94 protein-coding genes, 3 tRNA genes and 2 pseudogenes (2 of these 99 cut by a window edge) are annotated in these 115,343 nt (G+C 65.1%); 65 read left to right on the top strand and 34 right to left on the bottom strand.

All coding sequences use genetic code 11. The features are described from left to right. A protein-coding gene (locus ACUN9Y_RS05155; RefSeq protein WP_445459613.1) for a 3-deoxy-7-phosphoheptulonate synthase crosses the window boundary here: on the top strand, positions 1–197 show its 3' portion. The gene continues 928 nt to the left of window position 1, outside the view; only the last 197 of its 1,125 coding nucleotides appear in the window; the start codon falls outside the window, past its left edge; the stop codon is at positions 195–197. A 53-nt stretch (positions 198–250) separates the two neighbouring features. Here ACUN9Y_RS05155 and ACUN9Y_RS05150 read toward each other — a convergent pair whose 3' ends face one another. Beyond that, a complete protein-coding gene (locus ACUN9Y_RS05150) occupies positions 251–850 on the bottom strand; it encodes a transglycosylase SLT domain-containing protein (protein ID WP_445459612.1) in 600 nt (199 codons plus the stop codon). 364 nt (positions 851–1,214) lie between these two features. Between ACUN9Y_RS05150 and ACUN9Y_RS05145 the strand changes: the two genes are divergently transcribed. After that, positions 1,215–3,338, top strand: a complete 2,124-nt coding sequence (locus ACUN9Y_RS05145) for a PhoX family protein (RefSeq protein ID WP_445459611.1) — start codon at positions 1,215–1,217, stop codon at positions 3,336–3,338. Between the two features lie 211 nt (positions 3,339–3,549). Here ACUN9Y_RS05145 and ACUN9Y_RS05140 read toward each other — a convergent pair whose 3' ends face one another. Together ACUN9Y_RS05140 and ACUN9Y_RS05135 are read right to left on the bottom strand one after the other, a co-directional pair. After that, positions 3,550–3,774, bottom strand: coding sequence for a DUF2798 domain-containing protein (locus ACUN9Y_RS05140; RefSeq protein ID WP_445459610.1), 225 nt, complete (start codon positions 3,772–3,774; stop codon positions 3,550–3,552). 39 nt (positions 3,775–3,813) lie between these two features. Further along, positions 3,814–4,299: a DUF2938 domain-containing protein gene (locus ACUN9Y_RS05135; RefSeq protein WP_445459609.1), complete on the bottom strand. Its 486-nt coding sequence runs from the start codon at positions 4,297–4,299 to the stop codon at positions 3,814–3,816. A 180-nt stretch (positions 4,300–4,479) separates the two neighbouring features. Between ACUN9Y_RS05135 and ACUN9Y_RS05130 the strand changes: the two genes are divergently transcribed. From ACUN9Y_RS05130 to ACUN9Y_RS05110, 5 genes and pseudogenes are all read left to right on the top strand, one after another. After that, positions 4,480–4,932 (top strand): helix-turn-helix domain-containing protein, encoded by a 453-nt coding sequence (locus ACUN9Y_RS05130; protein WP_445459608.1) that lies wholly within the window; start codon positions 4,480–4,482, stop codon positions 4,930–4,932. A 342-nt stretch (positions 4,933–5,274) separates the two neighbouring features. After that, positions 5,275–5,829 (top strand): GNAT family N-acetyltransferase, encoded by a 555-nt coding sequence (locus ACUN9Y_RS05125; RefSeq protein WP_445459607.1) that lies wholly within the window; start codon positions 5,275–5,277, stop codon positions 5,827–5,829. 43 nt (positions 5,830–5,872) lie between these two features. Further along, complete coding sequence (locus ACUN9Y_RS05120) at positions 5,873–6,520, top strand: hypothetical protein (protein ID WP_445459606.1); 648 nt, start codon at positions 5,873–5,875, stop codon at positions 6,518–6,520. Between the two features lie 190 nt (positions 6,521–6,710). Beyond that, positions 6,711–6,874: pseudogene (locus tag ACUN9Y_RS05115) on the top strand (type II toxin-antitoxin system Phd/YefM family antitoxin); the annotation flags it as partial. 142 nt (positions 6,875–7,016) lie between these two features. After that, a complete protein-coding gene (locus ACUN9Y_RS05110; protein WP_445459605.1) occupies positions 7,017–8,309 on the top strand; it encodes an MFS transporter in 1,293 nt (430 codons plus the stop codon). Between the two features lie 175 nt (positions 8,310–8,484). Here ACUN9Y_RS05110 and ppk1 read toward each other — a convergent pair whose 3' ends face one another. Both ppk1 and hemB read right to left on the bottom strand, forming a co-directional pair. After that, complete coding sequence (gene ppk1 / locus ACUN9Y_RS05105) at positions 8,485–10,767, bottom strand: polyphosphate kinase 1 (protein ID WP_445459604.1); 2,283 nt, start codon at positions 10,765–10,767, stop codon at positions 8,485–8,487. Between the two features lie 64 nt (positions 10,768–10,831). Further along, entirely contained in the window at positions 10,832–11,839 is a 1,008-nt protein-coding gene (gene hemB, locus ACUN9Y_RS05100; RefSeq protein WP_445459603.1) for a porphobilinogen synthase, read from the bottom strand. A 219-nt stretch (positions 11,840–12,058) separates the two neighbouring features. Here hemB and elbB point away from each other — a divergent pair, with 219 nt between their 5' ends. Continuing rightward, positions 12,059–12,724, top strand: a complete 666-nt coding sequence (gene elbB / locus ACUN9Y_RS05095; RefSeq protein ID WP_445459602.1) for an isoprenoid biosynthesis glyoxalase ElbB — start codon at positions 12,059–12,061, stop codon at positions 12,722–12,724. A gap of 288 nt (positions 12,725–13,012) precedes the next feature. Here the strand turns inward: elbB and tatC are convergent, their stop codons facing one another. The 13 genes from tatC to ACUN9Y_RS05030 form a co-directional block, all read right to left on the bottom strand. Continuing rightward, positions 13,013–13,795: a twin-arginine translocase subunit TatC gene (tatC, locus tag ACUN9Y_RS05090; protein ID WP_445459601.1), complete on the bottom strand. Its 783-nt coding sequence runs from the start codon at positions 13,793–13,795 to the stop codon at positions 13,013–13,015. After that, the gene (gene tatB, locus ACUN9Y_RS05085) at positions 13,792–14,298 is read right to left on the bottom strand and encodes a Sec-independent protein translocase protein TatB (protein WP_445459600.1); all 507 of its coding nucleotides are present in this window, start codon (positions 14,296–14,298) and stop codon (positions 13,792–13,794) included. Before tatB ends, tatC begins: the two co-directional genes overlap by 4 nt. Before the next feature lie 6 nt (positions 14,299–14,304). After that, entirely contained in the window at positions 14,305–14,580 is a 276-nt protein-coding gene (gene tatA / locus ACUN9Y_RS05080) for a Sec-independent protein translocase subunit TatA (RefSeq protein WP_445459599.1), read from the bottom strand. 61 nt (positions 14,581–14,641) lie between these two features. Next, positions 14,642–14,977, bottom strand: coding sequence for a phosphoribosyl-ATP diphosphatase (locus ACUN9Y_RS05075; RefSeq protein ID WP_445459598.1), 336 nt, complete (start codon positions 14,975–14,977; stop codon positions 14,642–14,644). A 24-nt stretch (positions 14,978–15,001) separates the two neighbouring features. Beyond that, positions 15,002–16,624: a ubiquinone biosynthesis regulatory protein kinase UbiB gene (ubiB, locus tag ACUN9Y_RS05070; protein ID WP_445459597.1), complete on the bottom strand. Its 1,623-nt coding sequence runs from the start codon at positions 16,622–16,624 to the stop codon at positions 15,002–15,004. Continuing rightward, the gene (locus tag ACUN9Y_RS05065) at positions 16,621–17,262 is read right to left on the bottom strand and encodes a ubiquinone biosynthesis accessory factor UbiJ (RefSeq protein WP_445459786.1); all 642 of its coding nucleotides are present in this window, start codon (positions 17,260–17,262) and stop codon (positions 16,621–16,623) included. The genes ubiB and ACUN9Y_RS05065 overlap by 4 nt, the downstream gene beginning before the upstream one ends. Positions 17,263–17,269: 7 nt before the next feature. Then, a complete protein-coding gene (gene ubiE, locus ACUN9Y_RS05060; protein WP_445459596.1) occupies positions 17,270–18,016 on the bottom strand; it encodes a bifunctional demethylmenaquinone methyltransferase/2-methoxy-6-polyprenyl-1,4-benzoquinol methylase UbiE in 747 nt (248 codons plus the stop codon). Between the two features lie 104 nt (positions 18,017–18,120). After that, a complete protein-coding gene (locus ACUN9Y_RS05055; protein WP_445459595.1) occupies positions 18,121–18,504 on the bottom strand; it encodes a gamma-butyrobetaine hydroxylase-like domain-containing protein in 384 nt (127 codons plus the stop codon). A gap of 203 nt (positions 18,505–18,707) precedes the next feature. Next, a complete protein-coding gene (hslU, locus tag ACUN9Y_RS05050; RefSeq protein WP_445459594.1) occupies positions 18,708–20,030 on the bottom strand; it encodes an ATP-dependent protease ATPase subunit HslU in 1,323 nt (440 codons plus the stop codon). Positions 20,031–20,032: 2 nt separating this feature from the next. Continuing rightward, positions 20,033–20,551 carry an ATP-dependent protease subunit HslV gene (gene hslV, locus ACUN9Y_RS05045; protein WP_445459593.1) on the bottom strand — a complete coding sequence of 173 codons (519 nt, stop codon included), beginning with the start codon at positions 20,549–20,551 and terminating at the stop codon, positions 20,033–20,035. Between the two features lie 328 nt (positions 20,552–20,879). After that, a complete protein-coding gene (locus ACUN9Y_RS05040; protein WP_445459592.1) occupies positions 20,880–21,626 on the bottom strand; it encodes an SPOR domain-containing protein in 747 nt (248 codons plus the stop codon). Positions 21,627–21,629: 3 nt separating this feature from the next. Beyond that, entirely contained in the window at positions 21,630–23,315 is a 1,686-nt protein-coding gene (gene argS, locus ACUN9Y_RS05035; protein ID WP_445459591.1) for an arginine--tRNA ligase, read from the bottom strand. 280 nt (positions 23,316–23,595) lie between these two features. After that, the gene (locus tag ACUN9Y_RS05030; protein ID WP_445459590.1) at positions 23,596–25,848 is read right to left on the bottom strand and encodes a primosomal protein N'; all 2,253 of its coding nucleotides are present in this window, start codon (positions 25,846–25,848) and stop codon (positions 23,596–23,598) included. Positions 25,849–26,170: 322 nt separating this feature from the next. Here ACUN9Y_RS05030 and rpmE point away from each other — a divergent pair, with 322 nt between their 5' ends. Together rpmE and ACUN9Y_RS05020 are read left to right on the top strand one after the other, a co-directional pair. Continuing rightward, a complete protein-coding gene (gene rpmE / locus ACUN9Y_RS05025; protein WP_445459589.1) occupies positions 26,171–26,383 on the top strand; it encodes a 50S ribosomal protein L31 in 213 nt (70 codons plus the stop codon). A gap of 618 nt (positions 26,384–27,001) precedes the next feature. Then, complete coding sequence (locus tag ACUN9Y_RS05020; RefSeq protein WP_445459588.1) at positions 27,002–28,273, top strand: malic enzyme-like NAD(P)-binding protein; 1,272 nt, start codon at positions 27,002–27,004, stop codon at positions 28,271–28,273. A 132-nt stretch (positions 28,274–28,405) separates the two neighbouring features. On the opposite strand, the gene ACUN9Y_RS05015 is transcribed toward ACUN9Y_RS05020, so the two are convergent. Further along, entirely contained in the window at positions 28,406–29,167 is a 762-nt protein-coding gene (locus ACUN9Y_RS05015; protein ID WP_445459587.1) for a DUF481 domain-containing protein, read from the bottom strand. 115 nt (positions 29,168–29,282) lie between these two features. Next, positions 29,283–31,808 carry a penicillin-binding protein 1A gene (locus tag ACUN9Y_RS05010; protein ID WP_445459586.1) on the bottom strand — a complete coding sequence of 842 codons (2,526 nt, stop codon included), beginning with the start codon at positions 31,806–31,808 and terminating at the stop codon, positions 29,283–29,285. A gap of 296 nt (positions 31,809–32,104) precedes the next feature. Here ACUN9Y_RS05010 and pilM point away from each other — a divergent pair, with 296 nt between their 5' ends. The 12 genes and pseudogenes from pilM (at position 32,105) to eno (ending at position 48,883) form a co-directional block, all read left to right on the top strand. Next, on the top strand, positions 32,105–33,163 hold the full coding sequence (pilM, locus tag ACUN9Y_RS05005; protein WP_445459585.1) for a type IV pilus assembly protein PilM: 1,059 nt from the start codon (positions 32,105–32,107) through the stop codon (positions 33,161–33,163). Further along, complete coding sequence (locus ACUN9Y_RS05000) at positions 33,160–33,705, top strand: PilN domain-containing protein (RefSeq protein WP_445459584.1); 546 nt, start codon at positions 33,160–33,162, stop codon at positions 33,703–33,705. The genes pilM and ACUN9Y_RS05000 overlap by 4 nt, the downstream gene beginning before the upstream one ends. Continuing rightward, positions 33,702–34,352, top strand: a complete 651-nt coding sequence (locus ACUN9Y_RS04995; protein WP_445459583.1) for a type 4a pilus biogenesis protein PilO — start codon at positions 33,702–33,704, stop codon at positions 34,350–34,352. The genes ACUN9Y_RS05000 and ACUN9Y_RS04995 overlap by 4 nt, the downstream gene beginning before the upstream one ends. Before the next feature lie 68 nt (positions 34,353–34,420). Continuing rightward, a complete protein-coding gene (locus tag ACUN9Y_RS04990) occupies positions 34,421–34,984 on the top strand; it encodes a pilus assembly protein PilP (protein ID WP_445459582.1) in 564 nt (187 codons plus the stop codon). 137 nt (positions 34,985–35,121) lie between these two features. Beyond that, positions 35,122–36,429 (top strand): annotated as a pseudogene (locus tag ACUN9Y_RS04985) (type IV pilus secretin PilQ); the annotation flags it as partial. Continuing rightward, positions 36,429–36,977 (top strand): shikimate kinase AroK, encoded by a 549-nt coding sequence (gene aroK, locus ACUN9Y_RS04980; protein ID WP_445459581.1) that lies wholly within the window; start codon positions 36,429–36,431, stop codon positions 36,975–36,977. The pseudogene ACUN9Y_RS04985 and the gene aroK, both read left to right, overlap by 1 nt. After that, positions 36,974–38,092: a 3-dehydroquinate synthase gene (gene aroB / locus ACUN9Y_RS04975; protein WP_445459580.1), complete on the top strand. Its 1,119-nt coding sequence runs from the start codon at positions 36,974–36,976 to the stop codon at positions 38,090–38,092. Before aroK ends, aroB begins: the two co-directional genes overlap by 4 nt. A gap of 796 nt (positions 38,093–38,888) precedes the next feature. Next, positions 38,889–43,334, top strand: a complete 4,446-nt coding sequence (gene gltB, locus ACUN9Y_RS04970; protein ID WP_445459579.1) for a glutamate synthase large subunit — start codon at positions 38,889–38,891, stop codon at positions 43,332–43,334. A 36-nt stretch (positions 43,335–43,370) separates the two neighbouring features. Continuing rightward, positions 43,371–44,789, top strand: coding sequence for an FAD-dependent oxidoreductase (locus ACUN9Y_RS04965; RefSeq protein ID WP_445459578.1), 1,419 nt, complete (start codon positions 43,371–43,373; stop codon positions 44,787–44,789). A 177-nt stretch (positions 44,790–44,966) separates the two neighbouring features. Beyond that, the gene (locus ACUN9Y_RS04960) at positions 44,967–46,622 is read left to right on the top strand and encodes a CTP synthase (RefSeq protein WP_445459577.1); all 1,656 of its coding nucleotides are present in this window, start codon (positions 44,967–44,969) and stop codon (positions 46,620–46,622) included. A 5-nt stretch (positions 46,623–46,627) separates the two neighbouring features. Further along, positions 46,628–47,479: a 3-deoxy-8-phosphooctulonate synthase gene (gene kdsA / locus ACUN9Y_RS04955; protein ID WP_445459576.1), complete on the top strand. Its 852-nt coding sequence runs from the start codon at positions 46,628–46,630 to the stop codon at positions 47,477–47,479. 111 nt (positions 47,480–47,590) lie between these two features. Then, the gene (eno, locus tag ACUN9Y_RS04950; protein WP_445459575.1) at positions 47,591–48,883 is read left to right on the top strand and encodes a phosphopyruvate hydratase; all 1,293 of its coding nucleotides are present in this window, start codon (positions 47,591–47,593) and stop codon (positions 48,881–48,883) included. Positions 48,884–49,878: 995 nt separating this feature from the next. Here eno and fdxA read toward each other — a convergent pair. Next, entirely contained in the window at positions 49,879–50,202 is a 324-nt protein-coding gene (gene fdxA, locus ACUN9Y_RS04945; protein WP_445459574.1) for a ferredoxin FdxA, read from the bottom strand. Positions 50,203–50,469: 267 nt separating this feature from the next. Continuing rightward, positions 50,470–53,052, bottom strand: coding sequence for a DNA mismatch repair protein MutS (gene mutS, locus ACUN9Y_RS04940; protein ID WP_445459573.1), 2,583 nt, complete (start codon positions 53,050–53,052; stop codon positions 50,470–50,472). Between the two features lie 461 nt (positions 53,053–53,513). Between mutS and ACUN9Y_RS04935 the strand changes: the two genes are divergently transcribed. The 11 genes from ACUN9Y_RS04935 (at position 53,514) to ACUN9Y_RS04885 (ending at position 62,946) form a co-directional block, all read left to right on the top strand. Continuing rightward, complete coding sequence (locus ACUN9Y_RS04935; protein ID WP_021819908.1) at positions 53,514–53,672, top strand: YqaE/Pmp3 family membrane protein; 159 nt, start codon at positions 53,514–53,516, stop codon at positions 53,670–53,672. A gap of 298 nt (positions 53,673–53,970) precedes the next feature. Continuing rightward, a complete protein-coding gene (locus ACUN9Y_RS04930; RefSeq protein ID WP_445459572.1) occupies positions 53,971–54,498 on the top strand; it encodes a CinA family protein in 528 nt (175 codons plus the stop codon). A gap of 389 nt (positions 54,499–54,887) precedes the next feature. Continuing rightward, a complete protein-coding gene (recA, locus tag ACUN9Y_RS04925) occupies positions 54,888–55,970 on the top strand; it encodes a recombinase RecA (RefSeq protein WP_445459571.1) in 1,083 nt (360 codons plus the stop codon). Positions 55,971–56,070: 100 nt separating this feature from the next. Further along, a complete protein-coding gene (locus ACUN9Y_RS04920) occupies positions 56,071–56,550 on the top strand; it encodes a regulatory protein RecX (protein ID WP_445459570.1) in 480 nt (159 codons plus the stop codon). Positions 56,551–56,869: 319 nt separating this feature from the next. Next, the gene (alaS, locus tag ACUN9Y_RS04915) at positions 56,870–59,476 is read left to right on the top strand and encodes an alanine--tRNA ligase (RefSeq protein ID WP_445459569.1); all 2,607 of its coding nucleotides are present in this window, start codon (positions 56,870–56,872) and stop codon (positions 59,474–59,476) included. A gap of 119 nt (positions 59,477–59,595) precedes the next feature. Further along, positions 59,596–60,846 carry an aspartate kinase gene (locus ACUN9Y_RS04910; protein ID WP_445459568.1) on the top strand — a complete coding sequence of 417 codons (1,251 nt, stop codon included), beginning with the start codon at positions 59,596–59,598 and terminating at the stop codon, positions 60,844–60,846. Between the two features lie 199 nt (positions 60,847–61,045). Next, positions 61,046–61,249, top strand: coding sequence for a carbon storage regulator CsrA (csrA, locus tag ACUN9Y_RS04905; RefSeq protein ID WP_445459567.1), 204 nt, complete (start codon positions 61,046–61,048; stop codon positions 61,247–61,249). A gap of 89 nt (positions 61,250–61,338) precedes the next feature. Further along, positions 61,339–61,431 (top strand) — tRNA-Ser (locus ACUN9Y_RS04900). Between the two features lie 77 nt (positions 61,432–61,508). Next, positions 61,509–61,585, top strand: a tRNA-Arg gene (locus ACUN9Y_RS04895). Positions 61,586–61,692: 107 nt separating this feature from the next. Beyond that, positions 61,693–61,769: transfer RNA gene (locus ACUN9Y_RS04890), tRNA-Arg, on the top strand. Between the two features lie 304 nt (positions 61,770–62,073). Continuing rightward, the gene (locus tag ACUN9Y_RS04885; protein WP_445459566.1) at positions 62,074–62,946 is read left to right on the top strand and encodes an urea carboxylase-associated family protein; all 873 of its coding nucleotides are present in this window, start codon (positions 62,074–62,076) and stop codon (positions 62,944–62,946) included. A 267-nt stretch (positions 62,947–63,213) separates the two neighbouring features. Here the strand turns inward: ACUN9Y_RS04885 and ACUN9Y_RS04880 are convergent, their stop codons facing one another. Further along, positions 63,214–64,164, bottom strand: a complete 951-nt coding sequence (locus tag ACUN9Y_RS04880) for a tRNA dihydrouridine synthase (protein WP_445459565.1) — start codon at positions 64,162–64,164, stop codon at positions 63,214–63,216. 187 nt (positions 64,165–64,351) lie between these two features. On the opposite strand from ACUN9Y_RS04880, the gene ACUN9Y_RS04875 reads away from it, so the two are divergent. From ACUN9Y_RS04875 to ACUN9Y_RS04860, 4 genes are all read left to right on the top strand, one after another. Next, positions 64,352–64,606 (top strand): OadG family protein, encoded by a 255-nt coding sequence (locus tag ACUN9Y_RS04875; protein ID WP_445459564.1) that lies wholly within the window; start codon positions 64,352–64,354, stop codon positions 64,604–64,606. A 45-nt stretch (positions 64,607–64,651) separates the two neighbouring features. Beyond that, positions 64,652–66,457, top strand: a complete 1,806-nt coding sequence (gene oadA, locus ACUN9Y_RS04870) for a sodium-extruding oxaloacetate decarboxylase subunit alpha (RefSeq protein ID WP_445459563.1) — start codon at positions 64,652–64,654, stop codon at positions 66,455–66,457. Between the two features lie 9 nt (positions 66,458–66,466). After that, positions 66,467–67,789, top strand: coding sequence for a sodium ion-translocating decarboxylase subunit beta (locus tag ACUN9Y_RS04865; RefSeq protein WP_445459562.1), 1,323 nt, complete (start codon positions 66,467–66,469; stop codon positions 67,787–67,789). Between the two features lie 225 nt (positions 67,790–68,014). Further along, complete coding sequence (locus ACUN9Y_RS04860) at positions 68,015–69,853, top strand: lysophospholipid acyltransferase family protein (RefSeq protein ID WP_445459561.1); 1,839 nt, start codon at positions 68,015–68,017, stop codon at positions 69,851–69,853. Between the two features lie 176 nt (positions 69,854–70,029). Here the strand turns inward: ACUN9Y_RS04860 and ACUN9Y_RS04855 are convergent, their stop codons facing one another. After that, complete coding sequence (locus ACUN9Y_RS04855) at positions 70,030–70,650, bottom strand: IMPACT family protein (protein ID WP_445459560.1); 621 nt, start codon at positions 70,648–70,650, stop codon at positions 70,030–70,032. Next, on the bottom strand, positions 70,650–71,222 hold the full coding sequence (gene lexA / locus ACUN9Y_RS04850; RefSeq protein ID WP_445459559.1) for a transcriptional repressor LexA: 573 nt from the start codon (positions 71,220–71,222) through the stop codon (positions 70,650–70,652). The genes ACUN9Y_RS04855 and lexA overlap by 1 nt, the downstream gene beginning before the upstream one ends. Positions 71,223–71,444: 222 nt before the next feature. On the opposite strand from lexA, the gene ccmA reads away from it, so the two are divergent. The 13 genes from ccmA (at position 71,445) to ACUN9Y_RS04785 (ending at position 86,699) form a co-directional block, all read left to right on the top strand. Beyond that, positions 71,445–72,095 carry a cytochrome c biogenesis heme-transporting ATPase CcmA gene (gene ccmA, locus ACUN9Y_RS04845; protein ID WP_445459558.1) on the top strand — a complete coding sequence of 217 codons (651 nt, stop codon included), beginning with the start codon at positions 71,445–71,447 and terminating at the stop codon, positions 72,093–72,095. A gap of 155 nt (positions 72,096–72,250) precedes the next feature. Then, positions 72,251–72,901 (top strand): heme exporter protein CcmB, encoded by a 651-nt coding sequence (ccmB, locus tag ACUN9Y_RS04840; RefSeq protein ID WP_445459785.1) that lies wholly within the window; start codon positions 72,251–72,253, stop codon positions 72,899–72,901. A 14-nt stretch (positions 72,902–72,915) separates the two neighbouring features. Continuing rightward, positions 72,916–73,656 (top strand): heme ABC transporter permease, encoded by a 741-nt coding sequence (locus ACUN9Y_RS04835; protein ID WP_445459557.1) that lies wholly within the window; start codon positions 72,916–72,918, stop codon positions 73,654–73,656. Further along, a complete protein-coding gene (ccmD, locus tag ACUN9Y_RS04830) occupies positions 73,656–73,865 on the top strand; it encodes a heme exporter protein CcmD (RefSeq protein WP_445459556.1) in 210 nt (69 codons plus the stop codon). Before ACUN9Y_RS04835 ends, ccmD begins: the two co-directional genes overlap by 1 nt. Next, positions 73,855–74,325 carry a cytochrome c maturation protein CcmE gene (gene ccmE / locus ACUN9Y_RS04825; protein WP_445459555.1) on the top strand — a complete coding sequence of 157 codons (471 nt, stop codon included), beginning with the start codon at positions 73,855–73,857 and terminating at the stop codon, positions 74,323–74,325. Before ccmD ends, ccmE begins: the two co-directional genes overlap by 11 nt. Positions 74,326–74,350: 25 nt before the next feature. Next, entirely contained in the window at positions 74,351–76,363 is a 2,013-nt protein-coding gene (locus ACUN9Y_RS04820; protein ID WP_445459554.1) for a heme lyase CcmF/NrfE family subunit, read from the top strand. Further along, positions 76,360–76,887, top strand: a complete 528-nt coding sequence (locus tag ACUN9Y_RS04815; protein ID WP_445459553.1) for a DsbE family thiol:disulfide interchange protein — start codon at positions 76,360–76,362, stop codon at positions 76,885–76,887. The genes ACUN9Y_RS04820 and ACUN9Y_RS04815 overlap by 4 nt, the downstream gene beginning before the upstream one ends. Further along, positions 76,878–77,360, top strand: a complete 483-nt coding sequence (locus ACUN9Y_RS04810; protein WP_445459552.1) for a cytochrome c-type biogenesis protein — start codon at positions 76,878–76,880, stop codon at positions 77,358–77,360. The genes ACUN9Y_RS04815 and ACUN9Y_RS04810 overlap by 10 nt, the downstream gene beginning before the upstream one ends. Further along, a complete protein-coding gene (gene ccmI / locus ACUN9Y_RS04805) occupies positions 77,357–78,595 on the top strand; it encodes a c-type cytochrome biogenesis protein CcmI (RefSeq protein WP_445459551.1) in 1,239 nt (412 codons plus the stop codon). The genes ACUN9Y_RS04810 and ccmI overlap by 4 nt, the downstream gene beginning before the upstream one ends. A gap of 3 nt (positions 78,596–78,598) precedes the next feature. Next, a complete protein-coding gene (gene smc / locus ACUN9Y_RS04800) occupies positions 78,599–82,093 on the top strand; it encodes a chromosome segregation protein SMC (protein WP_445459550.1) in 3,495 nt (1,164 codons plus the stop codon). 225 nt (positions 82,094–82,318) lie between these two features. Next, complete coding sequence (zipA, locus tag ACUN9Y_RS04795) at positions 82,319–84,157, top strand: cell division protein ZipA (RefSeq protein ID WP_445459549.1); 1,839 nt, start codon at positions 82,319–82,321, stop codon at positions 84,155–84,157. Positions 84,158–84,345: 188 nt separating this feature from the next. Next, positions 84,346–86,436 (top strand): NAD-dependent DNA ligase LigA, encoded by a 2,091-nt coding sequence (ligA, locus tag ACUN9Y_RS04790; protein ID WP_445459548.1) that lies wholly within the window; start codon positions 84,346–84,348, stop codon positions 86,434–86,436. Further along, a complete protein-coding gene (locus ACUN9Y_RS04785; protein WP_445459547.1) occupies positions 86,433–86,699 on the top strand; it encodes a YheU family protein in 267 nt (88 codons plus the stop codon). The genes ligA and ACUN9Y_RS04785 overlap by 4 nt, the downstream gene beginning before the upstream one ends. A gap of 117 nt (positions 86,700–86,816) precedes the next feature. On the opposite strand, the gene mnmC is transcribed toward ACUN9Y_RS04785, so the two are convergent. Together mnmC and ACUN9Y_RS04775 are read right to left on the bottom strand one after the other, a co-directional pair. Further along, a complete protein-coding gene (gene mnmC, locus ACUN9Y_RS04780; RefSeq protein ID WP_445459546.1) occupies positions 86,817–88,838 on the bottom strand; it encodes a bifunctional tRNA (5-methylaminomethyl-2-thiouridine)(34)-methyltransferase MnmD/FAD-dependent 5-carboxymethylaminomethyl-2-thiouridine(34) oxidoreductase MnmC in 2,022 nt (673 codons plus the stop codon). A gap of 303 nt (positions 88,839–89,141) precedes the next feature. Further along, positions 89,142–89,441, bottom strand: coding sequence for a YciI family protein (locus tag ACUN9Y_RS04775; RefSeq protein WP_445459545.1), 300 nt, complete (start codon positions 89,439–89,441; stop codon positions 89,142–89,144). A gap of 162 nt (positions 89,442–89,603) precedes the next feature. On the opposite strand from ACUN9Y_RS04775, the gene ACUN9Y_RS04770 reads away from it, so the two are divergent. Together ACUN9Y_RS04770 and ACUN9Y_RS04765 are read left to right on the top strand one after the other, a co-directional pair. After that, positions 89,604–90,557, top strand: a complete 954-nt coding sequence (locus ACUN9Y_RS04770) for a PHP domain-containing protein (protein ID WP_445459544.1) — start codon at positions 89,604–89,606, stop codon at positions 90,555–90,557. A gap of 49 nt (positions 90,558–90,606) precedes the next feature. Next, positions 90,607–91,230 (top strand): L-threonylcarbamoyladenylate synthase, encoded by a 624-nt coding sequence (locus ACUN9Y_RS04765; protein WP_445459543.1) that lies wholly within the window; start codon positions 90,607–90,609, stop codon positions 91,228–91,230. Positions 91,231–91,530: 300 nt separating this feature from the next. Here ACUN9Y_RS04765 and ACUN9Y_RS04760 read toward each other — a convergent pair whose 3' ends face one another. Continuing rightward, positions 91,531–92,583 (bottom strand): ion transporter, encoded by a 1,053-nt coding sequence (locus ACUN9Y_RS04760; RefSeq protein ID WP_445459542.1) that lies wholly within the window; start codon positions 92,581–92,583, stop codon positions 91,531–91,533. Positions 92,584–92,622: 39 nt separating this feature from the next. After that, positions 92,623–93,507, bottom strand: coding sequence for a CYTH domain-containing protein (locus tag ACUN9Y_RS04755; protein WP_445459541.1), 885 nt, complete (start codon positions 93,505–93,507; stop codon positions 92,623–92,625). A gap of 124 nt (positions 93,508–93,631) precedes the next feature. On the opposite strand from ACUN9Y_RS04755, the gene ACUN9Y_RS04750 reads away from it, so the two are divergent. The 6 genes from ACUN9Y_RS04750 (at position 93,632) to glrR (ending at position 101,628) form a co-directional block, all read left to right on the top strand. Next, the gene (locus ACUN9Y_RS04750; protein WP_445459540.1) at positions 93,632–94,312 is read left to right on the top strand and encodes a TIGR00153 family protein; all 681 of its coding nucleotides are present in this window, start codon (positions 93,632–93,634) and stop codon (positions 94,310–94,312) included. Between the two features lie 78 nt (positions 94,313–94,390). Beyond that, a complete protein-coding gene (locus ACUN9Y_RS04745; RefSeq protein ID WP_445459539.1) occupies positions 94,391–95,656 on the top strand; it encodes an inorganic phosphate transporter in 1,266 nt (421 codons plus the stop codon). Between the two features lie 211 nt (positions 95,657–95,867). Further along, positions 95,868–97,205: an amino-acid N-acetyltransferase gene (gene argA, locus ACUN9Y_RS04740; protein ID WP_445459538.1), complete on the top strand. Its 1,338-nt coding sequence runs from the start codon at positions 95,868–95,870 to the stop codon at positions 97,203–97,205. A gap of 914 nt (positions 97,206–98,119) precedes the next feature. Further along, positions 98,120–99,610 (top strand): sensor histidine kinase, encoded by a 1,491-nt coding sequence (locus tag ACUN9Y_RS04735; RefSeq protein WP_445459537.1) that lies wholly within the window; start codon positions 98,120–98,122, stop codon positions 99,608–99,610. Then, positions 99,607–100,224 carry a hypothetical protein gene (locus ACUN9Y_RS04730; protein ID WP_445459536.1) on the top strand — a complete coding sequence of 206 codons (618 nt, stop codon included), beginning with the start codon at positions 99,607–99,609 and terminating at the stop codon, positions 100,222–100,224. Before ACUN9Y_RS04735 ends, ACUN9Y_RS04730 begins: the two co-directional genes overlap by 4 nt. A gap of 18 nt (positions 100,225–100,242) precedes the next feature. Beyond that, a complete protein-coding gene (gene glrR / locus ACUN9Y_RS04725; protein WP_445459535.1) occupies positions 100,243–101,628 on the top strand; it encodes a two-component system response regulator GlrR in 1,386 nt (461 codons plus the stop codon). Between the two features lie 53 nt (positions 101,629–101,681). On the opposite strand, the gene xseA is transcribed toward glrR, so the two are convergent. Further along, positions 101,682–103,025 (bottom strand): exodeoxyribonuclease VII large subunit, encoded by a 1,344-nt coding sequence (gene xseA / locus ACUN9Y_RS04720; RefSeq protein ID WP_445459534.1) that lies wholly within the window; start codon positions 103,023–103,025, stop codon positions 101,682–101,684. 257 nt (positions 103,026–103,282) lie between these two features. Here xseA and ACUN9Y_RS04715 point away from each other — a divergent pair, with 257 nt between their 5' ends. The 4 genes from ACUN9Y_RS04715 (at position 103,283) to ACUN9Y_RS04700 (ending at position 108,610) form a co-directional block, all read left to right on the top strand. Continuing rightward, on the top strand, positions 103,283–105,094 hold the full coding sequence (locus ACUN9Y_RS04715) for an alkaline phosphatase D family protein (RefSeq protein ID WP_445459533.1): 1,812 nt from the start codon (positions 103,283–103,285) through the stop codon (positions 105,092–105,094). A gap of 177 nt (positions 105,095–105,271) precedes the next feature. Continuing rightward, positions 105,272–105,934, top strand: coding sequence for a hypothetical protein (locus ACUN9Y_RS04710; protein ID WP_445459532.1), 663 nt, complete (start codon positions 105,272–105,274; stop codon positions 105,932–105,934). Next, on the top strand, positions 105,931–107,511 hold the full coding sequence (locus tag ACUN9Y_RS04705) for a GMC oxidoreductase (protein WP_445459531.1): 1,581 nt from the start codon (positions 105,931–105,933) through the stop codon (positions 107,509–107,511). The genes ACUN9Y_RS04710 and ACUN9Y_RS04705 overlap by 4 nt, the downstream gene beginning before the upstream one ends. A 4-nt stretch (positions 107,512–107,515) precedes the next feature. Further along, positions 107,516–108,610, top strand: a complete 1,095-nt coding sequence (locus tag ACUN9Y_RS04700) for an alpha/beta hydrolase (protein ID WP_445459530.1) — start codon at positions 107,516–107,518, stop codon at positions 108,608–108,610. 223 nt (positions 108,611–108,833) lie between these two features. On the opposite strand, the gene ACUN9Y_RS04695 is transcribed toward ACUN9Y_RS04700, so the two are convergent. From ACUN9Y_RS04695 to ACUN9Y_RS04680, 4 genes are all read right to left on the bottom strand, one after another. Beyond that, positions 108,834–109,910: an AbrB family transcriptional regulator gene (locus tag ACUN9Y_RS04695; protein WP_445459529.1), complete on the bottom strand. Its 1,077-nt coding sequence runs from the start codon at positions 109,908–109,910 to the stop codon at positions 108,834–108,836. A gap of 117 nt (positions 109,911–110,027) precedes the next feature. Then, the gene (locus tag ACUN9Y_RS04690; protein ID WP_445459528.1) at positions 110,028–111,533 is read right to left on the bottom strand and encodes a tripartite tricarboxylate transporter permease; all 1,506 of its coding nucleotides are present in this window, start codon (positions 111,531–111,533) and stop codon (positions 110,028–110,030) included. A 48-nt stretch (positions 111,534–111,581) separates the two neighbouring features. Continuing rightward, positions 111,582–112,058 (bottom strand): tripartite tricarboxylate transporter TctB family protein, encoded by a 477-nt coding sequence (locus ACUN9Y_RS04685; RefSeq protein ID WP_445459527.1) that lies wholly within the window; start codon positions 112,056–112,058, stop codon positions 111,582–111,584. Further along, a complete protein-coding gene (locus tag ACUN9Y_RS04680; protein WP_445459526.1) occupies positions 112,055–113,035 on the bottom strand; it encodes a Bug family tripartite tricarboxylate transporter substrate binding protein in 981 nt (326 codons plus the stop codon). The genes ACUN9Y_RS04685 and ACUN9Y_RS04680 overlap by 4 nt, the downstream gene beginning before the upstream one ends. A 131-nt stretch (positions 113,036–113,166) precedes the next feature. Here ACUN9Y_RS04680 and ACUN9Y_RS04675 point away from each other — a divergent pair, with 131 nt between their 5' ends. The 3 genes in view from ACUN9Y_RS04675 to ACUN9Y_RS04665 are tightly spaced (each overlapping or abutting the next) and all read left to right on the top strand, a layout consistent with a single transcriptional unit that may run on beyond the window. After that, on the top strand, positions 113,167–113,835 hold the full coding sequence (locus tag ACUN9Y_RS04675) for a response regulator (RefSeq protein ID WP_445459525.1): 669 nt from the start codon (positions 113,167–113,169) through the stop codon (positions 113,833–113,835). Then, positions 113,832–115,316 (top strand): sensor histidine kinase, encoded by a 1,485-nt coding sequence (locus ACUN9Y_RS04670; RefSeq protein ID WP_445459524.1) that lies wholly within the window; start codon positions 113,832–113,834, stop codon positions 115,314–115,316. Before ACUN9Y_RS04675 ends, ACUN9Y_RS04670 begins: the two co-directional genes overlap by 4 nt. Next, positions 115,313–115,343: the start of an ABC transporter substrate-binding protein gene (locus ACUN9Y_RS04665; RefSeq protein WP_445459523.1), read on the top strand. It continues 1,103 nt past the right edge of the window; the window shows 31 of its 1,134 coding nt (coding positions 1–31); it begins with the start codon at positions 115,313–115,315; the stop codon falls past the right edge of the window. Before ACUN9Y_RS04670 ends, ACUN9Y_RS04665 begins: the two co-directional genes overlap by 4 nt.

Here is a 115,343-nt window from a genome sequence, read left to right as displayed (position 1 = left end):
ATGTCCTCAATCAGCGCCTGGCGGGTGATCGGGCCCTGGTCGGCGTGATGCTCGAGAGCCAGCTGCACGAAGGCAAGCAACCCCTGGTGCCGGGCAAGCTGCGTTACGGGGTGTCGGTGACCGACGCCTGCATCGGCTGGGAGACCACCGAACACCTGCTGATGTCTGCTGCCGAACGCCTTGCCGAAAGGCGTTAGAGGCGGCCGTCTCACCATCTGGGGTGTCGATGGCGAGTGCGTTGTGTGGCCCTTCAGGCGCGGCAGAAGGGCCAGATATCGAAGGCGCCATCGCAACGAAATTCGGCCTCGCAGGCGGCCAGCTGTGAACGGTAGCGTGACGCCGTGGAGGCGACTTCACGGGCGGCACGCTGCACCGCCGGCTTACCCCGGTAACTGCCGCGCTGATAGCCGCCCTGACCCTCGTGATAGGCCAGGTAGAGGTGCTCGGGGTTGGACAGCGATACCCCGGTGATGCGGCGGGTGCGCGCGTTGTACCAGCCGATGAAATCGGTGGCATCCTGCATGTCCGAGCGACTCGAAAACACACCGCCGGCCTGGTCTTCATACTCGCCCCAGACCGGGTCCTGGGCCTGGGCGTAGCCGTAGGCCGAGGAGGGCCGAGTCCAGGGAATGAACCCCAGCAGCTCGGTGCGTGGCGGGCGAACGTGACTCCTGAACGACGACTCGCGCTTGATGAAGGCCATCTGCGTCCAGATCGGCGTGCCCCAGCGCTCATAGGAGTCCCGGGAATCGTCATACCAGTCGGGCTCTGCGCGAAAGATCTCACACAGATTGTCCTGGCGCTGGGGCGGATCGGCGGCGAACATCGCGCAACCTCCTAGTGACAACATTAGCCCTAACGCGGCGGCCACGCGTCCTGACGATGAGCGTCTTTTCATCCGACGCTGTGGCGTAATGTCCCGCTGTCCCATCCGGTATTGCCTCCTGGTGTGCTGTGTTCCATCGCCGTTGTGGCCGGTCGGGGCCACAACGGCCTCTTCCTGGGCGGTCGCCGATGCCGGCTCGGCGACGAGATGCCGATGCCGATGACTGAGACGAAGGGCCCCAGTATGCCTGCTTCGGCCCAGTCGCGCGCCGGCGGGCCTTCCATTTTTGCCTCGGTCATCGCCTTGTCATATAGGCGGGGTAGCGTCTTGGACCGGACCGATGCGGCCGAGCGCCGTGACCCTAGACTGCCCAGCCGAGGACAGCGCAATGAGCAAGGAAATCGAAGATCACCGCCTCTTGAACCCCAGCAACAACGAGCCGTTCTCCCGCGTGCTCGATCGTCACCTGTCGCGCCGTGCGGTGATGAAGGGGGGGCTCGGCATGACGGCCATGGGGATGCTGAGCGGGTTCGGGCTCTCGGCGTTCGCCGCCGACGACGCAGGCGTCGCCAAGAAGCCGCTGGCGCTCGCATTTGACGCCATCGCGGGTTCGCGCACCGATGCCATCGTGGTGCCGCCGGGATATACCGCGCAGGTGCTGGTGCCCTGGGGTACGCCGCTAAACGACAGCGCCCCCGAGTGGTCCGATGATCTCGCCATGACGCCGGAGATCCAGGCCAATAGCGTCGGCATGCATCACGATGGCATGCATCCCTTCGCCCTGGCGCCGGAGACCGAGTCGAGCCGCTTCTTGCTCGTCATGAACAATGAATACATCGACGAGAATGCCCTGTGGGCGCCCCAAGGCGGTCCGACCAACATGGCACAGGGCAAACGACCGGCCGAGGAAGTGCGCACCGAGATCAATGCCCACGGCATCACCGTGGTGGAAGTCGAAAAGAACGCCGATGGCCACTGGCAGCATGTTCGCCACTCGTCTTTCAACAAGCGCTACACCAGCGCTACCGCGATGCTGCTCTCGGGGCCGGTGGCGGGCAGTGACTACGTCAAGACCAAGTACTCGCCGGATGGCAGTCAGACCCGCGGTACCAACAACAACTGCGCCAACGGCTATACCCCCTGGGGTACCTACCTGACCTGTGAAGAAAACTGGCCGGACTATTTCGTCAAGGATGAGGGGCGCCGCCAGGATGACGAGCGCCTGGGGATCGGCCGCGGTCGTGGCCGCTACGGCTGGGAGACCGCCGCCGGCGACGCCAGCGAGCAGAACGACGAGTTCAGGCGTTTCCTCGGTGCCCCGAGTGCCGAGAGCGCCGCAGGCGATTACCGCAACGAGCCACGTGCCTTCGGCTACATCGTCGAGATCGACCCCTATACCGGCGCGCAGGCCGTCAAGCGTACCGCGTTGGGTCGCTTCCGCCACGAAGGCTGCTGGCCCGGGAAGCTGACCGCGGGCGAGCCGGTCGTGTTCTACTCCGGCCATGACTCGCGCAACGAGTACATCTACAAGTACGTATCCGCGGCGCCCTGGGACCCGGCGGACGCCCACCAGCCCGGCGCCCCCGGCGACCGCCTGGCGATCGGCGCCAAGTACATGGACGAGGGCACGCTGTATGTGGCCCGCTTCAACGCCGACGGCAGCGGCGAGTGGCTGGCGCTGACGCCGGATGCGACCACCCAGGATGGCATGACCCTGGCCCAGGCGCTTGGCCTCGAGGCCGACGATCTGGCCGGCATCATCATCAACACCTGTGATGCCGCCGACCTGATGGGCGCCACGCCGATGGATCGCCCCGAGTGGGGCGCCGTGGACCCGACCTCGGGTGAGGTCTACATGACGCTGACCAACAACGCCAAGCGCACCGAGGCAGGCACCGAGGCCGTCCTCACCGGCGAAGGCGAGATCACGACGCCAGGGGTCGGCTATGCCACCGCACCGGTCAACGCCGCCAACCCCCGCGCCAATAACGAGGCCGGTCAGATCATCCGCTGGCGCGAGGCCAGCGACGGCGAGCGGTTCCAGTGGGAAGTGTTCGTCTTTGGCGCCGCCGCCACGGACGCCACGAACCTGTCGGGCCTGACCGAGATGAATCAGTTTGCCAGCCCCGATGGGCTGCATTTCGACGAGCGTGGCGATGGCCATGGCATCCTGTGGATCGAGACCGACAACGGCTACGCCGGCGTCGGTGACCACACCAATGACCAGGTCCTGGCGGTGGTGCCGGCGGCCCTGCACCAGGCCAATGGCGCCGCGTCGGTGGTTTCCGGCGCTAACCAGGACGCCTTGAAGCGTTTCTGCGTGGGTCCCAATGGCTGTGAAGTGACCGGCATCTTCCCGACCCCGGACAAGACCGCGTTGTTCATCAACATCCAGCACCCGGGCAACTGGCCGGCCGGCGACGATGCTACCCAGGCAACCCGCGGCACGGTGCGCCCACGCGCCTCGACGGTGGTGATTCAGAAGACCGATGGGGGGCAGATCGGCGTCTAAGCCTCACGAGCGAGGGCCTGGGCGGTGGGAAGCTGCTCCGGCCAACCGGAAGAATGCCCACGAGGCTTCGTCTCGTGGGCTTCTTTTCGTCTTGGCTTCTTTTCGTCTTGGCTTCTTTTCGTCTTGGCGATGGGGCTCGGCGGCCGGCTATCGGATAGTCGCGGCGGCATCGGTATCGGCACCGCCTGTCTGGACGTCCACGTCCTGGTGGTCAAACCGTCAGGCGCCCGACGATGCGTCGCACCCAGGGCGCGACAATAGCCACCGTGGGAAAAGCGATGGGCCAGGTCGTCATGCAGCTTGTTATCCACTGCTTGACGAATCCTGAGTGGATTCCCTCTGACATGGCCAGAACGAAGCCCGATACGAAGAAGACCATGATGGCCGAGAGTAGGGCGCTGAACAGAAGGGGAGAATAACGAGTGGGAATACGCATTCATGCCTCCACGATGGTCGAGTGTGCCAATTGTCACGATTAATGAAGCAGCTGTGCCGCCGATCCGGAGAGATATAAGCCCAAGCCGAAGACCGCGTGTGTCAGAAAGCTCTGAAATCGTGCAGCGGCGGGGTTCGGTGTCTTCGACGCGGCAATACCAGCCCCCATGCCCGGCTGCATGATCAGAAATGGCGCGGCGATGGTGGCTATGCCAACGGCAAGAGCGGGAAATAGCGTTGGATCTTGTATCCACGACTCGCCCTGAATACTGAGCAGTAAGACAGCGAATGCAATGCCCACCAGATAGTGAGCCGTCCATCCGATGAGCTGCTCTCCTCGCACAGGCGCCGCCGCCGCAATCGACTCATGACGGAACTTTCCTCGTGTCATATGGGCGATCCAACGGCCGACCATTGCATAGTTGGGGAGGGGCGCACCGAGCAACGGCTTGCGGATGACTCCCCATGCATCCATCAAGGCAGTGGCGCCGATGCCGATGACCAGGGCAAATGCCAGGTTGTTCATGACGATCTCCGTATGCTTGAGATGAGGCCGAACAGGTGAAAATCCCCGGGGCCTGTGGTCTTATCTGAAATCACTCGCTAATCTTTCTTAGCCCTTGGTCGGAAGCGCGCTGTTGGCTCGAAAGCTGGGTGACGGATGTGAGCGTACAACTTCAAGTCAACTTTAAGTCAAGGAGGGCGCGTGGATATTTCCGAAGTTGCCCGGCGCTCAGGCGTTTCGGCGTCGGCGCTACGCTTCTACGAGCAAAAGGGGCTAATCAGCTCGATCGGAAGACAAGGAATTCGACGGCAGTTTTCGGCCACTGTCGTAGAGCGCCTGGCCCTCATTGCCCTCGGGCGATCCGCCGGATTTTCGCTGGATGAAATAGCACTGATGCTGGGTCCCGATGGGCGCCCGCAGATCGATCGGCAACTACTGGTCGATAAGGCAGACGAACTGGATGGTTCGATACGTCGCTTGACGGCGATGCGTGATGGCCTTCGACACGCGGCCGTTTGCTCGGCACCGAGCCATATGGAATGCCCGACGTTCCGGCGTCTGTTGGGTCTGGCTGCCTCTGGCGCATTCGATGAAGAGAAGAAAAGGCCAGGCAAACACGGTCCCGAGAAGCCCTTTCCCCGGGCAGGGGGGTAAGCTTTTCTGCCGGGTGTCTGGCGCCGAGACACCTGCGAAGAAGGGCATGGGGCGAGTGGTGGTGACGGCTGTCTGAAAGCGTATGTTCGCTTTACGGCAAAGGCTCCCCAGCAGGCCTCCCCAGCAAGCCTCCACCCATGAGGTCCTTGCCGAAGAGGTCCTTGTCCAAGACATCCTTATCCACGATATTCCTGTTTCTGTGTTCGTGGGAGGTGCCGAGGTCAGTCGGGCTCACTTGCCCGGCGCTTGGCCGAGTCTTCCAAGGGGGAACTCACGTGAAGCGAGGCGATCGAGCCCTTATCCGGTGCATCAAAATTTTTGGAGCTACAGAAGGACCTTGTTTTGAATAATCCAGCAAATCCTATCATCGAGACGGATCGTTTGGTGCTTCGCCCGTTGGGTCGCGGCGATGCGGAATCGTTGCTGACGGTGTTTTCCGACCCGGAGGTGATGAAGTACTGGAATACGCCGCCATGGACGTCTATTCAAGATGCCACCGATTTTATCGAAAGTGCCCAGGCGGACCTGGACAGCGAAGCCGCGATAACCCTCGGTATCATCGCCAAGGACACGGAAGCGCTGATGGGAAAGTGCATGCTCTTTAGTCATGACAGGACGTCCAGGCGTGCCGAGATTGGCTTTGGCATAGGGCGGCGCTACTGGGGTAAGGGCTTCATCCAGGAAGCGGGGCTGGCGCTGATCGCCTATGGCTTTGAAACACTGAACCTTCGTCGCATCGAGGCGGAGATCGATCCACACAATACGGGGTCGGCGCGTGCCCTGACGCGGATGGGGTTCACCCAGGAGGGCCTGCTGCGTGAGCGCTGGGAAATCGGCGGCGTCGTGTCCGATTCGGCACTCTTTGGTTTGCTGGCCTCCGATCGTGGAGGGCGCTAGGAAAGCCCGAGCGGCCGGGACGAGCAGGCTCCCGATTCCGCTGATGATGCTGGCATCTCCGGGCAGCGCATTGTCGCCTGGCTACCTGATAGGTCGGCTTTCGCGCGGGACGGCGGCGCTGCTCTACCTGTGTTTTCTGTGTGTGGATATCGTTCTGGTTCACCACATTGCCAACCGCATGCCCGGTGGCAACCCGATGCTGTGGTCGTTCGATGGGGCGCTCTACGAATTCGGCTTTCTGCGCGATCTTCTCGGGGGGCTGGGCGCCGGGCCGTTCTGGCGATCCTTGTTTTTCTGGGTCAGCATTTTCTGGAAGTGCCTCGTCGACCTGATGCTGATCACCTTCCCGGCCATCTTCGCCATCAGGGTGTGTGAGGCGAGTCGGGAGCATCTAGAGCTCTGGGTATTGGGCTACCTGTACTTGCTGGCAGGGTGCGATGTTCTGCTGGTGCTCGCCATGCTGCCCTGGTTGGCATTTGAACAGGGGTGGCTTGCCATCGATGCGCAGCGCGCGGCAGTGGTGACGCACTTCCTGGAGATCTGGGTGGCGGGGCTGAACCTGCTGTTGTTCTTTCGGCTGTACCGCCAGGTATTCGGCCTGGACTTTCAGCAGGCCTATCTAGGCTGGTTCGTGCTGAATATCGCGCTGGGGGTAGGCCTTGGATCGGCTCTTCTTATCTGTGTATATTGATTTTTATGCAATTTTCTCGATGTCCTTTCGCGCTAGGGCACTGTCGTCAGTGGCGGGCGGCAGTGGCGGTTCGTGGACCCGAAGTGCATGGGACCAATGACCAGATGGAATAATGAGTGTCAGCCTGACGTGTCTTTTATGTTATACAAGTTATGCGTGTTTCTCATACGGTTCGGACAGAAGGCCAGTGATGAGAATTGTCAGCTTTCCGATGCGAAAAATAGGCTAAAAAATATTCTATATCAGGTGGTTAATGATGCTGACTATACGATTATCACGCGCCGGAACTCAGCGGATGCGGTTGTCATGTCGCTGGATTGTTTCAATGGCCTGATGGAAACCGTTCATCTGCTTCCCGCTCACAGGATGGCCTGTCGGGAAGGCTCGTTGCTCGCCGGTCGCCGCCCTCCAGGTGTCGGCGACACCTTCGTCGAGTTCATATTAACCTGCTAACGGTGCTAGCCTCGGGGTTCCTGTCTCGCTCTGGAACCCCGCCATGCCTGCGCCCGTCGATTCTTCTGATGCGCTTGCATCGTCCCTGCCTGCAGCGTCTTCGACGGATCCTGGCGACGCTGCCGTCGAGGCGGGTGGCCGCTCGTCCAGCGGCGTCGACGACCCCACGCCCGTCATCGTGCTGCTGGCGTTGGCGGCGTTCTGCGCCTCGGCCACCCAGCGTGTGCTCGATCCGATGCTGCCTCGCCTCGCCGAGGCCTACGCCACCTCGCTGACGGCGGCCTCGTGGACGATTACTGCCTTCGCCATCGTCTATGGCTGCCTGCAATTGGTGTTGGGTCCCAGCGGTGACCGTTTCGGCAAGCTTCGGGTCATTGCCCTGTTTTGCCTGGTAGCGGCGCTGGGGAGTGCACTGAGTGCGCTGTCGGGAAGCCTCGGTGGGCTGATCGCGGCGCGGATGCTGGCCGGCGTAGGCTGTGCGGCGGTCATTCCCCTGGCGATGGCCTGGATCGGCGATAATGTCCCCTACGAGAAGCGCCAGCCGGTGCTGGCGCGCTTCTTGATCGGTCAGGTATTCGGCCTGGCCTGTGGCCAGATGTTCGGCGGTATCGCCGCCGAGCAGCTCTACTGGCAGTGGCCGTTCCTGGTCTACACGGGGTTGTTCGCGGCGGCCAGCGCCTTGCTGTGGTATCGGGCCGGACGTCATGAGCACCGCCAGGTGTGCGCGCGGGAGTCGTTGGCCACGAGCTTGGGTCATGTGCTGTCGGCCCCCTGGGCTCGGGTGGTGCTGGTGACGGTCTTCTTCGAGGGCGCGACGGTGTTCTGCGGCTTCGCGTTCGTGGCCAGTCACCTTCACCTGGTTGGCGGGATCGCGCTGACCGAGGCGGGATTGATCATGATGGCGTTCGCCGGGGGCGGGCTGAGCTTTGCGCTGCTGGCGCGTGCCCTGGTGCCGCGGCTCGGGGAGGAGGGGCTGTGCCGGACGGGAGGCGTACTGATCGCACTCGCTATCGCGGCGATCTGTGTGTGGCCAACGGTCGGTGTGGCGATCATTGGCTGCTATCTCTTTGGCCTGGGGTTTTACATGCTGCACAACACCCTGCAGACCCACGCCACCCAGATGGCACCGGCACGCCGGGGAACGGCGGTGGCGCTATTTGCCACCGCCTTCTTCACCGGTCAATCCGTGGGAACCGCGGTCGGTGGCGTCGTGATCGGGTTGACCGGCACCTCGGCGGCCCTGAGCCTGGCGGCGATAGGGGTGTTGCCCGTGGCGCTGATCTTCGCCCGGCGCCTGGCATCGCGCGCTCGAGCCCTGCTGAACCCCGTGTCCTAGCGCAGGATATCCCTCTGCTCGGATCTCCCTCGGCTCACGGGCTTGGCGCTGGGTTATAGCGGACGAAAACGGTGCAAATTGCGGTGGAAACGAGGGGTGGAAAAGGCCGGGGGTGGCCTTTTCGGCATTGCAGCGCTATTTTTCCAACGTCCGGATTCCCGCGAAGGGCGGCGACCTACGCTTTCGCCGCATAGGCGTAAAGCAGCGTCTCCTGGGCGCTGATCGGTGCGCAGTCTTCGGGGACCTGTTTCACGTAAGTGCCGTCCCCTTGCAGCAGCCAGCTCTGGCAGTTGTCCACCAGATAGGTTTCCAGATCCTTGCGCACCCGTGCAGAGAGCTTCTTGTCGAGCAGCGGGAAGCTGGTTTCGACCCGATGGAACATGTTGCGTGACATGAAGTCGGCGCTCGAGCCGTAGGTCTCGGGCTTGCCATCGTTGTGGAAGTGGTAGACCCGGGTGTGTTCGAGAAAGCGTCCAATCACCGAGCGTACGCGGATATTCTCGGAAATGCCGGGAATGCCCGGGCGTAGGCAGCACATGCCACGAATGATCAGATCACACTCGACGCCGGCTTGGGAGGCGCGATACAGCGCCTGGATCAATTTCGGCTCGGTCAGCGAATTGCATTTGACGATGATATGGGCGCGTTTGCCCTTGCGTGCAAATTCGGCCTCCCTTTCGATCATTTCCACCACGCGTTCGTGGAGGGTGAAGGGCGCATGCAGGAGCTTCTCAATCTGGCGCGCGCGGCCCATGCCGGATAGCTGTTGAAACACCTTGTGCACATCGGCACACAGCGTTGGATCCGCCGTCAGCAAGCTGTAGTCGGTGTAGAGCTTGGCGGTCTTGGAGTGATAGTTGCCGGTGCCGAGGTGGGCATAGTGGCGCAAGGAGCCTTTCTCGCGACGCACAATGTGCATCATCTTGGCGTGGGTCTTGTAGGCCATGACCCCGTAGATGACGATGGCGCCGGCCTCCTGCAACCGCGAGGCGAGGGCCAGGTTGTCGGCCTCGTCGAAGCGCGCGCGTAGTTCGATGACGACGGTGACTTCCTTGCCGTTGCTGGCGGCATCGACCAGGGCGTTGACGATGGGGGAGTCGGCACCGGTGCGATACAGGGTCTGCTTGATGGCCAGGACGTCGCCATCGCGTGCCGCTTCGCGCAGGAGATCCTCGACGGGGGTGAAGGACTGGAAGGGGTGATGCAGCAAGATATCGCCTTCCTGCATGGCCTGCATCAGGCTCTCGTTCTTGCGCACCTGCTTGGGCATGCCGGGGGTGAACGGGCGGTACATCAGGTCGGGGCGATCGGCCTCGCCGAGTACCGACATCATACGCGTCAGGTTGACCGGACCGTTGACCCGGAAGAGATCGTTGGGCTCGAGCTGGAACTGCTTAAGCAGGAAATCCGAGAGCTCCTCAGGGCAGTTGTTGGCCACCTCCAGGCGCACGCCGCTGCCGTAGCGCCTGGCCAGCAGTTCGCCGCGCAAGGCCGACGCCAGGTCCGAGACTTCTTCGGGGTCCATCGTCATGTCGGCGTTGCGGGTCAGGCGGAACTGGTAGCAGCCCTTGACCTTCATGCCGGGAAAGACTTCCTCGGCGTGGGCATGGATCATCGAGGACAGAAACAGGTACTCGGCAAAGCCGTTCTCGCACAGCTCGGCCGGCAGGGCGATGACCCGGGGCAGCGAGCGGGGCGCCGGCAAGATGGCCAGGCCTCCTTCGCGGCCGAAGGCGTCCTTGCCTTCGAGCTCGACGATGAAATTGAGACTCTTGTTGACCAGCCGCGGAAAGGGGTGCGAGGGATCGAGCCCGATCGGGCTCACGACCGGAATGATCTCGGTGGAGAAGTACTCGTAGACCCACTTGCGCTGGGCCTTGGTCCAGTCGCCGCGGCGGCGGAAGCGAATGTTCTGCGCTTCTAGCGCCGGAATCAGCTGTTCGTTGAGTATGCGGTACTGGCGTTCGACGTGCTCATGGGCAATCTTGGCGATCTCATCGAGGATCGAGCGTGGGCCGCGGCCGTCGGCGCCGCTGGTCTCGTCACCGAGGGCGATCTGGTTTTTCAGGCCGGCGACGCGAATCTCGAAGAACTCGTCCATATTCGACGAGAAGATCAGCAGGAACATCAGCCGGTTGAGCAGCGGGTGCGCTTCATCAAGCGCCTGCTCCAGGACCCGGATATTGAACTGCAGATGCGACAACTCACGGTTGAAGTACAGGCTCGAGTCGCTCAGGTCCGCCTCGGGGTCGGGCATCGCCTTGGGCTTGATGCCGGTGCGGGTCTGGTTGAGCCGGGGCACCGGGGCATCGGCCTGGGTGTCGCCGCCGAAAGAAACGTCTGACTTGCCCGGGCCAGTCGCGGCCTGGGCACTGCTGACTTGGGCACTACTCCGGTGGGCACTACTGGCCTGGGAGGCGCCGTCTGGCTTGGGGGCGTCGGTGCGCGAGTCTTCCATAGCGTTTCCTTGATCGGGTCGCGAAGATGGTCGTTCAGCGCAAGGGCACCGGTCCCCCCGCTGGCTACCGCGCCAGAAGTCGTGCAGCGCGTTTGGCAAAGTAGGTCAGCACGCCATCGGCCCCGGCGCGCTTGAAGCACATCAGCGACTCGAGAATCACCGTGTCGGCGTCCAGCCAACCGTTGTCGAAGGCGGCCATGTGCATCGCATACTCCCCGCTGACCTGATAGGCGTAGGTGGGCACGCGCAGTTCGTCTTTTACCCGCCTGACCACGTCCAGATACGGCATGCCGGGCTTGACCATGACCATGTCCGCGCCCTCGGCGATATCCATGGCCACTTCGTGAAGGGCCTCGTCGCCGTTGGCCGGGTCCATCTGGTAGGTCGACTTGTCGGCCTTGCCGAGGTTGCCGGCCGAGCCCACGGCATCGCGGAAGGGACCGTAGTAGTGCGAGGCGTACTTGGCGCTGTAAGCCATGATTCGGGTATTGGTCAGGCCTTCCTGCTCGAGTAGTTCGCGAATCGCGCCGATGCGACCGTCCATCATGTCCGACGGCGCGACCACGTCGGCGCCGGCTTCGGCGTGGGACAGAGCCTGCTTGATCAGGGTCTCGACGGTGCGGTCGTTGGTGACGTAGCCGCTATCGTCGAGGATGCCGTCCTGGCCGTGGCTGGTGTAAGGGTCGAGCGCCACGTCGGTAATCACCCCAAGCTCCGGCAGAGCCTCCTTGAGCGCCCGCACGCAGCGCTGGACCAGGCCCGAGGCGCTGTAGGATTCCTCGGCCAGGTCCGACTTCTTGTCGGCCCCGACCACCGGGAACAGGGCCAGGGCCGGAATGCCCAGCTCGAAGGCCTCGCGGGCTTCCTCGATCAGCAGATCGATGGATAGCCGCTCGACGCCCGGCATGGAGGCCACGGCTTCGCGCTGCCCCTCGCCGTCGAGTACGAACACCGGCCAGATAAGGTCGGCGGCGGTGAGGGTGTTCTCGCGCATCAGGCGACGAGAAAAGGCATCGCGGCGCATGCGGCGCATACGGGTCGCTGGGAACTGGCGGGGGGTAATGGCGCTCAAGTTGGCACTCCGCAACGAGAAAAGGATGTCCGCCACCGTCAAGTGTGGTGGCGCTTCATGACAAAAGCATGACATTCTTCCAGTATATTCTGCGTTTCCCCATCGCCGAAAGTCGCGTCTTGTCGCACCCGGAGTGACCCTCTAGAGTGTCTCTTCTAGAGTTCAGTCGATATTCGGGCTCGCCGCGACGGCCGCGGGCTTGCCTTCAAGGAGAGAGTCATGAGTAAACAGGTTGCGATCGTCCTGTCTGGATGCGGCGTCGAGGATGGCTCCGAGATCTACGAGACGACCCTCACACTGTTGCGCCTGGACCAGTTGGGCATCGGCTATCGCTGCTTCGCCCCGGATATCGCACATCATGACGTCATCGATCATCATGCCGGTGAGCCCAGCGAAGAGACGCGTAACGTGCTGGTCGAATCCGCACGGCTGGCCCGTGGCGAGATCACTCCCCTGGACGAGTTGTCGGCGTCAGACTTCGATGCCGTGATCCTGCCCGGCGGGTTCGGTGTGGCGAAAAACTTGTCGAACTTTGCTGAAGCCGGCTCAGACATGGTCATTCATGACGTCCTGCAGGAGGTCTTGATCGAGTTTCACCATGCCCGCAAGCCGATCGGCATGATGTGCATCGCCCCGGTGCTGGTGCCGCGTCTGTTCGGCCCCGGCATCGCGGTGACCATCGGTAATGATCCGAGCGTGTGTGGTGCCATCAGCGCCATGGGCGGTCTGCACCGTAGCTGCCCGGTGGACGACATCGTGGTGGACTTCGAACACCGTATCGTCACGACGCCTGCGTATATGCTGGCGACTCGTATCGGTGACGCCGCCAGCGGTATCTTCAAGCTGGTTGAGCGCATCGACGAGATGATGGATGTGAAGATGTAGTGACGCTTCGCGGCGAAGGCGTCACCCGCGTGACGCGGGAACTGCCCCAGTGATCCGCTTGCCATGCGCCTCCGATGCCGTCGGGGGCGTTTCGCTTTCCGGGGGGCGATGCGTCACGCCAAGAGCACCACAAGCCCCTGATGTGTCAGGGGGTTGTGGTGCAGGGCGCGGAAGCAGAGCCGGCCTTGCCTGGCGGCATTTCGGGAGGCGCGGAGACGCCCGTTCGCGGTTCGCCGCTACCGGTTTTCCGCTATCGGTTTTCCGCTTTCCGCTTTCCGCTTTCCGCTATCAGCTCTCCGCTTCGCTGTCGGCGTCTTCTTTCTCGGCCCGGCGTTGCTTCACCAGGCGTCCGAACAACAGGCCGACTTCGTAGAGCAGGTACATCGGGATCGCCAGCAGGCTCTGGGAGACCACGTCCGGCGGCGTCATCAGCATGCCGACCACGAAGCAGCCGAGGATCACGTAGGGCCGCTTGGCCGACAGGCTCTGCACCGATGCCGCACCCGAGAGCACCAGCAGGAAGGTCGCGATGGGGATCTCGAAGGCGATGCCAAAAGCGAAGAACAGCTTGAGGACGAAGTTCAGGTACTGATTGATATCGGTCATCACCTGCACGTTCTCGGGCCCGGTCTGGGTGAAAAACGCGAACAGCAGCGGGAAGACGATGTAGTAGGCGAAGGCTGCGCCCAGGTAGAACAGCAGGACGCTCGAGGCCAGCAGCGGCAGCGCCAGTGATTTCTCGTTCTCGTACAGGCCCGGGGCGACGAAGGCCCAGGCCTGGTGCAGCACGAACGGCACGGCGATGAATACCGCCACCACCAGGGTCAGCTTGAACGGTGCCAAAAACGGCGAGGCGACCTCGGTGGCGATCATCTGCGAGCCTTCCGGCAGCAGCGCCATCAGCGGTTCGGCCACGAACTGGTAGATGTCGTTGGAGAATGCGTACAGGGCCAGGAAGATGGCCAGGATAGCGATCACCGAACGCATCAACCGAGAGCGCAGTTCCACCAGGTGCTCGATGAGCGGGGCATGGCCCTGCTCGGGGGGAGGAGTGTCGCCGGTCTGACTCATCGCGTGGCGGAGTCCTTGTGGTCGTGGGGCGCATCGGAGGCGGCGTCCGGCGTGGCGTCTGACGTGGACGCCGCGGTCTCTGGCGTGACTGCCTCGCGGGCGGTCTCGCGAGCCTTGGCCAGGGCATCGTCCAGGCGCTGTTCGGAGGCCGTGGTCGCGCCTGTTGGCGTGGGGGCCGGCGTGGTCGATTCGCTCGACGCGGCCGGCGTTGACGAGGCGCTCTTGGCGGGAGGCGTGCCGGGATCGTCGGCGATGGATTCGACGTCACGCTTGGCCTTGCCGAGGCTATCGTCGATCTTCTGCTGCTGCTCCTTGAGCTTCTGGCGCAGCTCCTCCGCCTCCAGCTGGGCGCTGATTTCGCGCTGCATGCCGGACACCGAACGCTTGATGCGACCTACCCACAGGCCAGCGGTACGCGCCGCCTTGGGCAGCCGCTCGGGGCCCAGCACCAGCAGGGCAACCACGCCGATGATCAGCAGTTCCAGAAAGCCGATGTCGAACATGCGGGCTTACTTGCGCTCGTCGGAGGATTCGGGCTTGCGCTCAGCCTCGACGTCGTAGGTATTGGACGTCGCGTTGGACTCTTCCGTATGGCTGACCTTCGCCTGGGACTCGGACTTGGAGTCCTGGTCGGCCTTTTCCTCGTCCTCGGTGACGGCCTTCTTGAAGCCTTTGACCGCGCCGCCGAGATCGCTGCCGACGTTTCTGAGCTTCTTGGTGCCGAAGATCAGGATGATGATGCCGAGTACGATCAGCAACTGCCAGATACTGATACCACCTAACATAAGAGCTTCCTCAGAATACGGCGCATGCGCCGGGGTCATGGGTCCTTGCCGCAGGGCGCGGTTACTGGCCGCGCGCGGCCTTCTCGTCGTGGCCGGAAACGCCGAAGCGTCGTGCCAGCTCGTCGAGCACCGGACGGTGGTCCAGGCCCAGGTGCGACAGCATCACCAGGCTATGAAACCACAGGTCCGCCGTTTCGGCGATCAACGCCTCGCGGCTGGCGGTATCCTCGGGATCCAGGTCCTTGGCCGCGAGCACGGTTTCGGTGGCTTCCTCACCGACTTTCTCGAGTATCTTGTTCAGCCCCTTATGATGCAAGGAGGCGACGTAGGATGTTTCGGGATCGGCGTCTCGGCGGCTCTTCAAGACGCCATCGAGTTGCTCAAGAATATCACTCATCGGTGTCATTTCCGTTGCAGTGGGTCAGTTCCAGATCATCAGCAGCGTGCCGATAGCGGCGGCCGCCAGCACTGGCCAAGGCTGGTCGCCAAGCCAGGTGCTCAGTGGCTGCCAGGCCAAGGCCACGGCGACGAGTGCCAGGCCCAGGCGAGTGCGCCGCACCCGCTTGGCTTGATGCGAGAGCCGGCCGAGGATATGGGTCAGCACCTCGGCCTGCTGACCGAGCTGGCGCGAACGCTTTTCGGTCTGGGACAGCGCCTGGTGCGCCAGTACCGGCAGCTCGGGCAATTGACGTGTGAGCTCCGGGGCCTGGCGCTTGAGCGACTCCCACAGGCCATGGGCCCCGGCGCGCTCCTTCATCCACTGCTCGAGATAGGGCTTGGCGGTGGCCCACAGGTCAAGATCCGGATACAGCTGACGGCCCAGGCCTTCGATATTGAGCAGGGTCTTCTGCAGCAGCACCAGTTGCGGCTGGACCTCCATGTTGAAGCGCCGCGCGGTCTGGAACAGCCCGAGCAGTACCTGGCCGAAGGAGATGTCCTTCAGCGGCTTCTCGAGGATCGGCTCGCACACGGTGCGCACGGCAGCGGCGAATTCGTTGGCTCGGGTATCCTCGCCGACCCAGCCGGACTCGATGTGCAAGGCCGCCACTTCATAATAGTCCTGGTGGAAGAACGCTAGCAGATTGCGCGCCAGGTAGTCCTGGTCTTCCCGGGTCAGGCTGCCGACGATGCCGCAGTCGATGGCGATGTACTGCGGATCGGCAGGGGTCTCCCGGGCGACGAAGATGTTGCCCGGGTGCATGTCGGCGTGGAAGAAGTTGTCGCGGAACACCTGGGTGAAGAAGATCTCGACGCCGCGTTCGGCGAGGCGCTTGAGATCGGTGTCCTGGGCCTTCAGGGCGTCGATGTCGGCCACCGGGACGCCGTGGATGCGCTCCTGGACCATGACCTTCTGGCGCGTCAATGCCCAGTGGATCGCCGGCACGTAGAGCAGCGGCGACTTGGCGAAGTTGCGTTTGAGCTGCGAGGTGTTGGCGGCTTCCTTGGTCAGGTCCAGCTCGTCGAACAGGGTCACCTCGTAGTCACGCACGACTTCGACCGGATGCAGACGCTTGGCCTCGGGTACGCGCTGTAGCACTTTGGCCAGCAGATACAGTAGGGCCATGTCCTGGCGCATCACCCGCTCGATGCCGGGGCGAATGACCTTGACCACCACGTCTTCGCCGGTGGGCAGTCGGGCGGTATGTACCTGGGCGATGGACGCCGACGCCAGCGGCTCACGGGAGAACTCCGCGAAGGCCTCGGTCAGCGGCATGCCAAGTGATGCCTCGATCAGCGCCTCGGCTTCTTCGCCGGGGAACGGCGGCACCTGGTCCTGCAGGCGCTTCAGTTCGTCGGCGATGTCATCGGGAAATAGATCGCGCCGGGTCGATAGCATCTGGCCAAACTTGACGAATATCGGGCCGAGTGCCTCCAGCGCCAGGCGTAGCCGCTCGCCCCGGGAACGTTCGCCCACTGAGATAATGCGCAGCGGTGACCACCGAAAAATCAGGCGTAGCCACAGCGGCAGGCGTTCCAGCGGCAGCAGGGTGTCGAGGCGGTAGCGGGTGATCACCCACAGGATACGCAGCGGACGGAAGATCATGGCGACGCTTGCTCCGCGGTCAGCAGGCGCGTGAGCCTGGCCAGGCGTGCCTCGAGGCGGTCGGTGGCGACGTCCAGCTCGGTGAGCGATTCGCGCAGGGCCTCGAGCTGGTGGCGCCCCGGTAGCCAGCGGGCTTCCTCGAACACGTACTCGGAGACATCCGCGCACAGTTCTTGATGGGTGCGCAGTCCCCAGCGCGAGAGCCCGCGCAGGCCTTCGGCCAGCTGGTGTGCCGGGAGATCGCCGAGCCAGCGGGCCAGCTCCGCCTCCCAGTTAAGATCGAGGTCCAGCAACAGGTCACGGGTCGCCTCCAGCAGGTGCACCTTGCCGCGCACCGCCAGGCGGCCCTCGAACATCAGTCGCTCCATCTCGGCGCCCGAGGCGAGGGCCCCGAGCGTCTCGGCGGACAGCTCGACGATGGCGTCGAAGGCGTCTTCCTCGACATCGTCGATCAGCAGCAGGTCGATGCCCTGGGGATGATAGTGCAGCGCCAGGGCCACCTCTGGTGTCTCCAGGCGCAGCAGCACCCGGGAACCGGCCAACGTTCGCAGCCGGCTCGGGGCGGCGGGGTCGCGCGACAACAGGGCATTCAGGGTCGTCTCGAAGCCGGCCAGCAGCAGGGTCGGGGTCAACGCCATCATGTCCTCACAGCTTGATGCCGCGGTGTAGTGCAACGATGCCGCCGGTCAGGTTGGTGTACTCGACGCGCTCGAGACCGGCGCTTTCCATCATTGCCTTCAGGGTGTCCTGATCGGGGTGCATGCGGATGGATTCGGCCAGGTAACGGTAGCTATCGGCGTCACCGGCGACCAGCTCGCCGACCCTCGGCAGCACGCGAAACGAATACTCGTCGTAGGCCTTGGTCAGCAGAGCGTTGTCGGGCTTGGAGAACTCCAGCACCAGCAGGCGTCCACCCGGCTTCAAGATGCGCGCCATGGAGGCCAGCGCCGAATCCTTGTCGGTGACGTTGCGCAGGCCGAAGGCGATGGTGATGCAGTCGAAGGTATTGTCGAGAAACGGCAGGCACTCGGCGTTGGCCTGCACGTACTCGACGTTGCCGCCGGCGCCGTGGTCGAGCAGCTTGTCGCGCCCCACCCCGAGCATGGAGGCGTTGATATCGGCCAGCACCACCTTGCCGGAGGGGCCCACCAGGCGCGAGAACTTCAACGCCAGATCGCCGGTGCCGCCGGCAATATCGAGCACGCTGTGACCTGGACGGACGCCGGCACGCTCGATGGTCAGACGTTTCCACAGGCGGTGGATACCGAACGACATCAAGTCGTTCATTACGTCGTAGCGGGTGGCGACCGAATGGAAGACGTCGGCAACGCGAGAGGCCTTCTCCTCGACCGGCACGTCCTGATAACCGAAGTGGGTGGTGCGCTTGTCCATGGGACTCCCGTGGGTGAGCTGTCACTGGCGGGCCGGCTGGCCGCGATGGGGCACATTGTAGCCTTGTCGCTGTGGCCTTGTCTTTGACGTGTCAGGGGATGTTGTCAGAGCTGACGGATCTCGATGCCAAGGGACTCCCGGGAGGCGCCGGCGGCATCGAGTCGCTCGAGATAGTCGGCCCAGTTGGCCTTGCGATCGCGGATCAGCGCATACAGGTACTCCCAGCTGTAGAGGCCGCTGTCGTGGCCATCGTCGAAGTGCAGCTTGAGCGCATAGCGCCCGGCGGGAGTGATATTGCTAAGGCCAACGTCCTTCTTGCCGACCTGGAGCGTGGCGCTGTCGCCGCCGTGGCCACGAACCTCGGCGGAGGGCGAGAAGACACGCAGGTATTCGACGGAAAGGCGATAGGTCGAACCGTCGGCGTAGCCGATTTCGAGCTCGCGAGCCGTCTTGTGGTAGTGGACCTTGGAGGGCGTCGGTGCGGACATGGGCGCGGGTCTCAAGCTGGATGCTTGACGCGGGCAGACCGTCCGCGTCAAGCATGATGAGGATCGAAGGCATGCGCCTTGCGCGAATGCCGGTCGCCATTGTTTCAGCTTCGCGCGGTGCAACGCCAGTGGCGCAAGAAAGGGCTCGGCGGCGGCACCCGAAGGCGATCGTTGCGCCGCCCCCTGTGGCGTGGCCTCCGGCGTTAGAGAATATACCGCGACAGGTCTTCGTCCATCGCCAGTTCGCCGAGTTGAGAGTCGACGTAGGCGCGGTCGATGCTCAGCGGGCTGCCGACGTCGGAGCCCTTGAACGAGGCTTCTTCCAGCAGTCGCTCCATCACCGTGTGCAGGCGGCGGGCGCCGATGTTTTCGGTGCCTTCGTTGACGCTGTAGGCGATCTCGGCGATGCGCTCGATGCCGTCATCGGTGAACTCGACTTCGAGGCCGTCGGTGGCGAGCAGCGCCTGGTACTGGCGTGTCAGGGCGGCGGACGGCTCGGTCAGGATGCGCTTGAAGTCGTTCGGGGTCAGGGCGGACAGCTCGACCCGGATCGGCAGGCGCCCCTGGAGCTCGGGGATCAGGTCCGACGGACGCGACAGGTGGAAGGCGCCGGAGGCGATGAACAGGATGTGGTCGGTCTTCACCATGCCGTACTTGGTCGACACCGTGGAGCCCTCGATCAGCGGCAGCAGGTCACGCTGAACGCCTTCGCGGGAGACCTCGCCACCGCTGGACTGGCCACTGCCCTTGGCGACCTTGTCGATCTCGTCGAGGAACACGATACCGTTCTGCTCCACGGCCTCGACGGCGCGTGACTTGATGTCATCCTCGTTGACCAGCTTGCCGGCTTCTTCGTCGCGCAGCAGGCCGAAGGCATCCTTGACGGTGACCCGGCGGTTCTCTGTCTTGCCCTTGCCCATGCCGGAGAACATGTTCTGCAGCTGGCTGGTCATTTCTTCCATGCCGGGCGGGGTCTGGATATCGAAGCTCGCGGCCTGGGGCGAGACCTGAATATCGATCTCCTTGTCGTCGAGCTGCCCCTCGCGCAGTTTCTTGCGAAACATCTGACGCGTGGAGGAGTCTTGACGCGGTTCGTTTTCCTGGCCGCGGGGCGGCGGCAGCAGGGCGTCGAGGATGCGGTCTTCGGCGGCATCCTCGGCGCGATGACCGACTTCCTTCTTGGCTTCTTCGCGCACCAGCTTGATGGCGGATTCGGTCAGGTCGCGAATGATCGATTCGACGTCGCGGCCGACATAGCCGACCTCGGTGAACTTGGTCGCCTCGACCTTGATGAACGGCGCCTTGGCGAGCTTGGCCAGGCGGCGAGCGATCTCGGTCTTGCCGACACCGGTGGGGCCGATCATCAGGATGTTCTTCGGCGTGACCTCATGGCGCAGCTCGCCGTCAAGCTGCATGCGGCGCCAGCGGTTGCGCAGGGCGATGGCCACGGCGCGCTTGGCGTCCTGCTGGCCGATGATGTACTGGTCCAGCGCGTGGACGATCTCGCGGGGCGTCATCTGGGTCATGATCAAAGCTCTTCCAGCGTCACGTTGTGGTTGGTGAACACGCAGATGTCACCGGCGATTTCCAGCGACTTCTCGGTGATCTCACGGGCCGAGAGGTCGGTGTTCTCGAGCAGGGCGCGGGCAGACGCCAGGGCGAAGTTGCCGCCGGAGCCGATGGCGATGATGCCGCGCTCGGGCTCCACCACGTCACCATTGCCGGTGATGATCAGCGAGGCCTTGTGGTCGGCCACGGCGAGTAGCGCCTCGAGTCGGCGCAGGGCACGGTCGGTACGCCAGTCCTTGGCCAGCTCCACGGCGGCCTTGACCAGGTTGCCCTGGTACTTCTCGAGCTGGGCCTCGAAGCGCTCGAACAGGGTGAAGGCGTCGGCGGTTCCCCCGGCAAAGCCGGCCAGCACCTTGCCGTGATACAGCCGGCGGACCTTGCTGGCATTGCCCTTCATCACGGTGTTGCCAAGCGATACCTGGCCGTCGCCGGCGAGGGCGACCTGGTCGCCGCGGCGCACGGATACGATCGTGGTCATGGAGATGTCTCCTTGGGGAGGCCCGGGCCTCCGGTGACTGTCGAGGGGATGAACGCCCTCGTGAGTAGGCGGTGACCCAAGAAGTGTGGGCGGCAGGAAGAGAATTCAAGCATCGAGGGCGATGGGGAGCGTGATCGTTGTCGTCCCGGGCTTGCGCTGCGCGCATCGGGTGGCGGTGGGGCGGACACGACGACGCCCCGGTCGATGGGGCGTCGTCGTGTCCTTGGCGCTGGGCAGCGGAGGCCGGGCAGGGTCGCCGGTCTCAGGCGTCGCGGTTGCGCATTTGTTGCACGGTTGTGACGGCTCGAGCCCCGCCGTCGGCGGGCGGTCAGTTCTGCAGCTGGATCATCAGCGGCTCGATGCCCTGGGTGCTCATCAGGTCCTGGGCCCGGGACAGCTCGCGGCGGTCGCTATAAGGGCCGACCTGAACCCGGTGCCAAGTGGCGCCGCCGGTGGCTTCGACTTCGCTGATCTTGGCCAGCAAGCCGAAATCCTTGAGCCTCCCGGCGAGCTGGCGTGCATCGTTGAGCTCACGAAACGAGGCGGCCTGGAGCATGTAGCGCTTGTCGTCGGAGGGGGCGGCGGTGGGCGCGGCCGCGCGCTCATCGTCGCGGGTGTTGGCGGCAATCACGGCGGCGATGGGGTCGTCGGCGCTCGCCGCGGGGGTCTCCGGACGTTGGGCCGCTTCCGGGCGTTTGGCGGTAGAGGCCGGCATGTCGCCATCTGGTGCGATGACCTCGGACTCCGGCAACAGGGTATAGAATTCGAACGTCGGCATCGGCGGCTCGCTCGGGGTGCCGCTGCTACTGCCAGCGCCCGTCTGTCCGGCGGCACCCGTCGAGGCGCTGTTGCCTTGGCCGGCGCCGCTGGGTTTCGGTAGCACGGCGGCCACCGGGGAGCGGGCATCCTGCCACGGCGCCGTGCCGTTCTGGTGGTGGGCCAGCAGGAAGCCGGCCGCGATGCCGGCGGCGCCCCATACCCAGCCGGGCAGGCCACGGCGGGAGCTCGCCGAGCGACTGCGCGTCTTGCTGGAAGTGGCACCGCGCTTGCGCGGAGCGGGCTTGCGAGTGGCCATGGGTTACATCTCCTCCGGTGCGCCGACGCCCATCAGGTCCAGGCCATTGCGCAGAACCTGGCGGGCGGCCAGGCCCAGCGCCAGTCGCGCGTTGCGCAGCGCCGGGTCGTCGACCATTACCTTGCAGGCGTTGTAGCAACTGTGGAAATCCGCTGCGAGATCCTGCACATACTGGGCGACCTGCTGGGGCTCGCGAGCCTCAGCCGCGTGGGCCACCACCTCGGGGTAGCGGGCCAGGCGGTTCATCAGCGTCTTTTCCTGGTCGGCGTCGAGCCGCCCCAGGCTATTCATGGCCAGGGCATGGTCGAAGCTCAACTGCTCGCTCTCGGCCTTGCGTAGCACGCTGCACACACGGGCATGGGCGTACTGTACGTAGTACACCGGGTTGTCGTTGGACTGCGAGCGAGCCAGGTCGATATCGAAGGTCAACTGGGAATCGGCGCGACGGGCGGCGAGGAAGAAGCGAGTGGCGTCGCGGCCGACTTCGTCGATCAGATCGCGCAGGGTGACGTAGCTGCCGGCCCGCTTGGACAGCTTGACCTCGACGCCCGAGCGGGTCACCAGCACCATCTGGTGCAGCACATAGTCCGGCCAGCCCTTGGGGATATCCACCTTGAGCGCCTGGAGCCCTGCGCGCACCCGGGTCACCGTGGAGTGGTGATCGGCGCCTTGTTCGTTGATTACGCTGGAAAAGCCGCGCTGCCACTTGTCGTAGTGGTAGGCGACGTCGGGCAGGAAGTAGGTGTAGCCGCCCTCGGACTTGCGCATCACGCGGTCCTTGTCGTCACCGAAGTCGGTGGTGCGCAGCCAGGTCGCGCCGTCCTGCTCGTAGGTGTGGCCGTTATCGGCGAGCATCTTGGCGGTGGCCTCGACCTTGCCTTGCTCGTAGAGTGAGGACTCGAGGAAGTAGACGTCGAAGCTCACGCCGAAGGCGCGCAGGTCGAGATCCTGCTCGCGGCGCAGGTAGGCTACGGCGAAGTCGCGAATCGCGTCGAGGTCGTCGACGTCGCCCTTGGCAGTGACGTGGCGATCGTCGGCATGCACGGTTTCGCCGGCGAGGTAGGCGGTGGCTATGTCTCTGATATAGCCGCCGAGATAGCCGTCTTTCGGCCAACTCGCGTCATCGGGGCCGAGGCCCTTGGCCCGGGCCTGGACCGACAGCGCCAGGTTGCTGATCTGGGCGCCGGCGTCGTTGTAGTAGAACTCGCGAGTGACATCGTAGCCGGTGGCTTCGAGCAGGCGGGCCAGGCAGTCACCGACCGCCGCGCCGCGTCCGTGGCCCACGTGCAGAGGGCCGGTGGGGTTGGCGGAGACGAACTCGACCTGCACCTTGCGGCCTTGGCCTTTCAGGCTGCGGCCGAAGCTGTCACCGGCCGCCAGCACCTGGCGTACGACCTGGGCGGCGGCATCGGTGGCGGCGAAGAAGTTGATGAACCCGGGGCCGGCGATCTCGACCTTGGATACGGCGTCGCTTTTCGGCAGCGCGGCGACGAGCTTCTCGGCGACCTGGCGTGGCGCCATGCGGGCCGGCTTTGCCAGCATCAGGGCCAGGTTGGCGGCGTAGTCGCCGTGGGCCTTGTCCTTGGTCGGGTCGACCTTGTAGGCGGGGCTGAGGTCGTTGGGGACGATCTCTTGCGCCTTGAGCTCGGCAAGGGCGGAGTCGAGCAGCGATACGATGGTGTCTTTCATGGCAATTCGGATGTCCTGTGACGCGAAGACGAGCGGGGCGAGGGCGCAGGCGCGATGCCCGTCGGCGGATAAGGCCTCAACTTTTCGCCAATATTATCCTCGTTTGCGCCTTGGCTTTAAAGGTCGCGGCCGACTTAAAGAAGCACCGCATACATTGCTGTGCTCGACATCTCGGCTGCCGGCGGTACCAGGGTCCTCATTTAGCCCCATGTAAACGCCGGCCTTCCCGCTCCGGCGGCAATCGAGCTGTCATCGCTCGCGATATCTATTCAGTGTTTCATCAGCTCAGGGTCATGGGGTCGATATCCAGCGACCAGCGCACGCGACGGGCCTCGCGGCTGTCCTCGAGATAGTGAATCAGCCAGGCGCCGGCCTCGTGCAGTTGGCTGCGCCGCGGGGCCATCAGCATCACCTGCAGGTGATAGCGGTTCTGACGTCGCTCCATGGGGGCCGGTACCGGCCCCAGGCAATCGACCTCGAGGCTGCGCTCGGCGAGATAGCCGCGTAGCGCCGAGGCGGCCTCGCGCCCGAGAGCGGTGACCTGGTCCTCGCGGGGGCTTTCCAGGCGCAGCAGGGCCATGAAGCGAAAGGGCGGCAACGCGGCGATGCGACGTTCATCGAGCAGCGAGTCGGCCAGGGCATCGTAGCCGCGACTCGACAGCAGCGACAGGCTGGGGTCGTCGGGATGCATGGTCTGCACCAGAACGCGACCGGGATGCGCCGCGCGTCCGGCACGCCCGGCGACCTGCTCGAGCAGCTGGGCCGAGTGCTCGAGGGCGCGAAAGTCGCTGGCGTAGAGCCCGGCATCGGCGTTGACCACCACCACCAGGGTGACATGGGGCAGGTGGTGGCCCTTGGCCAGCATCTGGGTGCCGACCAAGAGCGCCGGCTCGCCGCGGCGAATCTCGCCGAGCATGGACTCCAGGGCGTCCTTGGCCCGGGTGCTGTCACGGTCGATGCGATGCACCGGCACCCCCGGAAAATGCTCGGCCAGGGTCTCTTCGCTGCGCTCGGTGCCGCTACCCAGGGGGCGAAGATCGGCGCTGCCGCACTTGGGGCAAGCATCCGGCAGGACCCGGCGGCGGTCGCAGTGGTGGCAGGCCAGCAAGGGCGGCTGGCGATGCCAGGTCATGCGCGCATCGCAGTGGTCGCAGTCGGCCATCCAACCGCAGGCATGGCAGGCCAGAGTTGGCGCGAAGCCGCGCCGATTGATGAACACCAGTACCTGATGGCCGGCCTTGAGGGTCGCGCCGATGGTGTCCAGCACCGGCGGAATCAGGCCGCCGCGCCGCACACGGCCCTTGAGATCGACAAGCTCCAGGCGGGCCGGCGCGTAGCGCGTGGCTCGCTGGCGCAGATGCAGGTGTCGATAGTCGCCCTGGCGGGCGCGATGCAAGGTTTCAAGCGCAGGCGTGGCGCTGCCGAGCACCAGCGGCACGGCGTGGTGTTTGGCACGTACCACGGCCAGGTCCCTGGCGTGGTAGCGCAGGCCATCCTGCTGCTTGAAGGAGCCATCGTGCTCCTCGTCGACGATGATGACGCCGGGGCGCGCCAGGGGCGTGAAGATCGCCGATCGGGTGCCGATGATGATCGGGGCGCGACCGCTGGCGGCGGCCTCCCAGGCATCCAGGCGCTCATGGTCGCTAAGGCCCGAGTGCAGGGCCACCACGGGGACCCGAAAGCGTTGCCGAAAACGCGACAGTGTCTGGGGGGTCAGGCCGATCTCGGGCACCAGCACCAGCGCCTGGCGGCCCTTGGTCACCACCGCCTCGATCAACTGCAGGTAGACCTCGGTCTTACCGCTGCCGGTGACGCCATGGAGCAGGCAGGGGTGGAAGCGATCGAGCCCTTCGTGAAGGCCCGCGAGGGCGGTGGCCTGTTCGCTGTTCAGTGCCAGCGCCGGGCTCGCCAGCAGGCCCGCCGCCTGGCCAGGGTCGGCCTGGGTCAGGGCTTCTTCGCGGCGCTCCGCGAGGCCCTTGGCCGCCAGGGCGCGTAGCTGCTCACGGGAAAATGACTGCGCCAGGATGGCCTGGGTCACCAGGCCGTGGGGGTGCTGGCGTAGCATGTGCCACAGCTCGGCCTGCTTCGGCGCCCTGGCGACACGGGCGAGGGCGTCATCGCCGCCATCATCGCCGCCATCGAGGGCGAGCCAGCGCTCGCGCACGCGGGCCTCAAGCGCTCGGCCCTGGCGCAACAGTACCGGCATGGCGTGCATCAGGGTATCGCCCAGGGCGTGCTGGTAGTAGCGCGCGGTGAATCGACACAGCCATAGCCAGTCGTCGGGCAGCGGCGCCTTGTCGAGGCAGGCATCGATGGGCTTGAGGCGGTCCAGGGGCAGGTCGCTGGTGTCACGGCATTCGATGACCACACCGACCACCTGACGCCGGCCGAACGAGACCCTGACGCGCAGCCCAGGGGCCCAGCCCTCGTCGGGCTCGGGGCCGGCAGCCAGGTAATCGAACAGGCGCCGCAGCGGTGACGGTATGGCAATGCCCAGCACACGAGGGGCGTGCAGCGCGGGAGAATCGGGCAATTGGCCTCCGGATTTGACTTCTGCTAGAATGCTTCGCCGCTTCTACTCAGGTCTTTGCCTAAGTGGGTGGGCCCAGTTGGGTGGTACAGCCGCCCATGCCTGGGTCTTAACACCCGGCTCGGGTCATGGCAGCCTGGGGAGGGAGGCGGAATACCGGCCGACACGGCTCATGCAATGGGGCTTGCCATCAATGGGGTTTGCCATCGATTGGCTCGCGCTCACAACGGTCGAGACCGTTGGCTGTCAGAGTGTCGTGTCATATCCCCGTATGCGGTGCCTGGCAATGGATCAGGTGGCGGCATACCGCTCAGTGAGGTTCAAGATGAAACAAGGTATCCACCCAGATTACAAGGCGGTCAACGCGACCTGCTCCTGCGGCGCCACTTTCGAAGTCGGTTCTACTTCTGGCCACGACTTCAATCTGGACGTCTGCTCTCAGTGCCACCCGTTCTACACCGGCAAGCAGAAGCAGGCCACCACGGGTGGTCGTGTTGAGCGCTTCAACAAGCGTTTCGGTGCTGCCATCAAGCGTTGATCGCGACACTGGTCACGCTCTGACGAACCCGCCCCAGTGGCGGGTTCGTTGCGTCTGGGGCGGGGCGCGGGCGCCTGGTCCACATGGCCGTGCCTTCGTTGCGGCCGACGCAGGCATCTACCCGAGGGGGCGGCTGAGGCGTGCCTCGGTTTCTGGGCTAGTTTTTGGGCTAGTTTCTGGGGCTCGGTTTCCCGGCTCGGCTTTCTGGTTTGGCTTTCTGGTTTGGCTTTCTGGCGTAGTTCTCGGGCGCAGCCCTTCACGGCCCGGCTCTTTACGGCGCGGCTCTTCACGGTCTGGTGCGAGGGGGCGATCCAGTGGAAACTGCGTCGGGTTCTGGGCACGCCCGGCGGGCCACGGCTACGCTGATAGGGTCCGCCGTCGGTATCGTCCCGTTGTGGTCGGTGCATCGGGAGCTTTCCCACAACAGTCGGGAGCTTTCCCACGCCGGTTGGGAGAACGCAACACGATCAAATGCGGCAATGCAGCATAAGTTGTCGACAACGTCGCAGAAAATCTTCAAATGCGCGTGCAAAACGCCTGATGTAGGCCAGCATTGAGAAATGGAATGATTTTTTATATTGTGGTGCCACTTTCCTTCAGGATATCCGGACTTCGAGCATGACTGACGCCAAAAAGCAGGCCGCGCTGGACTACCACGCCCTCCCGATTCCCGGCAAGCTCTCTGTCGAGTTGACCAAGCCGACGGCCACCGCCAAGGACCTCGCCCTGGCGTACAGTCCTGGTGTCGCTGAGCCGGTTCGCGAGATCGCCCAGGACCCGGAAAACGCCTACCGCTATACCGGCAAGGGCAACCTGGTGGCGGTCATTTCCGACGGCACCGCCATCCTGGGCCTGGGCAATCTCGGGGCGCTTGCCAGCAAGCCGGTGATGGAAGGCAAGGGGGTGCTGTTCAAGTGCTTCGCCGGGATCAACTCGGTGGATCTCGAGGTCAATGCCGAGAGCCCCCAGGCCTTCATCGACACCGTGGCGCGGATCGCCGACAGCTGGGGCGGCATCAACCTGGAAGACATCAAGGCCCCGGAGTGCTTCGAGATCGAGCAGGCGTTGATCGAGCGCTGCAATATTCCGGTCTTCCATGACGACCAGCATGGCACCGCCATCGTGACGGCGGCGGGTATGCTCAACGCCCTGGACGTCGCCGGCAAGTCGCTGGAGAACGCGCGTATCGTCTGTCTCGGCGCGGGGGCTGCCGCCATTGCCTGCATGAAGCTGCTGGTGGCCTGTGGTGCACGTCCGGAGAACCTGGTCATGCTGGATCGCAAGGGGGTGATCCATACCGGCCGTGAAGATCTTAATCAGCACAAGGCGATGTTTGCCGTCGATACCGACAAGCGCACCCTGACCGATGCCATCGAAGGCGCCGATGTGTTCGTGGGGCTGTCGGGCCCGGGGCTGATGACCGCCGAGCATATTGGTGCCATGGCCAAGAACCCGATCGTGTTCGCCTGCACCAACCCGGATCCCGAGATTAGCCCGGATCTCGCTCGCGAGACCCGTCCCGACGTGATCATGGCCACCGGGCGTTCCGATTATCCCAATCAGGTCAACAACGTACTCGGTTTTCCTTTCATCTTCCGCGGCGCCCTCGACGTGCGCGCGACGCGTATCAATGAGGCCATGAAGGTAGCGGCGGTCCACGCGCTGAAGGACCTGGCCCGTGAGCCGGTGCCGCAGGCGGTGCTCGACGCCTACGAGCGTGACGAGATGAGCTTCGGACGCGACTACATCATCCCGACACCGGTGGACGTGCGCCTGCTGTCGCGGGTGACGTCGGCGGTGGCCCAGGCGGCGGTGGACTCGGGTGTGGCCCGCAAGCCCTATCCGTCCCATTACCCGCTGACCTCGATCGACGACGTCTACGGCGGCTGATCACCGCCTGCGTCGGTCTTGTCACCGACGAGTTCGTCACCGAGAACACGACAACGCCGGCCATCAGGCCGGCGTTGTCGTGTGTTAGCCCGTGAGGCGCACCGGGTGATGGCGCCGATGGGCGGGGACGGCCTAGAAACGATAGCGCAGCGAGGCGGCGGTAATGCGGTCCGTCTTGGCCTCGGCATCCGGGGGCGGGTCGGTGTTGTGCTTGATCTCGTGGGACAGGCGCAGCGACAGGTGGGCGTTGATGCGCGTATCGAGCGCCGTCAGCGAGCGCGACGTGGTGTTCTTGCGTGTTTCTTCCACCGAGAGCTCCTGTTCGAGGCTAGCGGTCTCGCTGAACTGCCAGCCGGCTTCCAGCGCGCCGTAGGCAACGGCCAGGCGCTCATCCTCTTCGCCGGGCAGGATATCGGCACGATAGCCGGGGCCGAGTTCCAGGGTCAGTTGGGCGCGATCGGTGTCGAGCATCTGGCGCCCGTAGCCGGTGATGCCGGTGAACTGGTGGTCGTAGCCACTGAACCGGTCTTTTTCCCAGCGTGCGAAGGCGAACAGATAGTGCGGGCCGTCGAGTTCGCGGCGTTCGCGGAACGATGCCAGGTACTGCTCGGCGCTGGTGTCGCTGTTTTCACTCACGTGGCGCACCTCGCCGCGGACACGGTGCATCCAATCGCCGGTGATCCAGGTCATCTGGCCCTTGCCGAGCAGGGTTTCACTGTTCGTGTTGCCGGACAGATGGGTGTAGCCCAGCTCCACATTGCCGGTAAAGTCGTCGGCACCTTCCGCTGGCGCGGCCAGGGAGTAGAAAGGGCTCGCCGATGCGTACTGAAACGTACCCAGAATGCCGATTGTGCACAGTGCCAGTGCGGGCGCGAGTCGTCGTGCAAGAACCATGGTGTGGTCTCTGGCGGGTCTTGATGGGTTCTGAAGGCGACGTAACGATGAGAGGACGGTCATCCGTGCCGTCCTGGTTCCGCCCCCGGCGGATGCCGGGGACGAAGGGTCGGTCCTAGAAGATGGCCTCGTAGGCGCCGGTGCCTTGGGAGTCGCTATGGCGCTCGACGGCGCTTTCGACCCGGCGTGGCTGCTGAGACGGCAGGTGGTCTTCGTCGAAGATTTCGCTGATGCCGCCGCCCTGGCTGTCGCGCAGCAGGCGACCGGTATTGGCATCGACGCGGGCGGTGACGATCCCCGGGGGCTGCTCGGGGATGGCTTCCGGCTTGCCGTCAAGGGCCTGGCTCATGAAGTCGACCCAGATCGGCAATGCCGCCTGGGAGCCGTACTCGGCGGTCGGCGTGTTGTCATCCTTGCCGACCCAGACCGTGGTGGCGAGATCGGTGTTGAAGCCGGCGAACCAGGCATCGCGCTGGTCGTTGGTGGTACCGGTCTTGCCAACGATATCGCTGCGATTCATCGCCAGTGCACGGCGCGCGGTGCCGTGCTCGACCACATCGCGCAGCATGTCGCGCAGAATATAGATGGCACGGGCATTGGCGATGCGCGGTGCGATTTCATAGGTCTTGCCATCGATCTCCGTGGTGGTGGCGTCTTCGCTACACTCGCGGCAGGCGACCCTGGGGCTCGCTTCCTCGACCACCGACTGCTCTTCGCCCTGGGTGACCTTCTCGATGAACCAGGGCGAGACACGGAAGCCGCCGTTGGCCAGCACGGCGTAGGCGTTGGTCATTTCCAGCGGCGTCAGGCTGGCGCTGCCGAGGGCCAGCGACAGGCCGTGGGGCAGGCGCTCGCGGGAGAAGCCGAAGTTGACCAGGAAGTCGAGGGTGTTCTCCAGGCCGAGCGATTGCAGCAGGCGAATGGTGACCAGGTTGCGCGACCGTGCCAGGCCGACACGCAGCCGGGTCGGGCCGAGGAAGTCACCGCTCGAGTTCGACGGGCGCCAGAGTTCGTTGCTGCCATCGTTGAGCACCACCGGGGCGTCATTGATGACGCTGGCCGCGGTCATTTCGCCGCTGTTCAAGCCGGCAAGGTAAATGAACGGCTTGAAGATCGAGCCGGCCTGGCGGCGGGCCTGGATGGCGCGATTGAACTTGCTGGCATCGAAGTCGAAGCCGGCTTGCAGGGCCAGGATCGCGCCAGTCTGGGGCTCCATGACCACCAGCGATCCTTCGGCATCGGGCCGCTGGGAGAGGCGCCAGGTGCCGTCCTCACGCTGCAGGATGCGCACCAGGTCACCGTGACTGGCGATCTCGGCGGCGCTGGAGGGCTTGGCGCCGCGATAGCGTGCGCTCTTGTAGGGCGCGGCCCAGTCGAGTCCTTCCCATTCGATGGTGTGAAGCTTGCCGCCCTGGGCCAGGACCTGCATCTGACGTCCGTCGGTCGACACCACAATGGCCGGTTCCAGCGGGCCATAGGTGGGCGTGCGTTCGAGAACCTGAATCCAGTTGCTGACATCGCCGTCGATGCCTTCCACCGTGGTCTGGCTACGCTCTGCGGCGCGACGGGCGGTCTCCATGACTTCCGGTGACTCGGACAGTTCTTCCTCGAGGCCGCTGCGCTCGGTTTGGTCCTGGGCCTCGGCGAGGCTCTGAGGAATGTCGGTGTCCTCGGCGCCGCGCCAGCCATGGCGGGTGTCATAGGCGATCAGGCCGTTGGCCAGCGCCTGGCGCGCCATGGGCTGCAGGTCGCTATCCAGCGTGGTGTATATCCGGTAGCTGCCGGTGTAGGCCTGGTCGCCGAAGCGGTCGGTGGCGAACTGGCGAGCCATCTCGGCGACATAGTCGGCCTGGACCTCGGCTCGGGCGACGTGACGGCGGGCGGTGATCGGTGCCTGCACGGCCTCATCGTAGGCGAGCTGGTCGATATAGCCGAGTTCACGCATGCGAAACAGGATCCAGTTGCGTCGGATCAGGGCGCGCTCGGCATTGGCCAGCGGGTTGAAGGCCGATGGCGCCTTGGGCAGGCCGGCGATCATGGCGCTCTGGGCGAGGGTCAGCTCGCTGAGCGGCTTGTCATAGTAGACCTCGGCCGCGGCGGCGATGCCGTAGGCGCGATGGCCGAGGAAGATCTTGTTGACGTAGAGCTCCATGATGTCCTGCTTGGACAGGATCTGTTCCATCTGCAGCGACAGCAGGATCTCACGGATCTTGCGCGTAAAGGTGCGGTCCAGGGTCAGCAGGTAGTTACGTGCCACCTGCATGGTGATGGTCGACCCGCCCGACTGAATGTCGCCACTGGACGCCAGCTCCACCGCCGCCCGGGCCAGACCCTTGGGGTCGACGCCGTGGTGCTCGAAGTAGGCGGAGTCCTCGGCGGCCAGCAAGGCCTCGAGCAGTGGCTTGGGAATGTCTTCGAAGTCGACCGGCATGCGGCGTTCGTCGCCGAACTCGCCGATCAACTGGCCGTCCCGGGTATAGATCCGAAGCGGCGTCTGCAGCTCAAAATCCTGCAGTTGGCGCACATCGGGCAGGCCGGGGGCGAAATAGATCGCCGCGCCGACCACGCCCAGCGCGACCGCCGCGCCGAGAGATATGACCAGCCACACGGCGGAAAAAATGAGGGTTCTTAGGTACTTCATGAAATCGCGGTGTCCATGCTGGGAACGAAAACTGCGGGACGATAAGGGTGATCGGGCATTCCGTTGCGACGGCCATTATAGGAACAGCGGTGTTCAGTCACCAGCGTCGAGCAAAAATCGGTGTGTCTCATGGGGACTAATCCGTCTCAGGTCACGAAAGCCGGTAGGCCAATCGAGTAGCCTTGGCGGTTGGTGTTGTGGACATCAGGCGCCCGGGATCATGGGCAAGGATGGCCTGCGACCCGGTCTCGATCGTGCCAAGCGCTCGCGCTGGCCATTGCATGGGACGATGCGCAATGCGTTTCACCGCTACCTCCAAGGGGCTGATTGGGGTCGATATCACCTCGGCGACGGTCAAGCTTATCGAGTTGAAAGCCGTCGGTGGCCGCTTTCACGTCCAGAGCTATGCCGTCAGGCCGCTGCGCGAAGGCGCCGTGGTCGAGCGGCGCATTCGCGACATGGAGGCGGTCGTCGGTGCACTCGGTCGGGTGGTAGAGCTGGCTCAGCCTTCGACCCGGCGCGCGGTGGTGGCGGTGCCAGCCAGCGCGGCAATAACGCGAGTGCTCAGCGTGCCGGTGGATCTCGATGACGACGAGATCGAGACGCGCATTGAGTTGGAATCGGACAAGCATATTCCGTTTCCGTTCAGTGATGTCGTCTTCGACTTTCATCACCTTGGGCGTGATCGCGTCTCAGCGGGGCACAAGGAGATCCTGCTGGTGGCGTGTCGTTACCAGGACGTGATGCAGCTCACCGAGGCCCTGGAGTCGGCGGGGCTCAAGGCGCAAGCCGTGGATGTGGAAGGCTTTGCCGTGCAGCGTGCCTTTGCCAGGCTGTGTCGAGAGGGGCGTGGCGCCGGTGAGGGCGAGAGTCTGGCGCTGGTGGATATCGGTGCTCACCTGTGCGCCTTCCATGTGATTCGTGATGGTCTCATCGTCTATAGCCGAGACGCCCTGATCGGTGGGCGCCAGTTGACCGAGGCGATTCGTGATCGCTATGGCGTGAGTCTTGAGGAAGCGGGGCTGGCCAAGAAGCGCGGTGGTCTGCCCCCGGACTATGCGGCAAGCGTGCTGACGCCCTTTCTCGAGATGCTGGTCGAACAGGTCGGGGGGGCCTTTCAGCTGTATGCCAGTGCCAATCGCCAGTACGCGGTGAATCATCTGGTGCTCGCCGGTGGGTCCTGTGTGTTGCCGGGACTCGCCGAGCGATTGGCGCAGCGCTGCGGCGTGCCGGTGAGCCTGGCCAATCCGCTCGAGGACATGATGGTCAGTCCGCGGGTCAACGCCGGCGCTCTTGGGCGCGACGCGCCGGCGATGCTGACGGCCTGTGGCCTGGCCATGCGGGGGCGACGATGAAGTCGGTAGAGATCAATCTACTGCCTTGGCGAGAAGCGCAGCGGTCTCGGCGTGGTCGCGCCTTTGGGCTGGGGTTGGGGGCCGCCTTGGTGCTGGGGGGGCTGGCGGGAATGGGGGTGGTGGCTCGCCTAGAGCGCGAGCTCGACAGCCTCGGTCAGCGCCGCGCCCATATCGAACAGCGGGTGGCCGTGCTCGATAATCAGGCGCGCGGCGTGGTGGCCCTGGAGCAGCAAGTGGCGATGCTGCGCCATCAACAAGACCTGTTTCGGCGTCTGCAGGCGAGCCGGCCCCAGGCCATTGCGATATTCAACGCCTTGGCGGCGACGCTCGGTGCGGGAGTCCGCTATCTGAGTGTTGAGCGCGTCGGTGACACCCTGCGCCTGGTAGGAGAGGCCGACAGCAATGCCGGCCTGGCCGACCAGCTTCGGGCACTCGCCAGCGCCGAGGTGTTCTCCGAACCGACCCTCGAGTCGGTGGCCGCCGAGCAAGGGCGGCAGCACTTCACGCTGTCGCTGGCGTTGAGCCACAGGGAGGCCTTGTGAACCTGTCCAGGGAATGGCGTCGGCTGCTGGCGACGGACTGGCGTGAGCTGGAGCTTGGCGAGGTGGGGCGTTGGCCGTTGCTGTTGCGCTGGTGTGTCTGGGTGGTGGTGTTTGGCGTGGCGCTTGGGGGGGGGGTGGCGCTGCGGGGTAGCGCGGTGTCCCGGGATATCGAGGCCGCCGAGCGTCAGGAGGTCGGCGTGCTCGATGCCTATCAGGCCTCGGTCACCGAGCTTGTTCGACTGCGGGTCCTCGAGGGGCAGGTGGATGAGCTCGACCAGCGCCTCAGTCGGCTGCTGTCGATGCTGCCAAGCGGGGCGGAGGTACCTGGGTTGCTCGATGCGGTGAGCACCAGCGCGCGCCGGCGTCGCCTGTCGGTGGAGGCATTGCGCCTTCTCGAGCCGAGGCGCCACGACTTCTATGTCGAGCGCCCCTTCGAACTGAGGGTGCGCGGCGGGTACCACGCCATCGGCGGTTTCATCGCCGATCTGGGCCGGCTGCCGCGGATCATCACGCTGCATGACCTGCGCTTGGCTCCCGTCCCCGGCGCCGGCGTGCTGGAGCTGACCGCCCAGGCGAGGACCTACAGCATGCGCGCGGCCGACGAGATGGCGGATGGAACGCAGGAAGAGGAGGTGGCGGCACCGTGAGCGTCGACAAGGCCCCGTTGGGGGGAGAGGCAGCCGCCGCGAGACGGCGTGCGCCAGGAGGCCGCTTCATGCAGGGGATGGTGATCCTGGTCTTGTTGCTCGCAGGGTGCGTGGATCCCGAGCTCGATGCGCTTGATCGCACGCTTGCGCGCCTGCGCGATCATCCGCAGGCGGTACCGGTACCGGTGCTCGCCGAACTGCCGGTCCTCAGTGTGCCGGACTATCGCTACGGCGGTAGCCGCAGCCCGTTTCGTCGCGCCGGCGTCGCCTCGGTGTCTGGTCAGGAGCGCGCCGGCAACGGCCTGGCGGCTTATCCGCTCGATGCCTTGACGCTGGTCGGAGTGCTGGGGCGAGACGGCCAACGCTGGGCGGTGGTTCGGGATCCCGAGGGGCGCGTTCACCGGGTTGGCGTGGGCACACCGCTCGGCCTCGCGGGGCGCCGCGTGGTGGCCATCGATAATCAGGGGATGCGCCTTGCCGCTGCGTCGGTGGGTGCGCTGGGTGGTGCTCTGAACGGCTCTGACGGCGATTCTAAAGGCGACGACGAGGGCGACGTCGAGAGCGACGTCGAGGGCCGCCTGGCGTTGGGCGATAGCGGCAAGCGGTACCTTCTCAAGGCGTTGGGGCAATGACGGCCCCGTGTTCGGTCGCCTCTGGCAGAGCGTCGACCCTGGCTACGGAGATGCACGGTATGGAGAGACATCCAGGGTGGATGCATCCGCTGTTGGTGATGGTTGGGGTGGCCCTGGTGGCAGCAATGTTGTGCTGGTCCGGGCGGGTGTTGGCGACGAGTTCGGTGATCGGCATGCCGGCCGCGGGCGGCGAGCGCCAGTTTCGCGGCGAGCCGCTCTCGCTCAACTTCCAGGACGTGGGCGTGCGCTCGGTGCTGGCGGTCATCGCCGAGTTTACCGGTCTCAACCTGGTGGCCAGCGATAGCGTCGATGGTCGTGTGACGATCAATCTCACGGCGGTACCCTGGGATCAGGCCCTCGACCTGGTGCTCAGGAGTCAGGGGTTGGCGAGTCGGCGCGAGGGCGATGTGCTCATCGTGGCGCCGCTGGCGGAGTTGCTCGAGCGGGATCGTCTCGAGCTCGCCTCTCGCGACCAGCGCGGGCAACTCGAGGCCCTGGTCACCGACTACATTCAGGTGCGTTACGCGGCGGCCTCCGATCTCGCCGCCCTGTTGCGCGGTGATGGCGGCCTGGGGCTGCTCTCGGAGCGGGGACGCGTGGCGACCGATGAGCGTACCAACACGCTGCTGATTCAGGATGCCCCGGCGCAGATCGCCGCGATTCGCGCCGCCCTCGGGCGCCTGGACGTGGCCGTACGTCAGGTCCAGATCGAGGCTCGTATCGTCGTGGTGCGGGATAGCGCGGCCCGCGAAATCGGCGTCGATTGGGGGGTGTCGAGCACCCGAGGCTTCATCGACAACGGCGATGGCAGCTCGGATTTCGCCGATCTGGTCCATGGCAGCGACCACGCCTTCGGTGGCCTGGCGGTGGATCTGGGCGATGCCGTGGACCCCGGAAGCTCGCTGAACATCGGTTATCTGGCCGGCGACATTCTGCTCGATCTGGAGCTTCGGGCGCTGGAAAGCGAAGGCAAGAGCCAGACCATCTCCCAGCCGAGAATCATCACCGCCAATCAGCACACCGCGGTGATCAAGCAGGGCAAGGAAATCCCCTATCAGGAGTCCACGTCAAGCGGCGCGACCAACACGGAATTCAAGGAGGCGGTGCTGTCGCTGGAGGTCACGCCACGGATCACGCCGGACGATCGTATCGTCATGGACCTGATGATCAACAACGACACCGTGGCCGATCAGACCTTCGATGGGGCGCCGGCCATCGACACCAACCAGATCGAGACCCAGGTGCTGGTGGACGACGGTGCCACGGTGGTGCTGGGCGGTATTCTCACCACCGAGCAGGTCCATTCGCTGTACAAGACGCCGTGGCTGGGGGATCTGCCACTATTGGGCAATCTGTTCCGGTATACCGAGGACGTCAACGATAAGGTAGAGTTGTTGGTATTCATTACTCCCCGGATACTCGACGACGGCCTGGCGATTCGCTGATGCAGGATGTACCCAACCTGATTCTTATCGGCCCCATGGGGGCCGGAAAAAGCACCATTGGCCGCCTGCTGGCGGCCGAACTGTCGCGCGATTTTCATGACAGCGATCATGAGATCCAGTCACGCTGTGGCGCAGATATTCCCTGGATATTCGATGTCGAGGGCGAAAGTGGCTTTCGAGATCGCGAGAGCGCCATGATCGCCGAGCTGACCCGGCGCGAAAAGGTGGTGATCGCCACCGGCGGCGGCGCGGTGCTGCGTGAGGAGAACCGCCAGCGCATCCGTGAAGGCGGCACGGTGGTGTATCTGTTTACCACGGTGGAGCAGCAGCTCAAGCGCACCGCCAAGGATCGTAATCGCCCGTTGTTGCAGCGCGGTGATCGCGAGCAACTGTTGCGCGACATGTTCGCGCTGCGCGACCCGCTCTATCGCGCCACGGCGGATCTCGTCGTGCGCACCGACAGGCGCGGCCCGCGCGCGGTGGTCAACGACATCGTGCGCCGCGTACAGCGCCTGGTCGACCCTCTCACTTGCAAGGCCGAATCATGAGCCAAGATGCTTCATCTGTTCCCGCAGCGATGCTGACCCTGGGGGTCGCCCTGGGCGATCGCAGCTACCCCATCCATATCGGCCCGGGACTGGTCGATGACGGCAGCAAGCTCGCGTCACACCTGGCCGGACGCCAGGTGATGGTGGTGACCAACGATACCGTGGCCGAGCATTACCTGGCGCGCCTGACGGCGTCGCTGCCGCAAGGGCTGATCGTCGAGACGCTGGTGTTGCCCGATGGCGAAGCCCACAAGAGCCTTGAGGGCGTGGCGAAGATCTGGGATGCGCTGCTCGCGGTGGGCTTCAATCGCAGCGCCACGCTGGTAGCGCTGGGCGGAGGCGTGATCGGTGACATGGTCGGTTTCGCTGCCGCCTGCTATCAGCGTGGTATCGCCTTCATTCAGGTGCCGACCACCTTGTTGTCCCAGGTCGATTCGTCGGTGGGTGGCAAGACCGGGGTCAATCACCCCCTCGGCAAGAACATGATCGGTGCGTTCTGGCAGCCACGAGTGGTGTTGATCGATACCGCGACGCTGGCGACCTTGCCGTCGCGAGAGCTGTCGGCGGGGCTCGCCGAGGTGATCAAGTATGGCCTGATCCATGACCTCGGCTTTCTCGACTGGCTCGAGGCCGAGATGGCCGGCCTGCGCGGGCTCGATGCCGAGCTCTTGGCGCGGGCGATCGAGCGCAGTTGCGCGATCAAGGCCGAGATCGTGGCGCAGGACGAGACCGAGCAGGGCGTGCGCGCGCTGTTGAACCTCGGTCATACCTTCGGCCATGCCATCGAGGCGTACATGGGCTACGGCGCCTGGCTGCACGGTGAAGCGGTGGCGGCGGGCATGCTGATGGCCGCCGACCTGTCTCACCGCCTGGGCTGGATCGAGGCCGATGCCCTCGAGCGTACCCGTCGGATTATCCAGGCCGCCGGGCTTCCGGTGGCGGCGCCCAAGGAGATGGGGGTCGAGGACTTCCTGGCGCGCATGCGTCTGGACAAGAAGAACCTCGACAGTCGCCTGCGCCTGGTGCTTCTCGCCGATATGGGCAATGCCTGCGTGCACGATGAAACGCCCCGGGACCTCCTTGAGGAGTGCATCGCTCAGTTTCCACGCTGCTGACGGGGATTGCTTGTTCCGTTGGCAGGCTGATGGGCTACCGCGCTGAGGCGTGGATGCTGCCTGCCAGACATTGCTACTTCTCTATCCGTTGACAGCCACAACGCCTGCGTTCATCGCGGGCGTTGTGCGTTGTGGCGGCGGCTGCGCCGGTGACACGACCGCTCGAAGGCGATCGCTGCATCGGCCATCGTTTCGGGCTCGATCTCCGTGTCGGCGTCGGTTCGGTTCGGCTTGTCATGTGCGGATGGCGACAGTCGGCGAGCGGTGGGGCTTGCGGGTAGTTCGCGGTGCGCCAAACCCCGCATTCTAAGGCGCGCCGGAACTCGCCCTTTGTGGTGCGCCGGAGCTCGTGCTTTGTGGCACGCCGGACCCCGTGCTTTGTGGTGCGCCGGAACTCGCCCTTCGTGGTGCGCCGGAACTCGCACTGGGCCGTGCTTGCATGTCGGCATAAGCATGGATCTGCATGCGATATGCCTGATCGGCATGGGGTGTCGACAGTTTTTGCGACCAAAGTCTAATGGATGGAAATGCGGTTCACGTCTTGTTGGAAAATTCTTCCAAGTGGTTGACGAAAGAAGATTTTTTTCTTGAACGTTTGTGCAAGCATCGGATTTACGGCGTTTTTTTACGCAGGCGTGATCGCCAGGTGATTGCGCGAAGGGTGGCGCAGTGGCTATGCTTGGGGGCCTTTTTTCGCGCAGCGAGCGAGGCCCTAAGTAGGGCTAAATGAAAAGAAAAACCGATAACAATATCGCGTAATTGCTGTGAACACAATACTTTCATCTGAGGCGCGCCCATGAACCAAGGTCTTCATCAGCCCGGCGAGTTCCGTGACAATTGCGGGTTCGGCCTTATCGCCCACATGGAGGGTCAGGCCAGCCACGAACTGTTGGCCACGGCCATCGAATCCCTGACCTGCATGACCCATCGAGGCGGCATCGCCGCCGACGGCAAGACCGGCGACGGCTGTGGTCTGCTGCTCAAGATGCCCGAGGGGTTCATGCGTCAGGTGGCGAGTGAGGCGCTGGGCGCAGAACTCGGCGAGCGCTTCGCGGTTGGCGTCATCTTTCTGCCCGACGACGACGAGCGCGAGGCCGCTGCCCGTGCCACCGTCGAGGGCGAGCTTCACAAGCGTGGACTCAGGTTTCTCGGCTGGCGCGACGTGCCGGTCGACCCGAGCGTCTGTGGCCCTATGGCACTGGACTGCCTGCCGCGCATTCGGCAGCTGTTCGTCGAGCCAGGGGCGGGGGAAGAACCCTTCGACGTGTCCCTGTTCATGGCCCGCCGGCTGGCCGAGCAGGCGCTCGCCGGCGAGCCCGATTTCTACGTCTGCTCACTGTCGAGTGACGTGGTTTCCTATAAAGGGCTGGTCATGCCGGTGGATCTGCCGGCGTTCTACAAGGACCTCGGTGACGAGCGCCTGGAAACCGCGATCTGCGTCTTCCATCAGCGCTTCTCGACCAACACGGCGCCGCGCTGGCCGCTGGCCCAGCCCTTCCGCCTGCTCGCCCACAATGGTGAGATCAACACCATCGAGGCCAACCGCGGCTGGGCCAACTCGCGCAAGGAAAACTTCGTCAGCGAGCGGGTGCCCGACATCGCCAGGCTCGACGAAATCGTCAACACCACCGGCTCCGATTCCTCGAGCATGGACAACATGCTTGAAGTGTTGCTGACCGGTGGCATGGAACTGCACCGGGCGGTACGCATGATGGTGCCGCCGGCGTGGCAGAACGTCGAGATCATGGACAGCGACCTGCGCGCCTTCTATGAGTACAACTCCATGCACGTGGAGCCGTGGGATGGCCCCGCCGGCGTGGTCATGACCGACGGTCGCCAGGCACTGTGCATGCTCGATCGTAACGGCCTGCGCCCCGCGCGTTGGGTGATCACCAAAAACGGGTTCATCACCCTGGCCTCGGAGATCGGTACTTACGACTACCAGCCCGAAGACGTTGTCGCCAAGGGGCGTGTCGGACCGGGGCAGCTGTTGGCCGTGGACACCGAGACCGGCGAGGTGTTGCACACCGCGGATATCGATGCGCGGCTGAAGTCGGCGTACCCCTACAAGCGTTGGCTCAAGGAGCAGGCCAACTTCCTGGAATCGGCGCTGACCGAGCTTGCGGCCTTCCAGTCCATGGATGCCGACGCGCTCAAGGTCCAGCAGAAAATGTTCCAGGTCAGCTTCGAGGAGCGTGACCAGATCTTGCGGCCCCTCGGTGAGAGTGGCCAGGAAGGCGTCGGGTCGATGGGTGACGATACGCCCATGGCCGTGCTGTCGGGCAAGCACCGCCTGCTGACCGACTACTTCCGTCAGAAGTTTGCCCAGGTCACCAACCCGGCCATCGATCCGCTGCGCGAAGCCATCGTGATGTCGCTGGAGACCTGCATCGGCGCCGAACGCAACGTGTTCAAGGCGACGCCCGAGCATGCCCACCGCATCATCCTGACGACCCCGGTGCTATCGCCGCGCAAGTTTACCGCCCTGGTCACCCAGGACGATCCGGCCTTCGCCAGCCTGACCCTGTCGCTGGGCTATGACCCCGAGGCGGTCGGCCTGAAGGCCGCGCTGCTCGATCTGTGCCAGCGCGCCGAGGCGGCCGTCCATGACGACAAGGTCCTGTTGGTGTTGACCGACGCCGACCTGCCCAAGGGACAGGTGCCGATTCACGCGGCGCTAGCCGTGGGCGCGGTTCACCACCACCTTGGACGCCTGGCGCTGCGCCCGCGGGTCAACCTGGTGGTCGAGACCGGCTACGCTCGCGACGCCCACCAGATGGCCGTGCTGTTCGGCGTCGGTGCCACCGCCGTCTATCCGTGGCTGGCGTACCAGGTCATGGCCGACATGCATCGCACCGGTGAGTTGTCCGGCAATCCGGCGGATACCCGTGAGAACTACCGCAAGGGCCTGCAGAAAGGCCTGTTCAAGATTCTGTCCAAGATGGGGATCTCGACGCTGGCATCCTACCGGGGCTCGCAGCTGTTCGAGGCCGTGGGCCTGTCGTCGGATGTCATGGACCTGTGCTTCACCGGCATGGCCTCACGCATCCAGGGCACCGGCTTCAACGAGATTCAGCTCCAGCAGCAGGCGCTGGCCAAGGATGCCTGGCTGCCACGCAAGGGCATGTCCCAGGGCGGCCTGATGAAGTACGTCCACGGCCACGAGTACCACGCCTACAACCCGGATGTGGTGAAGTCGCTGCAGGAGGCGGTGCAGGAAGGCGATTACGCCAAGTGGAAGCATTTTGCCGAGCTGGTCAATGGTCGTGACCCGGCGACCATTCGTGACCTGTTGAGGCTCAAGCCGGCCGCCGAGGCGCTACCGCTCGACGACGTCGAGGCGGTGGAAGATCTGCTGCCGCGCTTCGATAGCGCCGGCATGTCGCTCGGTGCGCTGTCGCCGGAAGCCCACGAGGCCCTGGCCCAGGCCATGAACGAAGCGGGCGGACGCTCCAATTCCGGCGAAGGCGGAGAGGATCCGTCCCGTTACGGCACCATCAGAAGCTCCAAGATCAAGCAGATCGCCTCGGGCCGCTTCGGCGTCACGCCGGCCTACCTGGTCAATGCCGAGGTGCTGCAGATCAAGGTCGCCCAGGGGGCCAAGCCCGGCGAGGGTGGCCAGTTGCCTGGCGGCAAGGTCAATGAGCTGATTGCGCGGTTGCGTTACGCGGTGCCGGGAGTGACGCTGATTTCCCCGCCGCCGCACCACGATATCTACTCCATCGAGGACCTGGCGCAGCTGATCTTCGACCTGAAGCAGGTCAATCCGGAGGCCCAGGTCTCGGTGAAGCTGGTCTCCGAGCCGGGCATCGGCACCATCGCCACCGGCGTGGCCAAGGCGTATGCCGATCTGATCACGGTGTCCGGCTATGACGGTGGCACCGCGGCCAGTCCCCTGACCTCGATCAAGCACGCCGGGTCGCCCTGGGAGCTGGGCCTGCCCGAGGTCCACCAGGCGCTGCGTATCAACGGCCTGCGCGACAAGATTCGCCTGCAGACCGATGGTGGCCTGAAGACCGGTCTGGACGTGGTCAAGGCGGCTATTCTCGGCGCCGAGAGCTTCGGCTTCGGCACGGCACCGATGGTGGCGCTGGGCTGCAAGTACCTGCGCATCTGTCACCTGAACAACTGCGCCACCGGCGTCGCCACTCAGATGCAGTACCTGCGCGACGAGCACTTCCGTGGCACCGTCGACATGGTCAAGCACTACTTCCGCTTCATCGCCGAGGAAGTGCGCGAACTGATGGCCATGGTCGGCGTGCGCAAGTTGACCGACCTGATCGGACGCACCGACCTGCTCGAGGCGTTCGAGGGGGTGACCGCCTCCCAGCGCAAGCTCGATCTGTCGCCGCTGCTCGGCAACGACCATGTGCCGGCCGATGCCCCGCAGTTCTGTACGGTCAGTCGCAATGTGCCCCATGATCCGGGGGCCAAGAACAAGGAAGTGCTGGACGCCCTGGCGGCGTCTATCGAGAGCAGGAGCGGGGCCGACGAGTCGTTCACTATCACCAATTGCGATCGTTCGGTGGGCGCTCTGGTCTCCGGTGCCATCGCCAAGCGCTACGGCGAGGCCGGGCTCGAGGATGCGCCGGTCACCGCGCGTTTTCGCGGCGTGGCGGGGCAGAGCTTCGGGGTGTGGAACGCCCGTGGCCTGCACCTGTACCTGGAAGGGGATGCCAACGACTATGTCGGCAAGGGCATGAACGGCGGCAAGCTGGTCATCGTGCCGCCGCGGGGCAGCCAGTTCGAGAGCCACACGACGGCGATCATCGGCAATACCTGCCTGTATGGGGCCACCGGTGGCAAGTTGTTCGCCGCGGGCACTGCCGGCGAGCGTTTCGGCGTGCGCAACTCCGGCACCCATGCCGTGATCGAAGGGGCCGGCGATCACTGCGCCGAGTACATGACCGGCGGCATGATCTGCGTGCTCGGCGAGACCGGGGTCAACTTCGGCGCTGGCATGACGGGCGGCTTCGCCTATGTGCTCGATGAGGACCGCACCTTCGTCGACAAGTACAACCATGAGCTGGTGGAGATCCATCGCGTCAATACCGAGGCCATGGAAGCCTATCGGCGACACCTGAGGGAGACCATCGAGGAGTACGTGGCGGAGACAGGCTCCGAACGTGGCCGCGCGATCCTCGAGGACTTCAGCGACTTCGTCCGCCATTTCTGGCTGGTGAAGCCCAAGGCGGCGAGCCTCAGTGGCCTGCTCGCTCAGTCCACGCGTCAGCCCGAGTAAGCCCGACGGCGTCCCGAACAAGGCAGGAGAAACCACATGGCAAAGCGTTTGAGCAATGACTTTCAGTTCATCGACGTCGGCCGTCAGGACCCGCAGAAAAAGCCCGCACACACCCGGGCGCGCGAGTTCGCCGAGATCTATGAACCCTACAAGGCCAACGATGCGGCAAGCCAGGCCCATCGTTGTCTGCACTGCGGCAACCCGTACTGCGAGTGGAAGTGCCCGGTGCACAACTATATTCCCAACTGGCTGCAGCTGGTCAGCGAGGGCAACATTCTCGAGGCGGCGGAGCTTTCGCACCGCACCAATTCACTGCCCGAAGTGTGCGGCCGCGTGTGTCCCCAGGATCGCCTGTGCGAGGGTGACTGCACGCTGAACGACGGTTTCGGTGCGGTGACCATCGGCTCGGTGGAGAAGTACATCACCGATACCGCCTTCGCCATGGGCTGGCGCCCCGACATGAGCCAGGTGACCTGGACCGACAAGAAGGTCGCGATCATCGGGGCGGGGCCGGCCGGGCTTGGCTGTGCCGACATTCTGGTGCGTAACGGCGTGCGTCCGGTGGTGTTCGACAAGTACCAGGAGATCGGTGGGCTGCTGACCTTCGGGATTCCCGAGTTCAAGCTCGAGAAGACGGTGATGGAGCGGCGGCGTGCGGTCTTCGAGGAAATGGGCGTGGAGTTTCGTCTCGGCATCGAGATCGGCAAGGACATCGCCTTCGCTGAGCTGATGGCAGACTACGACGCCGTGTTCCTCGGCATGGGCACCTACACGTATATGGAAGGGGGCTTTCCGGGCGAAGACCTTCCGGGCGTCTACAAGGCCCTCGATTACCTGATCGCCAACGTCAACCACCGTCTGGGCTTCGAGAAGAATCCCGACGACTTCGTGTCGCTCAAGGGCCAGCGGGTGGTGGTCCTGGGTGGCGGCGATACGGCCATGGACTGCAACCGCACCGCGATTCGTCAGCTCGCCCGGGAAGTCACCTGTGCCTATCGTCGTGACGAGGCCAATATGCCGGGCTCCAAGCGCGAGGTGGCCAATGCCCGCGAGGAAGGCGTCGAATTCCTGTTCAATCGTCAGCCGGTAGCGGTGATTGGCGAAGAGCGCGTCGAGGGCGTCAAGGTGGTGCGCACGCGCCTTGGCGAAGCCGACGAGAACGGCCGTCGGCGTCCCGAGGTGGTGCCGGGCTCCGAGGAGATCCTCCCGGCGGACGCCGTGGTCATCGCCTTCGGCTTCCAGCCGAGCCCCGCGCCCTGGTTCGAGACCGTCGGTATCGAGGTCGATGAGCGGGGCCGCGTCAAGGCGCCCGAGCATGGCGCCTACGCCTTCCAGACGACCAACGAGAAGATCTTCGCCGGGGGTGACATGGTGCGCGGCTCCGATCTGGTGGTGACCGCGGTCTTCGAGGGACGCCAGGCGGGCGAAGGAATTCTCGACTATCTCGAGGTCTAGGCGGTATTCGGTGCCTAGACCTTCGTCGGCGCTTGCCTCCAAGGGCAGGCGCCGCGTAGGGGGTTAGTGGCATGCGGTACGCTGAAATTGAGCCTTTAGTCGATATCTGCTAGTCTGTCGTCCCATCCTGGCGCGGCTTCCTGCCGTGCCTACCGATCACGTTTCGACAGGTTCTCCATGACACGATATATCTTCGTGACCGGCGGCGTTGTGTCCTCTCTTGGCAAGGGCATCGCGTCGGCCTCGCTGGCGGCGATTCTCGAGGCCCGCGGCCTCAAGGTCACCATGCTCAAGCTCGACCCGTACATCAACGTGGATCCGGGCACCATGAGCCCGTTCCAGCACGGCGAGGTGTTCGTCACCGAGGATGGGGCGGAGACCGATCTGGATCTGGGTCACTACGAGCGCTTTATCCGCACCAAGATGACCCAGTCCAACAACTTTACCACCGGGCGGGTGTACGAGAACGTGCTGCGCAAGGAGCGCCGCGGCGACTACCTGGGCGGCACCGTGCAGGTCATTCCGCACATCACCGACGAGATCAAGAGCCGCGTCTACGAAGGCGGTGAAGGCTTCGACGTCGCCCTGGTCGAGATCGGCGGCACCGTCGGCGATATCGAGTCACTGCCGTTTCTGGAGTCGATTCGTCAGATCCGCAGCGAACTCGGCGCCAGCCGCGCCATCTTCATGCACCTGACGCTGGTGCCCTATATCCAGACCGCCGGTGAAACCAAGACCAAGCCGACCCAGCACTCGGTGAAGGAATTGCGTTCCATCGGTATCCAGCCGGATATCCTGATCTGCCGCAGCGAGGTCGAGCTCGAGGAGACCGAGCGTCGCAAGATCGCCCTGTTCACCAACGTCGAAGAGCGTGCGGTGGTGCCGCTGCAGGATGCCGATACCATTTATCGTATTCCGCTGATGCTCCATGAGCATGGTCTCGACGAGATCGTCTGCGACAAGCTGCGTCTCGAGGCCGATGAAGCCGATCTCAGCGAGTGGGTCAAGGTGCTCGACGCCAAGCTCAACCCGTTGAAGTCGATCAACATCGCCATGGTCGGCAAGTACATGGAGCTGCTCGATGCCTACAAGTCGCTCAACGAAGCCCTGATCCACGCCGGGATTCAGACGCGGATCAAGGTCAATGTCGACTACATCGACTCCGAAGACATCGAGCGTCATGGTACCGAGCGACTGGCGGGCAAGGACGCGATCCTGGTGCCGGGCGGCTTCGGTGAGCGCGGCGTGGAAGGCAAGATTGCCACCGCTCGTTTCGCCCGCGAGAACGATATCCCGTACCTCGGCATCTGTCTGGGCATGCAAGTGGCCGTGATCGAGTTCGCCCGCCATATCGCCGGCTGGGCCGATGCCAATTCCACCGAGTTCACCCACGACACCCAGCACCCCGTGGTCGGGTTGATCACCGAGTGGCTTTCCCCGGAAGGCAAGATCGAGTTGCGTGATGCGGCCTCTGATCTCGGCGGTACCATGCGGCTGGGGGGGCAGGAGTGCCGTCTTGGCAAGGACACGCGGGCCCGCGAAGCCTACGGCGACGACCTGATCGTCGAGCGTCATCGCCATCGCTTCGAGGTCAACAACCAGTTCGTCGACGACCTCGAGAAGGCCGGTCTGGTGGTGTCCGGGCGCAGCGTCGATAACTCGCTGGTAGAGATGATCGAGCTGCCGGAGCATCCCTGGTACGTCGCCTGCCAATTTCACCCGGAGTTCACCTCCACGCCGCGTGATGGCCATCCGTTGTTCACCGGCTTCGTCAATGCGGCCCTGGCGCACAAGGCGAAACGGACTCGCGCCCAGGCCGCGCATCAGGAGTGATGACTATGACTCACCTCTCGCACGACATCGAATTTGCCGGCCTCAGGGCCGGCAATTCATTGCCGCTGGTGCTGTTCGCTGGCATGAACGTGCTCGAGTCGCGGCAGATGGCCCTGGAGGTCGCCGAGGCCTACGTCGAGGTGACCGAGAAGCTCGGTATCCCTTACGTGTTCAAGGCCAGCTTCGACAAGGCCAACCGTAGCTCGATCCATTCGTTTCGCGGGCCCGGCTTGGTCGATGGCCTCGAGATCCTCGCCGAGGTCAAGGAACGCTTCGGGGTGCCGATCATCACCGATGTGCATGAGCCCGCCCAGGCCGCACCCGCCGCCGAAGTGGCCGACGTCATTCAGCTGCCGGCGTTCCTGGCCCGTCAGACCGACCTGGTGGTGGCGATGGCCGAGACCGGCGCCGTGGTCAACGTCAAGAAGCCGCAGTTCCTGGCGCCCCATGAGATGCGCCACATCATCAGCAAGTTCCAGGAGGCCGGCAACGAGCGGATCCTGCTGTGCGAGCGCGGCTCGAGCTTCGGCTATAACAATCTGGTGGTGGACATGCTCGGCTTCGGCGAGATGAAGGCGACCGGCTTTCCGCTGCTGTTCGATGTCACCCATGCATTGCAGCGCCCCGGTGGCCGCGCCGACAGTGCCGATGGTCGCCGCGCCCAGGTGCTCGATCTGGCCCGCGCCGGTGTTGCGGTGGGCATCGCAGGGCTGTTCCTGGAGGCACACCCGGATCCTGATTCGGCAAAATGCGACGGACCCTGTGCCCTTCCGCTTGATAAACTCGAGCCCTTCCTGCGTCAGATAAAAGCGCTCGATGATCTGATCAAGGGGCTGCCATCCATCGAGATTAGCTGACTCGTCATCGTCTCTGATGCATCGAGGCGCCTACGGCGGATGCCGTATGGCGTTCGTCCGCTAGTCACGTCACGCTTTCATTCACGCTAGACACACAATAGGACGAAGAACATGACCAAGATCGTCGATATTCGTGCCCTCGAGGTGCTGGACTCTCGGGGTAACCCCACCGTGCAGGCCGAAGTCCGCCTCGAGAGCGGTGCCACGGCCAGCGCCTGTGCGCCGAGTGGTGCCTCCACGGGCTCGCGTGAGGCCCTGGAACTGCGTGACGGCGACAAGGGGCGCTACCTCGGCAAGGGCGTGTTGAAGGCCGTCGAGGCGGTGAATGGCAAGATCCGTGAGCGCCTGGTCGGCATGGACGCGCGCGACCAGCGTGGTCTCGATGACGCCATGCTCGAGCTCGATGGCACCGAGAACAAGGAAAACCTGGGCGCCAATGCCATCCTGGCGGTGTCCCTGGCTGCCGCCAAGGCGGCCGCCAACGCCAAGGGCGTGCCGCTCTACGCCCACATTGCCGAACTCTATGGCCAGCCGGGCCAGTACCTGATGCCGGTGCCGATGATGAACATCCTCAACGGTGGCGAGCATGCCGACAACAACGTCGACATTCAGGAGTTCATGATCCAGCCGGTGGGCGTCTCAAGCTTTCGCGAGGGGCTGCGCGTCGGCGCCGAGATCTTCCATGCGTTGAAGAAGGTGCTGTCCGCGCGTGGTCTCGCCACCGCCGTGGGTGATGAGGGTGGTTTCGCACCGAACCTCGAGTCCAACGCCGAGGCCCTTGCGGTGATCAAGCAGGCCGTCAGCGATGCCGGCTACGCGCTCGGCAAGGACGTCACCCTGGCACTCGACTGTGCCTCCAGCGAGTTCTACAAGGACGGTAAGTACGTGCTGGCCGGTGAAGACAAGAGCTTCACCAGCGAAGGCTTTGCCGACTACCTGGTCGAGCTGGCGGGCGAGTACCCCATCGTTTCCATCGAAGATGGCATGGACGAGTCCGACTGGGCGGGATGGAAGGACCTGACCGACAAGCTTGGCGACAAGGTTCAGCTGGTCGGTGACGATCTGTTCGTGACCAACACCAAGATACTCAAGCGTGGTATCGACGAGAAGATCGGCAATTCGATTCTGATCAAGTTCAACCAGATCGGTTCGCTATCCGAGACCCTGGATGCCATTCGCATGGCGCAGGATGCGGGCTTCACGGCGGTCATTTCTCACCGTAGCGGTGAGACCGAGGACACCACCATCGCCGACCTGGCCGTGGGCACCTCGGCGGGTCAGATCAAGACCGGATCGCTGTGCCGCAGTGACCGGGTGGCCAAGTACAACCGTCTGCTGGTCATCGAGCAGGATCTTGGCGACCGGGTCGCCTATCCGGGGCGCAGCGCTATCAAGGGGCAGTAACCCTTATAGATAGGGACTGTACCCCTGATAGATAAGCGAACGGTGTTGCCTATGTCGCTCTTTTTTGTAGGAGATTGACTACAAGTACACGAAGACATCGGCTATTTCGTGCGTAAAGAAACCCGCGATTTTTTCGCGGGTTTCTTTTAAGTGAATGATATTAAAGTGATTTTGTTATATTCGCTTGTTGCGTGTTATATCCGTCATTCGATAGGGCCCGCTTGAGATGCCCGCGGAAACTGCCAGAATGACAGCCATGAATCAGGGAGTGGTCAAGCTTCGCGGCAGCGTCCAGGAGGGATACGGCCGACTCCGCCTTCAGGGAGACGACGCTTCGGGTCACGGATGTCTCGTTCCGTCGTGAAGGTCGGGGGTGTGGTTACCTCGTCAGCGAGGTGCCGAATGGATGCGACGCCCTTGATTCAGGGATGCGATTTGGGATGCGAGTCATGAGTGCGCTTGGTGCGACAGGACGTCGCTTCTGGGCAAGGAGGTCACTCAGGGAGTCGAGCGGAAGGAACCGCTCAAGGACATGCTTGGAGCGGGCGGCCTACGGGCCGCCTTTTTTTGTGCCCGTGATTTATGAGTGCTGTGCGAGTGCTATGTGCGTGATAGCCGGAGCTGCCAGCGTGGCGGCACTGTCCATCCAGCGCTCCCGCCCGGTCTAGGGTGGCGCCATGCCATGTCGTCGTGCCATGCCTCGGCTCGCTCTTGTTTCGCCCCCCCGGGGCCGGCTGTCTGTCTCTGTCTGTCTCCGGGCCGGCTGTCTCTGAGCCGTCTGTCTCCGGGCCGGCTGTCTCTGAGCCGTTTGTTTCCGGGCTGGCTGTCTCTGAGCCGTCTGTCTTGGGCTGCTCTAGGGCGCATTGCCGGGCCGCGACTCTTTGCTCGTGTGGTTGGGTGCCCCGGCGGCGTGACTCAAGCGCGGCGGCCACACAAGCGAACGCCGCCGTGCCTCGAGGGGCACGGCGGCGTGGGGGCATGCTCGGGCGTGGCGATCAGCGCTCGAGTTGCTCCATCTTGCCCGGCTTGCCGTCCCAATCTTCGGCATCCGCCGGCGGGTCTTTCTTCTCGGTGATGTTGGGCCACACCTCGGAGAGTTCCGCATTGATCTCGATAAACTGCTCCTGACCTTCCGGTAGCTCGTCTTCCGAGTAGATCGCCTCGGCGGGACACTCCGGCTCGCACAGGGCGCAGTCGATGCATTCGTCGGGGTGGATCACCAGGAAGTTGGGACCCTCGTAGAAGCAGTCCACCGGGCAGACCTCGACACAGTCGGTGTACTTGCACTTGATGCAGTTTTCGGTGACGACGAATGTCATGCCAGTCTCCCTTCCTCGGGCCGGATCACTGCCGGCCTCTCACGTCGTTGATGGTAAGCGCTGTGGCAGGCGAAAGGCCTGTCGCTGCGGTCTCGTCAGGCCGTCAGGGGCCTCGATGAGGGCGCAACCGGGATGAGACGACTGCGCATAAAAGTTATAAGCAAATGGCTTTCTTATAATTCACGGTCCTTTGGGGCCACATTCTAGTCTTGCCGCCGGGCCGGGGGCAAGCGGTGGCTGCGGCCGGCCGCGGCGGAGGCTGCGCTATTACAGCGTCGCGCGCCATTCGTACAGCAGCGCCAGGGCTTCACGCGGGGTCAGGTCGTCGATGGCGAGCTCGCCGAGCCGCTCCACCAACGGGTGCGGTGCGCTGGCGAACAGGTCGGCCTGCTGAGGGGCGGGGGCGGCGTCCTCGACACGATGGCGAGGCTGGTCGACCTCCTGCTGCTCCAGCGCCGAAAGCTTGGTCCGAGCCCTGGCGATGACGGCCTGAGGCACGCCAGCGAGTTGCGCCACCTGGAGGCCGTAGCTCTGGCTGGCGGGGCCGTCCTCGACGCGGTGCATGAAGACGATGCCGTCGTTGTGCTCGGCGGCGGTCAAGTGGACGTTGGTGACGCCCTGGGCCTGGTCGGCCAGCGCTGTCATCTCGAAGTAGTGCGTGGCGAACAGGGTGAAGGCCCGGGTACGGGTCAGGTGCTCGGCGCTAGCCCAGGCCAGTGACAGGCCGTCGAAGGTGCTGGTGCCGCGGCCGATCTCATCCATCAGCACCAGGCTGTGGTCGGTGGCGTTGTGCAGGATATTGGCGGTCTCGGTCATCTCGACCATGAAGGTCGAGCGTCCGCCGGCCAGGTCATCGCTCGAGCCGATGCGGGTGAAGATCCGATCGATCGGGCCGACATTCGCGCTGTCGGCAGGTACGAAGCTGCCGGTGTGGGCGAGTAGGGTGATCAGCGCCGCTTGGCGCATGTAGGTCGATTTACCGCCCATGTTGGGCCCGGTGATCACCAGCATGCGCCGGTCGTCGTCCATGCGCAGATCGTTGGGCACGAAGGGCCCATCGCTGACGTGCTCGACGACCGGGTGGCGTCCGCCGACGATATCGAGCCCGGGGGTCTCGGTCAGGGTGGGGCGGACGAAGTCCAGTGCCCTGGCGCGCTCGGCCAGTGCACAGAGCACATCGAGGGCCGCCAGTGCACCGCCGGTGGCTTGCAGTGCGGCCAGCTCGGCGTTCAGGCCGTCCAGCAAGCTGTCGTACAGCAGCTTTTCGCGGGCCAGGGCCCGGGACTTTGCCGACAGGGCCTTGTCCTCGAACTCCTTGAGCTCGGGAATGATGAAGCGTTCGGCGTTCTTCAGTGTCTGGCGTCGGATGTAGTCGACCGGGGCCTCCTTGGCCTGGGCCCTCGGGATCTCGATAAAGTAGCCGTGGACACGGTTGTAGCCGACCTTGAGTCCGGCAAGCCCCGTGCGTTCGCGCTCTCGCGTTTCGAGCTTGATCAGGTAGTCGCCGGCGTGTTCGGCGAGCCCGCGGTACTCGTCGAGTTCGCTGTCGAAGCCGTCGCGGATCACGCCGCCATCGCGGATCACCACCGGCGGGTTGTCCTGGAGCGCGCGGTTCAGGGTGTCACTGGTCTCGGGGTACGGGCGAATGTGGTGTTTCAGGTCATCGAGAGCCGTTCCGGTGTCGAAGGTGGCGAGCTCTGTCTTCAGGGTCGGCAGCGCGACAAGGGCATCGCGCAGGCGAGCGAGATCGCGGGGGCGGGCGCTGCGCAATGCCACTCGGGCCAGGATGCGCTCGACGTCGCCGATGGCCTTGAGTTCCTCGCGCAGGGGCTCGAAACCCTCTCGGTCGAGCAGCAAGGCCACGGCCGCCTGGCGTCCCTGGACCAGGCTGCGGTCGCGCAGCGGGCGGTTCAGCCAACGCTTGAGCAGCCGGGACCCCATGGCCGTGGTGGTGGTGTCGAGGACGCTGGCCAGGGTGTTGTCAGCGGTGCCACCGAGGTTGATGTCGATTTCCAGGTTGCGTCGGCTGGCGGCATCGATGACCACGGCGTCGTCGCGGTTCTCGACGCCGAGGGACGTGACATGGGGAAGGGCGCTGCGCTGGGTGTCGCGGGCATAGTCCACCAGCACGCCGGCGGCGATGATCGCCGCCGCCAGGTGGGCACAGCCAAAGCCGCGCAGGTCCTGGACGCCGAACTGGTCGCACAGTACCCGGGTGGCGCTTTCGCTGTCGAACAGCCAGTCGCTCTGGCGACGCAGGCCGCGACGCTCGGCAAGGGACGGTGGCAGTGCCTGGCTTTCCGGCACCAGCAGCTCGGCCGGGTCGAGGCGGGTAAGCTCGGCCAGCATTTCGCTGTCGTTGTCCACCTCGAGCAGGCTGAAGCGACCGCTGGACAGCTCGAGCCAGGCCAGGCCAATACGCTCGCCACAGGGTGCCAGGGCTACCAGCAGGTTGTCGCGTCGGGCGTCGAGCAGGGCCTCGTCATACAGGGTTCCCGGGGTGATGATGCGCACCACTTTGCGCTCCACCGGGCCCTTGGACGTCGCCGGGTCGCCAATCTGCTCGCAGATCGCCACGGACTCGCCGGCGGTGACCAGGCGTGCCAGGTAGCCCTCGGCGCTATGGTAGGGAATTCCCGCCATGGGGATGGGCTTGCCGGCAGACTGGCCGCGTTGGGTCAGGGTGATGTCGAGGAGTTTCGAGGCGCGCTTGGCATCATCGAAGAACAGCTCGTAGAAGTCGCCCATGCGATAGAACAGCAGCACCTCGGGATGCTCGCGCTTGATCTTGAGGTACTGATGCATCATGGGCGTATGGCTGGGGGCGCTGGGCTTGGCCATGTCGTTCATGGGGGATGGGCGATTCCGTGCTGATGAGACAAAAAAGGGCAGGCGCTGGCCGCGTGGCGAAGGCACCGCTGACTCGCCGGGAGGCTGGCTGGCGGGCGTCGACCAATGTGCGCCAGCATACCATGGCCCGAGGGGCGCTCTGTACCCGGGCGCGATCGATGACGACAACGTCAGCGCTTTATGCATATGCTATGCACGGACTCTCGTTTGGCGCGGTTAGGCATTATTTGTAAGGGAGAAACCAACCGGTTCCGGACGTTGTCGTAGGCATGCCACGGTGCTGGATACCGGGCACGGCTAGAATGTGCAGAAACGGTGTTATCTGCCCGGTGCAATAGCCGTCGTAACGCCGCCGGTCCAGGATAGGGGCCTGACCTTACGCCCGTCGCAGGGCGCTTGTCCTTGCCGCGGTGGTCGCCAACGAGACGCACCTTAGAGACTTGCACACAAGGAGACGGTTCATGGATGTCATTCGCATTATTCTCGCCATCTTGCTTCCCCCGGTCGGGGTGTTTCTTCAGGTGGGCTTCGGGCTGCATTTCTGGCTGAACATCCTGCTCACCCTGCTGGGCTACATTCCAGGTATCGTCCACGCGGTCTGGATTATCGCTCGTCGCTGAGGCCGGTCCCGCGGTGAGAGCAGGTCCGCCCCGCGGTGAGAGCAGGCTGGCGATCACCCACCGTGGTGCACCGCCACCGCAGGGCGTCTTGCACAGGGTGTCTCGCACAGGGGTTCTCGCACAGGGTTGCTCTCACACGGCTCTCGCCCACGGCGGTGTCAGTCGCCGTGGGCGTTCTCTCGTCTGGTCGGTGCCGATGCAACGCGGCCTCCGGCCCGGGGCGCGGTGCCACCACTGTCAACATGTCTTGTCACGGGGGCGCGAGCCTAGGTCTTGCCCCCGGTAAGGAGCGGTCGCGATGCCTGTCGATCCGCGCGCCGGGGAAAGCCCCGTCGCCACTGCAGACCCTATCGAGGCGCTGTCCCGGCGGCTGGGTGCCCTGTGTCTTGACCACGGTGTCTACGTCACCGCAGCGGAGTCTTGCACCGGGGGAGGGGTGGCCGCCGCCATCACCGATGTCGCCGGCAGTTCGGCCTATTTCGAAACCGGCTACGTCACCTACGCTAACGGCGCCAAACGACGTCTGCTGGGCGTCTCTGCCGAACTGCTCGACGCGCATGGCGCGGTGAGCCGTGAGGTGGTCGAAGCCATGGTCAGCGGTGCCTGTGCCGACAGCGGCGCTCGCTTCGGTGTCGCCATCAGTGGCGTGGCGGGCCCGGGGGGCGGTACGCCCACCAAGCCGGTCGGGACCGTCTGGTTTGCCTGGGCCGACGGTGAGCGGACCTGGGCCGAATGCCATCATCTCGCGGGGGATCGGCAGCGGATTCGCCGCCAGGCGGTAGTCATTGCGCTCGAGGGGTTGATCTCTCGATTGTCGAGCCGCTAGCTCGGCGCCTGCCGCCAGCGCTTGCCGCCAGCGCTTGCCGCCAGCGCTTGCCGCCAGCGCTTGACCCCGCGTCGGGGCGTGCCTCTAGACTGTCTCCTGATCGCCTATTGGAGGAGCGCGGGGGCCGTGACGCATCGGCGGCAATGCAAGCGGGCGTGCCATATGGCCGAGATGGCCTGACGCGCGAGGGCCGGAGACTCTGCGAGTCGGCAAGGGCTAGTCGGCGGCGGTTTTTTTCGTCATACTACTGTTCAGTCATACAGTGGTTGTGTGCTGCTCGCTTTCTCAGGCGGCTCAGGCGGCTCAGGCGGCTCAGGCGGCTCAGACGATCGGTTCCCACGCCCACCAACCACGCACGTCATCGACACCACTCACAGGAGCTTCCTTTCATGGCGAAGGACGACAATCGCAGCAAGGCGCTGGACGCCGCCCTCTCCCAGATCGACCGCCAGTTCGGCAAGGGCACGGTGATGCGGCTCGGGGACGCCCCGCGAGTGGTCATGCCGTCGGTATCGACAGGCTCCCTGGGGCTGGATATCGCCCTTGGCATCGGCGGTCTGCCCTACGGGCGCGTGGTCGAGATCTTCGGTCCGGAGTCCTCGGGCAAGACCACCCTGACCCTGTCGGTGATCGCTCAGGCGCAGAAGGCCGGCAAGACCTGCGCCTTCATCGACGCCGAGCACGCCCTCGATCCGAGCTACGCCGAGAAGCTTGGCGTCAACCTCGACGACCTGCTGGTGTCGCAGCCCGACACCGGTGAGCAGGCGCTCGAAATCTGCGACATGCTGGTACGCTCCGGCGGCGTCGACGTCATCATCATCGACTCCGTGGCAGCGCTGACGCCGCGAGCCGAGATCGAAGGCGAGATGGGCGACTCCCACGTCGGCCTCCAGGCCCGTTTGATGTCCCAGGCCCTGCGCAAGATCACCGGCAACATCAAGAACGCCAACTGCATGGTGGTGTTCATCAACCAGATCCGGATGAAGATCGGTGTCATGTTCGGTAGCCCCGAAACCACCACCGGCGGCAACGCGCTCAAGTTCTATGCCAGCGTGCGTCTGGATATCCGTCGCACCGGCTCGGTCAAGCAGGGCGATGAGGTGACCGGTAACGAGACCCGGGTCAAGGTGGTCAAGAACAAGGTGGCGCCGCCATTCCGTCAGGCCGAGTTCCAGATCCTGTATGGCAAGGGCATCTATCATGCCGGTGAGGTCGTCGATCTGGGAGTGCAGTGCAAGCTGGTCGACAAGGCCGGTGCCTGGTACAGCTATCAGGGCAACAAGATCGGGCAGGGCAAGGCCAATGCGGCCCAGTTTCTCGAGGATAACCCCCAGGTGATGGAGGAGATCGAGACCCAGATTCGTGCCCAATTGCTGACCCAGCCGGAGCCGAAAAAGGATGACAAGGACGCCAAGGACGCCGCGGCGGCCGAAGTCCCGGCAGGCGATGATCTGGGCGACGACCTGCTGTAACCACTGGCAGCGATCCTTATCGCTACGCCGCGCCATGATCATCGGGCCCCGTCTACGGGGCCCGATGCGTTTGTCGGACATCTTTCCAAGGAGGCTGATCATGTCATCGCTGCCAAGCGACCCCGATCGACGCGACCCGCGGGAAGACGCGGTGCGCCTACTGGCGCGCCGCGAGTACTCCCGGCAGGAGCTTAGCCAGCGCCTGGCCACGAAGGGCCATGCCGCCGACGTCATCGTGGACACCCTGGCTCGCCTGGCCGACCTCGACCTGCAGAGCGACGAGCGCTTCGCCGAGAGCTTTGTGCGCTCGCGGCTGACGCGTGGCCAGGGGCCGGTCAAGATTCTCGCCGACCTTGGTGGCCGAGGCATCGAGCGGCGCCTGGCGTCTGACGCCCTGGCCGATGTGGCGCGGGAGGAAGGCGTCGACTGGTGCGAGCTCGCCCGGAAGGTCCTGGAACGGCGCTTCGGCGCGGGTGACGCGACGCCTCTGGCGCCTCGCGAGCGCGCCCGCCGGGAGCGGTTTCTGGCCGGGCGCGGTTTCGAATTCGATCAGGTGCGGGTGGCCATGGCGGCCGATTAGCCGCCATTACCGTTGAGAGCTAATACAGCGATCGTTCGAGGGGCGCGGTGCCCGGAGGCGCGACGGCGCTAACGGGCGTCCAGCCGCACTCCCGGGGACGTCAATGGCACGGCTGTGCGAGCGGGCAAGGCGAGCGAGCCGCGGTGGTCAATCGTGGCGCCGCCGGCATCTGGGACTTTAGTCGCTTGACAACTACGTTATAATGGCCTTCTTTGCGACCGTCTCGCGGCCTGAGTTTCAGCGCCGAGGGGCGGCCGGCGCGCCTCGTCAGCGGCGCCGTCGGCCAGACGCGTCCTTCGCTCATCGCCACGGATATTTCATGAAAAGCGCAGACATCAGACAGGCCTTTCTGAGTTACTTCGAAGAACACGGCCATACTCGCGTCCCGTCCAGCTCCCTGGTGCCGGGCAATGACCCGACACTGCTGTTTACCAACGCCGGGATGGTGCCGTTCAAGGACGTGTTTCTGGGCCGTGATCCGCGCGACTACGTGCGAGCGACGTCGTCTCAGCGCTGCGTGCGCGCCGGCGGCAAACACAACGATCTGGACAACGTCGGCTACACCGCCCGCCATCACACCTTCTTCGAGATGCTCGGCAATTTCAGCTTCGGCGATTACTTCAAGCGCGAGGCGATCGGCTTCGCCTGGACCTTCTTGACCGAGGTGCTGGGGCTGCCGAAGGAGAAGCTGTGGGTCACCGTGCATATCAGCGATGACGAGGCCGAGCGTATCTGGAAAGACGAGATGGGCATCGACCCGGCACGCTTCTCCAAGCTCGATGAAGACAACTTCTGGCAGATGGGCGATACCGGCCCCTGTGGCCCGAGCTCCGAGATCTTCTTCGATCATGGTCCCGAGGTCTGGGGCGGCCCTCCCGGTAGCCCCGAGGAGGACGGCGATCGTTACATCGAGATCTGGAACCTCGTGTTCATGCAGTTCGACCGTGACAGTGCCGGCACGCTGAACCCGCTGCCGAAGCCGTCGATCGATACCGGCATGGGGCTCGAGCGGATTGCCGCGGTGATGCAGGGCGTGCATTCAAACTATGAGATCGACCTGTTCCAGAACCTGCTCAAGGCCGCGTCTGACGCGACCGGGCACCGGGATCTGGGCGCGCCGTCGCTACGCGTCATCGCCGACCATATCCGTTCCTGCGCCTTCCTGGTGGCAGACGGTGTCTTGCCCTCCAATGAGGGGCGTGGCTATGTGTTGCGGCGGATTATCCGTCGCGCCATCCGTCATGGTCACAAGCTCGGTGCCGAAGGCACGTTCTTCCACCGTCTGGTGGCGGCGCTCGACGCCGAGATGGGCGCAGCCTACCCGGAGCTGCGTCAGGCCCGCGAGCAGATCGAGCGAGTACTGCTCAAGGAAGAAGAACAGTTTGCGCGGACCCTGGATCACGGCATGGGGCTGCTCGACGACGCCCTGGCCAAGCTGTCCGGCGATACGCTGCCCGGCGAGACCATCTTCAAGCTCTATGACACCTATGGCTTCCCCTACGACCTGACCGCCGATGTCTGCCGTGAGCGCGGCGTGGCACTGGATGAGGCCGGCTTCGAGCGCGAGCTGGAGGCTCAGCGCCAGCGTGCCCGTGCGGCCAGTCAGTTCGGCGCCGAGTACGGTACCGCCATCGAGCTGGATGGCCATACCGACTTCACCGGCTACGATCGTCTCGAGGACAGCGCCAGGGTCGTGGGGCTGTTCGACACCGAGGGTAATGCGCTGGCGTCACTCGCGGTCGAGCAGGCGGCGGTGGTGGTGCTCGATCGCACCCCGTTCTACGGCGAATCCGGTGGTCAGATCGGTGACAGCGGGTACCTGGAGCTGCCGGGTGGGCGTTTCCTGGTCAAGACGACCCAGAAGCAGTCGGGCCACCATCTGCATCAGGGCATGCTGCTTGAGGGGGGGCTCGAGGTTGGCGCCGAGGTGACTCCTCGCGTCGATGCGAGTCTGCGTGGTGCCACCGTGCGCAACCATTCGGCAACCCACTTGTTGCACAAGGCCTTGCGCATGGTGCTGGGCGATCACGTGCAGCAGAAGGGCTCGCTGGTGACGCCGGAGCGCCTGCGCTTTGACTTCAGCCACTTCGAGGCCATGACCGCCGCGCAGTTGACGGAAGTCGAGCGCCTGGTCAACGAGCAGGTCCTGGCCAATGCGCCGACGCTGACCCAGACCATGACCCTGGACGAGGCCAAGGAGAAAGGGGCCGCGGCCCTGTTCGAGGCCAAGTACGCCGATAGCGTACGCGTGTTGACCATCGGCGCCGACGACTTCTCGATCGAGCTGTGTGGCGGCACCCACGTGGCACGCAGCGGCGATATCGGCTGTTTTCATATCGTTGCCGAGAGCGGCATCGCCGCCGGCGTGCGGCGCATCGAGGCGATCACCGGGGAGGGCGCCCTGGCCTACTTCGCCGAGCAGGAGGCCCGTGTCGCTCGCGTTGCCGACAGGCTCAAGGCCAAGCCCGAACAGGTCGAGGAGCGGGTGGAGTCGCTGCTCGAGCGCAATCGCGGGCTCGAGAAGGAGCTCGAACGCCTCAAGGCCAAGCTCGCCAGTGCCGCCGGTAGCGACATGCTGGCCAATGCCACCGATGTTCAAGGCGTCAAGGTGCTCGCCACCCAGCTAGAAGGTGTGTCCGGCAAGGAGCTGCGTGGCGTTCTCGATCAGTTAAAGAACAAGCTTGGTTCCGGCATCGTGGTGCTCGGGGTGGCCGATGAGGCCGGTGCCAAGGTCAGCCTGATCGCCGGGGTGACCGACGACCTGACCGCTCGGGTCAAGGCCGGTGAGCTGGTCAATCACGTCGCCAGCCAGGTCGGCGGCAAGGGCGGTGGTCGCGCCGATATGGCCCAGGCCGGTGGTAGCGATACTGCCGCCTTGCCCGCGGCGCTGGCGAGTGTTCCGGCCTGGCTTGACGCCAAACTCTAAGCCCTGCGAGGGCCGGGGAGACAACGGCTCCCCGGCCCTTTTTTCTGCCCCTGACGCGGCAGTCAGGCCTTTGCGTTTTCATTCATTGCATAACGTCCAACGAGCGAGGAAGACGGCATATGGCACTATACGTACAGAAGTTCGGTGGGACATCGGTGGGCTCGGTAGAGCGCATCAAGGCCGTGGCCGAGAAGGTCAAGGGCTTTCGCGATCAGGGCCATCAGGTCGTGGTGGTGGTGTCTGCCATGAGCGGCGAGACCAATCGCCTGATCGGTCTCGCCAACGACATCAACGACGAACCGACCCCTCGGGAAATGGACATGCTGGTGTCGACCGGCGAGCAGGTCACCATTTCGTTGTTGACCATGGCGCTGCACAAGATCGGCGTGTCCGCGACGTCCTATACCGGCTCTCAGGTCGGCATTCGCACCGATAGTGCGCACACCAAGGCGCGTATTCAGCGTATCGAGACCGATGATGTCCGCGAGGATCTCGACGCCGGCCAGGTCGCCGTGGTGGCGGGCTTTCAGGGCGTCGATGAAGAGGGCAACATCACCACCCTTGGCCGCGGCGGCTCGGACACGACCGGTGTTGCCTTGGCGGCCGCCCTCAAGGCCGACGAATGCCAGATCTATACCGACGTCGATGGCGTCTACACCACCGACCCGCGTGTCTGCTCCAAGGCCCAGCGCCTGGCCAGCATCACCGTCGAGGAAATGCTGGAACTGGCAAGTCTCGGTTCCAAGGTGCTGCAGATTCGCGCGGTGGAATTCGCCGGCAAGTACAACGTTCCGCTGCGCGTGCTGTCGAGTTTCGAAGACGGCCCCGGCACCCTGATTGTTGCAGACTCTGACCAAGACGAGGATTCCATGGAAGAACCGCTGATCTCCGGTATCGCCTTCACCGCCAACGAAGCCAAGCTGACCCTGCTCAACACCCCGGATGTGCCGGGTGTGGCGTCACGTATCCTCGGCCCGATCGCCGATGCCAATATCGAAATCGATATGATCGTGCAGAACGTGGCCCCGGCCGGCGACTACACTGACTTTACCTTCACCGTGGCCAAGGGCGACTACAAGCAGACCCTGCGGATCCTCGAGGAGCAGGTGATCCCTGACCTGGGTGGTGGCGAAGTGCGCGGCGACGACAACATTGCCAAGGTGTCGCTGGTGGGGGTCGGCATGCGCTCGCATGCCGGCGTTGCCTCCAAGATGTTCCGCGTCCTGGCGGACGAGAACGTCAATATCCGTATGGTGTCGACCTCGGAAATCAAGATCTCCGTGGTCATCGATGAGAAGCACATGGAACTCGCCGTACGGGCTCTGCACACCGCCTTCGGTCTCGACAAGTCGGATATCGAGAGCGAATAAGCTCCTCGTCGCGGCGCACAGGTTCTACGCTTAAAGGGGAGCCTTGCATTCACAAATGTTCAGAAGGGCTTCCCTTAAACGGCACAATCAGGTGTCATGGGCCGTTGCCGCCCGCCAAGGATGTCTGCGCGCTAGGTTGCCGGCGTTGCCTGCAGGCGGTGAAGCGACTCACGTTACAGGTCTGAGAAGGAGATCAGTCATGCTCATCCTGACACGCCGCGTCGGCGAAACTCTGATGATCGGTGACGACATTACCGTCACCGTGCTTGGGGTAAAGGGAAATCAGGTGCGTATTGGTGTCAATGCGCCCAAGGACGTCGCGGTTCACCGCGAAGAGATCTATCAGCGGATTCAGCGCGAAAAGGCCGATAGCGGTAGCCATGACGGTGACGGTGACACCTGATGGCCAATGGCCAGCCTGAGATGAGTTTTTTTCCGATCGGGCTGGACAATGTCCTTGGATAACGGTAGGATACGCACCGTGCCGTCGAGGGAGAGGTGGCCGAGTGGCTGAAGGCGCTCCCCTGCTAAGGGAGTATGGGGTTTATAGCCTCATCGAGGGTTCGAATCCCTCCCTCTCCGCCAAGCACCATGCAAGCCGGGTCAAGGGTTGCATCGTGTGTCGGCATGGTAAGACCGCAAGATAGGTACTGCAGGAAAATGCGCCCGTAGCTCAGCTGGATAGAGTACCTGACTACGAATCAGGTGGTCGGAGGTTCGAATCCTCCCGGGCGCGCCATCCTGTCACGACTTCTTGAGGTCTGCAGAAGACAGAGGCGGCGATTCATGACGCTGTCGGTGTTTTCGCTCAGCAATTGGCATCTGAATGGATTGTCTCTTGCCTACGCGCCCGTAGCTCAGCTGGATAGAGTACCTGACTACGAATCAGGTGGTCGGAGGTTCGAATCCTCCCGGGCGCGCCAGATATCAAACCCGTCCTCTCAGGAGGACGGGTTTTCTGTTTGTTGCTGTTCTTTTATATGACTTACCGATTTCTGCTGACCGGCCAGGGGGTGTCTTGCCGTCCGGTCGCGATCGTTTGAGGCGTGCATCTCGCGATGTACGCCTCTTTTTTATGCCTGGCTGTTGGCGCTGGAGCGCTTGTGGCGCCGGCTCGGTGGTAGGGGTCTGGCGAATGCTCGGGTCTCGGCTAGTCTGGGACAGGAATGCCTCGAGGTGGGCCGTTCTCGGGGCAACCTCAGACCATGCTGTCAGCCGGAGAGCGATATGAGTAAAGTGCCAGCCGCTTATCAGGCGACCCGGGGGTCGCCGCTGGAGGTGGACACACGCTTCTACGATGCCTTGACCCAGCGTGGCGCCGCCGGGGCGCGCCATCTGGTGGCCAGTCATCGGGTCCCCGTTCGTCAGGGCCTGGCCTGGTCGGTGAAGGCCGGTCAGGTGTTTCGCGTGTCCATCGTGGAGGGCGCCCAGGTCGGCGACTTCAACATGTGGAGCCTGCATGATCCGCGTGAACGCATGTGGGCCTCGCGCACACGCCAGCTACAGCGTGCCCACGTCAGTACTTACGATCGCCTCTGGTCCACTCTGCCTTTTCTGCGTCCCATGGCGACGATTATCGATGACACCCTGGCCGGCTATGGCGTCGATGGCGAAGGTGGGCGTGTGCATGATCTGCTCGGCACCCGTTGCGATCCTTACGTCAACCGGCTGCTGACCGGTGAGGATTTCGATTTTCATTGTCACTCGAACCTGGTGCGTGCGGTGGCGCCGTGGGGGCTGACGGAGTTCGATGTTCATGACGTGCTCAATATCTTCCAGTGCACCGGCCTCAACGACGACGATCGGTACTTCATGAAGGCGTGCCCGGCGCGGCGCGGCGACTATCTTGAGTTCTTCGCCGAGATCGACCTGCTGTGCGCGTTGTCCTGCTGTCCCGGTGGTGATCTGTCGGTCGATCTGTGGGGGCCGGGGGCCAAGGACCCGTTGCAGACCTGCCATCCGCTCGGCGTCGAGGTGTTCGCCATCGAAAAGGCGTGTCTCGAGGGCTGGGTATCACCGGAGCGGGCGGCCTATGGGGGTGCTCATGGCCGTCGGGACCCGTCGATCGACTGGGCGGAGGTCAAGCGTCACGGCGCTTGATGCACGAAGGGTGGGCGCGCCCAGGTCCCTGCGTCGCCGGGAGTGGAGGGCCTGTGTCGCCGGGGGCGGAGGACCGGCGGCGCGTGGCGGGTGAGTCGTGGCGGGGGAGGGTGGTCGGCCCGGTGGCCGGGCGGCATCCTCGACTGAGGTATCGCTGCCCGGGGGGAGGTCTGCTATATATGCCCGCGCTTTGCATCAATCTCGGCTGCCTGGCTCGGCTGGTGCGTGCCTGGCTCGGCTGTCGAATGCCTGGCAGTTGGCGCCGTATCAGGCGTTGGTTGGCGAGCAGGTGGTGCTGTGCAGGCCGGCCAGAAACTCGTCGAGGTCGGTGAGTCGGCGTATCCGCTGGAACGTCTCGGCGGCCACCGGATCCCGGGCGCGCATGTGGTTCATCCACTGCTTTAGTAGTGAAACCACCACTTTGGCCGGTAATGTGCTACGCTGCAGCGCAGCATATTGGTCCAGGATCTCGACCCTTTCGGCCCAGGGGGTGGCGGGCAAGCGTTGCCCCGTTCGCTGCCAATGCCGAATGCGTGGCGCGAGCCCAGGGTCGGCGAGGGCGCCGCGGCCGAGCATCACGTCGCGGCAGCCGGATAGCGTGCGGGCCTTCCAGTAGTCTTCGAGGGTCCAGATGTCGCCGTTGGCCACTACCGGTATGGATAGTCGGGCGCGAATTCGGCCGATCCATTCCCAGTGCGCGGGCGGCCGGTAGCCCTCGTCTCGGGTGCGGGCGTGGACGACGAGCTGGGTGGCACCGCCGTCTTCGGCCGCGTGGGCGCAGGTCAGGGCCAGGCGCCGGTCGGAGAAGCCCAGGCGAATCTTGGCGGTGACCGGAATGGCGTCGCCCACGGCGCGGTGCACGGCGTCCACGGCACGGAAGAGGCGAGTCGGGTTGCGCAACAATGAGGCACCGCCGTCGTGCCGGTTGACCAGTTTGGCCGGGCAGCCAAAGTTCAGGTCCAGGCTGGTGGCGCCGAGCCTCAAGGCCTGGCGCGCATTGGCGGCCAGGGCGTCCAGGTCGGAGCCCAGCAGTTGCAGGTGTACGGTGACGCCACTGGGGGTGGCGACTTCGGGCAGCAGCAGTTCCGGGCAGTGCTTGGTAAAGACGCGTGGCGGAAGTCGGGCATCGACCACGCGGACGAACTCGGTAACGGTCCAGTCGAAGCCCGGGCGTCGGGTCAGCAGGTCGCGGGTATGAGCGTCGATGACGCCCTCCATGGGAGCGAGTCCTATGCGACCTTCGTCTGGCACATGGTGATGTAGTAATTTTACGACCAAAACTGATACCTTAACGTCATTGCAATCGGCTGAAGGTGTGGCAGGTTGTAGCATCAAAAATCGTCTGAATGCCGCTTGATCGGTCAAAATTGAGTCAAAGTCGGCGTAATAACAAGGAGAAACTCGTATGCAAGAGACTTCGCTGCTCAACGAAGGACTCGGCTTGATGGCCCTCGGCATGGGCTTTGTTTTTGTTTTTCTTACGGTGCTGGTGGTCACGACGACCCTGATGTCACGGATCATCGGCCGCTACTTTCCCGAGCCGGTGGCCCCCATTGCGGCTTCGCGCCGCGGCCCCGTTGTCGGCCCCGCCCAGGACGAGACGCTGATGGCCGTGCTTGGCGCAGCGGTGCATCGCTATCGCCAAAACCATCGTCGCTGACCGTTCGGCAGCCTCCCTGACTCTCACAATGACAAGGAATCGACAATGAGCGAAACCGCACGCCCGCTAGGCATCACCGATGTCGTTCTACGCGACGCCCATCAGTCGCTGTTCGCCACCCGCATGCGCATCGACGACATGCTGCCCATCGCCGAGAAGCTCGATCAGATCGGGTTCTGGTCGCTGGAATCCTGGGGCGGCGCTACCTTTGACGCCTGTATCCGCTATCTCGGCGAAGATCCGTGGGAGCGGATACGGGCGTTGAAAGAGGCCATGCCCAACACCCCGCAGCAGATGCTGCTGCGCGGCCAGAACCTGCTTGGCTATCGCCATTACGCCGATGACGTGGTCGATCGCTTCGTCGAGCGGGCCAAGACCAATGGCGTCGATGTGTTTCGCGTCTTCGATGCGATGAACGATCCACGCAACCTCGAGCGTGCGATCAAGGCGGTCAAGGCCAGCGACGGACATGCGCAGGGTACCATTTCCTACACCAAGAGCCCCGTCCATACGCTCGATAGCTGGGTCGACCTGGCCAAGAAGATCGCCGCCATGGGCGCCGACTCATTGGCGATCAAAGACATGGCCGGCCTGCTGACGCCCTATGATGCCTTCGAGCTCGTGACCAAGCTCAAGGCGGCGCTGGACGTGCCGATTCACCTGCACTGTCATGCCACCACCGGCATGTCCACCGCCACCGCGCTCAAGGCCGCCGAGGCAGGCGTCGACAACGTCGATACCGCGATCTCCTCGATGTCGATGACCTACGGCCACAGCCCCACGGAATCGCTGGTCGCGATGCTCAAGGGCACCGAACGTGATACCGGGCTCGATCTCGAGCGGCTGGAAGACATCGCCGCCTACTTCCGCGAGGTGCGCAAGAAGTACGCCGCCTTCGAGGGCTCGCTCAAGGGCATCGACTCGCGCATTCTCGTGGCCCAGGTCCCCGGCGGCATGCTGACCAACATGGAAGGCCAGCTCAAGGAGCAGGGCGCCGGTGACAAGCTGGACGATGTGCTGTCCGAGATTCCGCGGGTGCGTGAAGACCTCGGCTATATCCCCCTGGTGACACCGACCTCGCAGATCGTCGGCACCCAGGCGGTGATGAACGTGATGATGGGCGAGCGCTACAAGTCGATCTCCAAGGAGGTTCAGGCGCTGCTCAAGGGCGAGTATGGGGCGGCACCCGCGGCCTTCAACGAGGAGCTTCAGACCCGCGTGCTGGACGGTGGCGAGCCGATCACCGAGCGCCCCGCGGATCGCCTGTCGCCGGAAGTCGAGCGTCTGACCGAGGAGTTGGATGCCAAGGCCAAGGACGATGGCATTCGCCTGGCCGAAGGAAAGCGTCATATCGACGACGTCCTGACCTACGCCCTGTTTCCGCAGATCGGGCTCAAGTTCTTGAAGAATCGCGATAACCCGGACGCCTTCGAGCCGGCCCCGAGCGCTGAAACGGCCCCCACGGTCGCGGCATCTGCCGACACGGCGACAGCGGCCGGCCCCGAGACCTATACCATCACGGTCAATGGTGTCGCCTACGTGGTCGAGGTCGCCGAGGGCGGTGATATCACCGAGGTTCAGCAGCAGGGTACCGCGACGCAGGCGAGTTCCGCACCGGCACCGGCCCCCGCCGCGTCCAGCGGAGAACGCATCGATGCGCCGCTGGCCGGCAATATCTTCAAGGTCAACGTCAGGCCCGGCGACAGCGTTGCCGAAGGTGATGTGGTGGTCATTCTCGAGGCCATGAAGATGGAGACAGAGATCCGCGCCTCCCAGGGCGGCACCGTTTCCGAGGTCAAGGTAGCAGAAGGCGACAGTGTGTCCGTGGGCGACACACTGATCGTGCTCTAAGGACGTATCATGGAGAAGATTCTCACACTCTGGTACGGCTCCGGGCTGTATAACCTGAGCCTCGGTCAGGCCGTCATGCTAGTCGTCGGGCTGCTGCTGCTGTGGCTCGCCATCGCCAAGAAGTTCGAGCCGCTGTTGCTGGTGCCGATCGGCTTCGGCGGTATCCTGGCCAACATCCCCGAGGCCGGGTTGGCGCTGTCGGCCGCCGAACAGGCGGCCCACCTCGGCCGCCCGGAGCTGTTGCAGCAGATGGCCGACGCCCTGGGGCTGGCGCTGCCTTCCGGTGGCGATATCGATGCCTGGCGTCATGCGCTTTCCGAGATGCTGCACGGTGACGTTTCGCCGGCGCTGATTCGCTCAGCCAATGACGTGGCCATGGATTCGGGCTTCGCCCATGGCATGCTCTATCAGTTTTACAGCGTCGCGATCGCCTCCGGTATCGCGCCCCTGGTGATCTTCATGGGCGTGGGGGCGATGACCGATTTCGGCCCGCTGTTGGCCAACCCACGGACCCTGTTCCTGGGTGCGGCGGCGCAGTTCGGTATCTTCGCCACCCTGCTCGGGGCGGTAGGGATGACGGCCATGGGCTGGATGGATTTCAGCCTCAACCAGGCCGCCGCCATCGGTATCATCGGTGGCGCCGACGGTCCGACGTCGATTTACGTCTCGAGCATTCTCGCCCCGGAGCTGCTGGGTGCGATCGCGGTGGCCTCGTACTCCTACATGGCGTTGGTCCCATTGATACAGCCGCCGATCATGCGTGCGCTGACCTCGCAGAAAGAGCGCGAGATCGCCATGACGCAGCTGCGCCCGGTGTCGAAGCTCGAGAAGATTGTCTTCCCCCTGGCGTTATTGATCCTGGTGGTGCTGTTTCTGCCCGATGCCGCGCCGCTGCTCGGCATGTTCTGCTTCGGCAACCTGATGCGCGAATGCGGCGTGGTCGAGCGCTTGTCGGACACCTCGCAGAATGCGCTGATCAATATCGTGACCATCTTCCTCGGGCTCTCGGTGGGCTCGAAGCTGGTCGCCGATCGCTTCCTGGCGGTGGAAACCCTCGGCATCCTCGGCCTGGGCATGGTCGCCTTCGCCATCGGTACCGCCTGCGGCATTCTGATGGCGAAGCTGCTCAACGCGATCAGCAAGAACCCGATCAATCCGTTGATCGGCTCCGCCGGTGTCTCGGCGGTGCCCATGGCGGCGCGGGTATCGAACAAGGTCGGGCTCGAGTCCAATCCGCACAATTTCCTGCTGATGCATGCCATGGGGCCCAATGTGGCCGGCGTCATCGGCTCGGCGGTGGCGGCTGGCGTGATGATCAAGTACCTGGGGTAGCGGCCCGGCCGTAGCGCTCGGCGACCGGCACTTGCGCCGTCGCGATCAGTGCACCGCCAGGCTGTCAGCGAAGCACGTGCCACAGCGGCGTCCCTTTGGGGCGCCGTTGTCGTTTGTGCCTGATCTCGCGCCGAGGGTCCTGCGACAACGTGTCGGCAAGGCCGCCACTCAACTGTCATTTGTCGCCCCTAGTCTGAGCGTATCGCCAAGCGAAGGGGCAGAGCCATGATCGACATCGAAGGGGCGTTGACGGCCAAGGCGCCGAGGACCCAGCGCTGGCCGGCCTGGTGCCGTCGCCTGCTGGTGGCGGGGCTCAAGCGCCTGGTGCGCGAGCAGGATATCAACGATTTTGTGCTGCGCCATCGCCGCCTGGGGGGGCTCGAGTTCATCGACCGGGTCCTCGAGCGCTTAAGCTTCGGCTATACCCTGTCGTCCCGGGAGCGCGACAACATTCCGGTGGCTGGGCGCGTCGTCATCGTGGCCAATCATCCGCTCGGGGCGCTGGACGGCCTGGCCCTGGTGCGGATGGTGGCGGACGTGCGCCCGGACGTGAAGATCGTCGCCAATGACCTGTTGATGCAGATCGCGCCCTTGGCACCACTGCTGCTGCCGGTGGACAACCTGTCGCGCAGGGGGTTTCGCAAGAGCCTCCAGGGCATCGTCGATGCCCTGGACGACGAGCAGGCGGTGATCGTCTTCCCTGCCGGTGAAGTGTCCCGGGCCCGGCCAACCGGTATCCGTGATGGCGACTGGCGGTCGGGCTTTCTGCATGCCGCCCGGCGCACCAACTCGCCCATCGTGCCGATCCATGTCGGTGGCCGGAACTCATCGCCGTTCTATAGCCTGGCGTCGCTCTCAGAGGCCCTTGGCACGCTGTTGCTGCCAAGCGAGATGTTCCGTCAGCGTGGGCGCCAGATCGCGCTGCGGGTGGGGGGCGAGATTCCGCTGGCACGTTTCGATCGCGATGACCTATCCACCCAGGCCAAGCTGAAACTGCTGCGCAAGCATGTCTATCGTCTAGGGCGTGGTCGCAAAGGGGTGTTCGTCGCCGAGGCCGGCATCGCCCATCCCGAAAGCCGCCAGCGCCTGCGCGAGGAGCTTGCCGGCGCCGAACGGCTCGGCACGACCGCCGACGGCAAGCAGATTCTGCTGTTCGAGTACCGTCTGGACTCCGCCGTTATGCGCGAAATCGGTCGCTTGCGCGAGATTGCCTTTCGGCGGGTAGGCGAAGGCACGGGCAAGCGTCGGGATCTCGATGAGTATGACGAGACCTATCGGCATCTGGTGCTGTGGGACGATAGAGATCTGGAGATCGCCGGTGCCTATCGCCTCGCTGAGGTGGGGCGGATTCTCGATGAGCGAGGGCTGGAGGGGCTCTACAGTGCGACGATCTTCCATCTCGATGACGCTCCCTGGGAGCGATGGCGGCACGGGTTGGAGCTCGGGCGCAGCTTCGTTCAGCCGCGCTACTGGGGGCGACGCAGTCTCGATTATCTGTGGGCCGGTCTCGGCGCCTATCTGTGTGCCCACCCCGAGGTGCGCTGGCTGTTCGGACCGGTGACCATTCCCAATCACATGCCGCCCCTGGCCAAGGAGCTGCTGGTCGGCTACTACCGCCACTATCACGGTGACGGCGACAGTGGCATTCGCCCGAGAGCCCCGTGTCAGCTCAGCCTGGCCGGACGCCTCGAGGGGGAGCGTCTGTTCGGGGGGGAGGATGTACGAGACGATTTTCAGCGCTTGAAGCTTGCGCTTCAGGCCATGGGGGCCAGCGTGCCGGCGCTCTACAAGCAGTACGTGGAAGTCACCGAGCCCGGTGGCACGACGTTCAAGGCCTTCGGCGTCGATACCGGGTTCGGCTACTGCATCGATGGCCTGGTGGTGGTGGACGTGGCACGCCTCAAGCCGGAAAAACGCGCTCGCTATATCGGCACCGAGGCGGCGAGCGAGACCGTGCCGGAGGCCGTGGCAGAGGGCGCGCGGCAAGCGCTAGCCGGGAACCCCGCCGGGGTAGCGCAGACACCGGTCGCTGCGTCTCGGCGAAGGCTCGCCGGTGAACCTTAGGGCGCGCCGAACAGGGGGGCGGTGGCCTGCGCGTTCGATGGACAGCGGCGCTCGACGGTCAGGGGCAGGGTTTCCCTCAGGCTGGTCGCAGCGCCAGGTCCTTCATGGGTCATCGACGGCCGGATTGAGCGGTGAGGGTCGCCGGGTGCCCGGTTGAGCCGTCGGGTGACTCGAGGCTAGTCGCGTTCGTCCAGGCTCAGGCGTCCCCGCAGCCGGGAGCTGAGCTCACTGACATCGACGGCCATGTCGCTTGGCCAGCCCAGCGTCAGCGTCACCCCGTCGGCGCTGTAGTCGGCGCCCTCGATCAGCACATCGTGGTGCTGGCACCAGTCACGCGCCTCGGCTTCGCCGGCGAACTCGAGGCTTACGCTGACCCGGTGGCGCTCGGTGATCTCGCGCCGGGGGACGTCGCCGAGGGCGGCGATCACGGCCTGGGCGTAGGCCCTGGCGAGCCCTCCGGTGCCGAGCTTGGTGCCGCCAAAGTAGCGCGTCACCACGGCGCCGACCTGGCCGATGCCGTCGCCGGTCAACGCCTGGAACATGGGGCGTCCGGCGGTGCCTCCGGGCTCGCCATCATCGGAGAAGCCAATCGCCGTCTGCTCGCCGGGAGCGCCGGCAATAAAGGCACTGCAATGATGGCTGGCATTGGGATGCCGGCGTCGGGCCTCGGCCAGCAGGGCGTCGAAGGCCGCGATGTCGGGGGCATGAGCGAGCCAGGCGATGAAACGGCTGCGTTCGACCTCGATCTCGGCTTCGAACCAGGCGCCTGCGTCCAGCGCGGGGACCGGATAGCGCATCAGGCGGCCATTTCGGCCTGGCGGGCCACGCCCATGACCAGGCCGAGAACCCGGATATCGCTGTTTTTCAGGTAGATCGGCGCCATGCTTTCGTTGGCGGGTTGCAGGCGCACGCCGCTTTTCTCGATGTACAGTTTTTTCAGGGTGACCTCCTGGTCATTGATCATCACGACCGCGGTTTCGCCATTCTCGGCGCTTTCCTGGCGTTCGATAATGATCACATCGCCATCGAAGATATTGCAATCGATCATGGAGTTGCCGCATACCTGAAGAGCATAGGTATTGCGTCTGACCATGCGCGACGGCACATGGATGGTGGCGTTGTCGACGAAGGCCTCGATGGGCATGCCGGCAGAAACCTTGCCCAGCAAGGGAATCTCCACCAGAGACGCCACGTCACCATGGCATGGCCCGTCGCATAGCCCGTCGCATAGCTCTTCGCATAGCCCGTCTTCGGCGTCGGTGCCTGATCGGCCTTCCGCGTTGTTGCCTGCGCCCTCGATCGCGACCCAGCTCTCGGCGATCGGCACGTTGGGCAGGCGTTCCAGAAACTGCAATGTAGCCTTGGTCATGGCGCTTGGTCTCCCCTGCGGGTCAAAGCTGGCGGCAAAAACCTGTCGATACGTACAGTAGTGAGCAAAGAATAGCAGCGCCTTTCAAACGCGCAAGTGTCATGGATCAACGCGCTCCTTCTTTGCTATGCCCATGCGACCCCTTGCCGCCCGTGGCGGCTGGCTCCGCTATGGCAATCCGTGTAAAGTTTGTGCGTATTTTACCCGCCTGTGGAGCGCCTCTTGAGCCTTTGTCTACACGCCCGAAATCTGGCCTGCGAACGCGATGGCCGCTGGTTGTTTCGCGGTCTGGAGCTCGAGCTGCGTGGCGGCGAAGTGCTGCGGGTGGAAGGCCCCAACGGCAGCGGCAAGACCACGCTTCTGAAGATCCTGTGTGGTCAGATCGGCGACGTGGAAGGCGAGGTGTTGTGGGGCGGCAGGCCGCTGTCCCGGGTTCGCGCGGAGCTGTTCTCCAATCTGCTGTATCTCGGTCATTCCCCGGGGGTCAAGGCCCACTTGAGTGCGCTCGAGAACCTGCGCTGGTATCAGGCCATGGGCGGCGATGCGGTCGATGTCGCGGCGTGTTTTGCGGCCCTGGCTCGGGTCGGCCTGGCCGGCTTCGAGGAGCTTCCCACCGCCCAATTGTCGGCCGGCCAGCGCCGTCGTGTGGCCTTGGCGCGTCTGTCGCTGACGCCGCGGCCGCTGTGGGTGCTGGATGAGCCGTTCACCGCCATCGATGTCGACGGCGTGGCGACCCTCGAGGCTCAGCTGGCCGATCATGCGCGTCGCGGCGGTGCCGTGCTGGTGACCACCCACCATCCGTTGACCGATATTCCCGGTCTCAGACGGTTGCGTCTGGGGGCTAACGTGGGTCTTCAGGAGGTGGCCGCTTGAGTCGTCGCAAGGTTTCCGTGGTCGCGGACCCGTCACCGCAGTCCCCCTTGGCTGAATCGGCGTCGGTCGAAGCCCCGGGGCGTGGCACGGATCCTTTGCCATCGATCGCTGTCAGAGAGTCGTCCGGCGACGGCCTCGGTCGGGCGCTGGCGGCGATGCTGACCCGTGACCTGCTTGGCGTCGGGCGGCGCCTCGGCGATGTGCTGACGCCGCTGGTGTTCTTCGCCATGGTCATCACCCTGTTCCCGCTCGGCATCTCGCCGGAGCCTGAGCGGCTGGCGATGATCGCTCCCGGCGTGGTGTGGGTCGCGGCATTGCTCTCTGCGTTGCTGTCGCTGGACGGCCTGTTTCGCGCCGACTTCGATGACGGCACCCTCGAGCAGCTGCTGCTGGCTCCCCAGCCATTGGCGCTTCTGGTGCTGGCCAAGGTCGCCGTTCACTGGCTGACCACCGGTCTTCCGCTGGCCCTGATGGCGCCGCTGCTGGGGCTGATGCTGGCCTTGCCCGAGGGCAGCTACCTGACGCTGATGGCGTCACTTGCTCTGGGTAGCGCCTGCATCAGCCTCGTGGGGGCCATCGGCGCGGCCTTGACGGTGGGGCTCGCTCGCGGCGGCATGCTGATGTCACTACTGGTCTTGCCGCTGTTCATGCCGGTGCTGATCTTCGGCACCGGGGCTATTCAGGCGGCTATCGTGGGTGGGCCCTGGCTCGCCCACCTGGCGATTCTGGGCGCTTTTCTGGCGGTGGCGCTGATGCTGGCGCCGCTGGCTATCGCGGCATCGCTGCGCATCAGTCTTCACGGTTAACAGAGGTATGTCGGATGTGGGCCTTCTTTCATAAACTCGGGTCGCCGCGCTGGTTTTACGCCATCGCCGCCCGTTTCTCGCCCTGGTGCTGGGCGGCAGCGGCGATTCTGATCGTCGTCGGCAGTGTCTGGGGGCTGGCCTTCGCTCCGGTGGACTACCAGCAGGGCAACAGCTTTCGCATCATCTACGTCCACGTACCGGCGGCCTTCCTGGCCCAGTCGATCTTCATGGCCATGGCGGTGTCGGGGTTTGTGTTCATGGTCTGGAAGATCAAGGTTGCCGACATGGCCGGCGCGATGATGGCCCCGCTGGGTGCGGCCATGACCTTTATTGCGCTGCTGTCGGGCTCGGTGTGGGGCAAGCCGACCTGGGGTACCTGGTGGCAGTGGGACGCGCGGTTGACGTCGATGCTGATCCTGCTGTTTCTGTATGGCGGGGTGATGTTGCTGCGTGCGTCCTTCGCCCGGCGTGATAGCGGGGCCAAGGCGGCCTCGGTGCTGGCCATGGTCGGGTTGATCAACATCCCGATCATCAAGTACTCGGTGGACTGGTGGTACACGCTGCATCAGTCCGCCACCTTCACTCTCACCGAGCGTCCAGCGATGCCGGCCGAAATGTGGCTGCCGCTGCTGATCATGGTCGTGGGGTTCTATGCCTTTTTTGTCGCCTTTACCCTGACCCGCACACGCAGCGAGATCCTGCGCCGTGAGGGCAGCAAACGCTGGGTCCAGGAACTGTTCGAGGAAACGCGCTGATGGCTTTCGATTCGCTGGCCGACTTCCTGGCCATGGGCAGTCACGGCCCCTACGTGTGGAGTGCCTGGGGGGTGACCCTGGGGCTGCTGGTGGTATGCGTGATAGTGGTTCGCGGCGAGAGCCGCACGGTGCGGCGCACCTTGCGCCGACGGCTCAGACGCGGTGCTGTGGCCGCATCCACTCCCTCGGAGGCTAGCCATGAGGGCTAAACGTCGTAATCGTCTACTGCTGGTGCTTGGTCTGGTCGCCTTGTGTGGCCTGGCCGTAGGGCTGACGCTCTATGCGCTGCGCAGCAACATCAACCTGTTCTTCAGCCCGGTCCAGATCGCCGCCGGCGATGCCCCTATCGAGCGCCAGCTTCGCGCCGGAGGCATGGTCAAGGAAGGCACGGTGGCGCGCGACAGCGACAGCCTGGATGTGTCCTTCGTGGTCACCGACTATGTCGATGACGTGGAAGTGCGCTACAGCGGGATCCTGCCCGACCTGTTTCGCGAGGGGCAGGGCGTCGTGGTGGTCGGCCAGTTGACCGCGGATGGCTGGATTCGTGCCGACAAGGTGCTGGCCAAGCACGATGAGAACTACATGCCGCCGGAGGTGGCCGACGCGTTGAAAGAGGCGGGCTATTCGCCGGCCGATTACAAGGATGCCGGGATGGACGGATCCCCGTGAGCCCCTTCTCGGTCGAGGTGACACCATGCTGATCCAGATGATTCCCGAAATCGGCCACTATGCGCTGATCATTGCGTTGCTGATGGCCACGGTGCAGGCGGTGATGCCGCTGGCCGGCGCCGCCACGCGGCGTCCGCTGTGGATGGCCTATGCGCGGCCCATGGCCGCCGGCCAGATGGCGTTTCTGCTGGTTGCCTATGGCTGCTTGACGGCGAGCTACATGCTCGACGATTTCAGCGTCGTCAACGTCGCCAACAACGCCAATTCGTTGCTGCCCTGGTACTACAAATTCAGCGCCGTGTGGGGCAACCACGAGGGATCCGTGCTGCTGTGGAGCCTGATTCTCGCCGCTTGGACCTTCGCCGTGGGCTGCTTCTCCCGCGAGCTGCCCCAGGACATGGTGGCAAGGGTGCTCGGCATCATGGGCCTGGTCAGCGTCGGCTTCCTGGCGTTCGTGTTGATCACCTCCAACCCCTTCGAGCGTAGCCTGCCGAATATCCCCGCCGACGGTGCCGACCTGAATCCGCTGCTGCAGGATATCGGCCTGATCATCCATCCGCCGATGCTGTACATGGGCTATGTGGGCTTCAGTGTGGTGTTCGCCTTCGCCATCGCGGCGTTGCTCGGTGGACGCCTGGACGCTGCCTGGACCCGTTGGGCCAGGCCCTGGACCAATATCGCCTGGGCCTTCCTGACCGTGGGCATCGCCCTCGGCAGCTGGTGGGCCTACTACGAGCTTGGCTGGGGCGGCTGGTGGTTCTGGGATCCGGTCGAGAATGCGTCGCTGCTGCCGTGGCTGGCCGGCACGGCGTTGATTCACTCCCTGGCGGTGACCGAGAAGCGTGGCACCTTCAAGAGCTGGACGGTGCTGCTCGCCATCGTCACCTTCTCGCTGTCGCTGATGGGCACGTTCCTGGTGCGCTCGGGCGTGCTGACCTCGGTCCATGCCTTCGCCAATGACCCCTCGCGGGGGATGTTCATCCTGGCGCTGCTGGGGATTACCGTGGGTCTGTCACTGTTGGTGTTTGCCCTGCGTGCGCCGCGGGTCAGCGAGCCCGGCGGCTTTACCTGGCTATCACGCGATGCGCTGCTGCTGGTCAACAACATCTTGCTGGTGGTGATGACCGTCACGGTGCTGCTCGGCACGGTCTATCCGCTGCTGCTGGATGCCCTGGGCCTGGGCAAGATCAGCGTTGGCCCGCCGTACTTCAACGCGCTGTTCGTCCCCCTTACCGCGGTTCTTTGCCTGTTTATGGGGCTCGGCCCCTCGGCGCGCTGGAAGCGCATGGGCGGGCGTGAACTGGTCTCGCGGCTGTGGCTGTGTGGGCTGGGGGCCTTGGTGCTCGGGGCCCTGGCGCCACTGGTCTATACCGGTGAGTGGAACCTGCAGGCGTCACTCGGTCTGGTGATCGCGCTATGGCTGGTGCTATCGCTGGCACGCGATCTGTGGGCCAAGACCTCGCGAGGCGCCTCGCGCCTGGCGGCGCTCAAGAAGTTGACGCCATCCTACTGGGGCATGGTGCTGGGGCATCTGGGGATCGCGGTGACCATCGTCGGTGTGGCGCTGGTCTCGAACTACTCGGTGGAGCGCAACGTGCGCATGGCGGTGGGCGATAGCGTCGAGGTCGCCGGCATCGGCTTCACCATGACCGGGCTTGCCGAGCGTCAGGGGCCCAATTACCTGTCCGATGCCGCGACCATCGAGGTGCGCCGTGGCGGGCCCGATCAAGCGGCGGCGAGTTTTGTGATGACGCCGGAAAAACGCCTCTATGTGGCGCGCGGCATGCCGATGACCCAGGTCGCCCTGCGCCCTGGCCTGTTGCATGATCTTTACGTCGCCATGGGCGAGGACCTGGGCGACGGTAGCTGGGCGCTACGGATCCAGATCAAGCCCTTCGTGCGCTGGCTATGGCTTGGCGCCTTGCTGATGGCCGCCGGCGGCCTGACGGCGGTGATCGACCGGCGCTATCGCAGTCGGGCCAAGGCCCGGGTGGGCGCCACCACCGGTTCGGCGGGCACTCAGGAGGTGCGAGCATGAATCGTCGTGTGGTGCTGTTGGTGCCGCTGGCACTGTTTATCGGGCTCGGCATCTTTCTGTTCAAGGGACTGTCGATCAATCCGTTCGAGCGCGAGTCGGCGCTGATGGCCCGGGACTTCCCGTCGTTTACGCTGTCGACCCTCTCGGACCCCGAGGCGCAGATCGATGAAAGCGTGCTCTTAGGGGACGTCACCCTGGTCAACGTCTGGGGCGAATGGTGCCCCACCTGCAAGCAGGAAATGCCGCAGTTGCTGTCGCTTGCCGATCAGGGCGTGCGTCTGATCGGCGTCGACTACAAGGACCAGCGAGACAAGGGGCTTTCCTTCCTGCGCCAGTTCGGCAATCCCTTTGAATTCAATCTGTTCGACCCTGAAGGTAGCCTGGGCTTCGATCTCGGCGTGTATGGCGCGCCCGAGACCTTCCTGGTCGATGCCGAGGGGGTGATTCGCTATCACCACACCGGCTATATCACGCCCGAAGACGTTACCGAGGTGATCCTGCCGGAGGTGGAAAAATGGCGCTGAGACCTGCCTTTCTTGCGTCACTCGTGGCCGTGGCGATGCTGTGGGTGACGGCCCAGGCGCTGGCCGAGGCCATCGAGGTTCGTCCGTTCAACGACCCCGTCACCGAGCGACGCTATCAGGACCTGACGGCGACGCTGCGCTGCCCGAAATGCGAGAACCAGGCGATCGGCGACTCCAATTCGCCGATCGCCGCCGACATGCGCGAGCGCGTCTATGAGCAGCTTCAGGGCGGACGCTCGGACAAGGAAATCGTCGATTTCATGGTCCAGCGCTTCGGCGACTATGTGCTTTACAATCCGCGCCTGGAAGGGCGCACCGTGCTGCTCTGGGGGCTACCAGGTGCGCTGGTGGTAGTCGGTGCCCTGAGCCTGTGGCTATTGATTCGCTCCCGTCGGCGCGCCCAGGTGGGCGGGTTGTCCGCCGAGGAACAGGCGCGCGTCGACGCGCTGATCAACCGCGAGAGATCCGAATGACCCTGCTCTGGCTTGCTTTCGCCCTGTTGCTGTTACCCGCGGCCTGGCTGCTGATGCTGCCCTTGAGGCGCGCCGCCCGGGTCGAGGCCGCCTTACGCCAGGTCGAGGAAAACGACGACGCCGAGGCGCAGAACGTTGCCATCTATCAGCGCCGGGTCGCTTCCCTGGAGGCGGCCAAGTCCCGCGGCGATATCGACGCGGCGCGCTTCGACGAGGACCTGCGGGAGTTGCAGCGCAGCCTGCTCGACGATACCGCCCACCTCAAGCGTTCGCCGCTCAAGCCCGCCGGGGCCGGCAAGGTTGCCGTGCCGCTGGTGCTGGTGGCGGTCCTGGTGGCCAGCGTGGTGTGGTATCGGCTGGAAGGCGCCGAGGGCGACCTGGTGCTGTATCAGGCCATCGAGCAGGTGCGCCAGGACCCCGCGGGCTCGCCGGCGAAGCTGGTCGCAAGCCTCGAGGCCCAGGCCGAGGCGCAGCCCGACAACCCCCAGGTGTGGCGTACCCTGTATCCGCTGTATCGTGACGCCGGACGCATCGAGCAGGCCCATGCCACGATCCTTCGGCTGATCGAGCTCGATGGCCGCAAGCCCTGGTGGCTGGCGGAGCAGGCGCAGCTCGAGTACTTCATGAGCGGGCGCGAGATCACCCCGGCTATCCAGGCGTTGGTCGACGAGGTGCTGGCCGCCAACCCCAACGAGCCCACCGTGATGGGCATGCTCGGCATCGACGCCTTCGAGGCCGGTGACTTCGAGGGCGCCATCGACAACTGGCGCCGGGCGCTGGCCACCGACCTGCCCCCCGGGGTAGCCGAAGCGATGCGCCAAGGCATCGACGTGGCCCAGCGCCGCCTGGCCGCCCAGCAGGAACCCCAGGCCGCCTCTGGAGGCGCCACGGTGGCGGTGACCTTGTCCCTGGCGACGGGGCTCGGCGAGGGCTTTGGCCCGCAGACGACGGTGTTCCTGGTGGCACGGGACAGTGCCGGACAACTGCCACCACTGGCTATCCAGCAACTGCGTCTGGCCGATCTGCCGGCCACCGTGACGCTCGATGAAGGCGATGCCATGTCACCCATGACCAGTCTCAAGAATGTCGATGAGGTGCGCCTGGTGGCTCGAGTATCGCCGTCGGGTCAGGCCAGAGCTCAGTCCGGCGATCTGGTCGGTGAGCTGACAGGGGTTGCAGTCGGCGGCGCCGACGAGGATCCTGTCGCGCTCACGATTGATCGAGTGGTCGAGTAATTCATGCGTTTGACGTCGATCCGCCTGGCCGGATTCAAGTCCTTTGTCGATCCCGTCACGGTGCCGTTTGACGGCAACATGACGGCCATCGTCGGGCCCAACGGCTGTGGCAAGTCCAACATCATCGATGCGGTGCGCTGGGTCATGGGCGAGTCCTCGGCCAAGACCCTGCGCGGTGAGTCGATGACCGACGTCATCTTCAACGGTTCCACCGGGCGCAAGCCCGTTGGCATGGCCTCCATCGAGCTGATCTTCGACAACCGCGATGGCGGCATGGGCGGCGTCTACGCCCAGTACGCCGAGATATCGGTCAAGCGTCAGGTCACCCGGGACGCCCAGTCCAGCTATTTCTTCAATGGCCAGAAGTGCCGCCGACGCGATATCGCTGATCTGTTTCTCGGCACCGGTCTCGGGCCGCGTTCCTACGCCATCATCGGTCAGGGCATGATCTCGCGGCTCATCGAGGCTCGGCCCGAAGAGTTGCGCTCGACCCTCGAAGAGGCCGCCGGCATCTCCAAGTACAAGGAGCGCCGCCGCGAGACCGAGAACCGCATGCGCCGCACCCAGGATAACCTGGATCGCCTGGACGATATCCGCGAGGAGCTCGACAAGCAGCTTGAGCGCCTGCGTCGCCAGGCCGAGGCAGCCAAGCGCTACCAGACCCTCAAGCAGGAAGAGCACCGCGTGAAGGGCGAGCTGTCGCTGCTTCGGGGAAGAGCCCTGCGCGCCAGCCACAATGAGCAGGAGTCCCGAGTCCGTGAGCTCGAGACCGCGGTAGAGCGCGAAGTGCTGGGCATGCGCCAGTGCGAGTCTCGACTGGAAGAGGCGCGCGCCGAGCACGATGGCCTGGCCCAGGAGCTCGATACCCTGCAGGCGCGCTTCTACGAGACGACCACCGCCATCGCCCGGCTCGAGCAGGAGCTGGAGCACACCCGCGCCAGGGACCAGCAGCTGGCCCGTGATCTCGAGGCGGCGCGGCGTGAACTCGAGGAGCTTGCCCGGCTCGGCGAAGACGATGGCCTGCGCCTGGCCAGACTCGACGAGCGCCTCGAGACCCTAGGGCCGGAGCAGGAAGAGCTGGCCGAACAACTGGCAGAGCTCGAGGCGGCGCTGGAAGACGCCGAACCCGCCGTGGAGGAGGCCGATGCCGACTGGGAAGCCTTCAACGAGCGCTGGCGGGCCGATAGCCTCGATGCCGAGCGTACCCAGGACAAGGTGCGCGAGCTCGAGAGCCGGCTGGAGCGCATCGCCGGTGACCAGGGCAAGCGTCGCCAGCAGCTCGCGGAACTTCCCGATATCGCCGACTTGAGCGCCCAGCGTGACGAGATCAAGGAGCGTCTGGCCGAGAGTGACGAGCGTCGAGACGCGCTACAGGCGAGCCGCGAGCAACTGTCTCGACAGCGCGAGAGCGGCCGCCAGGCGGTGATCGAGCATGATGCCACCCGGGAAGGCGAACGCTCTCGGCGCAGTGTACTGCAGGGTGAGATGGGCTCCCTCGAGGCGCTGATCGACGCCGCGCTGGCCGATCACGACGACGAACTCGATCGGCATCTCGCCGAGCAGGGCCTCGACGGTGCCCCTCGACTGGGCGAGCGACTCAGCGTCGAGGCCGGCTGGGAAGAGACGGTCTCCTGGGTGCTCTCGCCTTGGCTCAAGGCGCGTCTGGCACCGCTTTCCAAGGCTAGAGCGGCGCTCGTGTCGCCCCCTCGGGGGGAGCTCGCTGTGCTCGACGACGGCGAGGTCGAGACCCCGGCCGGCAGCCTGGCGCAGCGCGTCCAGGGCGCCGCTGCGGGGGTCTTCTGGTTGGCGAGCATTCGCTGTGCGGACTCCCGCGAGGCGGCCTGGAGCGCCCGCGAGACACTCGCCGCGGGCGAGAGCCTGATCACCGCCGATGGCCTGTGGCTCGGGCGCGGCTGGGTGCGCCAGCGCGGCGATGGCGAAGGGCCCGATGCGCTGCTGGTGAGCCGTCGGCGCCTCGACGAGGCCCGGGCATCGCTCGATGAGATCGAGGCGACCCTCGAGCTCCTGGACGCCGAGCGCGACGGCGCCCAGGCGCGTGTCGACGAGGCCGAGGAACACCTCGAGCGGTTGCGTCTGGAAGAGCGCGACCTGGATCAGGCCCACCAGCAACTCGCGGTACAGGACAGTGGCCTGGCCAGTCGCCTGGAACACCTGTCGAGCCGCGGCGCCGAGATCCACGAAGAACTCGAGGGCCTGGCCGAGGCCGACGAGCAGACGCGTCTTGCCATCGAGGAAGTGCGCGAGCAGTGGCAGGCGGCCATGACACGGCTCGACGACGGCGCCGAGACGCGCAGTCGACTCGAGCGCCAGCGCGGCGAGGCACGGGAGCGCCTGGCATCGTTACGCACCCGGCAGCGGCCACTGAGCGAGCGCTCCCAGCAACTGACCCTGGAGCATCAACGCGCGACCACGGAGCGCGCGGGCCTTGCCGAACAGCAAGGGCGCGCCGGCGATACGCGCTCGCGTCTCGACGAGCGTATCGCCGAACTCGAAGAGGCCAGGGAAGGGCTTCACGAGCCCGATGAGGCGCGCCGCGAGCGCCTCGATGAACTGCTCTACCGGCGCGAGAAGGAGGAGCGAGAGCTCAACCAGGCGCGGGCCCGGGCGGCGGCTCTGGTGGAGCGGTTGCGCGACGATGAGCAGGCACGCCAGGGCCACGAGCGTCAACTCGAGGGCGTGCGCGAGCGGCTCCAGGAGGGGCGCATGCAGGTCCAGGCCCTGGCCCTCAAGGCCGACACCCAAGACGAGCAGATCAAGGAACTGGGGCATGATATCGCGGCCTTGACCGAGACGTTGGACCCTAACGCCACCGAGTCTGCCTGGCAGACCCGGCTCGAAGAGCTCGGCGAGAAGATCCGTCGGTTGGGAGCCATCAACCTGGCCGCCATCGAAGAATACGAGCAGCAGGCCGAACGCCGCGACTATCTCCAGGCGCAGCAGGCCGAGCTCAACGAGGCACTCGAGACCCTGGACAAGGCGATTCGGCGTATTGACCAGGAGACACGCACCCGGTTCCGCGATACCTTCGAGCGCGTCAACGCCGGCCTGCAGGCGCTTTTTCCCCGAGTGTTCGGCGGTGGAACCGCATGGTTGACGCTGACGGGCGAGGATTTGCTGGAGACCGGCGTGGCGATCATGGCCAGACCCCCCGGCAAGAAGAACAGCACCATTCATTTGCTGTCCGGGGGAGAAAAAGCCCTGACGGCGTTGTCTATGGTATTTGCAATCTTTCAGCTAAATCCGGCGCCGTTCTGTATGCTAGATGAAGTTGATGCACCCTTGGACGATGCCAACGTGGGACGCTATGCCAAGCTTGTGAAGGAAATGTCGGAGAGCGTCCAGTTCATCTATATCACCCATAACAAGATCGCCATGGAAGCGTCCGAGCGATTGATGGGGGTGACCATGCAGGAACCCGGGGTATCACGGCTCGTCTCGGTCGGCGTGGATGAAGCCGCCGCCCTTGCTGAGGCATAATGCGCTTGAAAGGCGCGTTTAAAAGGGTTACCAAGTAAGATAACGATACTGCATGGCAAGGTAGGCAGAGGGATTTGGAAGGGCGGATGCAAAGGGCACTGTTGAGATGACCGGTAATAATTCGGCGCTTGACAAACAAAAAAAGTGGCCTTTTTTTTCGCGATCACGCTATGCTGTTGACGGACAACCATCAGGCATGGCGCCTTAGCAAAGGCATGACGACCCATGGAACTTAGAGAGTGGCTGATCATTCTGGGGCTGGCACTGGTGACACTCATCGTTATCGATGGGGTACGTCGCCTGCAGCGTCAACGTCGCACTCCCCGCCTGGATGAGGTGGAGGGAGACGTCTTCGGGACAACCCAGAACCTGAGCGAGCAGGATAGCCAGGACCCCGAACAGGAGGCCCGCGAGGCCGAAATGAACTGGGAGTTGCCCAATGGAGGGGCTCGGGTGCTCAAGCGCGCCGACTTCTCTTCCGTGCAGCCCAAACCCAAGCTGGAGCGCCAGGAGCACCCTGGGCCCTCTCGGGTGCTGCACGAATTCCGGGCTTCCCACGCCAAGGCGACGACGGAGGCATCTGCGTCGGTGGCGGGCACGTCGGTGTCTGACGCCCCGCGTGCCGCTGACCACGCTTCTGCCGGTATGGATGGCGCGAGGCCCGAAGCGGCCGCGACCGCGCCGTCTGAGCCTCGCGTTGCCGCCGAGCCGCATCGGGGCGATGCCCAGGTGGCGAGCGGATCGGACAGCGACCACGCTGGCCAAGGCGCCGCGGCGGACGTCGCACCGGCGGCTGACCAGGACCGGCACTCGGTGCGCGAGGGCACCGAGAGCCCTGAGCTTGAGCGCACAGAGAGCCCTCAGCGTGAGCAGACAGAGAGCCCTCAGCTTGAGCGCACAGAGAGCCCACAGCGTGAGCAGACAGAGAGCCCTCAGCTTGAGCGCACAGAGAGCCCTCAGCGTGAGCAGACAGAAAGCCCTCAGCTTGAGCGGACAGAGAGCCCTGAGCTTGAGCGCACAGAGAGCCCTCAAGATGCTGAGCGGCGGCGTGAGCCGGTGATCAGCGCCCGTCGCGATGAGGAGGTCGCCGTCGCCCGCACCAAGGGCGAGGCGAGCGAGCCGCTGGCCGCCGATCCCGACGACCACGATGACTTCGATGAAGATCAGTACCGTCTGGTCGACTTCGAAGGCATGGGTGATTCGCTGAAATCCAGTTCCCGTCGTGTTGGCTCTTCCATGCAGCGCTTCGGCGCTTCACTGCAGAAGAACCTGGCCGAGCGCCGCGAGCAGAAACGTCTCGAACGCGAGCGTCGCGAAGCGCTCAAGGCCGAAAAGGCGGCGGAAGCCGCGCGCCAGGCCGAAGCGCGAGCCGAGCACCAGGCGCGTCGCGAGGCCGAACTTGAGGCCGCCAAGGAAGCCGAGCGGCTGCGTCTGGCCGAGCTGCGCGAGCAGCAGGAACGCGATGCCGTTGGCGATGGCCATGCCGATGCTGGCGATGGAAACGATGAGGCCGCGGAATTTGCCCCCGCTCAGGAAGACAATGTTCGCACGCATCCGGTGCTGGAAAAGGCGCTGCGGCATGACGTCAACGCCGAGAAGGCCCGCGACAGCCTGAGCGGTGCCGAGGAAATCATCGTCATCAGCGTGATGTCACGCGATGAGGGCGGCTTCCCCGGTACCACGCTGCTCGAACTGATGATGGCCTGCGGTCTGCGTTACAGTCGTGAGATGGGCATCTTTCACCGCTTCGAGACCGAGGACGCCGACAGCGCCCTGCAGTTCTCCATGGTCAATGTGCTCAAGCCAGGCACCTTCCCCATCGAGGCCATGGACGACTTCACGACGCCCGGCATCACCCTGCTGATGCCACTGCCGAGCGCGGACGACACCTCGGCGGCGTTCGAGGCCATGGTCGAGACCGCCATGGTGATCGTGCGTCACATGGGCGGCGAGTTGAAAGACGAGAACCGCAGCGTCATGACCGCCCAGACCGTCGAGTTCGCGCGCCAGAGGGTCCAGGAGTTCGAGCGTCGTCATCGCCTGCATCGCTATCAGGTCAACTGACTAGCGCCGGGCTCGGTCGATCGCCCACTCGCCGCACGGCAGGCCTCACCCGACACCCCCTGGCATTCGCCTGGGGGTGTCGCCGTTTGTGGGGACGCCGATGCCCCAGTCGCGGTCGTCGCACCCCACGAACCCGGGTAGAATATGGCCATGAACTTTTGCCTTTCTGCTTCTATTTCGGACCTGTCATGACCCCTGTCGATGCCTGCCTCACGGACGAAGTCGCCCGGCTTCGCGCCGAACTGAACGATGCCAACCATCGCTACTACGTGCTCGACGATCCGACCCTGACCGATGCCGATTACGACCGCCGGCTGCGCCGTCTTCAACAGATCGAGCAGGCCCACCCGCAACTCGTCACCGAGGACTCGCCGACCATGCGCGTCGGGGCCAAGGCCGCCGAGGGGTTTCCCGAGACCACCCACGCGCTGCCGATGCTGTCGTTGGATAACGCCTTCGATGACGATGAGCTGACGGCGTTCGTTGCCCGGGTCGCGGAGCGCCTGGAGCTCGACCCCGACGGGGTCGTCTTCAGCTGCGAGCCCAAGCTCGATGGCGCCGCGGTGTCGCTGGTCTACGAGCAGGGGCGCTTGGTCAGCGGAGCCACCCGCGGCGATGGCCGTACCGGCGAGGGCATTCTGTCGAACTTGAGGACCCTGCGCTCGATCCCACTGACGCTGCGCAGCGAGCCAGAAGCCGCGGCGCCTCCCGCACTCGTCGAGGTGCGCGGTGAGGTGATCATGAGCCACCAGGGCTTCGAGGCCATGAACGAGCGGGCCCGGGAGCAGGACACCAAGGTCTTTGCCAATCCGCGCAATGCCGCCGCCGGCAGCCTGCGCCAGCTCGACCCTCGCGTGACCGCGACGCGGCCGCTGGAATTTTCCGGCTACCAGGTCGCCCGCCTGGAGCCCGATGGCGGCGAGGCTAGCCACAGCGAGCTGATGCGCCGGATGGTGGCGTTGGGGGTTCCGGTCAGTCGCGAACTGGAAGTGGTGACCGGCGCCGGGGGCGTTATCGATTACTGCCGCCGGCTCGGGGAGCGGCGTGATGGCCTTGGCTACGACATCGACGGGGCGGTGATCAAGGTCGATGATCTACGCCAGCAGCGTGAGCTGGGCTTTGTCGCCCGGGCGCCGCGTTGGGCGATCGCCTTCAAGTTCCCGGCCCAGGAGCAGACCACGCGTCTCAACGACGTCGAGTTCCAGGTCGGGCGCACCGGGGCGATCACGCCGGTGGCACGCCTTGCGCCCGTCAGCGTCGCCGGCGTCACGGTGTCCAACGCGACGCTGCATAATGCCGATGAGATCGCGCGGCTCGGGGTCAAGATCGGTGACCGGGTCGCGATCCGGCGTGCCGGCGACGTGATTCCCCAGGTGGTCCGGGTGATAGAAGAGGATCGCCCGGAGGATGCGCGTGAGATCGTCTTCCCCGAGCGCTGCCCGGTGTGCGACTCCGAGATCGAGCGTCTGGTAGGCGAGGCCAAGGCGCGCTGTTCGGGCGGGCTCTTCTGCAGCGCCCAGCGCAAGGAAGCGCTCAAGCATTTCTCCTCGCGCCGGGCGCTGGACGTCGATGGGCTCGGCGTCAAACTGATCGATGCTCTCGTCGAGCGTGAGCTGGTCAAGTCGCCGGCGGACTTGTTTCACCTTGATGCCGAGACCCTGGCCGGGCTGCCGAGGATGGCCGAGAAGTCCGCGGCCAATCTGGTGGCGTCTCTCGACAAGGCACGCCACACCACCCTTGGGCGGTTCATCTTCGCCCTCGGCATTCGCGAGGTCGGCGAGGCCACCGCGGCGAATCTTGCCCGCCACTTCGGTACCCTGGAGGCGCTGATGAGCGCCGAGCGAGAGGCCCTCGAGGCGGTCGATGACGTCGGGCCGATCGTCGCCGCTCACCTGGAGACCTTTTTCAAGCAAGCGCACAATGTCGAGACCATACACGCACTGATCGACGCCGGCCTGCGCTGGGACGAAGCCAAGGTCGAGGCCCGTGCCACGCCGCTCGAGGGGCAGACCTGGGTACTGACCGGGACGCTGGAGAGCATGACCCGAGATCAAGGCAAGGCGCGCCTGCAGGCCCTCGGCGCCAAGGTCGCCGGTAGTGTGTCGAAGAAGACCGCCTGCCTGGTCGCGGGGCCCGGCGCTGGCAGCAAGCTGGCCAAGGCCGAGCAGGCCGGTGTCCCGGTGCTCGACGAGGCCGGCTTTGTCCAGCGCCTGGCCGAGTGGGAGGCCCTGCCGGCAGACACCCCCGACCAGCCACAAGACGCCGAGGAGGACGCATGAGTCGTTTCGTCGAAGTGCCCTACCGCATGCTGCCAGCACAGACCCTCGAGGCGCTGCTGGAAGCCTTCGTCACCCGCCAGGGTTACGACACCAGCGATACGGGCGAGGGCATGCACGGTTGGGTCGGGGAGCTCAAATCCCAGCTCGAGCGCAGCGAACTGATCATCGCCCACGATTTGCAGACCGAAAGCACCGAGGTGATGACGCTGGCCCAATGGCGAGCCTTCGGCCGCGATCTGGCCGATGACGAGGAGGAGGGGTAGCACGGCGCCAAGCATGACGCCGGAAGCCTCCTCCACGCCAACGACAACGCCCTCGACCACTCGGTCGGGGGCGTTGTCGTTGGCGTCTTCTTCAGGCTGTACGCGTGGCGCAGGCGTCTATCGCTCGCCGCGAACGATTCCCCGGATCACGCGCCGTCCGGGGTGCAGGTGATCCGCCAATGGGGCTTCCAGGGGCAACGGTTCGTCGCAGATGCGTGAGGCGAGAAGCTCGGCGCAGAGTGGTGCGCTGGCCAGGCCCCTGGAGCCGTGGGCGGCGCTGATCCACAGCCCCGGGTGGTGGCGTCCCGCGATCGCGGGAACGCGGGTCGCGTCCTTGGCCAGTGCCGCGTAGTCCTCGTGCCAGGCGGCCTGATCGGGCAGGGGGCCGGCGTAGGGGGTCTTGTCCGGGCTGGCGGCGCGTATCGCGGCACGGCCCTCCAGGGTCTCTGCGCTCAGCGGCTGCCCGTGGCCAGCAAGGCTCGCCGCATAGCCCGGCAGGGTGCGCTCAAGCTCCTCGATATTGGCCCGGTGATCGGCCTGGCGGATCTCGCCGGCGTCGTCGTTGGGCACGAAGGTAGCACCGAAGGTCAGCCAGCCGTTCAGGGGCGGTGCTACGTAGCCGCCGGCGCAGACCACCTGGGCGGGGCGTGGAGCCGTGCTGGCCAGGCGCAGACGACTGACCTGGCCACGGACCGGCTGTAGCGGCAGGCCCTGGGCCTGAGACAGCGAGGCCGCGGCGGTGGCGGTGGCGATGATCACCTGGTCGGCCACTATCTCGCTGGCGTCATCGAGGCCGAGGCGCCAGCCCCCCGCGTCATGAGGTTCCAGCGTTTGCACGTCGCCGCGGCGCAGGGTGATACCCGGCAGGTTCGCAAGATACTCGCACAGCGCCTTGGGCCGTGCCCAACCGGCTTGAGCGTAGGCAAGGCCCCCGTAGGGGAGGGGCAGTCCCGCCAGGCGCGAGGCCTCGTCGGTATCGACGCCACGCACGACCTCGGCGGGCAGGCAATGATGGTCCAAGAAGCGCGCCTGGCGGCGGGCCTCGCGCTGGTGCGGTGCGAGCTGAAGCACGCCGACCGGCGACCACAGGCGGTGCTGGCTATCGAGTTGGGTGAGCCAGCGATGACTATAGAGCAACCCAGCGAGATAGACCCGGCTCTGGTGGTTGGTGTCGGCGGCCAGCTTGACGTAGAGCGCTCCTTGCTCGTTGCCCGAGCCGCCGGCCGCGGGGCCGTCGCGCTCGACCAGGGTGACCCGGATACCGCGCCGGGCCAAGGCCTGGGCGGCGCTGGTGCCGGCGATGCCGGCGCCTATCACCGCGACATGGCGAGCCTGGCGAGGGGCCGGCGGGAGGAACCAGGGGGTGGACTTGCGCCGTTCATCCGGCGTGGGCGTCGCGATCTCACCGGCGAGCATTTCACGCTTGCGCCCGAAGCCCGGCACCTTGCGCCAGGCAAAGCCCGCGGCCTTGAGGCCGCGCTTGACCACACCGGCGCAGGTGAAGGTGGCGAAGGTCGCGCCGGGCCGCGAGCGTGCCGCCATCTGCTGATACAGCTCGGAGCGCCACATCTCCGGGTTCTTCGACGGCGCGAAGCCATCGAGGAACCAGGCATCGGCGTACCCATCGAGCAGGGCCAGGCGCTCGACGCTGTCGCCGATATGCATATCCAGCGTCACTTGCGGAGCGAGGTGCAGGCGGTGCACCCCGGTCACGGCGGCCGGCCACTGGTCCAGCAGACGCGCGGCCTTGGCGGCCAGATCCGGCCAGTTGGCCAGGGCGCGGGCGAGGTCCTCGCGCTCCATCGGAAAGCGCTCGGTGGACACCAGGTGCAGGCGAGCATCGGCGCGGGCATGGCACTCGAAGGCGTGCCAGGCGCAGAGCATGTTGAGCCCGGTGCCGAAGCCCGTCTCGATGATGACGAAGGGGCGTGGCTTGTGCCAGGCGGCGAAGCGTTCCGGCAGGCGGTTGGCGTCGATGAAGACGTGCTCGGTCTCGGCGCGCCCATCGTGGCGACTGAAGTAGACGTCATCGAAGGCCTGGGAATAGGGGCTGGCCTCGCCGCTGTCATCGGCGCGCCAATCGAGGGCGGCGGTATCGGCGGCACGAAGCGGAGGGAGACCGTCGGGAGCGGTGGTCACGTCATCGAATCCTGGCTGCGGGTAGGAGGTGGTCAAACAATGACCGCTGGGCTGTCAGTGCCGTGGCCAGCGGGTTACACCAATGCGTCCGCGGCGTTTCAACAGACTTTTCCACAGTCACTGTGGGTAAGCCGCTGTGGATGAATATGCGGTGGATAACCTGTGGGTCGTGTTGCTGCGCCGGTCACGGCGTTGGTGCCTGATCCGGCGTGTTCGGGAGCCGCTCGCGCCGATCGCTCTCGACGCGGCCTCTGCCGCCGACGCGGGCGGTCGGGGCGGCGGGCGCCGCCGCCCCGGCGCGGGTCAGGGCAGCACTTTCTTGAACGGCTTGACGCTGACGCGGGCATAGACGCCGGCGATGACGTAGGGGTCGGCATCGGCCCAGGCCTGGGCGCTATCGAGGTCGCCGAACTCGGCGACGATCAGGCTGCCGCTGAAGCCCGCCTCGCCCGGGTTCTCGCTGTCGATGGCCGGGTGAGGGCCGGCCAGCACCAGGCGGCCTTCGTCGCGCAGGGCCTCGACCCGAGTCAGGTGATCCGGGCGTGCGGCCAGGCGTTTCTCCAGGCTATTATCCACATCTTCACTGATGATCGCGTAGAGCATCTTCTGTTCCTCGACGAGTAGGGGCGACGCTCACCGGGGTGAATCGTCGACGTCAGACGGTGGCTGCAAGGCGCTCGCCGGGGCCGCTGGATTGACCGCCGGCGACGGTGCGAGCACCATGGTGCCCATATTCTGACAAAGTCGCCTGCCGGCGTCATGCCAATGCCTACATTCCCGCTTGAATCGTCCACGACGGCTGTCGCCGCATCGCCTTCATCGGCGCTGCCCGATGCCTTCGTCGGCGATGCCCTGACGATCGACCTGCACATGCACTCCACGGCCTCCGACGGGGCGCTGGAGCCGCACGCCCTGCTGGCGTTGTGCGCCGAGCGAGGGCTCAGCCATATGGCGCTGACCGATCACGATACCCTCGATGGGGTAGCCGAGGCCCAGCGTGCCGGCGCACGACAGGGCATCGCGGTGCTGGCCGCCACCGAGCTGTCGTCCCAGTGGCGTGGTCTCAATATCCATGTGGTCGGGCTCTTGCCGCACGGCGCCCAGGGGACGCTGGTGGCGGGGCTGGAATCCCAGGGCCGGGCCCGCGATGCCCGGGCGGAGGCCATCGCCAAGCGACTGGAGAAGGTCGGGCTGACGGACGCCCTGGCCAAGGCTCAGGCACGTACCGGTGGCCAGCGTGCCTTGGGCCGCCCGGACTTCGCCCACGTCATGGTGGCGGAGGGCATGGTACCGGATCTGTCCACCGCCTTCGCCAAGTACCTCGGCAACGGCAAGATCGGCGATGTGAAGTCCCATTGGCCCTACCTGTCCGAGGTGGTGCAGTGGGTGCTCGATGCCGGTGGCGTCGCGGTGCTGGCCCACCCGCTGCGCTACGGGCTGACCCGGCGCAAGCGTGGCCTGCTGCTGGACGACTTCTGCGCCGCCGGCGGCCAGGCGGCGGAAATCGTCAGTGGCTTCCAGAATGGCGATGTGACCCGGGACCTGGCTCGTCAGCTCGATGAGCGTGGCCTGCTGGCCTCGCTTGGCAGCGATTTTCACTTCCCCGGCGGTCACCTGGCACCGGGGTCGATGAGCGTGGTGCCGCGCACGGCGGTGGCCCCCGTGTGGACGCATTCACGCCTGGCGTCGTGGCGCGAGGCGGCGGTGGCAATGGCCTGAGGCCGGCGCTACGTTCAAGACAGCCCTAACGAATCGCCAGGGAGGCGTTATGACCCAGTTCTTTCAGATTCACCCGGATAATCCCCAGAAGCGCCTGATCGATCGCGCCGTCGAGATCATCCGCCAGGGCGGCGTGATCGCCTACCCCACCGATTCCGGTTACGCGTTGGGCTGCCACCTGGGCGACAAGAAGGCCATCGAGAAGATCAAGTGGCTGCGCTCACTGGACGACAAGCACAACTTCACCCTGGTGTGTTCGGATCTGTCGGAGATCGGTACCTACGCCAAGGTCGATAACGCCGTGTTTCGTCTGCTCAAGGCCCATACGCCGGGGGCCTATACGTTCATCCTCACGGCCACCACCGAGGTGCCGAGGCTGCTGTTGCACCCCAAGCGCCGTTCGATCGGCGTGCGCGTGCCGGATCACGCCATCACCCGAGCGCTGCTGGCGGCCTACGGGGAGCCGCTGATGAGCGTGACGCTGATTCCGGTCGGGGAGGAGCTGCCGATGACCGACGCGGAGGAGATTCGTGATCGTTTCGGCGCCCACCTGGATGCGGTGATCGATGGCGGCGCCTGCCACCTCGAGGCCACCAGCGTGATCGACCTGCGCGAGTTACCGGCAAAGATCGTACGTGAGGGGCGGGGCGATGTGACGCCATTTCTCGAGTAGGCCTCTGCTTACGGCGTCCCTTTCCACGCGGCGTGGCCGGCTGTCGTGTCTGACTGTCGTGCCTCCCAGTCGTGTCTGACCGTCGTGCCCGCCTGTCGTGTTTAACGAAGGGGGCGATTCGCCGTTGGCCGAGCTCACCGGTGGGGTGAGGGTGCCACGCAGACGCCACACCTTAAAACGCCCGGCCTCCAGGTCCGGGCGTTTTCGCGTCGCCTTGCCGCCTTGCCGCCTTGCCGCCTTGCCGCCTCGCCGCCTCGCCGCCTCGCCGCCGGCGTCGCCCTGCGGCGGACCCCGGACGAATCAGACCGAGGGGCCGCCGCGTGGGGCCGTGCGGGAAGCACCGTCCTGCGTCGTCGATGATGTTCCGCCGTCATCGTCGCCGTCGGGGGGGCTGCCGGTGTCGCCCTTGGCGGCTTCATCGCCGTCCTCGTCCTCGCCACCCTCATCGTCGGGTTCCGGTTCCTGTGGAGCGTTGGGGTCCGGGGTGTCCTCGTTAAGCCAGGTGCCGCAGCGCAGGCAGTACTTGGCACTCTGCTCGTGATGGTCGTGGCCGCAGCCAGGACAGGCTTCGTCGGAGTAACGGTCGGAGCGAATCGAGCGAATCACCTCGGCGGAGAAGACCCCGGTGGGCACGGCGATGATCGAGTAGCCGATCAGCATCACCACCACGCTGATGGCCTGGCCAAGAGGCGTAACCGGGGAGATATCGCCGTAGCCCACCGTGGTCAGGGTGACCACCGCCCAGTAGATCGCCACCGGAATGCTGGTGAAGCCGGCCTCCCGGGGCTCGATCAGGTAGATCAGCGAGGCGAAGATGGTCACCAGCATGAACACGGTGAACAGAAACAGGAAGATCTGGTGGCCGCTGCGCCTCAGGGCGTCGATCAGCAGCCGCCCTTCACCGACGAATTCCATCAGCCTGAGCACGCGGAAGATCCGCAGGCTCCTGAGCAGACGGATCACGATCAGCGACTGGGCGCCGGGCACCAGCAGGGCGAACCAGCTCGGCAGAATCGCGATCACGTCGACGGTGCCATAGAAGCTCTTCAGGTAGTTCATCGGGCGCTCAAGGCAGTACAGGCGCAGCATCAATTCGACGGTGAACAGGATGGTGAAGAACCATTCCAGCTGTCGAAACAGCGAGCCATACTCGGTGCGCAGGCTATCGACGCTCTCCAGGACCACGATCAGCACGCTGACCATGATGGCCGTGATCAAGGCGATGTCGAAGCCCTTGGCGAGTCGCGTATCGGACTCGAAGATGATCTGGAAGATACGGGTCTTGACGCCGTCGGCAGCGGGCTTGTGGCCGTTGATCACGGGGGATTCCTTATCGGTCAGTGAGGCGACCATCCGGCCTCGGGCCTGGTCGCCGCGGCCGGGGGTCGGCAATCAACGGAAGTCGACGCTGTCGGGGAGTCGTCGGGCCAGCCGTAACAGGATGGCGCCGAACGTCGGCGTCAGCCAGTCGTCGTGGCAAGCGTTGGATAAACGCTCGATCAGTTCGCGGCAGTCGTCGCCGACGCCAGGCGCCTCGCCGGCCGTCTCGCGCAGGCGCGCAAGCGCGTCGATGGCCGCCTGGCGCCAGGCCGGGCGGGGGTTGTCGCCGAGGGCATCGAGGGCGACATTGGCGCGATGCATGAGCTCGGCGGGGGTGTTGCCGGCAGGGAGACGCCAGTCCCCCGCCAGCAGGGCCGCTCCCCGGGCCGCCTTGCTGGTGTCCGACGGGCGCAAGGCCACGCTCTCGCTGAACCCTTCGGCCAGGTCGAGCAGGCGTTGGCTATTGCCGCTCTTGAGCTCGAGTTCCAGTTCGCGGATCTCGACCCGGCCATCGCCGGCCCGGATCTCGCCCTGGTCGAGGGCCAGTTCGATGTGTTGTCCAGCGTCTTCCAGGTCCCATGTCTCACGCACGAAATCGGTGGTGAAGCGCGGCGTCAGTCGCTCCAGGACGCCTGCGCCGAGGGACTGGAGGGGGGGCAATTCGGCGAGTCCGGCCAGGTCCAGTCGCGCGTCAGCCACCGGCCACTCCCATTCGCCACGCGTCGAGAGCCCGCCACCGCCCTGGCCGCTGGTCTTCAGGGTCTGGTACCAGTCGTCGCCGATGCGTCGAAGGCGCAGGGCCATGCGTGCCCCTTCGAGGTCGCCTTGCGGCGTATCGAAGTAGGTATTGCTCAGGGGGCGCCGGTGGGCGCGGAGCCCGGACAGGCGGGGGTGGTGGCGCAGTGCCTCGGGCCCCGACGGCGCCAGGGCCAGCTTGAGTTCGATTTCGTGGCTCATCAAGGCCTCGTGAGTAGCGTCAAGGTCGGTTGAGAATAGCGGAACATGACAGAAATTTTTTCATGACGTGGCACAGGCAGATCACTATACTGACGCCGCCATTTCCTAGTGTCCGTGACCACCCATGGTGACATCAAATCCGTTTTCCTCGATGTTCGGCCGTTCGCCGTTCCAGCCACTGCTGGCGCACATCGAAAAAGCTCATGATTGCTCTGCTGCACTACTGCCGTTCTTCGAGGCGACCCTCGAAGGCGACTGGGAGTCTGCCGCGAACCATCGAGAGACCATCACGCGCCTTGAGCATGATGCCGACGAACTCAAGACCGAGTTGCGTCTGAATCTGCCCAATACGCTGTTCCTGCCGGTATCACGCTCCGACCTGCTGGACCTGGTCAGCGTGCAGGACAAGATCGCCAACAAGACCCGGGACATCACCGGGATCATGTTGGGGCGCCAGATGCAGGTGCCGCCCGAGCTTGCCGCGCCCATGCGCGATTACATTCAGACCGCGGTCGCCTGCGTCGCCCAGGCGCGTCAGGCCCTTGGCGAGCTCAAGGACCTGCTCGAATCAGGCTTTGGGCGCAATGTGACCGAGCTGATGCAGAAGCTCATCCGCGATCTTCATGACCTGGAGAACCGTGCCGATGAGCAGCAGATCGCCATCCGTCGCCAGCTGTTTGCCCTCGAGGCCAGCCTGCCGCCGGTCGACGTGATGTTCCTGTACAAGATCATCGAGTGGATCGGTGAGCTGTCCGATCGTGCCGAGCGTGTCGGCAGCCGACTGCAGATCATGACCGCGAACTAGGTTTCGCCCCTTCTGGACCGCCTACGGGCGGTCTCGTTGCATCTAGACCTTATAGACTTTCAAAAGGGTTGATTCCCCATGTCGATCATTGCCCAGCACGGTGACATCTTCATCATTCTGGCCTGCGCGTTCGGTTTCTTCATGGCCTGGGGGGTGGGCGCCAATGACGTCGCCAATGCCATGGGAACCTCCGTGGGTTCTCGCGCCATCACCATCAAGCAGGCGATCCTGATCGCCGTTATCTTCGAATTCCTCGGTGCCTGGCTCGCCGGGGGACAGGTCACCGAGACCATTCGCAAGGGCATCATCAATCCGGCCTTGCTCGAGAACGATCCACAGTTTCTGGTCTACGGCATGCTGGCCTCGCTGCTGGCCGCCGGCACCTGGCTATTCATTGCCTCGATGAAGGGCTGGCCGGTATCGACCACGCATTCCATCGTCGGTGCCATCGTCGGCTTCGCCATGGCCGGGCTCGGCATCGACGCGGTGGGCTGGGGCAAGGTCGGTCAGATCGCCGCCAGCTGGATCGTGTCGCCCCTGCTCGCCGGCTCGATCGCCTTCATGCTGTTCAAGAGCGTGCAGCGGCTGGTGTTCGAGGCCGACGATCCGTTCGCCGCGGCCAAGCGCTACGTGCCGATGTACGTGTTCCTGGTCGGCTTCATCGTCGCCATGGTGACCCTGACCAAGGGCCTCAAGCACGTTGGCCTGCACCTGGAATTCGTCGAGAGCCTGTTCATCGCCATCCTCATTGGCCTGGCGCTGATGGGGATCGGTATTCAGCGTGAGAAGCGCATCAGCCGCAGCAAGCGCAAGTCGGATTCGTTCGGCTTCGAGGGCGTCGAGCGGGTGTTCGGCGTGCTGATGATCTTCACCGCCTGCGCCATGGCCTTCGCCCACGGCTCCAACGACGTGGCCAATGCGGTGGGACCGCTGGCGGCGGTCATCAGCGTCGTTCAGCATCAGGGTGCCATCGACGGTGCCGCCGCGGTGCCCTGGTGGGTGCTGGTCCTCGGGGGTGGCGGTATCGTGGCCGGCCTGGTCACCTATGGCCACAAGGTCATTGCTACCGTCGGTACCGGCATCACCGAGTTGACGCCGAGCCGTGGCTTCGCCGCCACCCTGGCCGCCGCCACCACCGTGGTGCTGGCCTCCGGCACCGGCTTGCCGATCTCCACCACGCACACCCTGGTCGGGGCGGTACTCGGCGTCGGCCTGGCCCGTGGCCTGGCCGCCCTCAACCTGCGAGTGATCGGTACCATCGTCATGTCCTGGCTGATCACGCTGCCGGCAGGCGCGGGTCTTTCTATCCTGTTCTTCTTCATGTTCAAGGGCATCTTCAACTGACCAGGGCGTGATCGCCCACCCCGCGAGACCGTCGACGGCGCCCTTGAGGCGCCGTCTCTCGCTATAGGGGGGCGGCCTCGCCGGGCAGATCGGGTGACCGTGGTAGGCACCAGGTACGCCGCCCGTACCGGCTCATCCTGGCCTCTGATACCCTGGCCTCTGATATAGTGCAGCGATCATCTTTCCCTATCGTGACGGAGCAGGTGCGCCCTTGAATACGCGGTTTTCCTTCGTCGACTGGTTTCGTCATTCCTCGCCCTACATCAATGCCCACCGCGGGCGTACCTTCGTCGTCTTGATCGAGGGGGAGGCGGTGGCCGGTGGCCGCGGCGAGTCGCTGATCCAGGACTTGGCGCTGTTGCATACTCTTGGCGTGCATCTGGTCGTGGTATTCGGGATCCGGCAGCAGGTCCACGAGCGACTCGCCAGCGACGGCATCGAGCCGATTCGTCACCAGGGGCGCTGGGTCGCCGACGAGGCGATCATGGCGCGGGTCGAGCGCGTGGCCGCCGAGCAGCGTCTGTGGCTCGAAGCGCGACTCTCGGTGGGGCTGCCTAACACACCGCTGCACGGCATCGAGCTGACCGCGGTGTCGGGTAACCTGGTCATGGCGAAGCCCCTGGGCGTGCGGGAGGGCGTCGATTTTCAGCGCTCTGGCGAGGTGCGCCGCGTGCGAGCTTCTGCCATCCGGGCCTTGATGGCCGAGCGTTCGCTGGTGCTGTTGCCCCCATTGGGGTTCTCCAGCACCGGCGAGGTGTTCGATCTCGATGCCGCCGAAGTGGCACAAAAAGCGGCGGTGGCCCTGGGGGCCGACAAGCTGATCCTGCTGGGCGATGCCGATGGCCTGAGGGGCGATGACGGCACGCTATTGCGCCAGCTGACGCCGGTCCAGGCCGAGCCGCTGTTGTCTTGCCTGGCGTCGGGCGATGAAGTGACCCGCCACCTTGGTGCCGCCTGCGAGGCGGCGCTTCACGGGGTTGCCCGCGCCCACCTGCTGTCGTGGCGTGACCAAGACGCGCTACTGGGAGAGCTATTCACTCGAGATGGCGTCGGCACCATGATCACCCAGCGCCGCTACGAGCAACTGCGTCCGGCCGAGGTCGGTGACATCGGCGGCCTGCTGGAGCTGCTCGAGCCTCTCGAGCGCCGAGGCATGCTGGTCGCCCGTTCCCGAGAGCGTCTGGAGCACGAGATCGACGACTATCTGGTGATCGACCGCGATGGCATGGTCATCGCCTGTGCGGCGTTGCACCGCTTCGCCGACGGCAAGACCGGCGAACTCGCCTGTGTGGCAGTGCACCCGGATTACCGTAGCGATGCTCGCGGAGAACGTCTGCTGGCCGAGATCGAGCGGCAGGCGAGCCGTGAAGGGCTCGAGAATCTGTTCGCACTCACCACCCATACGGCCCACTGGTTTATCGAGCATGGCTTCATGCCGGCCTCCCTCGAGAGTCTGCCGCCTCTCAGGCGCGACGCCTACAACCACGCCCGCAAGTCGAAGGTTCTGATCAAGTCACTCGGCGACAGGACCCGCCTGACCAGCGCCTGAAAGGCCTGAATACGGCGCTTTGCGCGCCCCGGGGATAGCGTTTCCGGGGCGTGGATGGTGGCGATCCTCCTGCTGTTCGGGGCCGATCATGTCGCCTGGCTGCGTCAGGCCTGACCGGGCTGTATCTATTTTGCGACTTCATAACATCCTGTTATCCATGATGATTTCGGATTCTTTGTATTTTGCGTCGGCGTCTGGAGACGGATGGAGGCTCGAATCGAACGATTTTCCTTCTCGATGAGCGCAAAGTGCCTGATCTGTCGATTCGTGAATTATTAACTAATTGAAAATTAATGTATATTTGGATAACTGGCACGTTATTAGCTTAGTGTTAGGTGAGCAGGAGAAACGGTAGCCGACGGCTCGCTCCGTTTCTCGGGTGTCACCGGGGACTTCACTGCCCTGTGCGTTCTACGGTGATCGCCCGGCGTCTGCTCCGCGCGATGTGCGACACAAGGTTGCGATGAGACGGTACCGGCCGACGAGGCATGGAGAGGTATCGATAGGGGCAAGGATGCCCTGGCAAGGATGCCACCCCCTTCGGGGGCGTTATTTTTCCCCGTCGCTCGGGCGGCGGTGGCAAGAACGAGGCAGGGTGGTGCGTCCACCCGCGTGATGACGACCGAGTTCCTGGTGACCCAGGCGTCGTGGCGGCTTCGGGCCTTCGGGCCGCTGGAAAATCGAACAATGGACGGGCCAGGCTGTCGATTGATCTGTTTTCCAACCCTTCAGTTCCCTGCGTATTCGGGCCGGCCATGCCGGCCCCTTTTTTTGGCCGAATTTTCACCAGCGTTGGTGGGGCAGAGCCACAAACGCCAGTTTCGGCGGAAGCGTGCGCGGGGGAGTGGCCGTTTTCTGGTATTCTGGATGGATCGATGTTCTTTCCTTTTACATTCCTTCACAGAACGCTGGTCATGACCTCTGCCGCGACGCGCCGTTGGCGCCCTCGTTCCTTGCTCCAACTGGTATTGCTGGCGTTTGTCGTCGTGATGCTGCCACTGGGCGTACTGATGTATCAGGCCGGCCAGGCGTTGTCTGAGCTGTCGCGGCTGGCCGAGGTCAGTGCCCGCCAGGCAGTCGCCGAGACCCGTCGGGCGCGCACGCTGGGGTCCCTGGCCCTGGAGATGGAACGCGGCGCGCGGCAGTATGCGGTGGTGCAGCAGGATAGCCTGCTCGAGATCTATGACGCCCGCCTCGAGGAGTTTCGCCAGCTCTTGACGAGCCAGCGTCTGCTGTTGCCGGATGATCCTGACGTCAAGGCACTCGGTGACTTGCTGGACGAACTTGAGGCGTTGCCGGACCTGGACGCCGAGGATTACGAACAGACGCTGCCCCAATTCGTGCCATTCTCCGAGCATGTCGAGGGCATGCGCCAGGCGACCAACCAGCGTATCGACCAACGCCTGGATGCGATCCAGGGGCGTGCGGTGGAGGTTCAGCAGCGATTGTGGTGGCAGACCGGGGCGCTGGTGTCATCGAGCCTGTTGCTGATGCTGCTGTTCACGCGCTTGATCATTCGCCCGGTCCGCCAGCTCGAGAACCGCATCCTCGGGATCGGCAGTGGCCATCAGGAGCCCCGTGTGCAGCGCGTGCAGGGGCCGGCCGAGCTGGTTGCCCTCGGCGAACGCCTGGATTGGCTCACCGCTCGACTCGACGAACTCGAGGAGCAGAAGCAACAGTTCCTGCGCCATATGTCCCACGAGCTGAAGACGCCGCTGGCAAGCGTCCGAGAAGGATCGTCATTGCTCAGCGACGGGGTCGCCGGCGAGGTCAGTCCGCGCCAGCGCGAGGTGTTGGAACTGATCGATGCCAGCGGTGCCGAGTTGCAACGCCTGATCGAGCAGCTGCTCGACTATAATCTGCTTCAGCACAATCGCACCGCGGAAATCGAGCGGCTGGATGTTGCCACCGTGGTGCGGGAAGTGCTGGCCAAGCATCGCCTCGCGCTCGAGACCAAGGAAATGCGCCTCGAGGTGTTTAGCGGCCGGGTGATCTGGTGGGCCGACCATCAGGCCACCGCGCGGGTGCTGGACAACCTGATTTCCAACGCCCTGGCCTACGGTGAACAGGGCGGAGACATGGTGATTCGAGCCCGGGCCAGCCACGACCGCCTCGAGCTTGAAGTTGCCAACAGCGGTGAGCCGATCGCCGAACAGGATCGCCCGCACTTGTTTGAAGCGTTCTACCAGGGCCGTGCACGACGCAAGGGGGCGCTCAAGGGGTCGGGCATCGGCCTGTCGGTTGCCGCCGATTGCGCACGCCTGCAGCACGGTCGGCTCGAGTTGGTCGACAACGATCGCCTAGCGGTGTGCTTTCGCTTGACGCTACCCGCCATCGACGCTGGCGAGAACGAACATTACTTGCCCGCCAGGACGGGCAATGACGCAAGGAACCTGACGTTATGACCAAAGGGGCAGAGACCCTCATCGTCCCGGCGCCATCGGAGCCGCCTCCGGTGGGGCGCGGCGCTCAAGCGGGGCGTCGTCTGATCGGCATTGCCGTTGCCCTGGTCGGGGTCGCCTTGAGCGGCTGCGAGGCGCTTCCGTTCCCTCACCAGGGGGCGCCGGAGCCAGTGCAAACTCAGGACTTGGCAAGCTGCGATGCCGAGGTGCCGAGCTTCGCCAAAAACGCCTGCATGGTCAGCGATTGGATCGCCTTCGGCCTGGCGGCACAGCGCGGGGATAGTGCCTGGCGCGACGACATGCTGACGCGGCTGCAGGGCTACGCGCCGGAGCAGCGGCTGGGGCGCGCCGTGGTATTGGCCTGGGGCACCCCGGCGCAGTGGAACCAGGCCTCTGAGTATTACAAGGCAGACCTGAGCGGTGCCCCCAGCGAGCTGCAGCCGCTGCTGCGCTACTGGCTCAATGAGGTCGAGGGGCGACGCGCCCGTCAGGGGCGCGTGACACGCCATGATGGTGAGGTGGCAAGACTGCGAGAAGAAAACAAGGCGTTGGCCGACAAGCTCGAAGCGATGACGGCCATCGAACAGAGCATCAATCTGCGCCAGCAGGTGGAATAACCCCGTGGAGATTCCGAGATGAAGCAAGTCGCATCGACCCCGGCCGCCAGGACCTCGGCCCACCTCCTTCTGGTCGACGACGACGTCAGCCTGCTGAAGCTTCTGGGCATGCGCCTGGAAAGCCGGGGCTACCGCGTGACCACCGCCGAGAACGGGCGAGATGCCCTGAAGCGACTGGAGGAAGGCCGCCCCGACCTGGTGCTGTCGGACCTGCGCATGGACGAAATGGACGGCATGACGCTGTTCCAGGAGATCCAGCGGCGTCTGCCGGGCCTGCCGGTGATCATTTTGACCGCCCACGGCTCGATTCCCGATGCGGTCAGCGCCACGCGTCAGGGGGTCTTCAGCTTTCTGACCAAGCCGGTGGATCGCGAGGAGTTGTTCAGTGCCATCGATGACGCCCTGGCTCACTTGGCCAGCGGCGGAGAGGGCGACGACCGCTGGCGCGAGGCGATCATCACCCGCAGCCCGGAGATGGAGCGCATCCTCGAGCAGGCTCGCATGGTCGCCGGCTCCGACGTCAGCGTACTGGTCACGGGCCCCTCGGGCTCGGGCAAGGAACTGTTGGCCAATGCCATCCACAAGGCCAGTTCCCGGGCCGATAAGCCCTTCGTGGCGATCAACTGCGGCGCGCTGCCAGAACAACTGCTCGAGAGCGAACTGTTCGGCCATGCCAAGGGCGCCTTCACCGGCGCCATCAGCGAACACGGCGGGCTGTTCCAGGCCGCCGACGGCGGCACGCTGTTTCTCGACGAGATCGGTGACATGCCGTTGTCGCTACAGGTCAAGTTGCTGCGGGTCCTGCAGGAGCGTCATGTGCGCCCGCTCGGCTCGACCGTGTCCGTGCCGGTGGACGTCCGGGTGCTGTCGGCGACCCATCGCGACCTGGATCAGGCGATGCACGATGGCGAGTTCCGCGAGGACCTGTACTATCGCCTCAACGTGGTCAACTTGAAGTTGCCGCCGCTCAAGGATCGCGCCGAGGATGTGCCGCTGCTGGTCAAGCATCTGGTGGCCCAGGCGGCGTCGCGCCATAAGCCCTTCGTCAAGGGCTTCTCGCCGGAGGCGCTGAACCTGCTCGCGACCAGTGCCTGGCCCGGTAACGTCCGTCAGCTGGTCAATGTGGTCGAGCAGTGCGTGGCGCTGTCCAGCGCGCCGATGATTCCCGAGGCCCTGGTGGCTCAAGCGCTGGTGGCCGAGGACAATGCCCTGCCGACCTTCAATGACGCTCGGGCAGGCTTCGAGCGCAGCTACCTGGTCAAGGTGCTCAAGATCACCGAAGGCAACGTGACCCAGGCCGCGCGCATCGCCGGTCGCAACCGCACCGACTTCTACAAGTTGCTCTCGCGCCACGAGCTGGAACCGTCGTCGTTCAAGGCCAGCGCCCAGGCGAACGCCTTGTAAAGCGCCGAACGCCTTGTAAAACGCCAAATGCCTTGTAAACCGCCAAGTGCCGCCTAGCGCTCGACAACGCGGGTGACGGTAAGCGCAAGTTCGCCCTCGCCGAGTCTGGCGAACAGCCGCTCTCCTGGCCGGGTCTGGTTCGCTTCGCGGACCACCCGGCCTTCGTCGTCATGGAGGATGGCGTAGCCTCTGCCCAGTACCGCCAGCGGGCTGACGGCCTGTAGTTCTCTGGCCACGGACGCGAGGCGGTCACGGTGGCGCTTCAATTCCTGGTGTTGACTGAGCAGCAGGCGCCGGGTGAGGCGTTCCAGATCATGGCTGGCCTGGCTCAAGGCCAGCGCCGGCCGGCGTGCCGCCAGGCGCCGTGACAGTTCGGCCTGGTGGCGTCGATGGGACGTCAGCGTCTCCGCCATGGCCCGTCGGAGGCGTCGCTCGAGGTGCACCAGCGCTTCGCCCTGGCGCGCCAGGTGCTCGCCGGGGTGGCGCAGGCGCAAGCGCAAGTGATCGAGGCTCTGGGCGTCGCGCTGGAGGCGCGTGGTCAGCGCGCGGCCGAGTCGGGCGAAGAGCTGATCCAGGCGCTGGCGCAAGGCGTCTTGGGAGGGCACCAGGCGTTCGGCGGCGGCGGAGGGCGTCGGGGCGCTGGCATCGGCGGCCAGGTCGGCAAGGCTGGTGTCCACCTCGTGGCCCACCGCGGCCATGACCGGTAGGCGGGAGTGATGGATGGCGCGGGCCAGGTGCTCGTCGTTGAAGGCCCACAGGTCTTCCAGGCTGCCCCCGCCCCGGGTGATCAGCACCAGATCGTGTTCGGGGTCCAGGGCTGCCTGGCGATTGAGCAGGCCAAGGGCAGCGATCATCGCCGGGGCGGCCTCCGCGCCCTGTACCGGCACCGGGATCAGCGTGACTCTGGCCAATGGCCAGCGCGCTGCCAGCACCGCCAGTACGTCACGGATGGCGGCGCCGGTCGCCGAGGTCAGGACCAGCAGGTGTCGCGGGGGAAGCGGCAGGGGGCGGGCATTGGCGAAGACGCCTTCTTCGCCGAGCCGGGTCTTGAGGGCCTCCAGGGCGGCAAGCCAGGCACCGATACCCGCCGCCTGTACGGCTTCGACAATCAACTGGTAGTCGCCGCGCGGTTCGAACAGCGAGATACGCCCGCGCACGCGCACCTGATCGCCGTCGCGCATCGGCGTGGACACGAAGCGTCCGCGGGTGCGAAACAGCACCGCACGGACCTGGGCGCGGTCGTCCTTCAGTGTGAAGTAGACATGCCCCGATGCCGGCCGTGAGACGCCGGACAGCTCGCCCTCCACCCAGCATTCGCCCAGGCGCGTTTCGAGGGCCTGACGCGCCTGGCGATTCAGGTCGCTGACGGAGAGCACGTCTGTCGGCGCATCGGACATGGCGGATTTCCGGTTTCCATTGGCGAAGTAACGCGGGAGATGACGAACCCGTGTGGCCGAGCCTAGCACGAATGCTGTGCCCACATGTCGCCAGATCCCAGGCTCGGGACTACGCTGTAGGTTCAGACCCAAGACCGACGTCGCTGGTCTACGCGAGACGTCCATGTGGGTCGACACTCCTCGCTCTGCGGCGTATGGCGCTGCTGTTCCTTGTTCGCCCCGGGGCATCCAAGCGGCCACTGCGTCGGGAGACGGACATGTCCGGACTGCGAGAGCCTGACCTTGGCCCCATCGTCGGGCACATGACGTCCACCTGTTGCCGAATCTGGATTCGCGGGATCGCCCCGGAGGATCACGGAGCCGACCTGGCGGCGGCCATGCGCACGGTGGGTCTGGTAGTGCTGGTCGATGCCGTCGGCCGGCCCCTGGATATCGACCAGCAGCCCTTGGCGGGCGGCCCCGACGCTCGACCCTTTGCGTACTACTTTCGCCTGCGCCGGGAGTTCGATCGCACGGGGACCTTCATGTTCGGTGAGGAAACCGCCCTGGGGCTGGAGGGCCTGGACAATGCCGAACCGATTGCCGGCGCCGCGCTGCGGGTCGGCCCCGTGGGGCAGCCCGCAGGGCCGCTTCCGCTGACGCCGGACACCTCCTATCGCGTGCGTGTGGCGACGCTGACCCTGGATGACACCACGCCGGATCTCGAGCGCATGTCGGATGCGCAGCTCGCCCAGCGCCTGCCCAACATTGCGGTCATGGCCAGGCTCGTGACCGAGCTCGACCCCGAGCGCTGCGAGGCTTGCTTTTCCACCTTCGCCGCGCCCGATGACGAGCCGTCGTCGCTGGCCTTTCTGCTCGGGTCCTGCCGCTACCCAGGGGTGCTGTGGAAGACCAAGGAGGCGGATCGCATCTTCGCCCCGATGGCGCGTCAGTTGATCGGTAGCGATGCCACGGCGGCGCTGCCCAGGCCGCGGTTTACCCTGCTGGTGGGGGACCAGATCTACGCCGACAAGTACAGTCGCTTCGTGCCGGTGGACAGGGCCGAGACCTTCTCGGATTTTCAGAGCCGCTACCACGAGGCCTTCGACGCGCCCAATCTGCGTCGCATGCTGCGCCATGCGCCAACCTACATGATCCTCGATGACCACGAGATAGAAGACAACTGGCATCGTGACCGGCTGGCCACCAAGCGAGGGCTCTTCACTACCGCCATCAGCGCCTATATGAGCTATCAATGGTCACATGGGCCGCGCACCTTTGGCCGCCACCTCTACTACCATTTTACCAGCGGTGGATACCCGTTCTTCGTCTGTGATACCCGTACCCAGCGCACCTACCAGCGCGCCGGAACCGTCCTCGACAACCACCTGCTGGGCAGGCCCAGCATCGATCCACTGTTCGACTCTCAGCTCGAGATCGTCAAGCGCTGGCTCAGCCGCCAGCAAGCCGAGCACGGAGCGGTGCCGAAATTCGTCGTCAGCCCGACGGTGTTTGCGCCGAGCCCGATCGACGAGCGCCTCGATCCGGCCCTCGACGGCCGTGGCGCGCTGGCGCCCCCCGATCTGGCACGCACCAACCTGGCTCATCGTGCCGATAGCGACAGCTGGTCGGGGTTTCCCGCGACCCGCAAGGCGCTGCTTGAGCACATTGTCGCGGGCGGCATCGACAACGTGATCTTCTTGAGCGGCGATGTGCACTGCGCCAATATCGCCCAGATGCGATTCGACGGCCTGCATCGCGGTGAGCGGGTCGCATTGCATCTGTATGACGTGACCTCGTCGGCGCTCTATTGGCCCTTCCCCTGGGCCGATGGCGATCCCAACAACTTCGTGCATGACTCGGAGCTGCCTGGACAGGTGGATGGCTTTCCGCTGTTCGACGGTCGCCTGACGATGCACTACCGGGCCTATGGCTTCTATCAGGCCGAGAACTTCTGTCGCCTGGACGTGGATCGCGCCCGCGCAAGGCTCAGGGTGAGGGTCTTCGATCGAAACGGCAGGCTGGCCAGGGTCGGCGATGAGGCAGGCCGGCTGAGTGACTACAACAGTCTGAAACTGAGCCCTTGGTAGCGATGTGGCCGCCCGCCGCGGTGGACCGACGTGGCCGGCGACCCAGGATCCGTTGGGCTGGCGGTGGACAGGCGCAGCGCGACGCTGCGCGCTGGCACATAGCCCGGCACACCGCCCGGAACACCGCCCGGCACACCGCCCGGCACACCGCCCGGCACATCATAGAGAGGTAGCGACATGGCGGCGGGAATCGGTTTCGAGGAAACCATGCGGGGACCCTTTGCCCTCGGCTGCACCCACCCTGAACGGGGCGCCCGACAGGGGCGTAGCGAAGGGTCCGAAATGGCCATGCATGCGCGCATCACCATTCCCGATCTGGCGGCCTTTCTGGCCGATGACAGCCACCGTGGCGAGCTCGTCGGACAGGTCGATTTCGCGCCTCTGGGGCTCGGCATCGAGGCATCGTCGGGCGCGTTTGAGCTGTTTTCCAAGGGCCCGGGAGACGGCCGGGAAATGGTCTATGAGATGGCCTTCAGCGCCGGCGGCCGGGACTATTTCGTACGGGGAGTGAAGCGCGTGGATAACGACCCGGGGCTGGACCTGTGGCGCGACACCACGACCCTGTTCACCACCCTGTACGATGGCGCTGACACCCAGGGCGACGTGCTGGGTGCCGGCATCCTGTCCCTGGGAGTGACCCAGTTGATGGCGATGCTGGGGACCCTTGCGCCAAGGGGTGACGCTGACCTGAGAACGGTGGCAACCTTCGGTGAGTTCTTCTTTGGTGAACTGTGGACGCTCTATACGCCGTGGGTCGGGGATCAACACAGTGCCCGGGCCGGCGGCACGGGTCGCCCCCATCTGGACCCGGGGGCTAGTGCTCCAGGCAAGCCCCGATGAACTACGATGCCATCGTTATCGGCTCGGGGTTCGGTGGGGCCGTGGCGGCTTGCCGCCTGGCCGAAGCCGGGCAGCGGGTGCTGGTCCTCGAGCGCGGGCGGCGTTGGGCGAGCCTCGACTTCCCGCGCGGGCCCCGCGATGACTGGTGCTTCGATGTCGAACGCCCGCGTGAACGCCATGGCTGGTTGGACCTGCGCCTGTTTCCGCGTGTTGCCGTGGTGCAAGGGGCGGGCATCGGCGGCGGTTCGCTGGTCTACGCCAATGTCTCGGTGGCGCCGCAGGCGAGTGCGTTCGAGCGTGGCTGGCCCCAGGCCATCAGCTATGCGGGCCTGATGCCCTACGTCGATCGGGTCGGTGAGATGCTGGGGGTCAACCCGGTCCCGGAAGCCCAGGCCAGTGCCCGTTACCACCTGACCCGTGAGGCCGCCGAGGCCTGTGGGGATGGACACCGGTTCCGCGCCCTGCCGCTCGCGGTGCGCTTTGGCCCCGACTGGCACTATGGCCTGAACGATCCCCATCACCGCCGCCACAGCCGGTCCTCCCTGAATGCCTTTGGGCGCGAGCAGGGGACCTGCGTTCACTGCGGCAACTGCGATATCGGCTGTCCGGTGGGGGCGCGCAACACCCTGGACCTGAACTATCTGGCCCGGGCCGAGGATCTCGGCGCCGAGCTGTTGCCGTTGTCCCTGGTGGTGTCCGTGGCCCCGGATGGCGACGGTTACCGGGTCACGTACCAGAAGCTCGATGGCGCGCCAGGCATTCGTCATGAGCGCGCCGCGCGGGTGATCCTGGCGGCCGGCTCGCTGGGATCCACGGAGCTGTTGTTGCGCGCCAGGGACCAGCACCGAACGCTACCGGACCTCTCGCCGCGCCTGGGCCATGGCTGGTGTGCCAACGGGGACTTTCTGACCCCGGCCTACTACGCCAACCGTCGCCCGTCGCCAACCCGGGGGCCGACGATCAGTGCGGCGATCGACTATCTCGACGGCAGTGACCAGGGGGCGCGCTATTTCGTCGAGGATGGCGGCTTCCCCGACGCCATCGGCCACGCCCTGAACAGCCTGCTGGGTGACGGTATCGCCGGGCCGCGGCTGCTGGAAAGCTGGCGTACCCTGTTGCGCCACCTGCTCGATCATCAGGCGCCGGGGGAGTGCCTGATGCCCTGGTTCGGCCAGGGCGTCGACGCCAACGACGGCGTGATGCGGCTCTCGCGTGACTGGCTGGAGCAGGACCTGGCGCTGACGCTGGATTACAACGTCGCCCGCTCGAAGGCGACCGTGCAGGCACTGATCGAGCGCCACAAGTCGCTCAGCGCCGCGACCGGTGGCAAGGCCATGGAGCCGTTGTCGTGGCGCCTGCTCGACTATCTCGTCACGCCTCACCCGCTCGGTGGCTGCAACATGGGCGAAAGCCGCTGGGACGGCGTCGTCGATCATCGTGGCGAGGTCTTCGGCTATCCTCGCCTGCACGTCCTCGACGGAGCCATCGTGCCTGGCGCGCTCGGCCTCAACCCCTCACGCACCATCGCCGCGCTTGCCGAGCGGGCGATGGATCAGATCCTGTCACCCGGAGGGTGACGCCATGGCCCGAGATATTGCGCTTCACACCCTCGATGGCGTGCGTGATGCAGCGGTCACCCTGCACCCGTTCTGCACCGCCGATGGCCTGGGGTTGTCGCTGCTCCGCTTCTGCCGCACACCGGCCACCAGTGCGGTATTGATCGTTCACGGCCTGACCACGTCGAGTGATATGTTCATCCAGCCCGAGCACGACAACCTGGTCGGCTTTCTGCTGGATCAGGGCATCGGCGAGGTGTGGACCCTGGATTTTCGCATGAGCAATCGCCACCCCTACAACCTGCAGCCGAGCCACTATTCCATGGACGACTGCGCGTTGTATGACCTGCCCGCAGCGGTCGCGCAGATACGCCGGGTGGCAGGGGACCTGGACCTGCATGTGATCGCCCATTGCCTGGGCTCCATGAGCGTCGCCATGGCGCTGTTTGGTGGCACGGTCAGCGGCATTCGTTCGTGCATTCTCAATAGCGTCGCGCTGACGCCCCACGTGCCGCGCTGGTCGATGATCAAGGGCCACGTGTTTCCGTTTATCCTCGAGCGCATCTTTCAGCAGCCCTACGTCAGCCCGCGCTGGAGCGAAGACCCGCGCCTGACCCTTGGCAAGCTGCTGTCCCGCGGGGTATCGCTATTTCATCGCGAGTGTGATGTGCCCGCCTGTCACATGCTGTCGCTGATGTGGGGCACCGGGTGGCCGGCGCTCTACAATCACGAGAACCTCGACGAGGTGACCCATCGCCGTGGCGGCGACTTGTATGGGCCGGTGGGGCTCAACTACCACAAGCATGTGCTGAAGATGCTCCGAAACGGCCATCGGCCGGTGAAGATGCGGCCCAAGGACCCCGCCTACGCGGCCCTGCCCGACGATTACCTCGTCGCCGCCGAGGCCGTTCAGACGCCGTGCCTGCTGCTGACCGGGCGCGACAATCGGGTCTTCACCGACAGCAATATTCACTGCCATGCCGCCTTGGAACGCGTCGTGCCGGGCCGCCACGAACTGGCCATCATCGAGGGTTATGGCCACCAGGACGTGTTCATGGGCAAACGAGTGGCAACAGAAGTGTTCCCGAGGCTTTGGCGGTTTATCGAAGCGCACGCCTGAGCGGTGCTGCTCGGTCTGACGACGTCAGGACCCGAGCATTCTGGGGAGAGCGTAGCGCGCTGGCGCGAGCCCCCGTCGCGGCGTGCCGGCGCGAGCCTCGCCGCGCATGGCGGCGCGCGCGGCGAGGAGAGAGAGGGCGACGAGGAGAGAGAGGGCGGCGAGGAGAGAGACAGAGAGGAGAGAGAGGTAGAGAGAGGTAGAGAGGAGAGAGACGCGAAGCTGCCTAGCGAATGCGCTGGGCCCGCCGCTGGGCCCAGCTCAGCAGCGGCGGCATCAGCAGAATCAGCACGCTGATGCGCAGCAGGTGGTGCGAGGTAACGAAGGCCGGATCGATGCCGAGCGACAGGGCGACCAGGCTCAGCTCCGGCGCACCGCCGGGCATGTAGGCCAGCAGCGCCGCGGCCATGGAGTAGCCGGTCAGCCAGTGGGCCAGGGCGGCGGCCAGCACGGCGATGACGATCAGGGCGATGGCCTGCGCCGCGGCCATGCCCAGGTGGCGGGCCATTTCCGACAGCGCCACGCCGACGAAACGCACGCCCACCGAGACACCGATGATGACCTGGGCCAGAGCGATCAGTGTCGGCGGCAGAGCGGCGTGGGTCACGCCAGTCAGATGTAGCAGCGATGAGGCCAGCGCCGGGCCGAACAGCAGCGGGTTGGGCAGGCGCAGCAGGGTTCCGGCGACGGCGCCCACCAGGCCGGCACCGGCCAGCCAGGCGCCATCGGCGAGTCCGGGCAGGGCGAACCACTGGCCGGTCTGGGGCGAGCCGCCGGCCAGATCGACATGGCCGATGGCGCTCAGCAGTGGCGGTATCGCCACCAACAGCACCAGGATACGCACCGCGTGGGTGATACCGATGGCCTTGAGGTCGGCGCCGGACTCCGCCGCCATGAGGGTGACCGCCGACACGCCGCCGGGAACGCCGGCATAGAGGGCCGTATCCAGGGAGTAGCCCGCCAGGCGATGGGAAAACCACACCGAGAACACCATCATCAGCGCGGTCGCCGTGAGCATGATGGCAAGGCTCGCACTCCACTGCCCCAGATCCCCGGACATGTCCGGGGTGAACGCCGATCCCAGCATCACCCCGATCACCACCAGTACCGCCTTGCGCGCCCGCCCCGGGGAGCCGAGCCTGACTCCGGCAAGGCTCGTCAGGGTGGTCGTGATCAGCGCGCCGAGAAGCCACGGCAGCGGCAGGTTGAACGCATAGGCCGCCCCCCCGCCGAGCCCGCCGAGCACCAGGGTGGGAGCGAAGCGCAGGGCCGGGTGCCATCCGCGAGGCGGTGCGTTGGTCATCGAGACTCCGGAAACCGAAAGCGAAAAAAGGGCGCCGCGAACGATGGTCGTCGCGGTCGCCAGGTGGCTCATGAGCCGTGCACGCTCACCGGCGGCGCCGTCGCGCCGCGGTGGGCATTATACGCCGCTCGCCTGGCGCCGGGTCAGTAGCCTCGTCACCAGCCAGGGCAGGATCAACAGCGCCGCCGCGGCGATCCACAGCGACAGCGAGATGCCGGACTGCCACAGGATACCGGTATCGCCGCCGCTGATCGCCAGGGCTCGGCGCAGGTTCTCTTCCATCAGCCCGCCCAGCACGTAGCCGAGGATGACCGGCGCCAGCGAGAAGCCGAGCTTGCGCAGCAGGTAGCCGAACACGCCGATGATCAGCATCAGGAAGATCGCGGTTAAGTCCGAGTGCAACTGATAGACGCCGACGAACGAGAGTACCGCGATGGCGGGCACCAGGACCCAGCGCGGAATGGTCAGGACCCGAGCGAAGAAGCCGGCCAGCGGCAGGTTCAGGGCCAGCAGCACGATATTGCCGATATAGAGCGAGGCGATCAGCCCGCCGGCCACTTCCGGGCGCTCGGAGAACATCATCGGCCCCGGGGTGATGTTGTAGAGCATCAGCGCACCGAGCAGTACCGCCGTGGTACCGGAGCCGGGGATGCCCAAGGTCAGCATGGGCACGAAGGAGCCGGCGGCAGCGGCGTTGTTGGCGGCCTCGGGGGCGGCCAGCCCGCGCATGTCACCGTGGCCGAAGGTGCCGTCCTTGTCCGACAAACGCTTCTCGGTGGTGTAGGACACCGCACCCGCCACCGAGGCTCCGGTGCCCGGTAGCACGCCGATGATGAAGCCGATGACCGCCGAGCGCAGCATGGCGCCCTTGCAGAACATGACCTCCTTGATGCTGACGAATACCCGGCCCAAGGGAGGCATCTCATTGTCGACGTCGTCGCGGTTGGCGTGCTCGAGCATCAACAAGATCTCGCTGATGGCAAACAGGCCAATGATCATGACCACGAAGTCGATGCCGTCGTAGAGCTCGGGCATGCCGAAGGTGTAGCGCATCACGCCGGTGCTGGAGTCCACCCCGACGGTGGCGATCAGCACCCCGAGCACCGCGCCGATGGCGGTCTTGATCGGGTCCTTGCCCATCATCACCGCCATGGACGAGAAGGCGAATACCATCAGGGCGAAGAATTCGGCGGGGCCGAACATCACCGCAAACCGGGCCAGCAAAGGCGCGAACAGCGTCAGACCGAGGATGGCGATGGTGGCACCAACGAAGGAGCTGACCGCGGACAGGCCGAGCGCCGGCCCCGCCAGGCCCTGTTTTGCGAGCGGGTGGCCATCGAGGGTGGTCATCACCGCGCCGGCATCACCCGGCACGTTGAGCAGAATGCTCGACATGCGCCCGCCGTATTCGGCCCCGGTGTAGATGCCGGCGAGCAGGATCAGCGCCGATTCGGCCGGCAGGCCGAGGGTGTACGCCAGCGGCATCAGGATGGCGATGCCGTTGATCGGCCCGATGCCGGGCAAGGCCCCGAACAGGGTGCCGAGCAGGGCGCCCAGAAAGGCCAACCCCAGGTTGAGCGGCGTCAGGGCGACGCCGAAGCCTTCTATCAGAAAATCAAACATATACAGTTCCTCGCGCTATCGCGCTGCCGAGGGATTCGCCGGCTGGATTCAGCCGCCCAAAGCGCTAAGCCAGGTGCCGTCTGGTAGGCCGATGCCAAGCCCCTGGGTGAAAAGCCAAAGGGTGATCAGTGCCATGGCCACGCCGGTGGCGATGGCTTTCGGCCAGCTGGCTTCGAATAGCCTGGCGAGGCCGATAATGGTGATCAGCGAACTGCCAAGATAGCCAAGCCGCGGGAAGAGCAGGGCGTAGACCAGCAATAGTGCCAGCACCGAAGCGAGCTTCATGGCCAGGCGGGCGTCTGGCCAATGGCCGTCTTCACCGGGCCGCAGCACCAGTACCAGGGCCAGCAGGCCAAGCAGTATCGAGAGCCCCAGTGGAAAGGCCTTGGGGCCGACCGGGTCATAGCTGAACGGCACTTCAAGGCCGAGCGCCGTCACCGCGGTGAACACCGACAGGCCGAGCAGGGCCAGGCCCAGGACGCGGTCTGCACCGCGTCCCTTGGCCACAGGTGCAGGCAGCGTCATTGGGTCAGACCCACGTGCTGGGCCAGGGTCTTGAAGTCGGCGACCTGAGCCTTGACGTAGGCATCGAAGTCGTCACCGAAGCGCGCCATGGGGAAGAGCCCACGGGCCTCGCGGCGCTCGGCGAAGCCTTCGTCCTGGGACAGCGCCTCGAGGCGCTCTACCCAGGCCTGGTAAGCCTCGTCGCTGACCTCGGGGCCCATGTAGTAGCCGCGCCAGATCGGCCATTGAACGTCGTAGCCCTGCTCGAGCGCCGTGGGGATATCGGTGTAAGGGCCGGCCATGCGCTCTTCGGACAGCGCCGCCAGCACTCGGATGTCGCCACTTTCTAGCTGTGACTTGAGCTCGGAAAGATCGCCGGTGAAGACCTGGATATGGTTGCCCAGCAGCGCCGCCAGGGCTTCGCCACCGCCCTCGAAGGCGACATAGCGCAGGCTCTTGGGGTCGACATCGGCGGCCTGGGCGGTCAGGGCAGCCTTCATCCAGTCCTGGCTACCGATACTGCCGCCGGCGCCGAAGGCAACTTGGGTGGGGTCTTGCTGGAGTGCGGTCATCAACTGATCGAGGGACTGGTAGGGGGAGTCGGCATTGACCACGATGGCGCCGTAGTCGACCCCGAGGGCGCCGAGCCAACGGACCTCATCGGCGTCGTACTGGCCGAACTTGCCGAGTGCCAGATTGACCGCGGCGCCGGTGCTGGCAGCGACGATCAGGTTGGGGTCGTCGGTACGCACGCCGTTGAGGTGGTTATAGGCGACGGCGCCGATGCCGCCTGGCATGTAGGTGACCAGCATCGGCGCATCGATCAGCTCGGCGTCGAGCAGGCCGTTGGCGGCCAGGCGGCAGGTCAGATCGTAGCCGCCGCCGGGCTTGGCCGGGGCGATGCACTCGGCCTCGCCCGAGGCCTGGGCGGTGGTGATGAGCACGCTGGATCCGAGCACGGCGGCGAGGGTGAAAGACAGAGCTGTGGTAATCTGCATGACGGACTCCGGAAGCGGTGTTGTTATGTGGTGATAGGGTCGGATAGGCGGGTGTTAGCGTCTGCGATGCTAGGCATCCGAGCTTTCATCAACCTGTCATCCCTAGGTTTATTGGCTGAGACTTTGGTCGTATGCGCCTGCTCGTTGTCGAAGACGATCCGTTGATTGCGCGCTCTGTGGCGCGCGCCCTGACCCCCTTGGGCAACACCGTCGAGGTCTTCGCCACCCGGCGAGAGGCCCAGGCGGCGCTGCGCCATCACCCCTTCGATCTTTTATTGCTGGATCTTGGCTTGCCCGATGGCGATGGCCTGGTCGTGCTCGAGGAGCTACGCGCTCGCGGTGACACCACGCCGGTGCTGATTCTTACCGCTCGCGATGGCCTGGACGACCGGGTTCGTGGGCTCGATCTCGGCGCCGATGACTATCTGGCCAAGCCGTTTCAACTGGCCGAGCTCGAGGCCCGGGTCAGGGCGCTGCTCAGGCGTAGTCAGCGACGAGTGGACAATCGCCTGACCCTGGGCCGGCTGCAATTTGATGCGGTCAGTGGCGCGACGATGCTGGACGGTGAACCCCTGGATCTGCCCCACCGCGAGCGGCTGCTGATCGAGAGCCTGCTGTCGAGCGCCGGCAGCATCGCGCCGCGTGAGACGCTGGAGAGTCGTCTGTTTGGCTTCGGCGAGGTCGGCTCCAACGCCCTCGAGGTGTATGTCAGTCGGCTGCGCAAGCGGCTCAAGGGGAGCGGTCTTAGCATTCGTACCTTTCGCGGCTTGGGCTATCGGCTCGAGGAAGATCGCCCGTGATCGACGTCGATGGCTCGCTCAAGGGGCGCCTGGCCGTGTGGCTGGCGCTTACCGTGACGGGGCTCGGGGCGCTGTTGATGATCGAAGCCTGGATCAGTAGCGGTCGCGCCGCCGAGCGAGCCTTCGACGCCCAGCTCGAGGCCGCCGCCTTGACCATCGCCGAGGCCGTACAGTGGGCGGACGGCAAGCCCGAGGTGGTGATTCCCACCGCGGCGCTGCAGATTCTCGCCACCGGCTCCCAGGAGCGCGTGTTCTACGCGGTCCTCGGCCGCGACGGCAAACGCCTCTCGGCCAATTTCCCCACCCCGTTGCCCGACGCCTGGCGTCGATCGGTGCGTCAGGCGCCGTTCACCGCGGACTATCGCAGCGGCGCCGATGCGCTACGGGTGTACGGTCGCCAGGTGGCCTCGGCGGGCTGGGTGAGTCAGGAACCGGTGCAGGTCTGGGTCGGCCACACCCTGGAGGGCCGCCAGGCCCTTGCCGATGCGCTGTTCAAGCGCTCGGTGACGCGTTTTCTGGCCATGGTGTTACTGGCCGGGGTACTGATGGTGATGACCATGCGTGTGGCGCTGACGCCGCTGCGCCGCCTGCGCCATCAACTACGCCGCCGCGGCGCCGACGATATGCGCCCGCTTGAGGCGCGGGTGCCGGCAGAGATGCACGAGCTGGCGCTGACGCTGGACCACCTCTTCGCCCGCCAGCGCGAGGGGCGGGAGGCGCTGCTGCGCTTTACCGCCGACGCCAGCCATCAGCTGAAAACGCCGCTTGCCGGCCTGCAGGCCATCAGCGAGTTGGCCTTGCGCAGCGATAACACCGCCGACTGGCGTGAGGCCCTGGAAGACGTCCACGACAGCGCCGAGCGCACCAGTCGACTGGCCGGGCAGCTGCTGTCGCTGGCGCGCCTGCATCATCTGGGCGGCGACGATGATGGCGGCGCGGTCGAGTTGGCCGCGCTGTTGCGGGGCGTGGCCCTGGAGTGGGCGGGGCGCGAGGACGCCGCCGGTCATGATCTCGGGCTGGCGGCTCTGCCCGATGAGCCGGTCTGGGTGGACGGTCAGGACTGGGCGCTGCGCGAGCTACTCGGCAACCTGATCGACAATGCCCTGCGTTACACCCCCGCAGGAACGCGGATCACCCTGGGGCTGAGTATCGACTCTGGCGGTAATGACCCGCGGGGCGGCGAGGCTTGCGTGACGCTCGATGACGACGGCCCCGGCGTGCCGGACGCCGCGCTTGAGCGCCTCTGTCGGCCGTTCGAGCGTGGAGGGCGCCAGGACACCGGCGGCTCGGGCTTGGGGCTTGCCATCGTCGAGACGATCGCTCGGCGCTGTGGCGGCCGCCTGGTGCTTGAGAACCTCACTCCACAAGGATTTGGCGCTCGGCTATGGCTGCCAAGACGGCTTCCACGACGGCTGCCAAGACGGCTTCCACGACGGCTGCCACGACGCGAGGCCGGCGCCGTGGACGAGGACGTTGCATGAGCCAAGCGAAGAGGCGCATCGCGCACC

It is taken from the genome of Halomonas sp. V046, from assembly GCF_052645355.1.
Note: the sequence above shows the minus strand (reverse complement) of the source record. Positions and strands in the feature narration are given on the sequence as shown.

Bases quoted from the DNA above. Each gene is read 5' to 3' on its own strand.
- ACUN9Y_RS05150 (WP_445459612.1), bottom strand. From the start codon at position 850: ATGTTGTCACTAGGAGGTTGCGCGATGTTCGCCGCCGATCCGCCCCAG.
- ACUN9Y_RS05145 (WP_445459611.1), top strand. From the start codon at position 1,215: ATGAGCAAGGAAATCGAAGATCACCGCCTCTTGAACCCCAGCAACAAC.
- ACUN9Y_RS05140 (WP_445459610.1), bottom strand. From the start codon at position 3,774: ATGCGTATTCCCACTCGTTATTCTCCCCTTCTGTTCAGCGCCCTACTC.
- ACUN9Y_RS05135 (WP_445459609.1), bottom strand. From the start codon at position 4,299: ATGAACAACCTGGCATTTGCCCTGGTCATCGGCATCGGCGCCACTGCC.
- ACUN9Y_RS05120 (WP_445459606.1), top strand. From the start codon at position 5,873: ATGATGCTGGCATCTCCGGGCAGCGCATTGTCGCCTGGCTACCTGATA.
- ACUN9Y_RS05110 (WP_445459605.1), top strand. From the start codon at position 7,017: ATGCCTGCGCCCGTCGATTCTTCTGATGCGCTTGCATCGTCCCTGCCT.
- ppk1 (WP_445459604.1), bottom strand. From the start codon at position 10,767: ATGGAAGACTCGCGCACCGACGCCCCCAAGCCAGACGGCGCCTCCCAG.
- elbB (WP_445459602.1), top strand. From the start codon at position 12,059: ATGAGTAAACAGGTTGCGATCGTCCTGTCTGGATGCGGCGTCGAGGAT.
- tatC (WP_445459601.1), bottom strand. From the start codon at position 13,795: ATGAGTCAGACCGGCGACACTCCTCCCCCCGAGCAGGGCCATGCCCCG.
- tatB (WP_445459600.1), bottom strand. From the start codon at position 14,298: ATGTTCGACATCGGCTTTCTGGAACTGCTGATCATCGGCGTGGTTGCC.
- tatA (WP_445459599.1), bottom strand. From the start codon at position 14,580: ATGTTAGGTGGTATCAGTATCTGGCAGTTGCTGATCGTACTCGGCATC.
- ACUN9Y_RS05075 (WP_445459598.1), bottom strand. From the start codon at position 14,977: ATGAGTGATATTCTTGAGCAACTCGATGGCGTCTTGAAGAGCCGCCGA.
- ubiB (WP_445459597.1), bottom strand. From the start codon at position 16,624: ATGATCTTCCGTCCGCTGCGTATCCTGTGGGTGATCACCCGCTACCGC.
- ACUN9Y_RS05065 (WP_445459786.1), bottom strand. From the start codon at position 17,262: ATGGCGTTGACCCCGACCCTGCTGCTGGCCGGCTTCGAGACGACCCTG.
- ubiE (WP_445459596.1), bottom strand. From the start codon at position 18,016: ATGGACAAGCGCACCACCCACTTCGGTTATCAGGACGTGCCGGTCGAG.
- ACUN9Y_RS05055 (WP_445459595.1), bottom strand. From the start codon at position 18,504: ATGTCCGCACCGACGCCCTCCAAGGTCCACTACCACAAGACGGCTCGC.
- hslU (WP_445459594.1), bottom strand. From the start codon at position 20,030: ATGACCCAGATGACGCCCCGCGAGATCGTCCACGCGCTGGACCAGTAC.
- hslV (WP_445459593.1), bottom strand. From the start codon at position 20,551: ATGACCACGATCGTATCCGTGCGCCGCGGCGACCAGGTCGCCCTCGCC.
- ACUN9Y_RS05040 (WP_445459592.1), bottom strand. From the start codon at position 21,626: ATGGCCACTCGCAAGCCCGCTCCGCGCAAGCGCGGTGCCACTTCCAGC.
- argS (WP_445459591.1), bottom strand. From the start codon at position 23,315: ATGAAAGACACCATCGTATCGCTGCTCGACTCCGCCCTTGCCGAGCTC.
- rpmE (WP_445459589.1), top strand. From the start codon at position 26,171: ATGAAACAAGGTATCCACCCAGATTACAAGGCGGTCAACGCGACCTGC.
- ACUN9Y_RS05020 (WP_445459588.1), top strand. From the start codon at position 27,002: ATGACTGACGCCAAAAAGCAGGCCGCGCTGGACTACCACGCCCTCCCG.
- ACUN9Y_RS05015 (WP_445459587.1), bottom strand. From the start codon at position 29,167: ATGGTTCTTGCACGACGACTCGCGCCCGCACTGGCACTGTGCACAATC.
- ACUN9Y_RS05010 (WP_445459586.1), bottom strand. From the start codon at position 31,808: ATGAAGTACCTAAGAACCCTCATTTTTTCCGCCGTGTGGCTGGTCATA.
- pilM (WP_445459585.1), top strand. From the start codon at position 32,105: ATGCGTTTCACCGCTACCTCCAAGGGGCTGATTGGGGTCGATATCACC.
- ACUN9Y_RS05000 (WP_445459584.1), top strand. From the start codon at position 33,160: ATGAAGTCGGTAGAGATCAATCTACTGCCTTGGCGAGAAGCGCAGCGG.
- ACUN9Y_RS04990 (WP_445459582.1), top strand. From the start codon at position 34,421: ATGCAGGGGATGGTGATCCTGGTCTTGTTGCTCGCAGGGTGCGTGGAT.
- aroK (WP_445459581.1), top strand. From the start codon at position 36,429: ATGCAGGATGTACCCAACCTGATTCTTATCGGCCCCATGGGGGCCGGA.
- aroB (WP_445459580.1), top strand. From the start codon at position 36,974: ATGAGCCAAGATGCTTCATCTGTTCCCGCAGCGATGCTGACCCTGGGG.
- gltB (WP_445459579.1), top strand. From the start codon at position 38,889: ATGAACCAAGGTCTTCATCAGCCCGGCGAGTTCCGTGACAATTGCGGG.
- ACUN9Y_RS04965 (WP_445459578.1), top strand. From the start codon at position 43,371: ATGGCAAAGCGTTTGAGCAATGACTTTCAGTTCATCGACGTCGGCCGT.
- ACUN9Y_RS04960 (WP_445459577.1), top strand. From the start codon at position 44,967: ATGACACGATATATCTTCGTGACCGGCGGCGTTGTGTCCTCTCTTGGC.
- kdsA (WP_445459576.1), top strand. From the start codon at position 46,628: ATGACTCACCTCTCGCACGACATCGAATTTGCCGGCCTCAGGGCCGGC.
- eno (WP_445459575.1), top strand. From the start codon at position 47,591: ATGACCAAGATCGTCGATATTCGTGCCCTCGAGGTGCTGGACTCTCGG.
- fdxA (WP_445459574.1), bottom strand. From the start codon at position 50,202: ATGACATTCGTCGTCACCGAAAACTGCATCAAGTGCAAGTACACCGAC.
- mutS (WP_445459573.1), bottom strand. From the start codon at position 53,052: ATGAACGACATGGCCAAGCCCAGCGCCCCCAGCCATACGCCCATGATG.
- ACUN9Y_RS04935 (WP_021819908.1), top strand. From the start codon at position 53,514: ATGGATGTCATTCGCATTATTCTCGCCATCTTGCTTCCCCCGGTCGGG.
- ACUN9Y_RS04930 (WP_445459572.1), top strand. From the start codon at position 53,971: ATGCCTGTCGATCCGCGCGCCGGGGAAAGCCCCGTCGCCACTGCAGAC.
- recA (WP_445459571.1), top strand. From the start codon at position 54,888: ATGGCGAAGGACGACAATCGCAGCAAGGCGCTGGACGCCGCCCTCTCC.
- ACUN9Y_RS04920 (WP_445459570.1), top strand. From the start codon at position 56,071: ATGTCATCGCTGCCAAGCGACCCCGATCGACGCGACCCGCGGGAAGAC.
- alaS (WP_445459569.1), top strand. From the start codon at position 56,870: ATGAAAAGCGCAGACATCAGACAGGCCTTTCTGAGTTACTTCGAAGAA.
- ACUN9Y_RS04910 (WP_445459568.1), top strand. From the start codon at position 59,596: ATGGCACTATACGTACAGAAGTTCGGTGGGACATCGGTGGGCTCGGTA.
- csrA (WP_445459567.1), top strand. From the start codon at position 61,046: ATGCTCATCCTGACACGCCGCGTCGGCGAAACTCTGATGATCGGTGAC.
- ACUN9Y_RS04885 (WP_445459566.1), top strand. From the start codon at position 62,074: ATGAGTAAAGTGCCAGCCGCTTATCAGGCGACCCGGGGGTCGCCGCTG.
- ACUN9Y_RS04880 (WP_445459565.1), bottom strand. From the start codon at position 64,164: ATGGAGGGCGTCATCGACGCTCATACCCGCGACCTGCTGACCCGACGC.
- ACUN9Y_RS04875 (WP_445459564.1), top strand. From the start codon at position 64,352: ATGCAAGAGACTTCGCTGCTCAACGAAGGACTCGGCTTGATGGCCCTC.
- oadA (WP_445459563.1), top strand. From the start codon at position 64,652: ATGAGCGAAACCGCACGCCCGCTAGGCATCACCGATGTCGTTCTACGC.
- ACUN9Y_RS04865 (WP_445459562.1), top strand. From the start codon at position 66,467: ATGGAGAAGATTCTCACACTCTGGTACGGCTCCGGGCTGTATAACCTG.
- ACUN9Y_RS04860 (WP_445459561.1), top strand. From the start codon at position 68,015: ATGATCGACATCGAAGGGGCGTTGACGGCCAAGGCGCCGAGGACCCAG.
- ACUN9Y_RS04855 (WP_445459560.1), bottom strand. From the start codon at position 70,650: ATGCGCTATCCGGTCCCCGCGCTGGACGCAGGCGCCTGGTTCGAAGCC.
- lexA (WP_445459559.1), bottom strand. From the start codon at position 71,222: ATGACCAAGGCTACATTGCAGTTTCTGGAACGCCTGCCCAACGTGCCG.
- ccmB (WP_445459785.1), top strand. From the start codon at position 72,251: ATGCTGACCCGTGACCTGCTTGGCGTCGGGCGGCGCCTCGGCGATGTG.
- ACUN9Y_RS04835 (WP_445459557.1), top strand. From the start codon at position 72,916: ATGTGGGCCTTCTTTCATAAACTCGGGTCGCCGCGCTGGTTTTACGCC.
- ccmD (WP_445459556.1), top strand. From the start codon at position 73,656: ATGGCTTTCGATTCGCTGGCCGACTTCCTGGCCATGGGCAGTCACGGC.
- ccmE (WP_445459555.1), top strand. From the start codon at position 73,855: ATGAGGGCTAAACGTCGTAATCGTCTACTGCTGGTGCTTGGTCTGGTC.
- ACUN9Y_RS04820 (WP_445459554.1), top strand. From the start codon at position 74,351: ATGCTGATCCAGATGATTCCCGAAATCGGCCACTATGCGCTGATCATT.
- ACUN9Y_RS04815 (WP_445459553.1), top strand. From the start codon at position 76,360: ATGAATCGTCGTGTGGTGCTGTTGGTGCCGCTGGCACTGTTTATCGGG.
- ACUN9Y_RS04810 (WP_445459552.1), top strand. From the start codon at position 76,878: ATGGCGCTGAGACCTGCCTTTCTTGCGTCACTCGTGGCCGTGGCGATG.
- ccmI (WP_445459551.1), top strand. From the start codon at position 77,357: ATGACCCTGCTCTGGCTTGCTTTCGCCCTGTTGCTGTTACCCGCGGCC.
- smc (WP_445459550.1), top strand. From the start codon at position 78,599: ATGCGTTTGACGTCGATCCGCCTGGCCGGATTCAAGTCCTTTGTCGAT.
- zipA (WP_445459549.1), top strand. From the start codon at position 82,319: ATGGAACTTAGAGAGTGGCTGATCATTCTGGGGCTGGCACTGGTGACA.
- ligA (WP_445459548.1), top strand. From the start codon at position 84,346: ATGACCCCTGTCGATGCCTGCCTCACGGACGAAGTCGCCCGGCTTCGC.
- ACUN9Y_RS04785 (WP_445459547.1), top strand. From the start codon at position 86,433: ATGAGTCGTTTCGTCGAAGTGCCCTACCGCATGCTGCCAGCACAGACC.
- ACUN9Y_RS04775 (WP_445459545.1), bottom strand. From the start codon at position 89,441: ATGCTCTACGCGATCATCAGTGAAGATGTGGATAATAGCCTGGAGAAA.
- ACUN9Y_RS04770 (WP_445459544.1), top strand. From the start codon at position 89,604: ATGCCTACATTCCCGCTTGAATCGTCCACGACGGCTGTCGCCGCATCG.
- ACUN9Y_RS04765 (WP_445459543.1), top strand. From the start codon at position 90,607: ATGACCCAGTTCTTTCAGATTCACCCGGATAATCCCCAGAAGCGCCTG.
- ACUN9Y_RS04760 (WP_445459542.1), bottom strand. From the start codon at position 92,583: ATGGTCGCCTCACTGACCGATAAGGAATCCCCCGTGATCAACGGCCAC.
- ACUN9Y_RS04755 (WP_445459541.1), bottom strand. From the start codon at position 93,507: ATGAGCCACGAAATCGAACTCAAGCTGGCCCTGGCGCCGTCGGGGCCC.
- ACUN9Y_RS04750 (WP_445459540.1), top strand. From the start codon at position 93,632: ATGGTGACATCAAATCCGTTTTCCTCGATGTTCGGCCGTTCGCCGTTC.
- ACUN9Y_RS04745 (WP_445459539.1), top strand. From the start codon at position 94,391: ATGTCGATCATTGCCCAGCACGGTGACATCTTCATCATTCTGGCCTGC.
- ACUN9Y_RS04735 (WP_445459537.1), top strand. From the start codon at position 98,120: ATGACCTCTGCCGCGACGCGCCGTTGGCGCCCTCGTTCCTTGCTCCAA.
- ACUN9Y_RS04730 (WP_445459536.1), top strand. From the start codon at position 99,607: ATGACCAAAGGGGCAGAGACCCTCATCGTCCCGGCGCCATCGGAGCCG.
- glrR (WP_445459535.1), top strand. From the start codon at position 100,243: ATGAAGCAAGTCGCATCGACCCCGGCCGCCAGGACCTCGGCCCACCTC.
- xseA (WP_445459534.1), bottom strand. From the start codon at position 103,025: ATGTCCGATGCGCCGACAGACGTGCTCTCCGTCAGCGACCTGAATCGC.
- ACUN9Y_RS04715 (WP_445459533.1), top strand. From the start codon at position 103,283: ATGTCCGGACTGCGAGAGCCTGACCTTGGCCCCATCGTCGGGCACATG.
- ACUN9Y_RS04710 (WP_445459532.1), top strand. From the start codon at position 105,272: ATGGCGGCGGGAATCGGTTTCGAGGAAACCATGCGGGGACCCTTTGCC.
- ACUN9Y_RS04705 (WP_445459531.1), top strand. From the start codon at position 105,931: ATGAACTACGATGCCATCGTTATCGGCTCGGGGTTCGGTGGGGCCGTG.
- ACUN9Y_RS04700 (WP_445459530.1), top strand. From the start codon at position 107,516: ATGGCCCGAGATATTGCGCTTCACACCCTCGATGGCGTGCGTGATGCA.
- ACUN9Y_RS04695 (WP_445459529.1), bottom strand. From the start codon at position 109,910: ATGACCAACGCACCGCCTCGCGGATGGCACCCGGCCCTGCGCTTCGCT.
- ACUN9Y_RS04690 (WP_445459528.1), bottom strand. From the start codon at position 111,533: ATGTTTGATTTTCTGATAGAAGGCTTCGGCGTCGCCCTGACGCCGCTC.
- ACUN9Y_RS04685 (WP_445459527.1), bottom strand. From the start codon at position 112,058: ATGACGCTGCCTGCACCTGTGGCCAAGGGACGCGGTGCAGACCGCGTC.
- ACUN9Y_RS04680 (WP_445459526.1), bottom strand. From the start codon at position 113,035: ATGCAGATTACCACAGCTCTGTCTTTCACCCTCGCCGCCGTGCTCGGA.
- ACUN9Y_RS04675 (WP_445459525.1), top strand. From the start codon at position 113,167: ATGCGCCTGCTCGTTGTCGAAGACGATCCGTTGATTGCGCGCTCTGTG.